Annotated in this window: 99 protein-coding genes, 1 tRNA gene, 3 pseudogenes and 2 riboswitches (1 of these 105 running past the window's edge); of the genes and pseudogenes, 32 read left to right on the top strand and 71 right to left on the bottom strand. The window is 59.3% G+C overall.

What is annotated here, in order from left to right; translation table 11 throughout:
• On the top strand, positions 1 to 2016 hold the 3' portion of the coding sequence (locus tag ACLEJR_RS00515) for a TonB-dependent receptor (RefSeq protein ID WP_047738993.1). It extends 135 nt beyond the left edge of the window; only the last 2016 of its 2151 coding nucleotides appear in the window; its start codon lies beyond the left edge, outside the window; its stop codon occupies positions 2014 to 2016.
• Between the two features lie 153 nt (positions 2017 to 2169).
• On the opposite strand, the gene ACLEJR_RS00510 is transcribed toward ACLEJR_RS00515, so the two are convergent.
• From ACLEJR_RS00510 to ACLEJR_RS00370, 29 genes and pseudogenes are all read right to left on the bottom strand, one after another.
• Positions 2170 to 2586: an ester cyclase gene (locus tag ACLEJR_RS00510; protein WP_047738994.1), complete on the bottom strand. Its 417-nt coding sequence runs from the start codon at positions 2584 to 2586 to the stop codon at positions 2170 to 2172.
• A gap of 40 nt (positions 2587 to 2626) precedes the next feature.
• A complete protein-coding gene (locus tag ACLEJR_RS00505; protein ID WP_047738995.1) occupies positions 2627 to 3394 on the bottom strand; it encodes an MBL fold metallo-hydrolase in 768 nt (255 codons plus the stop codon).
• A 66-nt stretch (positions 3395 to 3460) separates the two neighbouring features.
• Positions 3461 to 4042: a TetR/AcrR family transcriptional regulator gene (locus ACLEJR_RS00500; RefSeq protein WP_047738996.1), complete on the bottom strand. Its 582-nt coding sequence runs from the start codon at positions 4040 to 4042 to the stop codon at positions 3461 to 3463.
• Positions 4043 to 4164: 122 nt separating this feature from the next.
• Positions 4165 to 4937, bottom strand: a pseudogene (gene hisN / locus ACLEJR_RS00495) (histidinol-phosphatase).
• Positions 4938 to 4947: 10 nt separating this feature from the next.
• Positions 4948 to 5403 (bottom strand): cytochrome c maturation protein CcmE, encoded by a 456-nt coding sequence (gene ccmE, locus ACLEJR_RS00490; protein WP_047738997.1) that lies wholly within the window; start codon positions 5401 to 5403, stop codon positions 4948 to 4950.
• A complete protein-coding gene (gene ccmD / locus ACLEJR_RS00485) occupies positions 5400 to 5576 on the bottom strand; it encodes a heme exporter protein CcmD (protein ID WP_047738998.1) in 177 nt (58 codons plus the stop codon). The genes ccmE and ccmD overlap by 4 nt, the downstream gene beginning before the upstream one ends.
• Positions 5573 to 6328 (bottom strand): heme ABC transporter permease, encoded by a 756-nt coding sequence (locus tag ACLEJR_RS00480; RefSeq protein ID WP_047738999.1) that lies wholly within the window; start codon positions 6326 to 6328, stop codon positions 5573 to 5575. Before ACLEJR_RS00480 ends, ccmD begins: the two co-directional genes overlap by 4 nt.
• Before the next feature lie 67 nt (positions 6329 to 6395).
• Positions 6396 to 7595, bottom strand: a complete 1200-nt coding sequence (locus ACLEJR_RS00475; protein WP_047739000.1) for a benzoate/H(+) symporter BenE family transporter — start codon at positions 7593 to 7595, stop codon at positions 6396 to 6398.
• An 81-nt stretch (positions 7596 to 7676) separates the two neighbouring features.
• The gene (catA, locus tag ACLEJR_RS00470; protein WP_047739001.1) at positions 7677 to 8603 is read right to left on the bottom strand and encodes a catechol 1,2-dioxygenase; all 927 of its coding nucleotides are present in this window, start codon (positions 8601 to 8603) and stop codon (positions 7677 to 7679) included.
• 54 nt (positions 8604 to 8657) lie between these two features.
• On the bottom strand, positions 8658 to 8948 hold the full coding sequence (catC, locus tag ACLEJR_RS00465) for a muconolactone Delta-isomerase (protein WP_047739002.1): 291 nt from the start codon (positions 8946 to 8948) through the stop codon (positions 8658 to 8660).
• 26 nt (positions 8949 to 8974) lie between these two features.
• Positions 8975 to 10096, bottom strand: coding sequence for a muconate cycloisomerase family protein (locus ACLEJR_RS00460; RefSeq protein ID WP_047739003.1), 1122 nt, complete (start codon positions 10094 to 10096; stop codon positions 8975 to 8977).
• Between the two features lie 64 nt (positions 10097 to 10160).
• Positions 10161 to 11501: an MFS transporter gene (locus ACLEJR_RS00455; protein ID WP_047739004.1), complete on the bottom strand. Its 1341-nt coding sequence runs from the start codon at positions 11499 to 11501 to the stop codon at positions 10161 to 10163.
• Positions 11502 to 11581: 80 nt separating this feature from the next.
• Entirely contained in the window at positions 11582 to 12343 is a 762-nt protein-coding gene (locus ACLEJR_RS00450; RefSeq protein ID WP_047739005.1) for a 1,6-dihydroxycyclohexa-2,4-diene-1-carboxylate dehydrogenase, read from the bottom strand.
• 32 nt (positions 12344 to 12375) lie between these two features.
• A complete protein-coding gene (gene benC, locus ACLEJR_RS00445) occupies positions 12376 to 13389 on the bottom strand; it encodes a benzoate 1,2-dioxygenase electron transfer component BenC (protein WP_047739006.1) in 1014 nt (337 codons plus the stop codon).
• A gap of 65 nt (positions 13390 to 13454) precedes the next feature.
• The gene (gene benB, locus ACLEJR_RS00440; protein WP_047739007.1) at positions 13455 to 13940 is read right to left on the bottom strand and encodes a benzoate 1,2-dioxygenase small subunit; all 486 of its coding nucleotides are present in this window, start codon (positions 13938 to 13940) and stop codon (positions 13455 to 13457) included.
• Positions 13937 to 15295 carry a benzoate 1,2-dioxygenase large subunit gene (gene benA, locus ACLEJR_RS00435; protein ID WP_047739591.1) on the bottom strand — a complete coding sequence of 453 codons (1359 nt, stop codon included), beginning with the start codon at positions 15293 to 15295 and terminating at the stop codon, positions 13937 to 13939. Before benA ends, benB begins: the two co-directional genes overlap by 4 nt.
• A 148-nt stretch (positions 15296 to 15443) precedes the next feature.
• Positions 15444 to 16400 carry an AraC family transcriptional regulator gene (locus ACLEJR_RS00430; protein WP_047739008.1) on the bottom strand — a complete coding sequence of 319 codons (957 nt, stop codon included), beginning with the start codon at positions 16398 to 16400 and terminating at the stop codon, positions 15444 to 15446.
• Positions 16401 to 16571: 171 nt separating this feature from the next.
• Positions 16572 to 17327 (bottom strand): methyl-accepting chemotaxis protein, encoded by a 756-nt coding sequence (locus ACLEJR_RS00425; protein WP_369811666.1) that lies wholly within the window; start codon positions 17325 to 17327, stop codon positions 16572 to 16574.
• Positions 17328 to 17429: 102 nt separating this feature from the next.
• A pseudogene (locus ACLEJR_RS00420) lies at positions 17430 to 18539 on the bottom strand (PDC sensor domain-containing protein); the annotation flags it as partial.
• A gap of 261 nt (positions 18540 to 18800) precedes the next feature.
• Positions 18801 to 19469, bottom strand: coding sequence for a subtilisin-like serine protease QhpE (qhpE, locus tag ACLEJR_RS00415; RefSeq protein ID WP_047739010.1), 669 nt, complete (start codon positions 19467 to 19469; stop codon positions 18801 to 18803).
• A complete protein-coding gene (gene peaD / locus ACLEJR_RS00410; protein ID WP_047739011.1) occupies positions 19469 to 20557 on the bottom strand; it encodes a quinohemoprotein amine dehydrogenase subunit beta in 1089 nt (362 codons plus the stop codon). Before peaD ends, qhpE begins: the two co-directional genes overlap by 1 nt.
• Positions 20558 to 20562: 5 nt before the next feature.
• Complete coding sequence (qhpC, locus tag ACLEJR_RS00405; RefSeq protein WP_011334374.1) at positions 20563 to 20889, bottom strand: quinohemoprotein amine dehydrogenase subunit gamma; 327 nt, start codon at positions 20887 to 20889, stop codon at positions 20563 to 20565.
• Positions 20886 to 22319 carry a quinohemoprotein amine dehydrogenase maturation protein gene (gene peaB / locus ACLEJR_RS00400; protein ID WP_047739012.1) on the bottom strand — a complete coding sequence of 478 codons (1434 nt, stop codon included), beginning with the start codon at positions 22317 to 22319 and terminating at the stop codon, positions 20886 to 20888. Before peaB ends, qhpC begins: the two co-directional genes overlap by 4 nt.
• 7 nt (positions 22320 to 22326) lie before the next feature.
• Positions 22327 to 23877 carry a quinohemoprotein amine dehydrogenase subunit alpha gene (gene peaA, locus ACLEJR_RS00395; protein WP_047739013.1) on the bottom strand — a complete coding sequence of 517 codons (1551 nt, stop codon included), beginning with the start codon at positions 23875 to 23877 and terminating at the stop codon, positions 22327 to 22329.
• Between the two features lie 440 nt (positions 23878 to 24317).
• Complete coding sequence (locus tag ACLEJR_RS00390; protein ID WP_160310729.1) at positions 24318 to 26183, bottom strand: sigma-54-dependent Fis family transcriptional regulator; 1866 nt, start codon at positions 26181 to 26183, stop codon at positions 24318 to 24320.
• A gap of 82 nt (positions 26184 to 26265) precedes the next feature.
• Complete coding sequence (locus ACLEJR_RS00385) at positions 26266 to 27741, bottom strand: benzaldehyde dehydrogenase (RefSeq protein ID WP_047739016.1); 1476 nt, start codon at positions 27739 to 27741, stop codon at positions 26266 to 26268.
• Positions 27742 to 27995: 254 nt separating this feature from the next.
• The gene (gene qhpG, locus ACLEJR_RS00380; RefSeq protein WP_047739017.1) at positions 27996 to 29300 is read right to left on the bottom strand and encodes a flavin-dependent monooxygenase QhpG; all 1305 of its coding nucleotides are present in this window, start codon (positions 29298 to 29300) and stop codon (positions 27996 to 27998) included.
• 73 nt (positions 29301 to 29373) lie between these two features.
• Complete coding sequence (locus ACLEJR_RS00375) at positions 29374 to 31092, bottom strand: ABC transporter ATP-binding protein (RefSeq protein WP_047739018.1); 1719 nt, start codon at positions 31090 to 31092, stop codon at positions 29374 to 29376.
• A 431-nt stretch (positions 31093 to 31523) separates the two neighbouring features.
• Entirely contained in the window at positions 31524 to 32192 is a 669-nt protein-coding gene (locus tag ACLEJR_RS00370; RefSeq protein ID WP_144419459.1) for a helix-turn-helix domain-containing protein, read from the bottom strand.
• A gap of 175 nt (positions 32193 to 32367) precedes the next feature.
• Here ACLEJR_RS00370 and ACLEJR_RS00365 point away from each other — a divergent pair, with 175 nt between their 5' ends.
• The 4 genes from ACLEJR_RS00365 (at position 32368) to ACLEJR_RS00350 (ending at position 35288) form a co-directional block, all read left to right on the top strand.
• On the top strand, positions 32368 to 32661 hold the full coding sequence (locus ACLEJR_RS00365; protein WP_144419461.1) for a hypothetical protein: 294 nt from the start codon (positions 32368 to 32370) through the stop codon (positions 32659 to 32661).
• A gap of 278 nt (positions 32662 to 32939) precedes the next feature.
• Entirely contained in the window at positions 32940 to 34349 is a 1410-nt protein-coding gene (locus ACLEJR_RS00360; RefSeq protein ID WP_047739019.1) for an APC family permease, read from the top strand.
• Positions 34350 to 34479: 130 nt separating this feature from the next.
• Positions 34480 to 34785: an aldehyde dehydrogenase family protein gene (locus ACLEJR_RS00355; RefSeq protein WP_440811358.1), complete on the top strand. Its 306-nt coding sequence runs from the start codon at positions 34480 to 34482 to the stop codon at positions 34783 to 34785.
• Entirely contained in the window at positions 34758 to 35288 is a 531-nt protein-coding gene (locus ACLEJR_RS00350) for a hypothetical protein (protein WP_440811355.1), read from the top strand. Before ACLEJR_RS00355 ends, ACLEJR_RS00350 begins: the two co-directional genes overlap by 28 nt.
• An 80-nt stretch (positions 35289 to 35368) precedes the next feature.
• Here ACLEJR_RS00350 and ACLEJR_RS00345 read toward each other — a convergent pair whose 3' ends face one another.
• The 6 genes from ACLEJR_RS00345 to ACLEJR_RS00320 all read right to left on the bottom strand — a co-directional run bounded on the left by ACLEJR_RS00345 (position 35369) and on the right by ACLEJR_RS00320 (position 40866).
• Positions 35369 to 35962 (bottom strand): hypothetical protein, encoded by a 594-nt coding sequence (locus ACLEJR_RS00345; RefSeq protein WP_047739076.1) that lies wholly within the window; start codon positions 35960 to 35962, stop codon positions 35369 to 35371.
• Complete coding sequence (locus tag ACLEJR_RS00340; protein WP_144419464.1) at positions 35963 to 36409, bottom strand: diadenylate cyclase; 447 nt, start codon at positions 36407 to 36409, stop codon at positions 35963 to 35965.
• A 252-nt stretch (positions 36410 to 36661) separates the two neighbouring features.
• Positions 36662 to 37171 (bottom strand): Mov34/MPN/PAD-1 family protein, encoded by a 510-nt coding sequence (locus ACLEJR_RS00335; protein WP_047739077.1) that lies wholly within the window; start codon positions 37169 to 37171, stop codon positions 36662 to 36664.
• Positions 37159 to 38775 carry a ThiF family adenylyltransferase gene (locus ACLEJR_RS00330; RefSeq protein WP_047739078.1) on the bottom strand — a complete coding sequence of 539 codons (1617 nt, stop codon included), beginning with the start codon at positions 38773 to 38775 and terminating at the stop codon, positions 37159 to 37161. The genes ACLEJR_RS00335 and ACLEJR_RS00330 overlap by 13 nt, the downstream gene beginning before the upstream one ends.
• A gap of 4 nt (positions 38776 to 38779) precedes the next feature.
• Positions 38780 to 39919, bottom strand: coding sequence for a CBASS cGAMP synthase (locus ACLEJR_RS00325; protein ID WP_047739079.1), 1140 nt, complete (start codon positions 39917 to 39919; stop codon positions 38780 to 38782).
• Positions 39920 to 40206: 287 nt separating this feature from the next.
• The gene (locus ACLEJR_RS00320) at positions 40207 to 40866 is read right to left on the bottom strand and encodes a hypothetical protein (RefSeq protein ID WP_047739080.1); all 660 of its coding nucleotides are present in this window, start codon (positions 40864 to 40866) and stop codon (positions 40207 to 40209) included.
• A 284-nt stretch (positions 40867 to 41150) separates the two neighbouring features.
• Between ACLEJR_RS00320 and ACLEJR_RS00315 the strand changes: the two genes are divergently transcribed.
• Entirely contained in the window at positions 41151 to 41309 is a 159-nt protein-coding gene (locus tag ACLEJR_RS00315) for a hypothetical protein (RefSeq protein WP_160310731.1), read from the top strand.
• A 363-nt stretch (positions 41310 to 41672) separates the two neighbouring features.
• On the opposite strand, the gene ACLEJR_RS00310 is transcribed toward ACLEJR_RS00315, so the two are convergent.
• The 6 genes from ACLEJR_RS00310 to ACLEJR_RS00285 all read right to left on the bottom strand — a co-directional run bounded on the left by ACLEJR_RS00310 (position 41673) and on the right by ACLEJR_RS00285 (position 47493).
• Positions 41673 to 43514 carry a tyrosine-type recombinase/integrase gene (locus ACLEJR_RS00310; protein ID WP_047739081.1) on the bottom strand — a complete coding sequence of 614 codons (1842 nt, stop codon included), beginning with the start codon at positions 43512 to 43514 and terminating at the stop codon, positions 41673 to 41675.
• Positions 43515 to 43736: 222 nt separating this feature from the next.
• Positions 43737 to 43812: transfer RNA gene (locus ACLEJR_RS00305), tRNA-Gly, on the bottom strand.
• A gap of 63 nt (positions 43813 to 43875) precedes the next feature.
• Positions 43876 to 44436: a CDP-diacylglycerol--glycerol-3-phosphate 3-phosphatidyltransferase gene (gene pgsA, locus ACLEJR_RS00300; protein ID WP_440811348.1), complete on the bottom strand. Its 561-nt coding sequence runs from the start codon at positions 44434 to 44436 to the stop codon at positions 43876 to 43878.
• 32 nt (positions 44437 to 44468) lie between these two features.
• Complete coding sequence (gene uvrC / locus ACLEJR_RS00295) at positions 44469 to 46292, bottom strand: excinuclease ABC subunit UvrC (RefSeq protein ID WP_440792192.1); 1824 nt, start codon at positions 46290 to 46292, stop codon at positions 44469 to 44471.
• A 2-nt stretch (positions 46293 to 46294) separates the two neighbouring features.
• A complete protein-coding gene (gene gacA, locus ACLEJR_RS00290) occupies positions 46295 to 46936 on the bottom strand; it encodes a response regulator transcription factor GacA (protein ID WP_003182764.1) in 642 nt (213 codons plus the stop codon).
• Between the two features lie 122 nt (positions 46937 to 47058).
• The gene (locus ACLEJR_RS00285) at positions 47059 to 47493 is read right to left on the bottom strand and encodes a GNAT family N-acetyltransferase (RefSeq protein WP_440811346.1); all 435 of its coding nucleotides are present in this window, start codon (positions 47491 to 47493) and stop codon (positions 47059 to 47061) included.
• Positions 47494 to 47923: 430 nt separating this feature from the next.
• Here ACLEJR_RS00285 and ACLEJR_RS00280 point away from each other — a divergent pair, with 430 nt between their 5' ends.
• The gene (locus ACLEJR_RS00280; RefSeq protein ID WP_003200270.1) at positions 47924 to 48076 is read left to right on the top strand and encodes a hypothetical protein; all 153 of its coding nucleotides are present in this window, start codon (positions 47924 to 47926) and stop codon (positions 48074 to 48076) included.
• Between the two features lie 45 nt (positions 48077 to 48121).
• Positions 48122 to 49192: a 3-deoxy-7-phosphoheptulonate synthase gene (locus ACLEJR_RS00275; protein ID WP_440811343.1), complete on the top strand. Its 1071-nt coding sequence runs from the start codon at positions 48122 to 48124 to the stop codon at positions 49190 to 49192.
• A 582-nt stretch (positions 49193 to 49774) separates the two neighbouring features.
• Here ACLEJR_RS00275 and ACLEJR_RS00270 read toward each other — a convergent pair.
• A complete protein-coding gene (locus ACLEJR_RS00270; protein WP_440811341.1) occupies positions 49775 to 50845 on the bottom strand; it encodes a hypothetical protein in 1071 nt (356 codons plus the stop codon).
• Between the two features lie 299 nt (positions 50846 to 51144).
• On the opposite strand from ACLEJR_RS00270, the gene ACLEJR_RS00265 reads away from it, so the two are divergent.
• From ACLEJR_RS00265 to ACLEJR_RS00240, 6 genes and pseudogenes are all read left to right on the top strand, one after another.
• Complete coding sequence (locus ACLEJR_RS00265) at positions 51145 to 52020, top strand: esterase/lipase family protein (RefSeq protein ID WP_440792183.1); 876 nt, start codon at positions 51145 to 51147, stop codon at positions 52018 to 52020.
• A gap of 90 nt (positions 52021 to 52110) precedes the next feature.
• A pseudogene (locus ACLEJR_RS00260) lies at positions 52111 to 52395 on the top strand (peptidylprolyl isomerase); the annotation flags it as partial.
• Between the two features lie 246 nt (positions 52396 to 52641).
• Positions 52642 to 54510, top strand: a complete 1869-nt coding sequence (locus ACLEJR_RS00255) for an extracellular solute-binding protein (protein WP_440811786.1) — start codon at positions 52642 to 52644, stop codon at positions 54508 to 54510.
• Positions 54510 to 55568, top strand: coding sequence for a microcin C ABC transporter permease YejB (locus ACLEJR_RS00250; RefSeq protein WP_440792179.1), 1059 nt, complete (start codon positions 54510 to 54512; stop codon positions 55566 to 55568). The genes ACLEJR_RS00255 and ACLEJR_RS00250 overlap by 1 nt, the downstream gene beginning before the upstream one ends.
• A complete protein-coding gene (locus ACLEJR_RS00245; protein ID WP_440811339.1) occupies positions 55568 to 56590 on the top strand; it encodes an ABC transporter permease in 1023 nt (340 codons plus the stop codon). The genes ACLEJR_RS00250 and ACLEJR_RS00245 overlap by 1 nt, the downstream gene beginning before the upstream one ends.
• 14 nt (positions 56591 to 56604) lie before the next feature.
• Positions 56605 to 58179, top strand: a complete 1575-nt coding sequence (locus tag ACLEJR_RS00240; RefSeq protein WP_440811784.1) for an ABC transporter ATP-binding protein — start codon at positions 56605 to 56607, stop codon at positions 58177 to 58179.
• Positions 58180 to 58198: 19 nt separating this feature from the next.
• Here ACLEJR_RS00240 and ACLEJR_RS00235 read toward each other — a convergent pair whose 3' ends face one another.
• Entirely contained in the window at positions 58199 to 59533 is a 1335-nt protein-coding gene (locus ACLEJR_RS00235) for a methyl-accepting chemotaxis protein (protein ID WP_440811337.1), read from the bottom strand.
• Positions 59534 to 59690: 157 nt separating this feature from the next.
• On the bottom strand, positions 59691 to 59906 hold the full coding sequence (locus ACLEJR_RS00230; RefSeq protein ID WP_440792605.1) for a TIGR02450 family Trp-rich protein: 216 nt from the start codon (positions 59904 to 59906) through the stop codon (positions 59691 to 59693).
• 164 nt (positions 59907 to 60070) lie between these two features.
• Between ACLEJR_RS00230 and ACLEJR_RS00225 the strand changes: the two genes are divergently transcribed.
• The 4 genes from ACLEJR_RS00225 to ACLEJR_RS00210 all read left to right on the top strand — a co-directional run bounded on the left by ACLEJR_RS00225 (position 60071) and on the right by ACLEJR_RS00210 (position 66142).
• Positions 60071 to 61486 carry a sigma-54 interaction domain-containing protein gene (locus ACLEJR_RS00225; protein ID WP_440811333.1) on the top strand — a complete coding sequence of 472 codons (1416 nt, stop codon included), beginning with the start codon at positions 60071 to 60073 and terminating at the stop codon, positions 61484 to 61486.
• 304 nt (positions 61487 to 61790) lie between these two features.
• Complete coding sequence (locus ACLEJR_RS00220) at positions 61791 to 63182, top strand: GntP family permease (protein WP_440811332.1); 1392 nt, start codon at positions 61791 to 61793, stop codon at positions 63180 to 63182.
• Positions 63183 to 63192: 10 nt separating this feature from the next.
• Entirely contained in the window at positions 63193 to 63966 is a 774-nt protein-coding gene (locus tag ACLEJR_RS00215) for a 3-hydroxybutyrate dehydrogenase (protein ID WP_440811782.1), read from the top strand.
• A gap of 220 nt (positions 63967 to 64186) precedes the next feature.
• Positions 64187 to 66142: an acetoacetate--CoA ligase gene (locus ACLEJR_RS00210; protein WP_440811330.1), complete on the top strand. Its 1956-nt coding sequence runs from the start codon at positions 64187 to 64189 to the stop codon at positions 66140 to 66142.
• 128 nt (positions 66143 to 66270) lie between these two features.
• Here ACLEJR_RS00210 and ACLEJR_RS00205 read toward each other — a convergent pair whose 3' ends face one another.
• Positions 66271 to 67386, bottom strand: coding sequence for a PilT/PilU family type 4a pilus ATPase (locus tag ACLEJR_RS00205; protein ID WP_440811329.1), 1116 nt, complete (start codon positions 67384 to 67386; stop codon positions 66271 to 66273).
• Between the two features lie 123 nt (positions 67387 to 67509).
• Here ACLEJR_RS00205 and ACLEJR_RS00200 point away from each other — a divergent pair, with 123 nt between their 5' ends.
• Together ACLEJR_RS00200 and ACLEJR_RS00195 are read left to right on the top strand one after the other, a co-directional pair.
• Positions 67510 to 70047: a PAS domain S-box protein gene (locus ACLEJR_RS00200; protein WP_440811327.1), complete on the top strand. Its 2538-nt coding sequence runs from the start codon at positions 67510 to 67512 to the stop codon at positions 70045 to 70047.
• Positions 70048 to 70092: 45 nt separating this feature from the next.
• The gene (locus tag ACLEJR_RS00195; protein ID WP_440811325.1) at positions 70093 to 70368 is read left to right on the top strand and encodes a peptidylprolyl isomerase; all 276 of its coding nucleotides are present in this window, start codon (positions 70093 to 70095) and stop codon (positions 70366 to 70368) included.
• A gap of 136 nt (positions 70369 to 70504) precedes the next feature.
• On the opposite strand, the gene ACLEJR_RS00190 is transcribed toward ACLEJR_RS00195, so the two are convergent.
• From ACLEJR_RS00190 to cobW, 15 genes are all read right to left on the bottom strand, one after another.
• A complete protein-coding gene (locus ACLEJR_RS00190; RefSeq protein ID WP_440811322.1) occupies positions 70505 to 71422 on the bottom strand; it encodes a sugar kinase in 918 nt (305 codons plus the stop codon).
• 150 nt (positions 71423 to 71572) lie between these two features.
• On the bottom strand, positions 71573 to 72790 hold the full coding sequence (locus ACLEJR_RS00185; RefSeq protein WP_440811320.1) for an amino acid deaminase: 1218 nt from the start codon (positions 72788 to 72790) through the stop codon (positions 71573 to 71575).
• Between the two features lie 41 nt (positions 72791 to 72831).
• A complete protein-coding gene (locus ACLEJR_RS00180) occupies positions 72832 to 73596 on the bottom strand; it encodes an IclR family transcriptional regulator (RefSeq protein WP_440811318.1) in 765 nt (254 codons plus the stop codon).
• A 214-nt stretch (positions 73597 to 73810) separates the two neighbouring features.
• Positions 73811 to 74200: a RidA family protein gene (locus ACLEJR_RS00175; protein WP_440811315.1), complete on the bottom strand. Its 390-nt coding sequence runs from the start codon at positions 74198 to 74200 to the stop codon at positions 73811 to 73813.
• A 25-nt stretch (positions 74201 to 74225) separates the two neighbouring features.
• Positions 74226 to 75017 carry an amino acid ABC transporter ATP-binding protein gene (locus tag ACLEJR_RS00170; protein ID WP_440811313.1) on the bottom strand — a complete coding sequence of 264 codons (792 nt, stop codon included), beginning with the start codon at positions 75015 to 75017 and terminating at the stop codon, positions 74226 to 74228.
• On the bottom strand, positions 75014 to 75676 hold the full coding sequence (locus ACLEJR_RS00165) for an amino acid ABC transporter permease (RefSeq protein WP_440811311.1): 663 nt from the start codon (positions 75674 to 75676) through the stop codon (positions 75014 to 75016). The genes ACLEJR_RS00170 and ACLEJR_RS00165 overlap by 4 nt, the downstream gene beginning before the upstream one ends.
• A gap of 9 nt (positions 75677 to 75685) precedes the next feature.
• Positions 75686 to 76348: an amino acid ABC transporter permease gene (locus ACLEJR_RS00160; RefSeq protein WP_018608019.1), complete on the bottom strand. Its 663-nt coding sequence runs from the start codon at positions 76346 to 76348 to the stop codon at positions 75686 to 75688.
• Between the two features lie 54 nt (positions 76349 to 76402).
• Positions 76403 to 77251 carry a transporter substrate-binding domain-containing protein gene (locus ACLEJR_RS00155; protein WP_440811310.1) on the bottom strand — a complete coding sequence of 283 codons (849 nt, stop codon included), beginning with the start codon at positions 77249 to 77251 and terminating at the stop codon, positions 76403 to 76405.
• Positions 77252 to 77517: 266 nt separating this feature from the next.
• Complete coding sequence (locus tag ACLEJR_RS00150; protein WP_440811308.1) at positions 77518 to 77799, bottom strand: type II toxin-antitoxin system RelE family toxin; 282 nt, start codon at positions 77797 to 77799, stop codon at positions 77518 to 77520.
• Positions 77789 to 78037: a type II toxin-antitoxin system Phd/YefM family antitoxin gene (locus ACLEJR_RS00145; RefSeq protein WP_003182829.1), complete on the bottom strand. Its 249-nt coding sequence runs from the start codon at positions 78035 to 78037 to the stop codon at positions 77789 to 77791. Before ACLEJR_RS00145 ends, ACLEJR_RS00150 begins: the two co-directional genes overlap by 11 nt.
• A 66-nt stretch (positions 78038 to 78103) precedes the next feature.
• Positions 78104 to 79750 carry a phospholipase D-like domain-containing protein gene (locus ACLEJR_RS00140; protein ID WP_440811305.1) on the bottom strand — a complete coding sequence of 549 codons (1647 nt, stop codon included), beginning with the start codon at positions 79748 to 79750 and terminating at the stop codon, positions 78104 to 78106.
• Positions 79751 to 79961: 211 nt separating this feature from the next.
• On the bottom strand, positions 79962 to 80525 hold the full coding sequence (locus ACLEJR_RS00135; protein WP_440811304.1) for a vWA domain-containing protein: 564 nt from the start codon (positions 80523 to 80525) through the stop codon (positions 79962 to 79964).
• Between the two features lie 101 nt (positions 80526 to 80626).
• Positions 80627 to 81631: an ATP-binding protein gene (locus tag ACLEJR_RS00130; protein ID WP_440811301.1), complete on the bottom strand. Its 1005-nt coding sequence runs from the start codon at positions 81629 to 81631 to the stop codon at positions 80627 to 80629.
• A gap of 195 nt (positions 81632 to 81826) precedes the next feature.
• Positions 81827 to 85600, bottom strand: a complete 3774-nt coding sequence (gene cobN, locus ACLEJR_RS00125) for a cobaltochelatase subunit CobN (protein WP_440811299.1) — start codon at positions 85598 to 85600, stop codon at positions 81827 to 81829.
• A gap of 3 nt (positions 85601 to 85603) precedes the next feature.
• Positions 85604 to 86668 (bottom strand): cobalamin biosynthesis protein CobW, encoded by a 1065-nt coding sequence (gene cobW, locus ACLEJR_RS00120; protein ID WP_440792136.1) that lies wholly within the window; start codon positions 86666 to 86668, stop codon positions 85604 to 85606.
• A 98-nt stretch (positions 86669 to 86766) separates the two neighbouring features.
• Positions 86767 to 86997: riboswitch (cobalamin riboswitch) on the bottom strand.
• 236 nt (positions 86998 to 87233) lie between these two features.
• Positions 87234 to 87456: riboswitch (cobalamin riboswitch) on the top strand.
• A 100-nt stretch (positions 87457 to 87556) separates the two neighbouring features.
• Between cobW and ACLEJR_RS00115 the strand changes: the two genes are divergently transcribed.
• The 4 genes from ACLEJR_RS00115 to cobM all read left to right on the top strand — a co-directional run bounded on the left by ACLEJR_RS00115 (position 87557) and on the right by cobM (position 89678).
• A complete protein-coding gene (locus tag ACLEJR_RS00115; protein WP_440798401.1) occupies positions 87557 to 87745 on the top strand; it encodes a CbtB domain-containing protein in 189 nt (62 codons plus the stop codon).
• 11 nt (positions 87746 to 87756) lie between these two features.
• Positions 87757 to 88452: a CbtA family protein gene (locus ACLEJR_RS00110; protein ID WP_440798399.1), complete on the top strand. Its 696-nt coding sequence runs from the start codon at positions 87757 to 87759 to the stop codon at positions 88450 to 88452.
• Positions 88449 to 88853 carry a cobalamin biosynthesis protein gene (locus ACLEJR_RS00105; RefSeq protein WP_440798397.1) on the top strand — a complete coding sequence of 135 codons (405 nt, stop codon included), beginning with the start codon at positions 88449 to 88451 and terminating at the stop codon, positions 88851 to 88853. The genes ACLEJR_RS00110 and ACLEJR_RS00105 overlap by 4 nt, the downstream gene beginning before the upstream one ends.
• Before the next feature lie 78 nt (positions 88854 to 88931).
• Positions 88932 to 89678, top strand: a complete 747-nt coding sequence (gene cobM / locus ACLEJR_RS00100) for a precorrin-4 C(11)-methyltransferase (protein ID WP_440811297.1) — start codon at positions 88932 to 88934, stop codon at positions 89676 to 89678.
• Positions 89679 to 89924: 246 nt separating this feature from the next.
• On the opposite strand, the gene nfuA is transcribed toward cobM, so the two are convergent.
• Positions 89925 to 90509, bottom strand: a complete 585-nt coding sequence (gene nfuA, locus ACLEJR_RS00095; RefSeq protein WP_024781251.1) for a Fe-S biogenesis protein NfuA — start codon at positions 90507 to 90509, stop codon at positions 89925 to 89927.
• A 113-nt stretch (positions 90510 to 90622) separates the two neighbouring features.
• Positions 90623 to 92914: a fatty acid cis/trans isomerase gene (locus tag ACLEJR_RS00090; protein ID WP_440811295.1), complete on the bottom strand. Its 2292-nt coding sequence runs from the start codon at positions 92912 to 92914 to the stop codon at positions 90623 to 90625.
• A gap of 155 nt (positions 92915 to 93069) precedes the next feature.
• Here ACLEJR_RS00090 and metH point away from each other — a divergent pair, with 155 nt between their 5' ends.
• The gene (gene metH, locus ACLEJR_RS00085; protein WP_440811292.1) at positions 93070 to 96780 is read left to right on the top strand and encodes a methionine synthase; all 3711 of its coding nucleotides are present in this window, start codon (positions 93070 to 93072) and stop codon (positions 96778 to 96780) included.
• 125 nt (positions 96781 to 96905) lie between these two features.
• Here the strand turns inward: metH and ACLEJR_RS00080 are convergent, their stop codons facing one another.
• A complete protein-coding gene (locus ACLEJR_RS00080; RefSeq protein ID WP_440798389.1) occupies positions 96906 to 98369 on the bottom strand; it encodes a reprolysin-like metallopeptidase in 1464 nt (487 codons plus the stop codon).
• A 226-nt stretch (positions 98370 to 98595) separates the two neighbouring features.
• Here ACLEJR_RS00080 and ACLEJR_RS00075 point away from each other — a divergent pair, with 226 nt between their 5' ends.
• The 3 genes from ACLEJR_RS00075 (at position 98596) to ACLEJR_RS00065 (ending at position 101496) form a co-directional block, all read left to right on the top strand.
• Positions 98596 to 98814 (top strand): DUF2970 domain-containing protein, encoded by a 219-nt coding sequence (locus ACLEJR_RS00075; RefSeq protein WP_440798387.1) that lies wholly within the window; start codon positions 98596 to 98598, stop codon positions 98812 to 98814.
• Between the two features lie 545 nt (positions 98815 to 99359).
• A complete protein-coding gene (locus tag ACLEJR_RS00070) occupies positions 99360 to 101018 on the top strand; it encodes a nitrite/sulfite reductase (protein WP_440798385.1) in 1659 nt (552 codons plus the stop codon).
• Positions 101002 to 101496: a DUF934 domain-containing protein gene (locus ACLEJR_RS00065; RefSeq protein ID WP_440798383.1), complete on the top strand. Its 495-nt coding sequence runs from the start codon at positions 101002 to 101004 to the stop codon at positions 101494 to 101496. Before ACLEJR_RS00070 ends, ACLEJR_RS00065 begins: the two co-directional genes overlap by 17 nt.
• Positions 101497 to 101680: 184 nt before the next feature.
• Here ACLEJR_RS00065 and sohB read toward each other — a convergent pair whose 3' ends face one another.
• Entirely contained in the window at positions 101681 to 102712 is a 1032-nt protein-coding gene (gene sohB / locus ACLEJR_RS00060; RefSeq protein WP_440798381.1) for a protease SohB, read from the bottom strand.
• 262 nt (positions 102713 to 102974) lie between these two features.
• On the opposite strand from sohB, the gene ACLEJR_RS00055 reads away from it, so the two are divergent.
• From ACLEJR_RS00055 to ACLEJR_RS00045, 3 genes are all read left to right on the top strand, one after another.
• Complete coding sequence (locus ACLEJR_RS00055; RefSeq protein ID WP_440811290.1) at positions 102975 to 103685, top strand: histidine phosphatase family protein; 711 nt, start codon at positions 102975 to 102977, stop codon at positions 103683 to 103685.
• Positions 103686 to 103738: 53 nt separating this feature from the next.
• Complete coding sequence (locus tag ACLEJR_RS00050) at positions 103739 to 104053, top strand: SCP2 sterol-binding domain-containing protein (RefSeq protein ID WP_440798377.1); 315 nt, start codon at positions 103739 to 103741, stop codon at positions 104051 to 104053.
• A 213-nt stretch (positions 104054 to 104266) separates the two neighbouring features.
• Positions 104267 to 105130 carry a LysR family transcriptional regulator gene (locus ACLEJR_RS00045; protein ID WP_440798375.1) on the top strand — a complete coding sequence of 288 codons (864 nt, stop codon included), beginning with the start codon at positions 104267 to 104269 and terminating at the stop codon, positions 105128 to 105130.
• Positions 105131 to 105239: 109 nt separating this feature from the next.
• Here the strand turns inward: ACLEJR_RS00045 and ACLEJR_RS00040 are convergent, their stop codons facing one another.
• Positions 105240 to 105476 (bottom strand): YdcH family protein, encoded by a 237-nt coding sequence (locus ACLEJR_RS00040; RefSeq protein ID WP_440798374.1) that lies wholly within the window; start codon positions 105474 to 105476, stop codon positions 105240 to 105242.
• 229 nt (positions 105477 to 105705) lie between these two features.
• On the opposite strand from ACLEJR_RS00040, the gene ACLEJR_RS00035 reads away from it, so the two are divergent.
• A complete protein-coding gene (locus ACLEJR_RS00035; RefSeq protein WP_440798372.1) occupies positions 105706 to 106227 on the top strand; it encodes a DUF4142 domain-containing protein in 522 nt (173 codons plus the stop codon).
• A 59-nt stretch (positions 106228 to 106286) separates the two neighbouring features.
• Here ACLEJR_RS00035 and ACLEJR_RS00030 read toward each other — a convergent pair whose 3' ends face one another.
• The 6 genes from ACLEJR_RS00030 to lexA form a co-directional block, all read right to left on the bottom strand.
• Entirely contained in the window at positions 106287 to 106568 is a 282-nt protein-coding gene (locus tag ACLEJR_RS00030) for a hypothetical protein (RefSeq protein WP_440798370.1), read from the bottom strand.
• Between the two features lie 97 nt (positions 106569 to 106665).
• Positions 106666 to 108777 (bottom strand): ATP-binding protein, encoded by a 2112-nt coding sequence (locus tag ACLEJR_RS00025; protein WP_440811288.1) that lies wholly within the window; start codon positions 108775 to 108777, stop codon positions 106666 to 106668.
• A gap of 248 nt (positions 108778 to 109025) precedes the next feature.
• Positions 109026 to 112124, bottom strand: a complete 3099-nt coding sequence (locus ACLEJR_RS00020) for an error-prone DNA polymerase (RefSeq protein ID WP_440811285.1) — start codon at positions 112122 to 112124, stop codon at positions 109026 to 109028.
• A complete protein-coding gene (locus ACLEJR_RS00015; protein WP_440811283.1) occupies positions 112100 to 113521 on the bottom strand; it encodes a Y-family DNA polymerase in 1422 nt (473 codons plus the stop codon). Before ACLEJR_RS00015 ends, ACLEJR_RS00020 begins: the two co-directional genes overlap by 25 nt.
• Before the next feature lie 7 nt (positions 113522 to 113528).
• Complete coding sequence (imuA, locus tag ACLEJR_RS00010; RefSeq protein WP_440811280.1) at positions 113529 to 114161, bottom strand: translesion DNA synthesis-associated protein ImuA; 633 nt, start codon at positions 114159 to 114161, stop codon at positions 113529 to 113531.
• Positions 114161 to 114778, bottom strand: a complete 618-nt coding sequence (gene lexA, locus ACLEJR_RS00005; protein WP_440811278.1) for a transcriptional repressor LexA — start codon at positions 114776 to 114778, stop codon at positions 114161 to 114163. Before lexA ends, imuA begins: the two co-directional genes overlap by 1 nt.
• Positions 114779 to 115343: the final 565 nt, after the last annotated feature.

Here is a 115343-nt window from a genome sequence, read left to right as displayed (position 1 = left end):
GACACCCCCATCGAAAGCGGCTCGCGCCTGAACCTCAGTGCCCGGGAAAATCCCGCCTCTGTAAGCGTAGCCGATCGCAAGACAATGGAACGCATCGGTGCACGCAACTTTCAGGACGCGGCGAACGCCCTGCCCGGGGTGAACGCTTCCGCGCCACCCGGCTGGGGTGGCTATGTGTCGTACCGTGGTTTCAACGGTGCCCAGATCAGCCAGTTGTTCAACGGCATCAATCTGCAATACGGCGGCGCAGCACGTCCGGTCGGCGCCTGGATTTATGACCGGGTGGAATTGCTCGGCGGCCCCTCCTCGTTCCTCAACGGCAGCGGTGCCGTGGGCGGCAGCCTGAACGTGATAACCAAGCTTGCCAACCGCGACGAAGATACTTTCGAAGGCCGGATGAGTTACGGTCGCTACGACACCTGGGAAACCGCGGTCGGCTTCAATAGAGCGCTCAACAGTGGCGATGGCCCACGCCACTATGCGCGCCTCGACTACAGCCGCACCAACAGCAACGGTTACATCGACCGCCAGGAGAACGGTGCGGGCAACCTGGCCTTCTCGCTGCTCAGCGACATCAACGATCAACTCTCCCATACGCTGGCGATCGAATATCTGGAAGAGGAAGAAGACAGTCCTTACTGGGGCACACCGGTACTGCAACCAATGACCGGCAGATTGCACATCGACAAGCGCAACCGCTTCAACAACTACAACGTCAAGGATGGCCGCTATGAGCAGCGCACCCGCTGGATACGCTCGATCACCGACTACCATCTGGACGACAACACCCAGTTGCGCAATACCTTCTACCGTTACGACGGCCAGCGCGATTACCGCAACCTTGAGGTTTACCGCTACAACAGCGATAACAGCGCTATCGCCCGCTCCGGCGGTTACCGCCAAAGGCACGATCAGGAGGTCAACGGTGACCGTATCGAGCTGACTCACCAGGCTCAACTGTTCGGCCTGGCCAGCGATTGGGCTCTGGGCGTGGATTACAACACTAACCAGCAAACCAACTATCCATTGTCCAAAGGCGCCTTCGACACCATCGATCCAGATGGCTTCGAGCCGGGCCACTTCTCGGACATTCCGGGGATGGATGCACCGCGCACTAAAGGCCGCAGTACTTGGACCGACACCTCGTCGGCTTTCCTCGAGAACCGTACGCGTCTGACCGAGCGACTGGCGCTAATTACTGCGTTGCGCTATGACCATATCGACTTCGAGGTCATCGATCATGCGGCGCAGGCCAGGCTCGACAAACGTTGGGATGCAGTCACGGGTCGCCTGGGTCTGGTGTACGACCTGACGTCGAATGTCAGCCTTTATACCCAATACAGTACGTCAGCCGAGCCGCCGGGAGGTACGCTTACCGGCGCCTCCATTTCCCAAGTGGGCGACTTCGACTTGAGCACCGGCCGCCAAATCGAGGTGGGCAGCAAGTTCGATTTTCTTGAGGGTCGCGGCTCGGCCACTGCGGCGGCCTACCGCATCGTGCGCAAGAACATCTCCGTCCCCTCCTCTACGGTGCCCAATACCACCGAACAAGCGGGTCAGCAGACTTCGACCGGCATCGAGCTCGCGACTTCGTTCAAGATCACGCCCAAGCTATTGGCCGCGGGTAACTTCAGCTGGGTCAGGGCCGAGTACGACGAATTCAATGAAACCATCGCAGGCGTCGTTTACTCGCGCAAAGGCAAGAATCCGGTGAACATTCCAGACCGCGTAGCCAATCTCTGGTTGACCTATGACGTGGCTCCCGACTGGCAACTCGGGGCCGACGCACGTTACGTGTCGTCGGTCTACGCCAATACGGCCAATACGACGTGGGTGCCCTCGTACACCGTTTATGGTTTGTCCATGACTCACGACCTGGACAAACACATGCAGCTCAGCGCGCGTCTGCGTAACCTGAACGACGAGGTCTATGCTCGTTTCATTCACCAGAGCAACACCCAATATTACCTAGGAGAGCCGCGCAGCCTGGAAGTCGCTGTGCAGTGGAGCTACTGATAAGAAAGAACCCGTAGCGTTATGGAGGGGCCCGCTGGACTGACATCCCAGCGTCCCTTTCATGATTCAAGCAGCTGGTCGTTCCCCTTTGATAAGCTCGAAAACATCGCTTATAGAACGAGGTTCGCCAGACTGTTTTTTTTTTCGATCTCCTCAGGCTTCTACTGTTGCGGCCAATTGCTTACGAATGTCCATTCGGTCAAAGTGAGCGCGCTTTTCAATGATTTTTCCATCGGCAACGGTCAGGAGCATCATCAACGAAAATCGTACTCGGGCCCCTTTCGGCTCAATCCCTTCAAATATTCCGGTTTGCCGACCATCGAATATCATGTAAGCCGCAACCTGATCGCCCTCGGCGAGCAGTGATTCGATCTTAAAAGTGAATCCTTCGAAGGCATCGAAGTTTTTTTTCTCCGACTGGATGAATCCTGCTGCTCCAGGAATAGGCGTGTCTACTTGGGTATAAAAAACAAAGCTCTCATGGCAGCAACTCGCCGCTGCCGCGTAATCCTCAAGCTGAATAGCGGCATAAAATTTTCGCACCAGTTCTTTGTTTGCTTCGACCGACATTAACTTTCTCCTTGCTGAATGGTCGTTTGGGCTCGCTGAATCAGAGACTACAAGTCTCGCCGTCTTCGGGGATGAGCAAGCGATCAGTCATGCCCTTCTCCACGGAGAACTCACGAAGCTCTTTACGCGTCAGCACAGCATGGTTTACAGACTCCATATGGGTAGCGATAAGCGTCGCCTGAGGCGCTGCCTGAAAAACTTCGTAGACGTCCTGCTTACCCATGATGATGGAACCGAGCCCGATCACCTGGGCATCTCCGGCATTTAGAATGACGACTTCGGGCTGAAACTGCTGCAAGGCGTCCTGGACGTATTGATTCCAGATCGTGTCGCCAGCGAGATAGAGAGTTTTCTCGTCTGGATGACTGAACATTACCCCGCACACCTCGCCAAGAATTTCCCCCATAGCTGCCATTGCACCATCAGTGCCGTGTTGACCGAGAGTCTGCGCCAGCGACACTCCATTAAATAGCGCTCCTTTGATCAGTCGAACGTCGCCGAAACCCTGAGATAGGATCAACTCACGGTCCTCTTCATTCTGAACAAAAATCGGCAGTTGTTTGGGAACCAGGGCTTTAGCGGCCTCGTCCCAATGATCGGGGTGGGTATGGGTCACGATGACGGCGTCAACGTTCAAGATGTCTTCCATGGACACCGGCAATGCCACCGTAGGGTTGAACAAATGGCTATTAGCCGTCCCCTCAAACCCTGGATATGCCCCCTTCTTTGCAAGCAAAGGGTCGATCAGAAACCGAGTCCCTGCGTATTCAATAATCAACGTTGCGTTACGTATCTGCGTGACCTTCACGATATTCTCCTTGACTCAAGCTATGATTTGGACCGAACAGTCCAAAATGTATAAAGTTTTCGACTCTTACAAATCCAAATTCGACAGCAGCAGGTGCAGCGCACTTTCTAAATCTTGTTTCGTGTATCCAGCACGTGCCATGACCTGCAGTCCGGGAAAAGCCAGAACCAACAGACGGGCCAATTCTCGGGCATTCCGGTTACTACCCAATGACCCATCTTGTTGCCCTCGCTCAATCGCCCTCTCCAACGCCTCCTCAATGAGACGAAAGTCCTCCATGACCCTCTGACGGACATCAAGATCATGTGCCGCCATCTCTACAGCTTGATTGATGCTCATGCAGCCATGAGATTCACTTGGGTCATTAAGGTCAGCAAAAAGAGAACGGAAGAACGACTCGATAGACAGGCGTGCAGGGCCGTCCTGCAAGGCTCTATGCATGTCTTTAGCTCGCTCACGACGATAGGCGTCGAACGCCATAATAAATAACTCGCGCTTGCCGCCAAATGTTGCGTACAAACTGCTTTTGCTCAGCCCCGTGGCGCCGAGAAGGTCAGTTATTGAAGTTGCCTCATAACCTTTGCGCCAGAACACAACCATTGCCTTGTGTAAAGCTTCTTGCGTATTGAATGTCTGCGGTCTGGACATGTTCGATTCGAGCGCTCCGTTGCGTAAGCCGGATTGGACTGTATGGGAACTACTCTAACCGTTAAGGACCGATCGGTCCAGAATAACGTCAAACCACTGGTCGGTAAGCGACAGCTCATCAGTCAAGTGGCGTGTTTCAGCCTCAGTCGCATATGCAGTGACCGGTCTGCGCAAGCGATGATCGTTCCACCATACTGCGCTGAGCTGCCATCCCAAGTGGTAATCACTCCATCAGCGCCTTTTACTATCGGAATCAACGCTTGGATATCGTAAGGCTGCAGACTGGCTTCGATCACCACATCAACGAATCCCGATGCGAGCATGCAGTACGCATAACAATCTCCGCCAAAACGAACCAACTTCACCTGATCCGCTACCGCTTGAAAAGCGTCTCGACGAACTGCCGTGTCGAACAACTGCAATGTCGTGCACATCAACGTGGCCGAGGAAATTTCCGGGCATTGACGTGTTTTAACTTGTTTCCATTGAGCCAAGCGCCTTCAGGCGTGCCAACGTACCGCTCGCCAGTAAATGGCTGATTCATCACGCCGAGCACAGGACGCTGACCATCGTTTAGGGCTATTAGCGTCCCCCATAGTGGCAAGCCAGTGATAAACGATCGAGTCCCATCGATAGGATCAAGTACCCAACTCAGTTCACTGCGCCCCTGCAGCGAGCCTTCCTCCTCACCTAAAATTCCATGTGTGGAGTATTGATCCTGAATCAGTTCACGCATTGCTTGTTCGGCTTTACGATCAGCCAAGGTTACCGGACCTTAGACGCTACCCCCTTTGTGCTTTACATCCAACGTGCTTCGAAAGTACGGCTCAATAACCTCAGCGGAGACATCAGCTAAACGCTCAGCGAAATGCTGATACTCATTAATCAAACGCATGTCCAACACATCAGCCCTCCTTCCCGGGCGCGGGCGCTGTCTGGCCGCTGTCTTTCAAGGCCTTGGTCACTTCCGGCGGCATGTATTTTTCATCGTGCTTGGCCAGCACTTCGTCGGCCACCACCACGCCGTCGGCATTTAGCTTGCCCAAGGCGACAATGCCCTGCCCTTCGCGGAACAGGTCCGGCAGGATGCCGCGGTAGGTGATGGTCACGGTCTTGTTGAAGTCGGTGACGTTGAAGGTCACGTCCAGGGAATCCCCGGAGCGCACCAGCGAACCTTTCTCCACCATGCCGCCGGCACGGATGCGCGTGTCCTTCGGTGCTTCGCCGTTGGCGATCTGGGTCGGGGTGTAGAACAGGTTGATGTTCTGTTGCAGGGCACTCAGGGCCAGGCCGACCGCGGCGCCCACGCCCACCAGGATCGCAAGAATGATGACAAGACGTTTTTTGCGCAGCGGATTCACTGACCGTTCTCCCGGCGCAGACGACGCGCCTCCTGTTGCAGATACCGCCTGCGGGCCAGGACCGGCACCGCCACGTTGAGGACCAGCACGGCCAGGCAGATGCCATAGGCTGACCAGACATACAGGCCATGATGGCCCATGGCGAGGAACTCGCCGAATGAAGCGAAACTCATCGAGCGCTCTCCAGGCTGCTCTGCACTTCGGCCTTCACCCAACTGGCGCGGGCCTCGCGCTTGAGCACTTCCAGGCGCATGCGCAGCAGCAGCACCGCGCCGAAGAAACAGTAGAAACCCAGCGCCGTGAGCAGCAGCGGTAGCCACATCTCCACGGGCATTGCCGGTTTTTCGGTGATGGTGAAGGTCGCGCCCTGGTGCAGGGTGTTCCACCATTCAACCGAGTACTTGATGATCGGGATGTTGATCACCCCGACAATGGCCAGCACCGCGCAGGCATTGGCGGCACTGTCACGATTGCTGATGGCGTTGCCCAGCGCAATGAGACCGAAGTACAGGAACAGCAGGATCAGCATCGACGTCAGTCGGGCATCCCAGACCCACCACGAACCCCAGGTCGGCTTGCCCCAGATGGCCCCGGTGACCAGCGCCACGGCGGCCATCCAGGCGCCGATGGGCGCGGCGCATTGCAGGGCCACGTCGGCCAGTTTCATTTTCCACACCAGCCCGACCACGCCACACACCGCCAGCATCACGTAGATGGACTGGGCCAGCATCGCGGTGGGAACGTGGATGTAGATGATGCGGAAGCTGTTGCCTTGCTGGTAATCCGGTGGGGCGAAGGCCAGGCCCCAGACCACGCCGACGCCAATCAGCAGCAGTGCGAAGAGGCTCAACCAGGGCAACAGTCTGCCGCTGATGCCGTAGAACCACTTGGGTGAGCCGAGCTTATGAAACCAGGTCCAGTTCATTGCTGTTTCCATCACGGTTGCGGCCCAGGATTTGCGACCGCCGAATCTGCCCATGGAGCAGGCCTCGCTAGCTGTTCGTGTTCCCTTTAACCAAGAGTGTTTTACATTCTGGACGCTTCAGAAAATGAACGGTCAAACCAAAAATCAACCCCCAAAAAGGGGCGGAGAATCCACAAAAAGAGACCCCAGAAGCTGTAACGAGAAAAGTGAAAAGTCCTGCGTCGTGCTCTTTTGTCTCACCCAGGCTGCGCACCAATGCATCGCCGATCGCGCCATACAACGCCAAGCCTGCAAGTGCTGCGATCAACGCTCTAGGAAACGCCGCGAACAAGGAAACCAGCGTGGCACCTGCTATACCAAACAGCAGATAGGTGGCACTCCCGGAAAGAGCAGCGACATAGCGCCGCCGCGGATCCTCATGGGCCTCGAGGCCGGTACAAAGGCTTGCTGTAACTGCCGCGAGGTTCAGACCATGGCAAGCAAAGGGCGCCAACAGCATCGCGCCGATAGCACTGACACTGATAATGGGACTGGCAGGCGTGTTGAACCCTGCGTTGCGCAAAACTGCCATGCCTGGCATGAACTGGCCCGTCAGCGACACCACAACCAACGGCAACGCCAAATTCAAAATGACCGTTAAAGAAAACTGAGGAGCGATCCATTGAGGAGTGGCTAGGTCAAACACTAACACTTCGGTTCGCAAGTGCCCGCCAAACATCGTGACGGCGCCACCGACCAGCAAAACGGCCAACACGGCATAACGTGGCCAGACTCTACGCATTAGGATGTACGCAATAAACATCGACGAGACCAAGGCTGGCTGCTCCGGTAGCACCCGAAATACCTCGATGCCGAACGAAAAGAGAATGCCGGCTTGCATGCCCGCCGCGATCGAGCCCGGCAAGCGAGCGATGATTCGATCGAAAGCACCGCTAACGCCAATCAGCAGTAGGATGACATTAGCGACTATAAACGCACCCACCGCTTGATTGATGCTCATTTGCGGAAGCGCCGTAACGAGCAGCGCCGAACCGGGGATGGACCACGCAATCACGACCGGCACCCGATAATACAGGCTGAGCGAAGCCCCAATTACCGCACTGCCAATCGAGATCGCCCATATCCAGGATGAAAGAACTTCCTGTGAAAGGGACGCACTCTGTGCGGCATGAAAAACCAACACAAGCGGGCCGGCATAAGAAATCAACGTTGCAATGATCCCTGCCACCAGAGCTGATGGCGAAGCATCTCTGAGCACACTTTTCATGGCATTCGCAATTTATCGACGCAACAAGGAACGACTCATCAGAACGGGGGCCGTCCCGCTGGCCCCGTTCTGGTGAATTAATCATGCATTCTGGAGGGCTCGGGGGCGCTGACTGCGCTGCTCTGCAGTTGGATCAACAGCGTGTTGCAGCTGGAAGTTAAACTTGAGTTCAGCGTAGCGCCCCGAAACACCCCGTGCGCCATCCTCCTTGAACTCCACCTCTCCAACCAATCCATCGCGGGTGGCGTATGCAAAGTCATCCCAAAGGTACTTATCTCCTGAAAGATTGATCTGAGTAGTCAGATGCCTGTGTCCTGGAGCCGAAATGAAGAAGTGAACATGCGCCGGTCGCTGGCCGTGGCGACCGAGCCCGTCCAGGCATTCCTGGGTAGGGCCCTGCGGATCGCAACCATAGCCGGAGGGCACGATACTGCGCGCACGGTAGCGCCCCTGCGCATCTGTAATGATGCGACGACGCAAGTTGTACTCAGACTGGCTCTTATCGAAAAATGAATACGTGCCCTTGGTATTGGCGTGCCACAAATCTACCGTGGCGCCCGCCAGTGGATGACCCTGTGTATCAAACACTTGGCCTTCAAGGAACATCACGGTAGCTGGCCCCTCCTCGTTGCCGTCGTCCATACGGACTTCGCCTTCGCTTATGGGGGCACCAGCAACGTAAAGGGGGCCCTCGATGGTACGTGGCGTACCGCCCGTCAACCCTACCTGCGCATCCTTGGCGTCTTGCAGCAAATCCAGGAAGTGCTCAATACCTAGGCCTGCGACCAGCAACCCGGCCTCACTGCGCCCGCCCAAACGGTTGATATAGTCCACCGCTTTCCAGAACTCATCCTCGCTGATTTCAAGGTCTTCGATTATCCGCGCGGTATCGTTCAACACTCGTAGGATGATGCTTTTGAGGCGCGCGCTGCCCGCCGCATTTTTCAACCCAGCAGCATCCTCGAAGAACTTCTGAATCTCGGCGGTTTGCGAAATCTTCACGGTCATGGTGTTCACCTCATCTTGTTTTTTTAGAGTGATCGAATAGCAATTGCAGGAATCTCAACGGTCATCCGCATGGATGGACGAAGGGTGGCGACACAGCCCGTTGATCTCGATGCTCATGTAGGGAAAAAGCGGCAGCTGCATGAGGGTGTCGTGCAGCGCCTCGACGCTAGGTGCATCGAACACGCTGTAGTTGGCGTAGTGACCCGCGATGCGCCAGAGGTGGCGCCAAGTACCCTCGCGCTGCAGTCGCTGGGCCAGTTCTTTTTCGTCGGCTTTGAGTTGCGCTGCCCTGCTCGCATCCATATCGAGTGGGAGGTTCACGGTCATCTTGACGTGGAATAGCATGGTGCTCTCCTTATAGGGTTGCGGATTCAGGAACGGCGAAAATGAGCCAGGCGATCTTCATCCAATGCCAATCCCAGACCTGGCGTGGATGGAACAAGAAGCTGGAAATCACGATACTGTGGTCGCTCGACCACGATGTCTTCGGTCAATAACAGCGGACCAAACAACTCGGTGTCCCAGGTCAGATGCTTGAGCGTGACGAATGCATGAGCCGAAGCCAGGGTGCCGATTGCACCTTCCAGCATCGTCCCCCCGTACAGCGCGATGCCGGCCGCTTCGGCAATCTGTGCCGTACGCAGCACAGCGCGAGGGCCGCCATTTTTTGCGATTTTTAGCGCGAAGACGCTGGCTGCGCCATCCGCCGCCAGGCTGAACGCGTCTTCGACGCTTTCAATGGACTCATCGGCCATGATGGGTGCCGGGCTTCGCTGGTTCAGCCGAACCTGGCCTGATCGATTAACCCGCGAGATGGGTTGCTCGATCAGATCAATGCCGTTCTCGCCAAGCACCTGGCAGCCACGTATTGCCTGGGACTCGTCCCAATACTGGTTGACGTCGACCCTCACACTGGCACGATCGCCAAGGGCCTTTTTGATCGCAACGACATGCTTGAGATCCTGCTCCAGAGGATTGGCGCCGATCTTCAATTTGAAGATGCGATGACGGCGCAGCTCCAACATTTGCTCGGCCTCGGCAATGTCCCGGGCGGTATCGCCGCTGGCAAGCGTCCAGGCGACTTCCAGGCTGTCGCGTACCCGACCGCCAAGCAGCTCGCAGACGGCCATTCCAACGCGTTTGCCCTGGGCATCGAGTAGCGCGCTTTCGATGCCGGACTTGGCAAAAGTATTGCCCTTGGCAATCTTGTCGAGTTTTTGCATCGCGGCATTAATGTTGTCCGCTGCCATGCCTACCAGCGCGGGCGCCAAGTGAGCGTCGACATTGGCCTTGATACTCTCCGGGCTTTCATAGCCGTAGGACAAACCGCCGATGGTGGTGGCTTCGCCGATGCCTTCGATGCCGTCACTGCATTGAAGCCGCAGAATAACCAAGGTCTGCTTTTGCATCGTGTGCATGGCTAGCTTGTGCGGACGAATAGTCGGCAGGTCGACGATGATCGCCGACAGGCTGTGGATCAGTACTGGGCTCATGACAATCTTCCGATACGTGAACTGAGAGACACCTGGTTCCGCTCAAGGAACAAGGCAAGATTGGTTACGGTTTGGCGGCCATCAAAACGCTCGAATCGGCCACGTTTCTTTTGCCGACGAGGGTGAACAGCGCCATGGCTATCGCGGCAATGGCGCCTGGAACCGCGAACGCAACGAAATTCAATGGCAGCGGCAGGCCAATGCCCAGCAGTGCTCCCCCCAACAGCGGCCCCAGGATCGCGCCATTGCGACCGATACCCGATGCCCATCCAAGGCCAGTGGAGCGAATCGACATGCCGTAGAACTGGGCAGTGGCGGCGTACAGGAGAATTTGCGTACCGATGGTTGTCGCGCCGGCCACACTGATCAGCAGATACAACAATGCCGGCGAACTTTTGAATCCCAGAAGGCTGATGGACACGGCGGCCGTCAGGAAAAACATCACCGTCACTTTTCCAAGGTTGTAGCGGTCTCCCAGCCAGCCACCAAAGATCGCTCCGGCCATACCACCGAAATTCAGCGCCAACAGAAAGGTCAGGCTTGAACCTAAGCTGTAACCGGCATTTGCCATCAGCTTGGGCAGCCAGGAGCTAAGTGCATACACCATGAGCAAGCAGCAGAAAAATGCGACCCACAAACACAGGGTGCGGGACGCGCGCCGCTCACGAAACAACGCCAGCAGAATCACTCCGCGGCCCTTGTTGTCCGCCTGGCTCAACGTATCGCTATCGCTGGGAGCCGAAGCAGGGTCTACTTTGCTCAGAATGCGCCGCGCCTGCCCTTCCCTCCCGGCCCGAATCAGGAAACCGATCGACTCGGGTAAAAAAACCAAGATCATGGGCAGCAGCAAAAGGGGCACGGCTGCGGCGAAGAACATGGATTGCCACCCGAAAAGCGGAAGCATGTAAATTCCCACGCTAGCGGCAAGCACGCCTCCCAGCGAGTAGCCACTGAACATGACCGCAACCAAAGTGCTGCGAAGACGTCTCGGGGCGAATTCGCTCATCAATGCGACTGCGTTAGGCATCAGCCCCCCGCAGCCCAATCCGGCAAGAAACCGGCAAATGCCAAACTCTGTCGGATTGCTGACAAAACCGTTGATAAGGGTTGCCGAAGAAAACAACGTGAAGCAGATTGCGATGCTTTTCTTTCTTCCGATCCTGTCAGCCAGCGACCCAAACGCAAGCGCTCCGAACATCATGCCGAACAGTGCATAACTGCCCAGTGCGCCGGCCTGGATCGGCGTGAGTTGCCACTCGCGCATAATGGCCGGCAGCACAACGCCGAAGATGAACAGGTCGTATCCGTCAAATATCAAGAGCAGCGCGCAAAGCGTTACCACTCCCCAATGGAATCGGCTGAAGCGTGCATTGTCGATGAACTGATTAACGTCAATTACTCGCATGGCGTCGTTACTCTTGTTTTTATTTTGGGAACCACATCGGCGATGCAATCTGTCGCGCCTGATGCGACAGGTTTTCCTGGTCAGCCGAGGTCACCGCCACTGACTGGCAGCGTTACGCCGGTGATATAGGACGCGTCATCCGAGGCCAGGAACAGGATCGTGGCGACCTGTTCGTCGATCGTTCCGTAGCGCTTCATCAAACTGCTTTGAATCGTCTGGTCGACGATTTGCTGATACCAAACCTTCTCTTCTTCGGTTGGCTGCGCGGTGTTGCGGGGGATACGCCGCGGTGGCGCCTCGGTGCCCCCGGTCGCGATCGCATTGACCCGGATACCACGTTCGGCATTCTCGAACGCCAAGCAGGCGGTCAAGGCGTTAACGCCACCTTTGGCTGCGCCATAAGGAACACGGTTGACGCCCCGGGTCGCGATTGACGAGACGTTGACGATCACGCCGTGCCCTTGTTCGAGCATGTAGGGCAACGCCGCGTGACAGCACCAGAGGGTCGGAAACAACGAGCGACGCACTTCCGACTCGATTTGCGCGGCCTCGTAACGCTCGAACGGTTTGGTCCAGATAGTCCCGCCCACGTTGTTGATCAATATGTGCAGGCTGTCGAAAGCCTCGACGGCGGCTGCCATCACCGACATGCATTCGGTGTGCATTTCCAGATCGGCGACGAGGGTCAATACGTCGTCTTGTTTGAGCTCATGCACCAGCTCCGATCGATCAACCGCAACAACCCGCGCGCCCTCGGCCCGCAATTGCTCACACACGCTTCGACCAATGCCTTGAGCCGCGCCGGTTACCAAGGCAACCTTGTTTTCGAATCTGTTTTTCATGACAACCTCGAACGGAGTCTTTGCGTAACGATTCAGGCCGCGGCAGGCGCGAACTTTTCGAAATAGAAATTGGCAGGGTTAATCCCTTGCTCGCGGATGTAATGGTTGACCGCTTCGACCATCGGTGGCGGGCCGCACAAATAAACGTCTACCTCGCCCCCGTTGAGATGACAGGGCTCGATGTGCTGAGTGACATAGCCCTTGAACGGATAAGTACTTTCCGGATTGGCCACACAGGCGCGAAAACTGAAGTTGGGGATGCTCGCGGCGAAAGCTTCCAACCGATCCAACTCGACCAAATCGAAATCATTGGTGACGCCATAGATCAAGTGCACCGGATGCTCACTGCCCTGCTCCGCGATTTTTTCTAGCATGGCTGTGAATGGCGCCAGCCCGGTGCCGCCAGCGAGCAGCAGCAGTGGTCGCTTGATTTCACGCAGGTAGAAACTACCCAAGGGGCCGGCCAGGTTCATGCTATCGCCGGCCTTGGCCAGGCCGGTCAGGAAACTGCTCATCAGGCCGCCCGGTACGTTACGGATCAAGAAGCTGACCTCACCGTCTTTCTGCAACGAGCTGAAAGAATAGGCGCGTGTCTGTTCGCTACCGGGTACTTGCAAGTTGACGTATTGGCCCGGCAGGAACGCCAGCTTGTTTAGGCCATCGCCCTTGATCGATAGCGCGATGGTGCTTTGAGACAGTTGTCGCACATCGCTGATTGATGCCTGGAAACTCGCCTGTTCGATCTTGCAGACTTGCGAAGCTGCGGGCACCCGCACGACGCAATCGCTCTGAGCGCGCATCTGGCACGTCAGCACGTAACCTTGGGTAAGCTCGTCTTCGCTCAGGGCATCTTCGATGAAGTTGTCACCCATGTCGTAACGCCCGGCCTCGGCGAAACATTTGCAGGTGCCGCACGCGCCGTCACGGCAGTCCAGCGGGATGTTGATGCCTTGGCGATACGCCGCATCAGCGACGGTTTCGTGCCCCTGGGCCTCAATGAAGCGGGTGATCCCGTCTTCGAAATTTAATGCGATCTGGAAACTCATGTTGCACCTCACTCACAGCGTCGAGCCGACACTTGGATGCGTCGACAGCGCTCGCCGCAGCCTGATCAGATGTGATAAATGTCGATGACTTGGCGGACGTAATCGTTTTTCAGCACGACTTTCTTCGCCTTGATAAGCGGCTGGTCGCCGCGCAGGTCGAGGGTGTAGAAACTGCTGCCGAAAAAGCTGTCCGTTACCTGGTAGCGAAAGCTCAGGGTGTGCCAGTTAAAACGCACCAGGCACTGGCCTTCGGTCTGCTCGACAATTTCAATATTGCTCAGGTTGTGAGAGGTACGCGTGTCCGGAGTGGACGCACTGGAGCGCTCGGTCTTGATGCGAAACACACGATCTTCCAGACCGCCACGGTTGCCGTACCAGATCAGCGATATTTCACTTTGCGGATCTTCGGTCAGCGTGTCATTGTCGTCCCAGGCCGGCATCCAGAACGTGGCATCAACGGCGTACAGCTCCAGCCATTGATCCCATTGGGCATCGTCCAGGTAGCGAGCTTCGCGATAGAGAAAGTCACGCACAACGTCATAAGTACTCATTGCACGGCCTCCACCGGAATCAATGGCTGCTCGGCGGATGCGGCCTTGAGCATGGTTTCTTGCCAATATTTGTGTTGCAGGACAAACAGGCCCTCGTCTTCAGTGCGCTTGCCGGAGAGCAGCGGCTTGAGGCCGATTTCCTGTGCGGCAGTGTCTGCGCCCTCGACCCAATGTTCTGCACCACGGGACATGTCGTTCCATCCACGCCCAGCACCGTAGCCAGTTTGGCAGGAGCGGAACTCTTCCAAATCATCCGGCGTGGCCATACCGCTGACGTTGAAGAAGTCTTCGTATTGGCGTATGCGCTTGGCGCGCGCCTCGGCGCTTTCGCCTTTGGGGGCGATGCAGTAAATGGTGATTTCAGTCTTATCGACCGAGATGGGCCGAGCGATGCGAATCTGCGAACTGAACTGGTCCATCAAATACACGTTCGGGTACAGACAGAGGTTGCGGGAGTTTTCGATCATCCAATCGGCCCGGGCCTGTCCGAAGTCACGTGCCAACTCATCACGACGCTCGTATGCAGGTCGATCCTCGGGGTTGGCCCAACGCGTCCAGAGCAACAAATGGCCGTGGTCAAAGGAGTAGAAACCACCGCCGTTTTTTGCCCAGCTACCGGCACTCATGGTTTTGATTTCTTCGCCCGACTCACGTTGCTTGCGCTGGTTCTGCGTGGCTGCGTAGTTCCAGTGCACAGAGCTCACGTGGTAGCCGTCGGCGCCGTTTTCGGCGGTCAGCTTCCAGTTGCCTTCGTAGATATAGGAACTGGATCCGCGCAGCACCTCCAACCCTTCCGGCGATTGGTCCACGATCATGTCGATGATTTTCGATGATTCGCCCAGATGCTCCGCCAAAGGTTTTACGTCGGCATTGAGGCTGCCAAACAGGAAGCCACGATAGGACTCGAAACGAGCAACTTTTGTGAGGTCATGGGAACCCTCGCAATTGAAGCTTTCGGGGTATCCGGCCTCGCTCGGATCCTTGACCTTGAGCAGTTTGCCGCTGTTGTTGAACGTCCAGCCGTGAAATGGGCAGGTGTAGCTGGAACGATTGCCGGACTTGTGTCGGCAGAGCATGGCGCCGCGGTGGCTACAGGCGTTGAGAAAGGCATTGAGCACACCGTCCTTGTTGCGCGCGATGAAAATCGGCTGGCGCCCCATGGTGGTGGTCAAGAAGTCGTTGTTGTTGGGAAGCTGGCTTTCGTGGGCAAGGTAAATCCAGTTGCCTTCGAAGATGTGCGTCATCTCCAGTTCGAACAGACGTGGATCGGTGAACATCTCCCGTTTGCAACGGTAGATGCCCTTCTCCTTGTCTTCTTCAAGCAGGGCATTCAGGTAATCGTTTCCCAGGGACATGGCCAGGGCCTCCATTGTTATTGTTCAGGCCCGGTCAGATTAGGCAGACAATTCAGGAGGAAATATCCGATTTCCGCAGATCGCTATCCATTTTGCGCAGCCGTCACGCAGGATCGATCAGCGGCACCGGCGCGCCAGGATGGCGCGTTCAGACGCGTGATTTGAGGGTTTGCGAAGGAAGCTCGCCGAACTGCGAACGGTAAAGCTCAGAGAAGCGGCCCAAGTGAAGAAAGCCGTAGTCCAGCGCCACTTCAGTCAGGCTACGGACCGGGCAACTCGGGTCGCTCAGGCAAGCTTGAATGCGTTCCAATTTGCGCTGGCGAATGTACTGCAAGGGTGTGATACCCAAGTGGCGCTCGAACAGCACGTACAAGGACCTGGTGCTCATACTGACCTGTTGTGCCAAGTGCTCGGCGTTCAAGTCCTGTTTCAGATTTCGGTCTATGTAATCGAGAATGCGATCGAAGCTGGCCGATTGTGATCCTGCGCCTTCGCGGCTGACGTTGGTCGTCATGAGCGACAGCAGCTTGCTGCCAATTATCTGGGCGTAATGCTCTTGTACCCGCATGATCGGAGTACTGGCCTCGGACTCCTGGCAAATCATCGCCAGTAAGCCAAGAAACCCTTCCAACTCATCCAGCTGATAGTGGTTACGCAGAAAACGTATGCCCGTCGCGGGCCGCAACCATCGCAGCTCATCACATATCGATTCAAGCAACTGAACGGGCAACTTAACAATGAATTTCTCGCAGTCCTGGGAGTACGTCAGGTCGACAGGATCGTCTGGATTGATCAGCAGCAATTCGCCCGGGAGCAGGTAGTGTTCATGCTTATAGCCTCGCCACAAACAATTGCCGCTAAGCAACACCTGAAGGTGGTAGACGCTTTCCAGCGCAGGCGACGTGACACGCACGCTTCCGCCGTAGCTGATGCGGCACAGATCGAGACCGGCGAATTTTCGATGGTTCAGGCTGGCCTGGGGGTGGGTGGTTCGAGAGAGACCGATGCGATGGGATCCAACGTGCAAGTTCACGTAGTCGGACACCGCGTAAGGATCCGCATCCCGAAAAATGCTACTGCGCTCACTGAGCAGATGGCTATCCATCGCACCGGCACTCGAAGTTGCAATTATTAGAGTCATTACGCCCACCCGAAGTGAAACCTGCGCCTGGCGTGATGTAAATGTCTCCAGGCTTGACGGCGCGTCGGCAATCACACGCCCCCTTTGGACTGACGATCAAGCATCCCGCAATCCGAGTGTACACGCACTTGATCATCAGACTTTGAACTGTGCCATCAACTGCTGCTGATGATTGGCCAGATGGTTCAAGGACTGACTGATCTGAGCGGATCTCTTAGATTGATCAGACAGCGACTCGGTAACATCGCGAATCGATGCCACATTTCGATTCACCTCCTCCGCAACCGCACTCTGCTCCTCGGCTGCGCTGGCGATCTGCAGGTTCATGTCATTGATGATCGAAACTGCGCCGCTTATACGCTGCAGTGCCGTCACAGCTTGCATAACCTGCCCTGCACTCCCCTGGGCCTGATGGTGACTATTGTTCATCGCGTTGACCACCTCACTCGTACCGCGCTGCAACGTCTCGATCACCAGACGGACCTCTTCGACTGAGTCCTGGGTTCGCTTTGCCAACCCTCTCACTTCGTCGGCCACAACCGCGAATCCACGACCAGCATCACCCGCCCGCGCGGCCTCGATGGCCGCGTTCAGCGCCAACAGATTGGTTTGCTCGGCGATCGCTCGTATGACATCCAGCACCGAACCAATCTTGCCGCTGCTGGCTGCCAAGCCTTCGACCTCTCTTACCGCAAGACTCATGTCTTTGGCCAAGCCATCAATCAAATGCGTAGTTTGTTGTATCACCGCCAGGCCATCCGAGGTCGCCTGCTCCGCACCACGAGCCGCTTGCGCAGCCTGGGCCGCGCTATTGGCCACATCATGGGCCGTTGCACTCATTTCCTGCGACGCTGTGGCCACCTGTTCGATTTCCCTGAACTGGTGCTCCATCCCTGTACTGGTTTGCTCGGACAGTGTCGCTGACTGATCAGCAGTTGTGCGGGCGTCATGTACCGACGCCTTGACGTCTCGGATTATCGGGTGGAGTTTGTCTAGGAAGCGATTAAACCAACCTGCTAACTGACCCAGTTCATCGTTGCCTTGATAATCCAAACGTTTGGTGAGATCACCCTCACCGCTGGCGATATCCCGAAGCATGTTGGCCACGCTGAGGATTGGCATGCTGACGCCGCGAGCAGTCAACCACAGCACAATCAGACCTAACAGCGCCACGCCTCCCGCAAGCCCTGTTTCCCATAGCGCACCGGACAGGCTTCGCTCATCAAGTTCCTGATGCAGCGCAAGCGCCGGTTCCAGCAAGATTGCTCGCGGAACCTCTAAAACCAATCCCCAAGGTTTCCCCTCAGGGATCACCTTCAGCGGCTCCAAAATGCGCAGGCTCGTAAGCGTATCCAAGGACTGAGACTTACCTGCGCTCAACAGCGCCAGTAGGTCAGCACCATCCTTCTGAACGCTTTCGAGTGTACGACCGAGTGAACCTGGATTATGGCTATCGCCCGCAACCAACCCAGCGGAACTGACGATTCGCAATGTCCCCCTACCCTCATAAAGTTGCAGGCTGCCATCCAGACTTAGCTGCTGCAATCGACTCAAGCTGATATCCGCGCCGATGACCGCAATGACTTTGCCGTTTTCGATCAATGGAAAAGCAAGAGTTGTCATCAGTAAAGGCTGGCCAGACGTGTCGTCAAAATAAGGATTGAGCACGCAAGGCCTGAGGGTTTGCTGTGGGCAGCTATACCAGGTGTTGAACGGAGTACCGTCCAACATAGGGGTGGTATCGGCGATGATTTTCTCAGGCACTGCCATGTAACTGTCTGTCGGATCCTTTTGACTCCAGTAAGAGGCAAATCGACCTTTTTCATTACTGCCCACGGTAGATTCATCCGAAAAGCGCCCATCCTGGCCGTCCAGTGCATCAGGCGCAAATACCACGTACAAACTCAATAGCGAAGGATTGGCTTTAAGGCCGTCGTGTACCAGTTGATTTAGGTCCTTGCGCAGCTCCCGGGGATCAGCTCCATGCTTGGTTGCTTGCTCTCGAAGTTGTTGGACTTGTCGAGTGAACTGGTTACCGTAATTATAGATGTCCGAAAAAAAGCGCTGAGTGGTCTCAACCTGCTGCTTTCCGCTAGCCTCCATGCGTGCACGGGCTGCCGCCTCAAGCATCTGTGAGTTGGCTGATTTGACCAATGCCAGACTGGTGTCCATGCGATACAGGGACGTACCCACCAACAATACGACGGTACACAGCAGGCAAAATCCCGCCAATAGTGTGATTTTCCACTTGATGGAGACACGCGCAAAACGCATAGATACCTCCCCGTACCCGGGATATTTTTTAGTGGAGCCAAATCAATGACTCAACATGACTGATTGATGTACCTGCGCGATCACATCCCTTCAGCCAGTTCTTCTTTCAGGCCCGAAGTAATCGCAACACTCGCCCATCAGGGAAAGCGCCTCTTGGATTTCCAGAGCACGTCCTTCTCGCAAAAGGATGTTGGCTAAATGCCCCGCTACCCTCGCTGCGCCCAGACTGGCACCCGCCATGCCCTCCCCGGCCTGTTCAGGTGAGTTACTCCAGGCGCCAAACAAACGAGGCCCCAAGCGCGAGAGTTGGTCCCACGTACAACGCGCATCTCCGGTACCGCCTATCACGCTCTCGTAATCTGCCGGATAACACGTGCTACCTCGGGCCGGCCTGGCCGCAACAATCAACACTTTCTCAGCACCGGCGTTATAGACAGCCTCACGCAAAGGCGCACGATCAGCAGCAAGCCCCAGGCTCATGCAGACAATGTCCACTCGATGAGAAGCTGGCTGCGAGACGAACCAGTCGAGCGCCATGGAAACCTGAGTGGCGGTTGTCACCGGCCGCTCCTGAAACACTTGCGCATGGGTAATGATTGCTTGAGGGCAGCTATTACGAATAATCTTCGCAACGATCGTTCCGTGCCCCAGGCGGTCCGGTGCGCACGCCTCGACCCGCCCATCGGGAAGAAAGGCCAGAGAACCTTCGATGTCCATCGAAAGTCCTCCGCTGTCAATCACACCTATACGGACGGCCATTACTGAACCGTGAACAATCGCAGGGCTGAGTTGTTCGACATGTTGGGGTTACCGGGCAGCTTCAGCTCCCCGACCTTCTCCAAACTGGCACCGTCATAAATAAGCAAATCACCACCCGCGCCACCAATCCACACGTATCTGTTATCGGAGCTGACGACGACGGAATAAAACGTATGGGGGAGGCTTACTTGCTTGAGGGGTTTGCCACCCTGTTCCAAGTCGAAAGACTGGAGCACGTTATAAACCGCATAGGCGCGCTTTTGGTCCGGGCTAGCCGCCATGGAGAAATAAATGGTCTGGGTGGGTTCAATATCGTTCATGTGCAACTTGCCCTTCTTCAGATCAAGGGTAAGCAGCCCCGTTTGGAATGTTTCAGGGGACGCGGGGTCTTTATTGCGCAACTTGACGTAGTATGGGGCGACCATGAGCTGAGAGTTGTCGTACTGATACCAGACGTTAAGCATATCGGGGGGGAAATGATCCTTTTGCGACCATTTCTGGATAGGCAACTCCTCCAATTGCTTTCCCGATTCGGCATCAAATACATACATATCCTTGCCCAACGCATAAATCTTCTTCCCGTCAGTCGAGTACATCAGCATCGTCACTTGACGAGGGGCAGGAGCTGTTGATTTCAACGTCAACGTTTCCGCGTCGTATAACGCAATGCGCGTGGGTTGGACTTTGAATTCGTTGCGCAGGTGTTTTACCGGATTCTGATACACCGCGAGCGTTTTGCCGTCGGGCGAAAGATTCATGCCCCACGTCGCCCAGACACGCTCGTCGGCTTTGCTCATGTCCAATCGGAGCAGGTTTTTTCCGGTTTCCATGTCCATCTTTATGACGCTTTGGCTTCCATTCGCCAAGACGTATACATATTTGGCATCAGGGCTTACTGCGGAAACAATTGGCGTAGCACCGCTGTTTTCAACGACAAATTCTTTGAGGATCTTGCGGTTGTCCATGTCCACAACGAACACTTTGTCAGGGTGCGCGACCACCGACAAAAAATCTTTAGCCACGGCAGGCGTTACGCCGCTCATTGCAGCGATTACCGACAGCACGGCGAAGCAGGATGACTTTATCATTATTATTAGCCCTTGGATTCGGGGAATACGGAGTTCAGGTTGCGCCAATCTTGAGTGGGGTCCGCAGTGTCTTTGCCCCACGTCGGATAAGTAGACATCGTGTCTGGAACTTGGGCAGGCCACCAGCAAGGATCAGAACAGGCGTACAAGTCTGCTTCCATCGGCTGACAAAGGTTGGAAACGCCACCGAACCCATCGATTTCCCATCCTGGATCAAAAGAAGTCGAACAGCCTACCAAGGCGTTCATTGCTACAACTTCTTCTTCACGACCTTCGGCGTGAGCTTCAACAAAGGCCTTGGCCTTGGCATTGGCGGGAGTCAAATGTTTCATACTTTGGCGCTCCGTGGTTCGATATGATTACGGAAGAAGCTAGGATTATTTTTCATTATTCGCACGTAAGATTCGATTCCGAAATCCACCCAATCGCGCAGCAAGTCACAGTAATGATAAACAGGAGCAAACGGATCACCTTGTTTCGCATAAGACTCGTGATAACACCCACCCGCACAAATAGAGCGAATACGGCAGGTTTTGCAACCGAAACTACTGCGATCTTGGGCGCCTTCTATGAACGCCGCCAACTTAGGCACATCGATACCGCGACCAACGTTGCCATAGGTCGGTTGATCAGACCCAACGAAACGATGACACAGGTGCAGGTCGCCATCCTTATCAACGGCCAGCAATCCCAGACCGGCACCACAAGGCACGACTTTTTTGGTGCCCTGTGCAATATCTGTCAGCAATTGGTGCATGTTGGAAAATCCGATATTTTCGCCACGGCAAGCCGCATCGACATAACGGCGTCCCAGGGTCTTCATATCACTGAACACTTGCTTCAGCGCATCGTTATCCAGATTGAATGATGCAATCGGACCCGACGTCGCTGGGCCAAACCCAACTTCAGCAAATCCCAGTTCGTTCTTCAGGTGATGATGGATACCCAACACATCGGTAACGCCGCGGGTCAGTGTCACACGGACGCCGACCGCCCTCGCGGTATAGCGCGACAGCAGCATCCGCACCTTATGCGCCACCACGTCATAGGTTCCGTTGCCACCTACCGTAATGCGATTGGCATCATGCATGGCTTTCGGACCGTCCATTGATACCGTCAGGCCAAAGCGATGCTCGTTGAGCCAATCCACCATGGGCTCTGTTAACAGCGTGCCGTTGGTGGTCAACGAAAAATCAATCTTCTTGCCCTCTTGCGCCGCTCGGGCTTCGGCGTAAGGCACCATCTCGCGAATGAGTGGGTAGTTGGAAAGCGGCTCACCACCAAAAAACACAAGATTGACCTGGTCCCGATTCTTTGCCTGTTTGAGCAACATCTCAAACGAGGCCTTGGCGGTTTCAAAGCTCATCTTGACGCCCTTCGAGGGGGTCGTGAGGTCTTCCTTGTAGCAGTAAGTACAGGAAAGATTGCAGCCTGTATTCACGTTAAGAACAATGGTCGAAAGCGGTATCTCATCAACCTTGGCGATCACGCGAGGCGCTTCGACAATACCTGGCTCGCGCAGGATATCCAGGTCGATAAAACTGCTGATGCACTCTGCCAGACTGTCCGGGGAATGTCGGGCGCCTAGCTCGGTGCGCATGACCTCGCTGTCGACACTATCGAAGCGATTGAACAGGTCGTATACATCGCGACCAACCCCATCAAGCTCGAAAAGGCTGCTGCTGGGGACATGCATCATCATGGCATGACCGTCCACATCTATTTGATGCGCGTTATGCCGAATAAGGGTAAGCGCTGTCATGAGAGCCTCAACGAATAGGAGTGTCGACGAAACGCTGGACGGTGACATAGAGATGCGCCTCGCCCTGGAGAGTTTTGCCGTTGTCATCAACGGTGGCGATCACCTTGAGATTGCCAAGGTTGTTGGTAGACATCGGCCGTTCAGGATTTAAACCCGCGTCCGCTGGCGTGAAACGGCCGTTCTGTTCAATGGAACCTGAGTACTTGGTGTCCTGCATCTTCGCAGCCCCTTCGTCCCAGTTGTCCACCGCCCACGAGGCGTCAAACGTCCCCACACGGATGTCGTCAGCGGTTCCCAGTTTTCGGTCGGCTCCTTTGAGCAAGCCGATTGCCTCAAACTGCGCGGGAACCTTTGCGATGGGCCCACCATTGCCGCCCACCCGAGCGATAGTTTGTTCAGGCTCAACGCGTACACCGTCAAGCTTGGAAAAAACCACCAGAGGCGCACTTGCCTTGCCCACGCTGACCTTCACTGCCCCCCAAGGCTTTTCCGAGGAAAGCTTCATCACAACTTTGGTATCGCTCTGAGAAACAACGGTCCCGGTAACGCCTTTCGGTAGAACCGGCTTACCCGACAGCCCCACCCCGACGAGCGTGATCTCACTTTCTGTCCCGGTTCTGAGGTATGTCGGACTGACAGCGAGAATCCGAGGCGAGGCATCGACAGGTGAAGCTATGAAGCGTCCGCCAATGACCTCATTGGATTTTTCGAACCATCGACCTGTCAGTGATCCGTCTGCATTCAGAGCAAACACTTGCCGGATTTCCTGCTTGCCGTCGCTTAACGTCGCGCGCCACTCACCCTCGCCCAGCAACACTCCCCGGCCTTGATACGTCGCAGAGCCTGCTTTGTTATCGAGGGTCATTGAAACATCGTAGCCCTCCTCCCCGGCCTTCAATGACAACGTACCCGAATAGTCGCCGCTTCCTGGTTGATGACCGGTCACGACCCAACGCTCGCTCAATTTGGCATTGGTTGCTTTGGGTGCCTGACCCAGTGGGTAGTTTTTCGCCAGGAATGGCAGGACTTCGCCATTAACATAGGTCCACCAATCCCGGTCACGCGCCATGGCTTGAAGCTCCAGCGTCGGGAATTGCCCCAAATGGAAGTTGAGCAACTTCTCCCAGTCAGCAGGGGTTCGACGTTGCAAGGCGACCCGCGCATAGGAGTGACATCTGGAGCAGGTCTCGGTCATCATTTGGTTAGGCGCCACGTCTGTTGCGACGGGCTCCTTTTCCAAGACGTAGCGACGCCCCTCGGTTTCCTTCACGCTCAGCCCGCGTGTCTGGGCCAGGTATCTCACGACCGCAGTGCGGTCATCCTGGCTCAGCGGAACATGATGGTTGCGCATCATCCGCACGACCGTCATATCCCAGGCCTCGGGGGTTTTACGCACGGCGTCTATACGCTCGAAACTACCATCGGCAGCAATGTGACAACCGGCGCACATGGTATTTAAAACCTGTTCCCCTGTTTGTTGTGCTGCCGCAAACGGGGCGATAGCGAGCGCCAACACCGTACTACATGAGATGAACGCAAGGCGACGGAGTGGTTTCATCGATCAGAATTCCTTTGGCTCTTCACAGGGGACAAAGCCCATGCTGGCGATTTTTTTATAATATTGTCTTTAGTTTTTGTTTTATCGCACTCCAAAACCCGGGGTGGCCTCAGAGTGTCTTTTCATTCATATACATATTCCGTGCCATCTCACACAACACGCTGATTTATATAGATAAAAATGAAAAAATCATGACAAGAAACAAGAGGAGTGATCTATTTCTGAACACAGTGTTCAACGCCTCTCAGGGTGCGATACACACCTAAGTCGCGATGTATAACGTCTGTTCAATTGGCGGCTTGAGGCGCAAAAATGATCAGAGATGGGTTAGAGCGTGTATCCGCGCCGTTCGGAGACAAACATTGATGAATGCAATCAAATAACTATCACGCCAAGAGGGGGGCCAGTGATAACCCCCTCAATCTGAAAGGCATAACAAGCTATTCCATTTTTAGCTTACGATAGATAGTGCCGCGAGCAACGCCGAGCTGCTGCGCAGTCGCTTTCACGTTGCCGCCATTGGCATCCAGCGCGTCTTGAATCTTCTTCCTTTCAAATTCCTTTAACGATTTCTCATCACGCTTCTCGTCAGGCTGCTCCAAGCCTGGAAAGTGTTCCGGCAGGATCACGAGCCCTGCGCCAGCCAACGCCACAGCCAGCCGGATCACTTGCTCCAGTTGCCTGATATTTCCGCGCCACTCCTGATTCTTCAGCAGCTCCAACGCTGCGGGATGAATCGCGCCTCCCTGATAGCGCTGGGTCAATTTGGTGATGATATCTTCCATATCCTGCCGCTGACGGAGCGCCGGAATCCGAACCTGCATGCCATTGAGGCGATAAAAAAGATCCTCTCTGAAACGATGCTCCTCAATAAGCTTGTGGATATCGCAATGGGTCGCGCTAATAACTCTTACATCGACTGGATGTCGTTCTGAGCTGCCGAGACGGGTTACTTCCCTCTCCTGCAGTACCCGAAGCAGCCGGGTCTGAAGATTGAACGGCATATCGCCAATCTCATCGAGCAACAAAGTCCCGCCATGCGCTTCTTCGATACGACCTTTCGCACCGCCTCGACGTGCCCCTGTAAACGTTCCTTCAACGTAGCCGAACAGCTCGGACTCAATCAGATTCTCGGGTATGGCAGAACAGTTAATGGCTATGAACGGAGCACCAGGATTCAACGAGTCGTGAAGCGCCCTGGCGAACACCTCTTTTCCTGTACCCGTTTCGCCCTGCAGGATGACGGGAATGCTCGCTGCAAAGGCTTTCGAGGCCATGTTGAATTGCTGATTGAGCGCAGGATCGTGTCCAACCCCAGGGGATGTATGGCGCAAACGAGCAGCAGGCTGAGCGCCGCCAGGCAACGATAATGACTGGGCATAAACCGAAGACCCGTCGTTGAGCGCTATCAGACTGGGTGAGTTCACAACTATGGACTGTGGCCCACGCTCAAAAAAACTATCCCAATCCAATGAAGACTCGACTGGCGCAGAAGCATCGATGCCCAATATCTTCTTTGCGACTTTATTGGCGGCACAGAACCTTCCATTCTGATCGAAAGCGACCAATCCCTGGAAAGGTGTTCCTATCAATCTCGCGTCAAACTGAAGTGCTACGATCTGGCAATCCACCAACCCCGAATACAACCTGCTTTCGATGGCCATGGACGCGATCTTTAGCTGCTCCAGAACAGCAGTCGCATTGCGCTGGCCGATACCGGTTATGTCGATTGCACCCACCAGCTCCCCACGCACACCGAAAACGGGTACGGATACGCAGAAAAAATTTTCAAATTCTTTCAAGTAGTGCATACCGCCGCAGACGATAAACGGCTGCTGCTCATGGAGTGTGCAACTGGGCGCCGTGGTTCCGATATCCACTTCATTGACGCGCTTTCCCACTTTCAGTGAGTCCACAGTGTCGGGCTGGGACGCGTGCTTGGCATAAACGATCACGCCTTCGAGGTTGACACAAAACAGGGCCCAGTCTTGCCCTCCGAATATTCCCCACAGCCTGTCGAGCTCAGGTTGAGCGCATGCAGCCAAACGCGAATCCGAACTACTCAATTCATGGGCGCGCCAACGTCCAGACAGTCGCTTATCCCAAGGTGAGAGCCCTGCTTTCCTGGACCGCTCCCAAGAACTGGCTACTGCAGGAGGCAGCAGATCCGCCGGCAAGGAGTGTCCATCCAGAAAGCGACGCCGAACCTCATCAAGGCCGTGCATGTCTCTTATATTCATTTGCTGACCACTCATTACCTTTCTACATTCTTGTATGTTTTTATCATTAATAATGACCAGCCGCATATAATTACATAGCATAAAAAAGCGCCCGTTCAGAACGGGCGTTTTTTCTTCAAGATCTTGCAGTTATGTTCGATCCAGTGCCTTACAGGGCATAAGGCGTGGCCTCATCCTTGATGGTCAACCATTGCCATTGAGTGAACTCTTCCCAGTTCGCCGCCCCTCCCACGCTCGTGCCATTTCCAGATGCGCCCCAGCCGCCGAATGGATTCACCACTTCGTCATTGACTGTCTGGTCATTGATATGAAGCATTCCGGTCCGAAGCTTGTCACCGACCTTCATCGCACGGCCAATGTTCGAACTGATGATGCCGGCAGCCAAGCCGTATTCCGTGTCGTTAGCGAGTCGTATTGCTTCCTCGTCAGAGTCAAAGGGCACGACAACGGCGACGGGTCCAAAAATCTCTTCACGGAACGCGGGATTGTCCGGTTTGACATCGCTGAGCACCGTCGGCTGGAAGAAAAGCTCTTCGTAACGCCCACCCACTTCGAGTTTTGCACCGGCCTGCTGAGCCTCGCGGACAATCTTGGCCACTTGATCGCGCTGGTGTGCATTGATAAGCGGCCCGAGCGAGACCTTTGTCGTAGCGGGATCACCCACCGAGAGCTTGCCCACTTTGGCAGTCAGTGCTTTGAGGAAGGCCGGATACAGGCTGCGCTGAACGAGAATGCGCCCAGTAGCCATGCAGATTTGCCCCTGGTGCAAAAACGTTCCCCAGATGGCGTTGGCAACTGCCAAGTCGAGATTCGCATCGTCCAGAATTATCAACGAATTCTTCCCGCCTAATTCCAGCGACACCTTCTTCAGGTTGCGGCCAGCCGCTTCGCCGACTTTGCGACCTGCGGCGGTCGATCCGGTAAATTGGATCATTGCCACGTCTGGCGATTCAACCAACGCTGCGCCCGCATCGCCCGCACCCGGCAAGACGTGGAGAACGCCCTTCGGCAGCCCAGCAAGCTCAAATAAGCGCCCAATGACCAGCCCGCCACTAACGGCGGTTCGGGGATCGGGCTTCAGCACGACACTGTTACCGACGGCCAAAGCAGGCGCGACCGAGCGCATAGCAAGGTAAAGCGGAAAATTGAAAGGTGAGATGACCCCTACAACCCCTATTGGACGACGCCTGGCTAGGCTGAGGCGACCGGATCCCGGAGCATTGGGCAGAACGTCACCCTGGCTTTTCCCAGGCATCATGGCGCTTTCCTGCAACGCTTTTATCGTTACACGGGTTTCAAACGCCGCTTTTAACTGGGTCGAACCGCTTTCTCTAACCAACCACTCGACGATATCGCCAAAATGCAGTTCTGCGATTTCTGCCGCTTTACGCATGATTGCGGCACGTTCTTCATAATCAGTGAGGAACCAATCCGCTTGTACTTCATTAGCCACGCGAGCCGCCGCTGAAACCGACGCCGCGTCAGCCATGCCGATGCAACCCAACGATGCCCCCGTTGCAGGCTCTATGACCTGACTGACGTTAGGAGAAACATTTATCCAAGTACCGTCGAAAACACAGTGACTCCAGAGCTCCTCTGGCAGAAATTTTAAAGTTTGATTCATGACGTTACCTATGTAAATTATTTTTAGGGCAGTGCTATGTCTGGAACTCCTTCGGTTACAGCACAAGGCGTGCCAATGCCATTTCAGGAACACACACGAAACTTTCTGTTTAATGTTTGCACACCGACAAAAAAATGTGTTCCACAATTGAACACCGGTCGACCGCACAGACATATTGTTCGGCGACGACATAGTCATCGATGATTAGCAAAGTTATAGAATGAGCAACTTTCCGCTGATCGTAAACACTGAATTCAGACAGGCCTGTATCCCTGCGACAACAACCAGCTTCGAACCCCACGCCCCTGAGATTCCGTCAACCCGGCAAGCACCTGCTCGTGCGGCTCCGAGCGTAACCGTTGCACAAGCGGCGCCAGCTCGACCCCGTGCACCTGCCAGGCACCCAAGGGTTGATCCGGGGTAATCACTACCTGCGCCTCAACTACGAACCCGTCACACAGTACAGGGGCGCGCTCAATCTTCAGGGCGTCGAAATTCGCTTCGGCATGAGCGGCCACCGCATCCGGCCACTGTCTGCGAGCAAGCCAGAATGGTTGGTCTTGCCATCGCTGTTCGTCGAGGTAAAAGTCCCGACCAATCCTCGCGAAACGCATGAACAATTGCTCGACTCGCTGCTGGTGAAACCGCTGGGCCAATGCCGATCGCTCGGGTTTGCACAGCAACGTGTTGATCACCGTCGGCGCCTGCAGTGCCGAGGATAATGATTGGAATATGCCGTTTCCCGAGAGCGGATCGACCGCCATCGCAGCGTCACCGACTCGTATCCAATGATCGCTGCAAACGTGTGGATTCAGAATTGCCGTGCTGCTGCGTGCAAGCACCTGCACATCGATCTGACGCTGCGGGCCAAAGAATGCTTGCGCAACAACCGAATCCAGACGTCGCTCAAGACAATATTGAAGTAGATCGCGCTTATCAGGCAGGTCGGCACTGGCGACATCCAGCGTCCACTGCCAATAACACTGGCCATCGGCTCGCCGAGCCATCCATACCCAACCGTCCTTGAGGCTTTCTACTGCGCTGGCGGTGGCACCCGGCCGACCTTGCCATCGATTGAGCAAGCTTACGGTCTCCGGCCCACGCACACCTTTACCAAGCGAGGGGGCTTGGCGTCCTCGTGCCTCTACCAAGAAGTCCGCCTTGATTGCGCCATGTCCTTGGACCTCGACTTTGTGCCCGTCCGTTGAGCTTTCGATGCCCAGCACGCGTCCGTCTATCAACTCCACCCCGGCCAGGCGCAAGTCTTCCCGTAGCCCTTTATCGAATGTCGTACGGTCCAATAAATATTCTATGTTTTGGGAATGTTGCTGACCGTTCCACGCGACTTCGCGCTGTGAAGGCAATGTCGCGTCGCCCAAGGCGTGATGGAATCCCGCGCTGTGCAAAGCCTCAAGCACACGAACCGAGACGCCCTCCAGCGCTGCGAATCTTCGCCATTCGCTGGCCAGCGAGACCGAATAACCTAACCGCCGTAACCCCAGCGCCACCGCCGCTCCGGCCGGTCCGGCACCAAGGATGAGTATTCTGGGGCCAGTCATCGGCAAGGCCTCTCGCCCGAGCCAACGAAGGGATACAAGGAACGTGCTTGAAACATCATGCAAATCCTCATGATCAGATTTCGTGTTGGACCGATTTAGGCCTCAACACGCCGTCGAGCAGCTCAAAATGTAGGTCTGCATTGGCCAGTGTTGAAGGGCGATGACTGATCAGGATTCGCGTGCGCCCGGCAAATAATCGGTCGATGGCTTCGATGACGTCACGCTCGGTGGCTTCATCTACCGCAGACGTGGCTTCGTCCATGACTAAAATCATCGGATCCTGTAGCAGTGCCCGAGCGATTGCGATTCGTTGTTTTTGTCCGCCAGACAATTGTTGACCGCGTTCACCCAAAGGGCTGTCGAGCCCTTCGGGCAGTGACGCGATCAAGCTATCAAGCTGCGCGAGTTGCGCCACTGCGGTTATGGCTTCCCGACTGGCGTGCGGCACGGCGTAGGCCAGGTTGTCGGCGAGACTGCCACGAAACAACACGATGTCTTGGCTGACCACGGCAATCCGTTGCCGTAGCTCGAACAGGTCGAACTCTCGCAGGTCGATTTCTCCCAACAGCACCCGCCCAGCCTGTGGATCGAGGTGGCGCTGAAGAAGGTCTATCAATGTTGATTTACCCACCCCGGAGCCACCGCTCAGCGCAACTTTCAAGCCATAAGGAATGCACGCATCGACACCGTGCAGGGTGCTGAGACGACCTGGATGGGTGAAGTGAACGTCATCGAAACGCAACTCCCCTTGGGCGGGCATCGGCTTGGGTAATACAGGGCTGAGGACAGTAGGCTCTTCGCCGCGTAGCTCCATGACCCGCCCGAGACTGACCGTCATCCTTTGTATCGCAACATAAAGGCCCAGCAGGCTTTGGACTGGTCCCACCGCCATCCCTAGGTAAGTGGAAAACGCGATCAACGCACCGAGTTGCCACGTGCCTTGAACCACCCAGTAGCCTCCCAGGAGAAAGGCACAGGCACGCGCCAATGACGTTAATGTTCCCGGAACAGCCTGCGTAAAAAACTCGGTAATCTGCAGCTTCAGCAATTGCTGCATATAGCCCTGTCCCAACGCTTCCAATCGATTCGATTCTCGCTTTTGCTGACCGGCAGATTGAATGAACTTCATCACTGGCAGTGTCTCGACCATGAACGACGAAACGTCCGCAGAACACTCACGCAACCGCCTTACATCGCGCTCGACTTTGCGGCGCATCCAGCGCAACCACAGGATGTCGAAAGGAATCAGCACCAGAACCAGCAGCGACAGCTTCCACGACAGCGTCACTAACATGACTACCGCACATATCAGCCCGACCACGCTCGATACTGCCGAAAACAATGAGTCCACGGCAAAGCGCTGGATCTCAGCGACATCACCATCTAGCCGTGACATCACATCACCGATGCGTCGTTGAGCATAAAAGCTCGGCGCCAAGGTTTGCAGGTGTCGATAAAGGTCGTCACGTAGCGAAAATAAAATCCGTCCGGACAAGCGTGTGTGCAAGTAACGATTCATCCCCGAAAGCACTGTTCCGAGTATGCCTGCGACGATCATCAGGCTTGCGATTGTTACCAGCTTCGAAAAGTCTCGTGCGAGCAAACCATCGTCGATCAGAAGTTTCGTCAGCCAAGGTTGCAGCAACACCAAAAGCGAGGCACAAACTGACAAGCCGAGCAGCCCGACGATGGCCAGTCGATGCGGACGTACAAAGCTGTAAAGCCAACGCAACGCAGCCAGCAACGACTCTGGATGCTGGCTGTCGATCAGCCAAGAAATCAGTCGCTGCATCGAACAGCTCCGCATGGCACAAAGGTACTTATTTTTATCATGGTCAATCCCTGCGCCAGTGTCTTATGTAGATCTGCGCTTTCAACCATCACCTTAGATGCAAATTATGAGCCAGCCTGGCAATCGATCAGTGTGCACGCTCGCGTACTATGCTCCCTGGCCCTCCTCCCGCCTAAGGCCAGTTGGCGCCTTCATGCCTGAGCATCCAGTCTGCAAGGGGATTCAGGAAGGCTCATAACTGGGATGCTGATTCCCCCGGCTTCCGAGTTATGGAGAACACAAGTGTTCAGGAACTGAACACATTTCGCTGATCACTCAACCTGAGGCTCGACCGTCATGGTAGAACTCGATACGATTCATAAGTAATTTTAAGACGAACGTGAAAATTGCACGAGCGGTATGCGTATATAGCAACAAACAAGACATAGTCGCTACAGCCGCTCCTCCCCTGCTCGAAATTCTCGTGGGCTCTTGCCTGTGAGCCTACGGAAGAAACGCGCAAAGTAGGTCGGTTCGGCAAATCCGAGAGCATCACTGATCTGAGCAACACTCATTGTGGTGTAAATGAGTTGGCGCTTTGCTTCCAAGAGCAAACGTTGGTGAAGGAGGGGCAAGGCACTTTCGCCTGTCCATTCTCGGCATGTGGCATTCAATGTTCGAGCAGAGACACCGAGCCTGTGAGCAAGACTTTCAAGCTTGGGTTGAAGCTTGAATTCTGTATCGAGCAAACGCTGAAAGCGCCGCATCAATTCATGCCCGGACCTTAAAGGCGCGCTCTTGCTGCGATGCTGAATTGTTTGGCGTGCAAGCCACACGAGAACTGGCTGGATAAAGGATTGGAGCATCACATCCCGACCTGGCTGACTGCTGTGATATTCCTTGCTGAGTGCTGAAAGCTGCGCATAAAGGTGGTTCTTGTCATTACCTACTGACCAGCCGCCAGGACTCTCAAAAACGCTTGAATCTAACCCGGTGATTACACCCAATCTGGCCACCAAAGGCGCTGCCATGGTCACCACATATCCATCTACATTTTTATAAAATCGAAATCCATAAACACGCAAGGGAGGTATGAACTGCAGCGTGGCATCATTAACCACACTTGCTTGGCCCTCAATCTCGATCTGTGCGTGACCCTGGTGGATATACAAAACCTGGGCAAGATCGACGTGTCGATGAGGCGTGATTTCCCAGTGATGCAGACTGCTTCGCTTCGGTATGAATTCGTGAAGTTATAGAAAGCTTCAGTTAATTGCCTCCAATGTTCATAAAGCAATGCACAACGGCACCCTACATATAGCAGAGGGTGTCCAGAAGGTAAATTTAGCCGCGCAGTCATTCCATAGCATTGGCTCGGCAGTGAGCGTTATCAATGATATTGACATTGCAGATTGCCGCGCGGCGGAACAACAAAGTCGTGTGGCAGAGGAAGCAAGTAGAGGAGTACCCAAAATTCGCGATGTAACAGAGGCGCTATCTGAAAAAAGCCGACAATCTTACCAAACTAGCCAAACGTTAAATGATCAAGCTATCAAGCAGAAGAACTTGGTAGATGTCTTTAAGATCTAAAATTCATGACGTTTTATCCAACTCATAGGATAACTTGGACAGCTGGAGCTTTTCCTATAGCGGCTCTCCCTTATAAGGGCACCTATTCAGTACAAGCTCCAGGTGAACGGACGACCACGGGCTACGCATGCCCGGGCATGATTACGGCCTAGCGTCAGTTCAATCACCGACTAAGATCGAACGATCAGCGTTTGCAGATTGCCAGTCTTAGCCACTGAGCGAAAAATCAGGCTACCAATAACAATTCAAATCCCGTCTTGCTGTAAGGGGAGGCCTGTATGCAAATTGAGCCGACACAACCAGGGCTTAAGCCCAAATCCTTAGGTGTCTCCGACATCGTCTTTTTTGTAATTGCAGCTGCGGCCCCGCTCGGCGCCACCCTTGGTGCAGGCCCTGTGGTTTTCGCTATGGGAGGTACAGGCGCTCCAGGCATCTATCTAATCGCCTCGCTCGTCCTGCTGCTTTTTGCCATTGGATTTGCAGCGATGAGTCGTCATGTGATCAGTGCTGGTGGCTTCGCCGAGCTAGTGACTCACGGATTAGGACGAGCAGCAGGCAACGCAGCTGGCGGAATCGCGCTACTTGCCTATATCGCGATGTTGACTGGCATCTACGGTCAATTCGCTGCGTTCGGGGCAGACCTTGCTCTGTCGATGGCGGGATTGCAGATGGACTGGTGCGTCGTAGCTCTTCTCATCATTGGACTGGTCGGTATTTTCGGATACATGGACGTTAAAGTGTCAGCCAAGGTGTTAGGCGTGCTGATGATTTTCGAGATCCTGATCCTGCTTGTCTTTGACATCGCGGTCATCGCCCAAACGGACGCCAAGAATTTCTCTTGGAATGGCTTCCTGCCCTCCCAGATATTCACACCTGGCCTTGGGGTGGCATTGATGTTCGCGTTTTGTTGCTTTGTAGGATTCGAGTCAACAACCATTTATGGGGAAGAGGCGAAGAACCCGAGCCGCACAGTTCCCCTTGCTACATATGTTGCCATTGCCATTATCGGGATCTTTTACACGCTTACTACTTGGTGTCTCGGTCTGGCATATGCGAATAGCGATGTTCAAAGCCTCGCCGCCAATGACATGATCAATTTCGTGTTCAATGCCAACACACAGTACGTCGGCTCCCTTTCTACCGAAATCATGAAAATCCTGGTAGTCACGAGCGTCTTTGCCGTGTTGCTCTCTTTTCACAATGCCCTGAGCCGCTATCTTTTCGCACTGGCTCGCAGCCACTTCGTACCTCACCAGCTCAGCCGAGTACATCCAAAACACGCTAGCCCTTACGTTGCAAGCATTGCGCTATCGATCACAACCGTCGTCGCCGTTGGTGTCTTCATGATCACCAATGCCGACCCGATAATGCACCTCTACATGTGGATGGTTGGACTTGGCACCCTTGCTGTACTCGCCTTGCAGACTTTGGGGGCAGCCGCTGTCGTGGGATTCACTCTCCAAACCCAGAGATGTAATAAATGGCAAGGCGTGATCGCTCCCACCCTTGGTGGATGTGGATTGGCAACCGCCGTTGTTCTCGCCGTGGCAAATTTTGGCGAACTCACCGGTACTAAGGAAGGTATCGCAACGCTGCTTCCATGGTTGGTTGTGATAGCGGCCTCGCTGGGAGTTTTTAATGGACTCCGAGCCAAAGGGAAATTTCCTGTGACACCTGCGATTACCTGAAGCGACCACCTCCCCACTAGCAAAATTGAATAAATATCGATGGGTGGTTCTTAAATTTGTGGGGCCACCACAGAAAGGTCAGCGACCCAGAATCCAATGCTACGGTCGTCATAAAATTTCGGAGAGTAACGTGAACAAAAATCATCCTTACAGCGACCTGAATCTGCAGTTGATAGGGGGAGTTTGGCGCGAAGGTCGGACGGCGCGTTCCATGACTGTTAGCGACCCGTTCACCCAGCAAACGCTGCTTGAGATTGCCTTGGCTAACAAGGACGACTTGAATGAAGCCTATGCTAAAGCCAAAGCAGCACAACCCGGTTGGGCGGCAATGGGGCCATCTACGCGAGCGGGTGTGCAATTGACTTCGAAAGACAGGTTAAAGCCCATATCGGTCGCGAGTCAGGAAAAATGCCAACTGGCCCCCTGGGTCAACTGATCCGCGACATGCTGCCCAAATATCCCAAGTACCCCCAAATCCCGGGATTCTGGGATGGTTTCGTCGTCGAAGCAGCAGCCCTTAAAGAGCTGCGCAACAACATTGCTCACTCTGATGTCCAAGGCCTCCCGCCTCTTCCAGAGATTTATGGGCGCTTCAAAAAAGCAAATGATGTTCTCCGCCCATTCACCGTGTGTAGCGTTCCTCGTGATCGCTTCACTCAGTTTTTTTGGGTGAAAAGCCTCTTGCACTTTAAAATCGACGAACAGGTGTTCCGATTGTCCGAGCGTGACATCGAGAACCTCCTCGTCGAGCTGCATCCATCGTCGCGAGGAAAAGTGCGTTTCAAGGCTGGCAAGCAGATACACAGTGCGATGCTCGACATCAAAAATGAGTCACGAACCTACTTTGTCGAAGACTGCGCCCCCTTCAACCTGGACGATCAGGAAGCGATGGCTCTCGACGATTTGTTGATCTCGTACCTAGGGCCTGTACGTTATTAGGTAGCCACCGGCGATCTTTCTTACGATAGAAGGTGCAAGACAGAGTCGCGTCTATTCAGCCACAAGAGCGAAGTCAGCCACTATCTTCTCGTCAAAGAAAAATGCCCCTGACTTTTCCGACTTGTAAAATAGTTACCTCTCAAAACATTTCCTTCGTGCCCATAAAGCTTCAAAATGGAAGCCCCTTCATAACCACTTCCAGCCGAATCTTTTGAACCTTTAGGAACGATCCTATAAAAGTAATAAAGAACTGGGCGAGCAGAATTAACATCCTTGATAGTTTTTACCACGAGCGTTTCAGAGTCTGAGCTTTCAGAATGAACTTCCATGCTCACCGAAAACAAACTTTGCTTGATATTGGCGACTGCCTTTTTCGTCCCCTCCGCACCGTCCCACAGATACGTGATATCCATATCCCACATACCATTCAAGTCGGGAAAAACCCAGTCATTCAAAATCGGAAAGCGATTCCATATTTTCCTCCAGAGGAAGCTGCTCAACACGAACAATGCTAATTCTAATAACACGGCCCCGCCAACCACCGCTCTGAGAGCTTGCTGCAGCGTCACCTCGAATCCACAGACAAACATTATAAATATCAATAATGTTACGAAAGCAGCATAGATCTTAGCAACGAGTACAATTGCTTTTAGCGGAGAAAGAGTAGAAAACATTCACACCTCCTGGAAATAGACTTCACTTCCATCTTTAAAAACCACTATCCCAAGCCTTGGCGTGGAAATACCGGTGAATATAACGCCGGGCAAAAGTGACCCGAATAGGGCCGCTAAATACCGACCACCAAATGCCCGACTTCGATTCGGTAAAATCCCAGGAGGAATCGGAGGAGAGAAATACTGCGTCAAGGAAACAATTCGCAGATCGGAATTTAAAATATGAAATCCATCATGCAAGTCATTATTGGGATTTGATATCTCAGCTAGACACCTAACAGAGTCTGTCATGCCATTTACTTCCAGGTCGACACGCATTGGAAATACCGGCAGATTAATACCATCTTCCAATACAATCACACCCAGCCCGGAAAACTCTTGCCCAGAAAGCGCGGTTATATCTCTGAGCAAATCAACCAATCGCTCCAACATTACTTCATCGCTCACGTAGTCGCACAATAAAAACCAATCCAAAGCTTACTTACGGCTCTGAATTACGCACCGAACGTCCCTACCCTATCTATCAACTAGCTATTAAGCACTCGATTTTTTAATAATTTATCAACTCGAGAAATCAGTACTTCGATGATATAAACCACTCTTCAAGTATTACTGTATAGCTAGCATAGCGTCTCAGCTAGGCGTTCGAATTAATTTTTCTCGGAAGCGTACGGCTGGATAAATTTTCTAGAACCGGCTTCAATTGAGAAACACACTTTCCTCGCCTCGCCTAAAACTGGCAGGCTCGAGAATATTTCGCTTGCCTGCGCCAGACATGTACTCAACATGGATATCCTTACACCCGACGATGAGCGCAAGCAGCGGACGACCATCAACTCGGTCAGCAGCCAGTATTTGCCACTCTTTAAGGTCAATTGAGGATGGACTCGGATAATTTTGGGGATGAGTGTGCCACTCCCCAATGTATCGCACCAGACCATTGCTTTCCTTCCACCGTTTCATGGCCAACCGGTGATGAAAGTACGGCATACGTTCAAAGAGAAACCTGAAGCGCTTGTCCCAAAATGAAGGTTCAGTCGCTTCGATAATTTCCAGGTGCTCACCGCGAACGTGGCCAAGTAATATCCCTCCCGCCTCCTTCGAATCCATGCCTTGCTGGATGTAGCGACTAAAAACCTCAAGCGGCTGTTGCCTTAGGTAAACCAAGTGCTCCGTGCCGGGCACAATCCAAGTTTTCACGAATGGCATGCCGGACATCCGGGATATGGCAGCGGCGAACAATCAGGGGTAGCGGGCTCATAGCTCTGATCGGTCAACCGGGTTGAGAGCGATGGCCATGGTTTACCTGCAACCCAAGCCAAAGCGGTGTCCAGTGCCAGGGCTGCGGCTTGAATCGACACCGATGCTGGGAACGGCACGTAGAGTCCCTCACACCCCTGCCCAGCAAAAATTGGCTGCACGCCTCCAACGACAGATAACATAATGCCTCGACTATTTGCCTCAGTAAGGCACCGGTAGCAACCCTGTCCAGTGCGCTGCTTAATCAGAGAACGCACGGCGGCGCCCGCCCCCTCAATCCAAACATGCATGGTTGGGCAGATGGCGACCTTGGCAAGCCAGTGCCCGAACGATTCCTCGCCCGTGGCATCAATGATCAAATCCAGCCCTCCCAAATTCACGTCCTTGGCGTCGCTAGTAAAGGTACGCACCTGGGCAGCGGGCATGGATACCATCAGCTCGTCTGCCAGTGCAGCTGCCTTTTCCCGGAACAGATGGTTAAAGCCCAGACGATGCCGCCCGAGGTTTTGAGGCATCAGAATATCGTTATCAATCAGCGTCAATTCACCGGTGCTCGTTCCCGCGCCAGCTTTCACGAGCATCTCAGCGAGGAAGCCACCGATGGTACCGCACCCGATCAACCCGATACGCTTGCCAGCGAGTGTTGCCTGCCCTGGGATATTGCGTTCGCTCAGGTATTTGTCATCGAGGCGAAGCATTTGCAGTGGTTCGATAGGACAATCAAATATGGGCAGTCGTTGATCGATGGAACGCCGATCCTCAGGACGATTGAGCTGAAGGTCAAGTACGAGAAAGCCGTAGCTGTAACCCGTTTTTTCTGACTCAATTACTATCATTATTCCGAACCGCCCCTCGCGATACGCCGCGATAATCTTATCGCGTACCTTGCGTTTACAGGCGTCATCTATTTCATGTAGCCAGTCGAGAATTTGTCCAACTGATTTGGGTGGCCAGTTGTCCTGCAGCGGTCTTGGAGCTGCGCTGGACGTGATCATCGCAACATGCGCTGGGAATTCCTTGATCGTCCTACCCGCACGCGCAAACTTGAGCCGGCTTCGCCCGACATCGTCAGTGAGCACATACATTTTGTTGTCTGATAATTGGAGGATCTCAACCGCGCCGGAGGTACGACGCTCGATATCATGGAAGCAGTAGATACCGTCCCAATAGACGAAGAACTCTTCCTGCAGATCCTCTTTCATATTTCCAGCCAGAACCTGCTCAAGAACCTCAGTGGCTTGAAGCAAGGACGTACGGATTTGTCCTACTGGATCGTAAATGTCGATCACTTGAGTACCTGGCGCGGCGTAGCAAAGATAACCATCCGGGCCAAGATGCGGCACCAGCCTAGGCAGTGCCTTCGGCACTCCTGTAAGCCATAGCTTGAGAGGCCGCTCAAATGAGCGGTCTATCCATACCTCGCATTGGACAGTCCCCTGAGTGGCCGTCGACAACTCTCCGGCCATCACAAGCCACCCAGCGTTCGACTGAGGATACACTTTAGTAAATCCCCATTCGGTCATATGACGCAGCACTTCGGGCATCGCGTCCATGAATTTAGCCTGCCTTTGTACGCTTTACAGGCTCTGCGGGGCCCGCGAGAGGAGCAATTGCAGCCATGGACGCCGGCAGGCTCTCAGAATTCGGCTTCATGCGATAAGGTGCATTCGGGAACCGGTCACCCAGCATGCTGTGAAGCCAGTGATAAGCAGTTTGTGCATCAGTTGCCTTGATTGAACCTTCCAAGTGATTCGCGAAAACCTGAAAAAGCTCCACGGCTTCGGCAATCGCCTCCTTGGGCATATGCGCAGTGAGCGATGACTCGGGGTCAATGGGGCTCATGACGCCCTTGCGCAGGGCATCAGGAATTCCCTTTACGACGTTCAACAGCGCGTGGTCATCTCGCTTGTCGAAATACTCATACAGCGGGCAAGCTGCCGCCATCAGAAGGATTGAGCTTGGGCCTTTATCCTCCCATTGCTTGTCGCGGAATGCTTTTAGGTAACGCACGACACGGATGAGTTGATCACCCTTTTCCTGGCACTCCCGCTTGAACCAGTTTTTCATAGCCATTGGGTCGGATTTACGCCAGCCCTGCTTTCGATCTGCCAGCAGAATCTTGTCCGAGGGCAGGGTCTTCCAAGTGTCCCTCTCGGAATTGATCGCACTGTCGAATACGGCATGGCCACGGCTTTCCATGCTGGCTTTTATCAGCAGGAAAAGGGTATCCGGGATCACGTACAAAGGAAGGTCGATGTGAGCATAGGGGGAGATCGTTACCCGAACACAGGTATCCTTGCTCTCGGCGTTCCACCCTCTTTCGGCGCACATCGCTTGAAGTACGTCGATGACAGCGTCAAAGAACAAAGTGATAGCTAGCTTGGGGCTGCTCTCTTCACGCATGACACTAAGCGGAAGGTACACACCATCGTCGATATCTGACTGTTGGGGCGGGGTCGTGCAAGGACTGTTGAGCGTTTTGTAGGCACGCGAACCTTGGATGTAGAACCGCGGCTCACAGACCTCACCCTCGAGGCCTTTCTCACGAAGCGCCCGAGGCAGGTCAGCCTTCAAAGCCTCTCTGATATCTTTACGAGCGCCATCGATTTCAGTCAGCTCGTCAGGTGTGAGGTTGAGTTCATCAAGGAAGCAATCTTCCCCGGTAGTAGTGAATAGCAAGGGACTAAAATTCGGCATGAAGCCTCCGCTCAAGCGCTAAATGAACGGTGTCTCCAGCAATTGCTGACCTTCACATCAAGACTACCAAGCGCTTCTGCGCTCCCGAATCTCATCACTGCCACCCTACGCCAAATACGTAATCCAAAGGGTGCAGTCCTTCCCAAGTTGTCAGCTACCATGCTCGATGACACGTGCGAGATGACATAGTGCCACCCCACAACATATAGATCAAGCCAAGAAAAAAAATCCCACATGTAGTGTATTTTGATCCACTGGAATAAAGGACGGCATTGTGAGACACATAGTTAAGTGGCGTTAGACCTAGTGAATGTGACCTGCCCTGCCGTGTTGAGCCCTTCCGTCCACTTACGGTCGGTGAAATAGGTGCCGTCCATGACAAAATCGTCACCAGACTCTTTGACGAAGACCCTAGCCGCCCCGGTGTGCACATTCGTATCAGTCGCCACCGGAACCTGGGTGTAGTTGATATACATGTAGTTAAGTTCGAGGATACCGACCTGATCACTGGGTCGGACGGAGACGCTGATCGTCTTGGATTCGGAGTATGGGATGTCCGAAGTGAACTCCATCTTAACGCTGAACAAACGCGCCTTAATCCTGACCTTTCCCTGAACGACGTAGAGCTCGGTCCCATCGCGTTGCCCAAGCCACTTCTGCATGATCCCCCAGTTGGACTGCAGCTTCATGTTCCACTCTCCATCGATGGGCGGGAGCAATTTGCGAACAAAAGGAAGCCTGCACAGCCACACAAAAACAGGGGTCTGGCCTAAAACGTAGAAAACAGCAGCACCAATTCCTACCGCTGATCCCACGGGCCGACGAAGATCGGTTAGCGGCCCAGACAGCAGCTCTGACATATCGTTGTAATGCAGAAACAGGAAGACGACCAGGCATGTTGTAGCGAAGTACCCGAGGGTTTTGGTGATCCCTATGACTTGATACATGCCAGCCCTCAGTTTGCGAGTGTTAGCGCTCTACCCTATACGCTCGCCGACATGCTGTACATGGCATCGAGTGTCGATGCCATGGCGGTCGCAAAACACCTCCTTCCATCCGCCCCCCCTTCGACATGGGCGCTACAGTAAGATCCGTGACAACGAAAAGCGCCATCAACAAGTAAGCCAGGCCGTCATTGGTTGCAGGTTTTCAGAACACCCGGATAACACGGAGTGAGCTGCATAACTCTTGCTCTTCGCGTATAGGCCGTCTGCTTCTAGGTGGCATTCCAATGGATTATCTCTTCGTGGTGGCACAGGTTCTCGATGACGACGTTCTGACCGGGGCGGGCGCGGGCGTTATTCAGGGCGAATATCCGTGGGGGGAAATGTGGGAGTATTTTTTCAAGCATGAAAAAGCCCAACCGATGAAGATTGGGCTAAGTCATTGAATAATATGGCCGGGACGGAGTGATTCGAACACTCTCCCTTTAGCACCCCATACATGGGGTAGCTGAATATTCCAAGTTTGTCCGCCAGCCGTGCCTGCCGAACGAATAAAAAACCCGGCACGAGGCCGGGTGGTTACCCGCCATCCCCAAGACGCAGCCCCCAAATGAGAGGGATAGAGAGCTGACAAGAGAGGGCGGGAGCGAGATGATGCCAAAGGGTGTCTTCCTGCGCAATAGAAGCCTCTTGCCGAACATCTCCGCCGCACCTCAGGCAAAGCGTGAAGTTCACGCATTTACGGCAGCCCGAGCTAGATGGACCCAAGCAAGCAGCGACATCCATTATCACAGCAAAAAGACAGCACCTCAGCTTGAACCCAGCGCACTGCAAACGATTTGTGCGGTCACATCGAAATTCTCCGTAGTAAGCACATCGATTGGCGCGCGACCTTTTAATCGCTCATGAGGCTTACAAAGGGCGCCATAAAGCCTCCATGCATCGACATCCGGAAACCGCGCTAACGCAACAAGTACCAACTTGTGCCGCAGTGGATCAAGCTGCCAATCAGGAATGCGCTGACCGCGATTCCCAAGGCTCAGAGACAACAGGCGCCGAGCTTTGATATCGCGGTTGATCTGATCTCGGGATTTGCCTGCCAGTTTGGCGAAGACAAGCAGCGGTAAATTATTCGAAGCTTCATAGGTAGCTAGCATCTCGGCGCGCTGGCGTTGTATGTCAGATACTTGGGGTTCGCGCAGCTGTTCAGTCTGCGTTGGAGCAGGTAGGACAGGTGAATACTGAGCCGCGTTAAGGACCGGTTCGTTGCTGACGGACATTTTGGAGGCTGGGACCGTCGTCGCTGGGAGACCACTGCTGTACAGAACGGCGTTTGCGTTCGCGCTTTCCAACGAAGGTAACGAAGCTGCACCCTCTAAACGAATAGTCAGAGGAGAACTCGCCGCTTTCAGCTGGCCCTGCCCCCACAGATCCAGACGGTTCGCCCAATCCTGCATCATAGTCCGGCGCTGCTCGACGTACTCCGCGTGGTTGTAAGCCGCGCTCACCTTATCCGGGTCCGCATGAGAAAGCTGGGCATCCACCCACACCTTCGGGTATCCGATCTCGTTCAGCGCCGTCGAGATCGTCGCCCTCATGCCATGACCGGTGAGTTGATCGGCATACCCCATCCGACGTAACGCACCATTCAGCGTGTTCTCACTGATACGCTTGCTCAGGTCGCTTCGATGGGCAAACAAGTAGCGTTGTGCCGGAACAACCTGGTCCAGCAAGTGACGCACGATCTCCAGCGCCTGAACCGACAGCGGCACGATATAAGGCGGTACATTTTGGGTCTGCTTACCTGGTTTCCGCATCGCTAGCTGGAGTTGTTTCACCACTTCCGCCGGTATGACCCACAAGCGCTTCTCCAGATCGAACTGGTCGGGTGTCGCCAAGCGTAGCTCGCCCGTGCGGACACCGGTCAGCAACAACAACCGAAGGCCAAACCGAGTTTGGTTGGCGCCACCGTAATTTCGAAGAGCAGCCATCAATGCCGGGAGCTCGTCCATACGAAGAAATGGATTGTGCGTAACCGGAGGTTTGGGGAGTGCAACTACATCAAGATCTGAAGCTGGGTTGTGCTCCAGTCCCTCGATCTTCACCAGCGCATAACGGAACAATTGGTTGAACCAAGTCCGGCATTTTTCGGCTGTCGTTAAGGCCTTGCGCTGTTCGATCCTGCTCAGTAAATCCAGCAGATCGTGACGATTGATATCGTAGATAGACCGTCCACCCAATATGGGCAGGACGTCTTTATTGAAGATCCTCAAGATCTGCGAGAGCGTGCTCTGGCGCCCTTCCTTCAGGCTCAGCCTACGGAACTCTACCCACTGATTAAACACCGCCTCGAAGGTATGCTCTGTCGCAAAACGAACAGCACGGCGCTGCTCTTTACGGTGCTCATAGGGGTTGATGCCTTGGGCCACCAAGGCGCGTGCCTCGTCACGTCGCGTGCGCGCTTCTTTGAGGCTGATTTGCGGGTAACAACCCAAGGACATGCGCTTCTGCTTGCCCGTCCAGTAGTAACGGAAAAGCCAGACTTTTCCACCACTGGCCGTCACATTGAGCGTGAGACCATCACTGTCACCAAGGGTGTAGTCGTTACCAGTGATTCGGGCATGCCGAACTGTCATTTCTGAGAGTGCCATTGCGAGCTCCTGAACAGAGTCAGGGCCAGATGCTCGTCTCGTTGCGCAAACTGCTCCAGCAACAAACCGATTCAGTGCTCGTCAGAATTCTGGACTCAATTCTGGACTTAAACGCACCGGATAGTGCTGGATTTCAGTGGTTCCCGCTGGAACGAAAAAAGGGCCTAAAGGCCCTGATTTCAATCGCTTACAGAATTCAGTGGAACTCTGTAGCGCAATATTTGGAGCGGGAAACGAGACTCGAACTCGCGACCCCGACCTTGGCAAGGTCGTGCTCTACCAACTGAGCTATTCCCGCGTCTTGGTGTGGCGCATTCTATAGATTCAGATTGTGCCGTCAAGCCTTTGATTCAAAAAAGTTTTATTTCGGGTCTACGTCCGTCCGCAGGTGCGGCCAGGCGGCGCGCAGGTATTGGACCATCGACCAGAGAGTCAGGCCGGCGGAGACCAGCAATAGCGTGTAACCCAGCAGGACCCAGAAGCTGAAGTCCGACGGGTTCGCCAGCAAGATCACCAGGGCCAGCATCTGGGCGGCGGTTTTCCATTTGCCGAGGTTCGATACCGCGACCTGGGCGCGGGCACCCAGCTCGGCCATCCATTCGCGCAGTGCCGAGACGACGATTTCACGACCGATGATCACCGCCGCCGGCAGGGTCAGCCAGAGGTTACCGTGCTCCTGCACCAGCAGCACCAGGGCCACCGCGACCATCAGCTTGTCGGCCACCGGATCGAGGAACGCGCCGAATGGCGTGCTCTGCTCCAGGCGTCGGGCCAGGTAGCCGTCCAGCCAGTCGGTGGCGGCGGCGAACGCGAAGACCGAGGCCGAGGCCACGTAGCTCCAGTGGTACGGCAAATAGAACAGCACTATGAAGATCGGGATGAGCAGGACGCGTAGAACGGTAATCAGGTTTGGGATATTCATCGGCACAACTGGCTGCGAAGTTAACGGGCATTCTACTCGCTGTGCAGGTTTGCATAAATCGACTCAGCGAGCTTTTTACTGATACCGGGTGCTTTGGCTATCTCTTCGATGCTGGCACGAGACAGCTCCTGCAATCCACCAAAATGTTTCAGCAGGTCGCGGCGCCGCGTCGGCCCGACCCCGGCCACACCTTCCAGGGTAGAGGTACGGCGGGTCTTGCCACGGCGGGCGCGGTGACCGGTGATGGCGAAGCGGTGGGCTTCGTCACGGATCTGCTGAATCAAGTGCAGCGCCGGCGAATCGCCCTTCAGGGTGAATTCGTGGGCGGCGTCGTTCAGGTACAGCGTCTCGAACCCGGCCTTGCGGGTGGCGCCTTTCGCCACGCCCAGCAAGATCAGGTCGGGGACCATCAGCTCATTGAGCACGTCGCGGGCCATGGACAGCTGGCCCTTGCCGCCGTCCACCAGCAGGATATCCGGCAGCTTGCCCTCGCCGTCCTTCAGCTTGCCGAAGCGACGCATCAGCGCCTGGTGCATCGCCGCGTAGTCATCGCCAGGTGTCACGCCTTCGATGTTGTAGCGACGGTAATCGGATTTGATCGGGCCTTCCGGACCGAACACCACACAGGAGGCCACGGTGGCCTCCCCGCTGGAATGGCTGATGTCGTAGCACTCAAGCCGCTGCGGTGGCTCGTCCAGGTTGAGGACCTCAGCCAGGGCATCGAACCGCGCCGCCACGTGCTGACGGTTGGCCAAGCGCGCGCCGAGGGCCTGTTCGGCGTTAGTCACCGCCAGCTGCTGCCAGCGGGCGCGAGTGCCGCGAACGCGGTGGCTGATGGTCAACTCACGACCGCGCAGCGTATGGATGGCCTCGACCAGGACGGGAAAATCTTCATGGACCACGTTGACGATCAACTCGCTCGGCAAGTCGCGTTCCGGGCTGCTGACGTAATACTGGCCAAGAAACGCCGACATGACTTGTGCAACGTCTTCCTCGATGCCCACCTGGGGAAAGAAATTCTTGCTGCCCAGCACTCGCCCGCCCCGCACACTGATCAGATGCACGCAGGCGCCGCCCGGGTTGATGAAGGAGGCCACCACGTCGACATCGCCGCTGCCGCCTTCCATGCTCTGCTGGTCCTGGACACGACGCAGCAGGCCGATCTGGTCGCGCAGCTCGGCGGCTTTTTCGAATTCAAGGTTGATCGCTGCCTCTTCCATGGCCGCGGACAGCTCATCGGTCAGCGCGTTGCTGCGCCCTTCCAGAAACATCACCGAGTGGCGCACATCTTCAGCGTAGACCTCAGGCTCGACGAGCCCAACGCACGGCGCCTTGCAGCGTTTGATCTGGTATTGCAGGCAGGGTCGGGTGCGGTTCTTGTAATAGCTGTCTTCGCATTGGCGAACGAAGAACGTCTTCTGCAGCAGGCTCAGGCTTTCACGAATCGCCCCGGCGCTGGGATAAGGCCCGAAGTACCGCCCCTTGGCCTTCTTGGCACCGCGATGGATGCTCAAGCGTGGAAACGCCCCGTCGGACAGGAACACGTACGGGTAGGATTTGTCGTCGCGCAACAGGATGTTGTACGGCGGACGCCATTCCTTGATCAGCGTCTGCTCAAGCAGCAGCGCTTCGGTTTCATTGGCGGTGATGGTGGTTTCGATTTGCGCGATGCGCCCCACCAGGGCAGCCGTCTTCGGGGCGAGGCCGGTTTTGCGGAAGTAGCTCGCCAGGCGATTCTTGAGGTTCTTGGCCTTGCCGACATATAGCAGGCGCGCATCGCTGTCGAACATGCGGTAGACGCCTGGGCGGCCGCTGCATGTGGACAGGAAAGCACTGGGATCAAACAATTCGGTCATTATCAGGCGCTGGCATCGACCATGCCGTGGCGCACCGCCAGCAGTGTCAACTCAACGTCGCTGCTGATCGAAAGTTTCTCGAAGATACGGTAACGGTAGGTGTTCACGGTCTTGGGTGACAGGCACAGCTTGTCGGAGATGATCTGTACTTTCTGGCAGCCGACGATCATCAGGGCGATCTGGATTTCCCGCTCCGACAATGCATCGAACGGAGAATCGTTGGTGGGCTGGAAAGACTTGATTGCCAGTTGCTGGGCTATCTGCGGGCTGATGTAGCGCTGCCCGGCGAAAACCAGACGAATGGCCTGTACCATCTCGTTCAAACCGGCGCCCTTGGTCAGGTAACCCGCCGCGCCCGCCTGCAACAACCGGGTGGGAAACGGGTCTTCTTCGCAGACGGTCACCGCGACCACCTTGATGTCCGGGTGACTGCGCAGCAACTTGCGCGTGGCCTCAAGACCGCCGATGCCAGGCATCTTGACGTCCATCAGCACCACGTCGGGCTTGAGTTCACGCGCCTTGATCAGCGCCTCTTCCCCGGATTCGGCCTGGCCAACCACCTGCAGACCATCGATGTCGGCCAGCATTCGCGTAATGCCCGTACGGACGAGATCATGGTCATCGACCACCAACACCCTAATCAAGCAGACACCTCATTGGTCTTATTTGGGTTGCCCCACACCTTAGCAAAAAGCGTCCGGCAGACCTAGCGCAAAGGGGCATATAAAAGTTACAGCGAATCTTTATAGGTAGCGCGTCCGCAGCGTCAAGCACTGGCGTCTCGCTCCATCCTAAGGAAACACTCATCCTCGCCCACGACCCGCAGCCCCATGCGCTCGTAGAGCACCCTGGCCGGATTATTCTTGAAAACCGTCAGGCGCAACGCCGGTCGTCGCTCAAGCGCCACCATCTGCCAAACCTGTCCGATCGCCCAGGTTCCGACGCCCTGCCCACGAAACGCCTCGTCGATCTGCAATTCGCGGATATACAACGCCCGCGCATCGCGACTGAGACTGACGAACCCCAACGGCCGGTCACCGCGGTAGATGATCCAGTTCTGACGAATGATCCAGGCCAGGTCGAACGCCTCATCCTGCCAGAGCAGATCATGTTGCAGATAATAGGCAAGCATATTGCGACAGGTCAGTTTGCGGGCGAAGCCAATGTCCTCGGCCGTGGCTGCATGCCATTCAAGGTTCATGATTTCCTCTTCGAAGGGGCATCCTACAACGGACAACATAAAGCAAAAGTGTGTCACAAAGTCCGCCTCACTCAAGCCAGTGCGAACCGTTGCATGGCAGCGATAGCATTTTCTGATTGAAGCGGCGCCCTGCCCTCTAGTAAGCTCGGAGCCATTCATCGGAGACAGACCATGTTCAACGCCCTCTCACAGCGTCACACCGCCAGCGCCCCGCGCTCGGTTGCGGCTGCCTGGGCGAACAGTGTTCAAACTCCGGTCAACTTTTATTTCGGGTATTGGTTTAGCCACTGGCGCGCCTGATACCCCACCGGCGCCCACTTCAAACGGGTCGCCTTCCAGAGTTTTCCAAACCCCCGGTCGGCCTCCCGACCGGGGGTTTTGTTTTTTCCGGCTACACATTTGCAACACCAGACAACTTGAGGATTGAGCCATGAACTACGCCACTTATTACCGTTACGACAGTTTTTCCGCCTGGCGATTTACCAGCCACCGCTCGGGACAGCCTGCCGCCTCCGATCGGTCACCTACCGGTGGCAAGCCTCAATTGCGGGCCAATCCGGCCAATTGTCGAACACCCCACTAGGACCGGCGCGGGAAAGCACCCGCCGCCCGTCCAGGAAGCCAGATCATGAATTCATCCGTCTCCGCTTTGCCGCTGTCCTCGCTCAACCCGGCCAATGAAGCCCTGACCCTGCGTCTGCCCAGCTCATTGCAACTCAAACATCAGTTGCCGCTCAGCGTCGCCCTCAGCCAACAGGTCGACACCCACCGCCGGGCCATTCGTTCGATCCTCGACGGCGAAGACTCCCGCCTGCTGGTCATCGTCGGCCCTTGCTCGATCCATGACCCGAAGTCCGCCCTGGAATACGCCGCCAACCTGGCACGCCTGGCTCATGAAGTGAGCGACAGCATGCTGCTGGTGATGCGTGCCTACGTAGAAAAACCGCGTACGACCGTAGGCTGGAAAGGCCTGGCCTACGACCCGGGCCTGGACGGCAGCGATGACATGGCCACAGGCCTGGCGCTGTCCCGGGAGCTGATGCGCGAAATGCTGCAGCTGGGCCTGCCCGTCGCCACCGAACTGCTGCAACCGATGGCCGCCGGCTACTTCGATGACCTGCTCAGTTGGGTCGCCATCGGTGCCCGCACCACCGAATCGCAGATCCATCGGGAGATGGCCAGCGGCCTGGGCATTCCGGTGGGCTTCAAGAACGGCACGGACGGTGGCGTCGGTATCGCCTGCGACGCAATGCGCTCGGCGGCTCATCCCCATCGGCACTTCGGGGTCGACAGCCAGGGCCATCCGGCAATCATCCAGACTCAGGGCAACCCCGACACTCATCTGGTATTGCGCGGCGGCCATCGCGGGCCGAACTACGACAGCCAGAGCGTGGCGCAGATCCAGGCCGACCTGACCCGCCTCAAAATACCGGCGCGGATCATGGTCGATTGCAGCCACGCCAACAGCGGCAAGGACCCGCTGCGCCAGCCCCAGGTGTTCAATGATGTACTCCAGCAACGCCTGCAAGGCAATCGTTCGCTGATCGGCATGATGCTGGAAAGCCACCTGTTCGAAGGCTGCCAACCGCTGGGCGCGTCGATGCGCTATGGCGTGTCGGTGACGGATGGTTGCCTTGGCTGGGCGTCCACCGAGGACCTGTTGCGCCGGGCCCATCGCCAATTGCAATCGGCTAACTGAATGACAACCGTGGCGAGGGAGCTTGCCCGCGAAGGCGTCGGCACGTTCAACATCGAGCAAGCTGAACCACCGCTATCGCGAGCAAGCTCGCTCCCACAGGTCCTGCGGCGTGCCTGCAATCCTGCAAACAACATCAATCCCGTGTGGGAGCGGGCTTGCCCGCGAAGGCGTCGGCACGTTCAACATTGATGCAAGCTGAAACCCCGCTATCGCGAGCAAACTCGCTCCCACAGGTCCTGCGGCGTGCCTGCAATCCTGCAAACAACATCAATCCCCTGTGGGAGCGGGCTTGCCCGCGAAGGCGTCGGCACGTTCAACATTGATGCAAGCTGAAACACCGCTATCGCGAGCAGGCTCGCTCCCACAGGTCCTGCGGCGTGCCTGCAATCCTGCAAACAACACCAGTCCCCTGTGGGAGCGGGCTTGCCCGCGAAGGCGTCGGCACGTTCAACATTGATGCAAGCTGAAATACCGCTATCGCGAGCAAACTCGCTCCCACAGGTCCTGCGGCGTGCCTGCAATCCTGCAAACAACATCAGTCCCCTGTGGGAGCGAGCCTGCTCGCGATGAGGCCGTCCCAAACTACTCGGAATCCAAGCCGGCAGAGGACCGAACCTCCACCGTCACCCATTCGGAATGCTGACTGACGTCATCCAGGCGCTCGATCTGATAAAACAACTGCACCGCGCGGCCACGCTGATCCTGCCAATAACTCGCCGGCACGACGAAGGTCGCGCGCTGGCCGGCCATGGCCTGGGTGATCTCACGCTCCTCAATGTGAATATTGTTCCCGTTGCATTGCAACCAGACCCACTCGCCCGCCTCAAGGCCCGCGCCCTCGATGACGATGGTTACACCATTCGGGTGCTCGTCGATATCCAGCACGCCATTCTCCACTGCCAGTATCCGTGGAGCCTTCAGCGCGGGACGCACCAGGGGGCCGATGTGCACCGACAACGGTTCGGCCCGGCGCACGGAATGCCCATGCCGAACGACATACGTCAGGCTCAGGTCATGCCCCAGATGGGGCGCGATCTGCGAGTGATCCAGCCAGAACGATACCTCCCGGCCGACGGCATGGCTCTCTATATCCAGCACATCTCGCCAGAGCGCCTTGCCCTGCTTGCTGGCGATCAGGATCAACCGGTCGCCGACGGCCATTCTGGAATAAGGCCGGACAGTCATCCGCGTGCCCTCCGGCACCCGAGCGGGATCGAGGCAGCCACCTACCGCATCGTCAGCAACCACAGGCAGCTGTTGCAACGGTACATCACCGATGTCCAACAACAGAGATTCAGATTCCAACGAAGCCGGCAACTGTCGCCCCGTTACGCGATAGGAGATTTCCAGCGAACCGCTGTCCAGTTCGGCGATGTGGGGCTCGCGCACCACGAACACCACAGGGCGTCCGACGTGCCGTTCAGTGATAAATCCGCGCATTTCATGCCGGTACGGCTCGGCGTCCGAATTGAGGCCGTGCCATAAAAGCACGACTTCATCGCCGCAGGTCATCATCGGGTAGGGCTCGATAGTGACGACAACCTTGCGCCAAGCCGGGTCGATCACCCCTGTCCTGGCCGCAGCCAGCGACGGTGCCGGCAATCTTGTGCTTGAGGCGAGACGGGATCGTTGGGCAGTTCTGTCAGTGTTCATGTCCGGGTTCCACTCCTTGGATATACGATGCCCATTGAAACCCGAAGGCCCTCTCCCCTTCAGTCAGACAACACGACAGCGAGCGTGGTACCCGGCAGCCTCCGTTGTAGTAGCGCACCCCACATACCATCGGACGTATCCGCGTATGTTCGGCACCGCCGTGGCTGGTCAGATTCTTCCCGCTGCTTTTATTCCATTTTCAGTAGCGCAGCGCGGTTTCTTCCTACACCACCCATGCAACGCCTGCATTAGAGTGAGGTCGCGAACTCAACGTGAACCTCTTCGAAAAAGGTACGAACATGCAACGGAATGCAACCACTCAATTTCCCATCCTGTTGGTCCATGGGTTGTTCGGGTTTGACAGGATCGGCGGCTTCGAACTTTTCCATGGCATCAAGCAGGCTTTGCGTAGCGCGGGCGCCCAGGTGTTCATCCCGCATTTGTCGGCGTCCCACTGCAACGAAGCCCGAGGCGAGCAATTATTGGCGCAGATCGATCGAGTCCTGAGCGGTACCGGTGCGGGCAGGGTCAATCTGATCGGCCATTGCCAGGGCGCACTGGCGGCCCGTTACGTCGCCGCGATTGCGCCCGACAAGGTGGCTTCGGTGACCTCGGTCAGCGGACCCAACCACGGTTCTGAATTGGCCGATTTCCTGCACAGGGCCCTGACCCCGGGACGGCTGCCGGGACGTGTAGCGAGCAAGGTCGCAACGCTGTACGCTGATTTCATCACCTTGCTGGGGGGCCAGGCGCATCTGCCTGCGGCAGCCGTCGCCACGCTGGCCTCGCTGACCACCGAAGGCGTCGGCGCTTTCAACGACAAATACCCCCAGGGGCTGCCGAGGAACTGGGGCGAGAACGGCCCCCAGCGGGTCAACGGGGTGCGCTACTACTCCTGGAGCGGCACGCTGCCGGCAATGCCGCAAGGGCTCGACGCAACCAACCCCTTGCAGGTTTTCTGTCGCGCCTTTTCCCAATACTTCATTACCGAAGCCGGACAGAACGATGGCATGGTCGGACGCTTCAGCTCGCATCTGGGCAAGGTTATCCGCTCCGATTATCCCATGGACCACCTGGACACCCTCAACCTGCCGCTCGGCAAAACGGCCAGGGAAACAGACCCGATCATGCTCTACCTGCGCCACGCCGAGCGCCTGTCCAAGGCAGGCCTTTGATCGCCGGTCCAAGGTTTTGACGCAATTTTGACAACAACCGGTTAACGAATCCGGTAGGCTCAACACCTTTCAAAATATCCGAAGGAATTTCCCATGGCCAAAGCCACTGCCCGTCACATCCTGGTTTCCACCGAAGACAAGTGCAACGAACTCAAGGCCCAGATCGAAGCCGGCGCCGACTTCGCCGAAGTCGCCAAGGCCAATTCTTCTTGCCCATCCAGCCGCCAGGGCGGTGACCTGGGCTCGTTCGGCCCGGGCCAGATGGTCAAGGAGTTCGACACCGTGGTGTTCAGCGCGCCGGTCAATACTGTCCAGGGTCCGGTCAAGACTCAGTTCGGCTATCACCTGCTGGAAGTGACCAGCCGCCAGGACTGATCCCGCTTATCGATACGGGACGCGCCGCTCACTCAAGGCTGGCCTGTCCCCCTGTGGCGAGGGAGCTTGCTCCCGCTGGACTGCGAAGCAGGCCGATTTTCCAGTCGCTTCTTCGCACTGGAGCACCAGCCCGGCCAAGCGGGAGCAAGCTCCCTCGCCCCATAAGCTTTCATGCACAGGACTGGCGATCAGCGCGCCGCTCGCGTACAAATCGTGCTCATCGATCACCCGGCTTTAAGGCTGACAATGCGACTGGCGTTTCTTTCACCGTTTCTCACTGCCGCGATCCTGCTGACGGGCGCCGCCAGTGGGTACGCCGCACCACAGCATGCCCTGACCGTCTATGGCGAACCGGCCAAGTACGCCGAAGGCTTCAGTCATTTCGCCTATACCAATCCCCAGGCACCCAAAGGCGGGACCATGCGCCGCTCGGCCGTCGAGATCGGCCACTTCGACCATCTCCTGCCGTACATCGACAAAGGCATCGGCGTCAGCCAGATCGATGGGATGCTCTACTCACCGCTGGCCCAGCGTTCGCTGGATGAACCCTACACCGTGTACGGTCTGGTGGCCGAGAAGATGGAGCGCTCGGACGATGGCCTGTCCCTGCGTTTCTACCTGAACCCCAAGGCCCGCTTCGCCGATGGCAAGCCCATCACCGCCGAGGATGTGCGTTATAGCTTCGAATTGCTGACCACCCAGGGCAGTCTGCGCTATCGCACCCAATTCGCTGCCGTCAAAGGTGTCGAGGTCGAGTCCGAACGCACTGTGCGTTTCGACTTCAAGAACAATGAAAGCCGCACCCTGCCCTTGGATATCGCGACTTTGCCTGTCCTCCCCGAACATTGGTGGAAGACCCGTGACTTCGCCAACGGCGGCGGCTACGAGCCTCCCCTGGGCAGCGGCCCATACCGGGTGAGCAAGGTCGATTCCGGACGCAGCATCACCTTCGAGCGCAACGCCGACTGGTGGGGAAAGGATCTTCCGGTCAGCCGCGGACTCTACAATTTCGACCACTTCAGCATCGAGTACTTCGGCGACACCGACGTGGCCCGCCAGGTGCTACGTGGCGGCGCCTACGACTACAACCGCGAGTTTTCCGCCACCGGCTACTCCATCGGCTACGACAGCCCCGCCCTGCGCGATGGTCGCCTGCAAAAGGCCCACCTGGCTACAGAAGCACCGCAGACCGCCCAGGGTTTCGTATTCAACCTGCAACGCCCGCAGTTCCAGGACCGTCGGGTCCGCCAGGCGTTGGCCATGCTCTGGGATTTCGAATGGAGCAACCGCCAGATGATGCGCAACCTGTACGTGCGCCAGCAAAGTTTCTTTTCCAACACCGACCTCGCCGCCCAACAACTGCCCGATGCAGGTGAACGGGCAATCCTCGAACCGCTGCGCGGGCAGATTCCCGATGAAGTCTTCACCCAGGTCTTCGAGGCTCCAAAGACCGACGGCAGCGGCGTGATCCGCGACAAACAGCTGCAGGCCCTGGCATTGCTGGAACAGGCCGGCTGGAAACCCGAAGGCGATCGCCTGGTGAACGCCGAGGGCGAGCCGCTGAGCTTCACCTTCCTCAACAGCCAGAACGGTATCGAACGCCTGTTGCTGCCGTACAAACGGACCTTGAAGCAGATCGGCATCGACATGAGCATCCGGCGCATCGACGCCTCCCAATACGTCAACCGCCTGATGAGCCGTGACTACGACATGATCATCATCGGCTACCCGGTCAGCACCTCACCCGGCATGGAACTCTACAATTACTACGGCTCGGCGGCCGCCAACGATCCAGGCTCCAACAACTACATGGTCCTCAAGAACCCGGCGGTGGACGCCCTGATCGACGGACTGGTCAAGGCCACCACAAAAAGCGACATGCTGCGCCACGCCCACGCCCTGGATCGGGTGTTGCAATGGAATTACTACTGGATCCCCAACTACTACCCGCCCGGCAGTTCGACCGTCTGGTGGAATCGCTTCGGCATTCCGAAAGTCCAGGCCAGCAATGACGAGGCCATCGAAAGCTGGTGGGAAATCAGCACCACGCCGCTGACCAACGAGCAGATGACCGCCGAGCGCATCAAGCGCGGCTCACCGGGAGGGCCACACTGATGTGGGCGTATATTGCGCGGCGCCTGCTACTGATCATTCCGACGCTGGTGATCATCCTGCTGGTGAATTTTGTCATTGTGCAGGCTGCTCCCGGCGGGCCGGTGGAACAAGCCATCGCCCACCTGCAAGGCATCGGCAGCGGCACCGTCGGCAGTTCGGGCAACGCCATGACCGGCAGCTCGCGTGCCAGTCGAGGGCTGGACCCACAGTTGATCAAGGACATCGAGAAACAGTACGGCTTCGATAAGCCGGCCCATGAACGCCTGTGGCTGATGCTCAGCAGCTACGCCCGGCTGGACTTCGGCAAGAGCTTCTTCCGTGGCGCCACGGTCACTGACCTGATTCTGGAAAAAATGCCGGTGACCATTTCCCTCGGGCTCTGGGCGACACTGATCACCTACCTGGTGTCGATCCCCCTGGGAATCCGCAAGGCCGTGCGACACGGCTCGGCATTCGATGTGTGGAGCAGCACGGCGATCATCATCGGCTACGCCATGCCGGCGTTTCTGTTCGCGATGTTCCTGATCGTGGTGTTCGCCGGCGGCACGTCGCTGAACTGGTTCCCGGTGCGCGGGCTGGTGTCCGATGACTTCGAGTCGTTGTCGACCCTGGGCAAGATCGCCGACTATTTCTGGCATCTGGTGCTGCCGGTCACGGCGCTGGTGGTCGGCGGTTTCGCTACGCTGACGATCCTGACCAAGAATTCGTTCCTCAACGAAATCACCCGCCAGTATGTGGTCACGGCGCGAGCCAAGGGCATGAGCGAACGTCGGGTGCTGTATGGCCACGTGTTCCGCAACGCGATGTTGCTGGTGGTGTCGGGCATTCCCCAGGCGTTCATCAGCGTGTTCTTTGCCGGCTCGCTGCTGATCGAGGTGATCTTTTCCCTTGATGGCCTTGGACGCATGAGTTACGAGGCCGCCGTCTCCAGGGATTACCCGGTGGTATTCGGCTCGCTGTTCATCTTCACGCTGTTCGGCCTGCTCATCAAACTCATCGGCGACCTCTGCTACACCCTGGTGGATCCGCGCATCGACTTCGCCGCGAGGAACGCCTGATGTTGCTGCTCTCTCCGTTGGGTCGTCGGCGCTTCGAGCGCTTCAAGAAAAACCGCCGGGGCTGGTGGTCGCTGTGGCTGTTCGTCGGCCTGTTCATCCTGACCCTGGGCGGCGAATTGATCGCCAACGACAAGCCGCTGCTGGTGAGCTACCAAGGCTCGCTGTATTTCCCGGTGTTCAAGCGCTATACCGAGCAGGAATTCGGCGGACAACTGCCATTCCAGGCCGACTACCGCAGCAACTATGTGCAGAATCTGATCCGCAAGGATGGCGGCTGGCTGCTGTTTCCGCCGATCCCTTTCAGCGACGACACGCCTAACTATGAGCTCACTCAACCGGCGCCGAGCCCGCCCTCGGCAGTGAACTGGCTGGGCACCGACGACCAGGCCCGGGATGTGCTGGCCCGGGTGATCTTCGGCGCACGGGTGTCGATCCTGTTCGCCCTGGCCCTGACCGCCATCAGTGCGCTGATCGGCATCGCCGCCGGTGCGTTGCAGGGTTACTACGGCGGCTGGGTGGATCTGTTGGGGCAACGCTTGCTGGAGGTCTGGTCCGGGCTGCCGGTGCTCTACCTGCTGATCATTCTGTCCGGCTTCGTGGAACCGAATTTCTGGTGGTTGCTGGGGATCATGGCGCTGTTTTCCTGGCTGGCCCTGGTGGACGTGGTTCGCGCCGAGTTTCTGCGCGGGCGCAACCTCGAATACGTGAAAGCCGCCCGCGCCCTGGGCCTGTCCGACCGCAAGGTAATCGTGCGGCACATCCTGCCCAACGCGATGAACGCCACCCTGAGCTACCTGCCGTTCATCCTCACCGGGGCAATTTCCACCCTTACGGCCCTGGACTTCCTCGGCTTCGGCATGCCGGCAGGCAGTGCATCGTTGGGCGAATTGATCGGCCAGGGCAAACAGAACCTGCAAGCACCCTGGCTGGGGCTGACGGCTTTCTTCACACTGGCGTTGATTCTTTCTCTGCTGGTATTCATTGGAGAGGCGTTGCGTGACGCCTTTGACCCACGAGCATGAAGCGGACCGTTGAAATGAGCGAAAACCTGATCGAGATCCGCGATCTGAACGTGGCCTTCAACGACCACACCGTGGTGCGCAACCTGTGCCTGGACATTCGCCCCGGTGAATGCCTGGCCCTGGTCGGCGAGTCGGGGTCCGGCAAATCGGTGACGGCCCATTCGATCCTGCAACTGTTGCCCGAAAATGCCAGCCGCACTACCGGCAGCATTCGCTATCGCGGCCAGGAACTGGTGGGCGCCGAGGCCAAGGCGTTGCGCGAACTGCGCGGGAACCGGATCGCGATGATTTTCCAGGAGCCGATGACTTCGCTGAACCCGTTGCACAGCATCGAAAAGCAGATCGGCGAAACCTTGATGCTGCACCGGGGCCTGGGTGGCAAGGCGGCCCGTCAGCGCATCCTCGAATTGCTTGCCCTGGTCGGCATTCAAAAACCCACCGAGCGACTCAAGGCCTATCCCCATCAGCTGTCCGGCGGCCAGCGCCAACGTGTGATGATCGCCATGGCCCTGGCCTGTGAGCCGGAGCTGCTGATTGCCGACGAACCGACCACCGCACTGGACGTGACGGTGCAGCGCAAGATTCTGCTGCTGCTCAAATCGTTGCAACAGCGGCTCGGCATGTCATTGCTGCTGATCAGCCACGACCTGAACCTGGTACGCAGCATCGCCCAGCGAGTCTGCGTGATGAAGGCCGGGGAAATCGTCGAACAGGCGCCGTGCGAAACGCTCTTCAGTGCGCCGAAACACCCCTATAGCTGCGAGCTGCTGCACGCCGAACCGGAAGGCGAAGCCCTGCCCCGCGACGAGCGCGAAGACGTGCTGCAAGTGCAGGACCTACGAGTGAGCTTTGCGCTGGGCGGCGGGCTGTTCCGGCGCAAGGAATACCTGCGCGCGGTGGACGGCATCAGCCTGAACATCCAGCGCAGCAAGACCCTGGGCATCGTTGGCGAATCCGGCTCCGGCAAGTCGACCCTCGGCCAGGCGATCCTGCGACTGATCGAATCCGAAGGCAGCATTCGCTTCCAGGGCCAGGCGCTGGATCATTTGTCGCAAAAGGAACTGCGGCCATGGCGCAAGCAGATGCAGGTGGTGTTCCAGGACCCGTTCGGCAGCCTCAGCCCACGGATGTCGGTGCAGCAGATCATCAGCGAAGGCCTGGAAGTCCACAGCCCGTCCAACCCCAAGGAATGCGAAGCCCAGGTGATCCAGGCCCTCAAGGAGGTCGGCCTCGATCCGCAGAGCCGCCACCGCTACCCCCATGAATTCTCCGGCGGCCAGCGCCAACGCATCGCCATCGCCCGGGCACTGGTACTCAAGCCGGCCCTGATCCTGCTGGACGAACCGACCTCGGCCCTGGACCGCACCGTGCAGAAACAGGTGGTCGCCCTGCTCCGCCAGCTCCAGGAAAAACACGGCCTGACCTATCTGTTCATCAGCCATGACCTGGCGGTGGTACGTGCCCTGGCCCACGACCTGGTGGTGGTCAAGGACGGCAAGGTGGTGGAGCAAGGCGCCAGCCACGAGGTGTTCGAATCGCCACGGCATCCTTACACCAAAGAACTGTTGGCGGCGGCGCATCCCCGGTAAAGGGCCCCGCCCCTGGGACTCAGTTGTCGCGTCGCTGATCCAACGCCTGGGCAAATTCGCCAATCGCCCCCACGACCTGCTGGGCCCCTTGGTGGATATCGAGGATAACGCTGCCCGCCTGGTTCGCCAGCTTCACGCCCTGCTCCGCCTTGTGCGTGCTGGATTGCATGCTGGTCACGGCTTGCCTGGCGAGGTCGCGGTTCTTGCCTACAACCTCGGTGATGGCGACGGTGGCCTGGCTCGTGCGACGTGCGAGGTTGCGCACTTCATCGGCAACCACTGCGAAACCGCGTCCCTGCTCTCCCGCACGCGCCGCTTCAATGGCCGCGTTGAGCGCAAGCAAGTTGGTCTGCTCGGCGATGCCGCGGATGGCATCGACAATGCTGCCTATTTCCTCGGACTGAGCGCTCAGTGCATTGATTCCCGTCGCCACCTGCTGGAGTTCATCGGCGATGCTTTGCACCACGGTCACCGTCTCCTGCACCACCGCCGTGCCACGCTGGGTGTGCGCATCGGTCTGGCGCGATGTCTCGAAGGCCAGTCGCGCCGCGTTCGATTCGTTCCGGCGCTGCTCCACCTCACGAGTATGATCGGTAGCAAACTTGACCACCCCGTACAGTCTCCCCTGGGCGTCGTAGAGCGGGTTATAGGTCGCCTGCAGCCAGACCGTCGCACCCTGCTTGTCGATGCGCTGAAACAGTCCAGTCACGTACTCACCGCGATTCAATCCCGCCCAGAATCTGCGGTAGGCATCACTCTGTACTTCGCCAGGCTGACAGAACAGACGGTGGTGCTGACCGCAGACCTCCTCCAGCCGATAGCCCATCACCTTCAGGAAATTCGCATTGGCATTCACCACCTGGCCACTGAGATCGAACTCGATGACGGCCATGGAACGGTCGATCGCCCCCCTGAAACTGGACTCGGTCTGGCTTCGAAGGACACGCTCGCTGACGTCACGCACCACTACGATGATGCGCTGCAGTATTCCTCGCGGATTCAGTACTGGAACGCAGTTGGCCTCAACCCAGAGCCAGTGCCCCTCGCGGGTCAGGTGCAAGAACTGCGCATCGACACTCAGGCCCTGCCCCAACTGCTGCCACAGCGACGCATATTCCCGGCTGCCCGCATAAGCGGGCTCGCAGAACATCCTGTGGTGTCTGCCCCGGATATCCGCCAGGGTGTAGCCCGTCATTTTCAAGAACAGTGAATTGGCGTCGAGCACTTGCCCCAACGGATCGAGTTCGATGATCGACATGGCTTGATGGAAAGCGGCCCGTTCGGCCTCGAGCGCGGCCTGCCTGGCCTGGATCGGACGCAAGACTTCCTGATGCTTGCGGGTGCGAATGAACATGGCGATGCCGCTCCGGAAACGTAGGGTGCCAGGCCGTAGCCGACCTGAAGGCACGATGCCTCTAACTGGGAGGAGTCATTAAGCCATCATTCCTGAAAAATTGTACAGTTTTTATTTTTTGTACAAGATAAATGAAGACGTAACGGCCACAGGCATTTCAATGCCAACCCATTCTCCAACGTTTCTCATCCCGCAGCTCCGTCCAGTCGAGCAGTTCCGCGCGCCCGCTGTGCACCGCCTGAAGCTCAACGCTAATGGGGCGATCCGTTTCATCACAGATCACTCGAGTGACCAGAAAGTGCTTCTCTCGATTGACTGGCACGCAGGCCGTCCATTTGGAGAGTTTCAGCTTGCGGGGATTGAATATGTTCATATGCCCTACAGAAAAAGACGGAAAAAATCATGTACACCCAATGACAGATGTACAAGATTACCCAAAAAAACGCGGCGAAGCTTCGGTGCTGCAATTTCCCCGGCATAATGCATGCTCTTGGCAGCCCGTCCGCGGGTGTGGCAAATCCCTCTTTGGAATGCCTGATGAACCCCACCGAAAACCTCAAGGACTACAAACGGGTTCGCACCCTGGCGATCCGCTCGCTGTTCGAGATCATCGAGCAATCCAGCGAAGGCACGGTGATTGTCGACCGTGATGCGAACATCGTCTGGATGAACGAACGCTACGCCCGGCGCTTCGGCCTGGACTCGGCGCAGGAGGCGATTGGGCGGGCCTGCGAGAGCGTGATCCCCGGTAGCCTGCTGCGCGAAGTGGTGCGCACCGGGCGACCGATCCTGCTGGACATGCAAGACATGCCCAAGGAGCCACTGGTGGTGATGCGCCTGCCGATCCACGACAGTGCGGGCGCGGTAATCGGCGCCATCGGTTTTGCCTTGTTCGGGGAGTTGCACAGCCTGTCGCCGATGCTCAAACGCTACCAGAGCATGCAGGAAGAACTGGCCTCCACCCGTTCGCTGCTGCGGGCACGCCAGACCAAGTACAACTTCGCGCACTTCATTGGCACCAGTAGCGCCAGCCTGGAGGTCAAGCGCCGCGCCCGGCGTAGCGCCAGCACCGATTCGCCGGTGCTGCTGCTCGGCGAAACCGGTACGGGCAAGGAATTGCTGGCCCAGTCGATCCACAGCGCCTCGCCGCGGGCGAACAAGGCGTTCGTCAGTATCAACAGCGCGGCCATTCCTGAATCGCTGCTGGAGGCCGAGTTCTTCGGCACCGCACCCGGCGCCTTTACCGGCGCTGATCGCAAGGGCCGTCCCGGCAAGTTGCAGATTGCCCAGGGCGGCACGCTGTTCCTGGACGAGATCGGCGACATGCCGTTGCCGCTGCAAAGCAAACTGCTGCGGGTGCTCCAGGAAAAGGAATACGAACCGGTGGGTTCCAACGAGGTGCTGCACAGCGATGTGCGGGTGATCGCCGCCACCTCCACGGACCTGGAAGCCGCAATCAAGCGTGGCGAGTTCCGCGCCGATCTGTATTACCGCCTCAACGTGCTGCCAATCCAGGTTCCGCCGCTGCGCGAGCGCCTGGACGACCTGCCGGCCCTGAGCGAAGCGATCCTCGAGGAGTTGCGCAGCCAGCACGAACTGAACGACGACGCACTGAGCCTGCTGCGGCAACATGCCTGGCCGGGCAACATCCGCGAACTGCGCAACGTGCTGGAACGGGCCGCGCTACTGAGCGACACCTCGCTGCTGACCGCCACAGACATCCGCGCCGCCATCGGAACCTTCACACCGGTGACCCGCTCAGCCAGCACACACCTGGAGCCATTGCCCCAGGAAACCTTCGCCCAGGCCCGGGCCCGATTTGACCGGCAACTGATCGAAACCACCCTAGCGCAATGTGGAGGCAAGGTGGTTGAGGCGGCGCAGCGGTTGGGGCTGGGACGGTCGACTCTGTATAAGAAGATGGTGGCGCTGGGAATTGCGGAATCTCCCTAGAGAGACGATCTATCTCTATTCGTAGACGGTTTTTTTTGGAGTGCTTCGCACTCATCGCGAGCAGGCTCGCTCTCACAGTGGGACGCGTCCGTCAGAAATTTCCCTCACCCCTTGTGGGAGCGAGCCTGCTCGCGATGAGGCCAGCAGCCTTCCGAAAATCTCAAAACAGAGACAAACCTTCATTTCGACTTGATCATACTTATAAATTCCCTATGTATTTCAACAAGTTACGTACCTGGCACAAAACTCGCTAAAGCCCTCCCACCGCTTCACCCACAAAAATAACAATCCCAGGAGACACACCATGAGTGTGATCATTGCCTTGGCAGCCCTCGCGCTGCTGATGGTCGCCGCTTACCGTGGCTATAGCGTCATTCTCTTTGCCCCCATCGCCGCCCTCGGCGCCGTCCTGCTGACTGATCCTTCGGCCGTTGCACCCGCCTTCACCGGGGTGTTCATGGAGAAAATGGTCGGTTTCATCAAACTGTACTTCCCGGTGTTCCTGCTCGGCGCGGTGTTCGGCAAGCTGATCGAATTGTCGGGGTTCTCGCGCTCCATCGTCGCCGCGGCGATCCGTTTGCTCGGTACGCGCCAGGCGATGCTGGTGATCGTGCTGGTTTGCGCCGTGCTGACCTACGGCGGCGTATCGCTGTTCGTGGTGGTGTTCGCGGTGTATCCGTTCGCCGCCGAGATGTTCCGCCAGAGCAATATTCCCAAGCGGTTGATCCCGGCGACCATCGCCCTCGGCGCGTTCTCGTTCACCATGGACGCCTTGCCCGGCACGCCGCAGATCCAGAACATCATCCCCAGCACGTTCTTCAACACCACGGCCTGGGCCGCGCCATGGCTGGGGGTAATCGGCACGCTGTTTGTGTTCAGCATCGGCATGCTGTTCCTGCAACGCCAACGCAACAAGGCCCAGCGCCTGGGCGAAGGCTACGGCACCGAACTGCGCAACGAACCGGAAACCGCCGAAGACCTCAAGCTGCCGAATCCATGGATCGCCCTTTCACCGCTGCTGGCGGTGGGCGTCATGAACCTGCTGTTCACCCAGTGGATTCCCCAGTGGTACGGCAAGAGCCACAGCCTGGCGCTGCCGGGCATGGCCGCGCCGGTGACCAGCGACGTCGCCAAGCTCACCGCGATCTGGGCGGTGCAAGCGGCTCTGCTGGTGGGCATCATCATCGTGCTGGTGTTCGGTTTCCGGGCGATCCGCAGCAAACTGGCCGAGGGCAGCAAAAGCGCGGTAGGAGGTGCCTTGCTCGCGGCGATGAACACCGCTTCGGAATACGGTTTCGGCGCGGTCATCGCCTCCCTGCCCGGCTTCCTGGTCCTGGCCGACTGGCTCAAGAGCATTCCCAACCCGCTGGTCAACGAAGCGGTGACGGTCACGCTGCTGGCCGGGATCACCGGCTCCGCGTCGGGCGGCATGAGCATCGCCCTGGCGGCGATGTCCGAAAGTTTCATCAGCGCCGCCCACGCCGCCAACATCCCGCTGGAAGTGCTGCACCGGGTGGCCGCGATGGCCAGCGGCGGCATGGACACCCTGCCCCACAACGGCGCGGTGATCACCCTGCTGGCCGTGACCGGCTTGACCCATCGGGAAGCCTATAAAGACATCTTCTGCATCACGCTGATCAAGACCCTGGCGGTCTTCGTAGTGATCGGTGTGTTCTACGCCACTGGCATTGTGTGAGGTTGCAATGATGACAATTCTTTCGGGCAAGACCGCCCTGGTCACCGGCTCCACCAGCGGCATCGGCCTGGGCATCGCCCTGAGCCTGGCCAAGGCCGGCGCCAACCTGATCCTCAACGGCTTCGGCGACGCCACAGCGGTGATTGCCGAAGTGGGACAGTTTGGCGGCAAGGTCGGTCATCATCCGGCCGACGTCAGCGACCCGGCACAAATCGCCGAGATGCTCGCCTACGCCGAGCGTGAGTTCGGCGGCGTCGACATCCTGGTGAACAACGCCGGCATTCAGCACGTGGCCGCCGTGGAAGATTTTCCGGTGGAGCGCTGGGATTCGATCATCGCCATCAACCTGTCCTCGGTGTTCCACGCCACGCGCCTGAGCCTGCCGGGCATGCGCGCCAAAGGCTGGGGACGAATCATCAACGTCGCCTCAGTGCACGGCCAGGTGGGGTCGGTGGGCAAGGCGGCGTACGTCGCGGCCAAGCATGGGGTGATCGGCCTGACCAAAGTGGTCGGCCTGGAAACCGCCACCAGCAGCGTCACCTGCAACGCCATCTGCCCCGGCTGGGTGCTGACACCGTTGGTGCAGAAACAGATCGACGACCGGATTGCCAGCGGCGTCGACCCGCAACAGGCGCAGCATGACCTGCTGGCCGAGAAACAACCGTCCCTGGAGTTCGTCACCCCGCCGCAACTGGGCGAGCTGGTGCTGTTCCTGTGCAGCGAAGCGGGCAGTCAGGTGCGCGGCGCGGCGTGGAATATCGATGGTGGGTGGTTGGCTCAGTAACGTCATGCCGTTACCACTGTAACAAGGGACTTTCCGTGGCGAGGGAGCTTGCTCCCGCTGGGGCGCGAAGCGGCCCTAAGCTTCTTGGGGCGGCTGCGCCACCCAGCGGGAGCAAGCTCCCTCGCCACAGAAGCGTCCCTCGTCACAAGGGTGTCCTCGCCACGAAGGTCGCCTTGTGCTGCAATGTTTATAAGCTTGATAAAAGAATAAGAGGCACCCCATGTCCGATCTCCTCTGGCAACCCGCCCCCGAACGCATCGCCCAGTCACGCATGGACGCCTTCCGCCGGTTCGTCAACGCACGACACTCACTGCAATTGAACGACTACCCCGCCCTGCATGCCTGGAGCATCGACCAGCGCGAGGCCTTCTGGCAGGCCATCGTCGATTTCTTCGAGATCCGTTTCCACCAGGTGCCCACCGAGGTGTTGGTCGAAGGCCCACAGATGCCCAGCGCCCGCTGGTTCCCTGGGGCGACGCTGAACTTTGCCGAGCACCTGCTGCGCCGTCGCGATGACGCCGTGGCGGTGGTGGCGGTCGACGAGAGTGGCGGCCAGGAACAGCTGACCTGGACCGAACTCGCCGCCCACGTCGCTGGCCTGCAACGAAGCCTGCGGGCCGCCGGTGTCACCCAGGGCGACCGAGTGGCCGCGTGCATGCCCAACACCTGGCAGACCCTGGTGGGCATGCTCGCCACCACCAGCCTGGGGGCGATCTGGTCGTGTTCATCACCGGATTTCGGCACCCAGGGCGTTATCGACCGTTTCGGCCAGATCGAGCCCAAGGTGCTGATCACCTGCGCCGGCTACCGCTACGCCGGCAAGGTCATCGACCAGCGGGCCAAGGTCAATGAAATCCTCGAACGCCTGCCGTCGTTGCAGCAGTTGATCGTGCTGCCTTACGCCCGCATCGATGCCACCGTGGACGACTTCAGGACCACGGCCGACGTAACGTTGTGGGACGGGTTTTACCAACCCGGCGGCGCCCCGGAATTCACCAGCGTGCCGTTCGATCATCCGCTGTACATCCTTTATTCCAGTGGTACCACCGGCGTGCCGAAATGCATCGTCCACGGCACCGGCGGCGTGCTGCTGCAGCATATGAAGGAACACGCCCTGCACGTCGATCTCGGCCCCGAGGACCGACTGTTCTACTACACCACCTGCGGCTGGATGATGTGGAACTGGCTGGTCTCGGCCCTGGCCGTCGGCAGCGCCGTGGTGCTTTATGATGGCTCGCCGTTCCACCCCGGTCCCGAGCGCCTGCTGGACTTGATCGATGAGCTGCGCATCACGGTGTTCGGCACCAGCCCTAAATTCCTCGCGGCCCTGGAAAGCCAGGGTCTCAAGCCTCGGCAAAGCCACGATCTGGGCAGCCTCAAGACACTGCTGTCCACCGGTTCAGCACTGGCGCCCCACAGCTACGACTACGTGTACCGCGACTTCAAGCCCGACGTGTGCCTGGCCTCGATGTCCGGCGGCACCGACATCGTGTCGTGTTTCATCAACGGCAACCCGCTGTCCGGGATACGGCGTGGCGAGATGCAAGGCAAGAGCCTGGGCATGGCGGTGCAGGTCTGGAACGAGGCTGGCAAAGCGGTAATCGGCGAGAAAGGCGAACTGGTGTGCACCCGGCATTTTCCGGCGATGCCCATCGGTTTGTGGAACGATCCCCGGCAGGAAAAACTTCGCGCCTCCTACTTCAGCCAGTTCCCCGGTGTCTGGGCCCAAGGCGACTACGCCGAGGAACTGCCCCACGGCGGCCTACTGATCCACGGCCGCTCCGACGCGGTGCTCAACCCCGGTGGCGTGCGCATCGGCACCGCGGAAATCTATCGCCAGGTGGAAAAGGTCGAACAGGTACTGGACAGCGTCGCCATCGGTCAACAGTGGCAAGGCGATGTGCGGGTGGTGCTGTTCGTGCGGTTGCGCGACGGCGTGACGCTGGATGAAAACCTGGAGGCGCAGATCCGCCAGGTCATCCGTGCCAACACCACGCCCCGTCACGTACCGGCGAAGATCCTGGCGGTCAGCGACATCCCGCGGACCATCAGTGGCAAGGTGGTGGAACTGGCGGTGCGCAATGTGGTGCATGGCGAAGTGGTGAAGAACACCGATGCGCTGGCCAACCCCGAGGCGCTGGAGCAGTTTCGGGATCGGCCGGAGCTGGCTACATAGGCACTGCAAGACGCTGTTGTGGCGAGGGAGCTTGCTCCCGCTGGACTGCGGAGCAGGCCTTCTTGCGGCTGCTTCGCACCCGAGCGGGAGCAAGCTCCCTCGCCACAGGAAATCCTGCCCGAATCAAATCACTCCACCAACCCCCAATCCCCCGCCGCGCTATCAGGTGCAGCCGCCGCGCCGGACTCGGCATGCAGCTTCAAGCGCAGGCGCAGGTTATTCGCCGAATCAGCGTTTTTCAGCGCCTCTTCCTCATCAATGGCGCCTTCGACCACCAGGTTGAACAACGCCTGATCGAAGCTTTGCATGCCCATCTCTTCGGACTTTTCCATGATGCCCTTGAGTTCGCCCAGTTCGTTGCGGCGGATCAGGTCGCCCACCGTCGGTGAGCCCAGCAACACCTCCACCGCCGCCCGGCGTCCGCCGGTTCGGGTGCGTACCAATCGCTGGGACACGAAAGCCTTGAGGTTGTTGCCCAGGTCATGGAGCAATTGCGGCCGACGCTCTTCCGGGAAGAAATTGATCACTCGATCCAGGGCCTGGTTGGCGTTATGGGCATGCAGGGTGGAGATCACCAGATGCCCGGTGTCGGCAAATGCCAGGGCATGTTCCATGGTCTCGCGGTCACGGATTTCGCCGATCAACACCACGTCCGGCGCCTGGCGCAAGGTGTTCTTCAGGGCTGCATGGAAACTGCGGGTGTCGACACCCACTTCACGCTGGTTGATGATCGATTTCTTGTGACGGTGGATATACTCCACCGGGTCTTCGATGGTGATGATATGGCCGCTGCTGTTGCGATTGCGAAAGTCGATCAGCGCCGCCAGCGAGGTAGACTTGCCGGAGCCAGTCGCGCCGACGAACAGGATCAAGCCCTGCTTGTGCATGACGCTTTCGAGCAACACCGACGGCAGTTTCAGGTCCTCGAAACGCGGGATGTCCAGCTTGACGTTGCGGATCACCATGGACACATCGTTGCGCTGCTTGAAGATATTGACCCGGAACCGCCCGACGCCGGCCAGGGAGATCGCCAGGTTCATTTCCAGTTCTCGATCGAACTCAAGGCGCTGTTCGGCGTCCATCAATGACTCGGCGAGCCTGGCAATGTCGCCGACCTTGAACGCCTGGGTGCCCAACGGCTTGAGCACACCCTCGAATTTTGCGCACGGCGGCGCACCGGTGGACAGGTAGAGGTCGGAACCATCCTGGCTGGCCAGGATTCGTAACAATGGATCGATTTCCATGGACTGAAGCTTCCGCGAGACATCAATGAAACAAGCTGACCCGAACATGCGACCTTACAGACCAACCCGCGCTTTCCTTCTTCAGAGGATAGTCGACACACCACGACATCCAGGGATTCCGTGATGAACGCAATACCCGCCGGCAGCGATACACAACGCCTGCTTGCCCGAATGGATTGGACCTCAAGCCCGCTGGGCGCCAGCCAAACCTGGCCGCAGAGTCTGCGCACCGCGGTGGACATGGTGCTCCATTCGCCGATGCCGATGGCCTTGCTGTGGGGGCCGCAGTTGGTCCAGCTCTACAACGATGCCTTTTCCCGTCTGGCCGGCGACAAGCATCCCCATGCCTTTGGCCAACCTACGCATAGCGCGTGGCCCGAACTCAAGGGCGTGACCGAAGCGATCTACCAGCGCGTGTTGCAAGGACAGACCCACACCTGTCGCGATCAACTCTGGCGCGTCCCCTTTGCCGGTCGCCTTTGCGATGTCTGGCTGGACCTGACCTACAGCCCGGTACACGACGAAAATGCCAGCGTCGCCGGCGTCCTGATCACTGCCATCGAGACCAGCGAACGACGTCGCCTGGCCCTGGAGTTCGAACGGCGCTCGGAGGCCAGTCTCAAGGCCCAGCAGGAAAGCGAGGAACGCCTGCAACTGGCCCTGGCCGCCGCCGACGCACTCGGGACCTGGGATTGGGACATCAGCGAGGATCGTTTCGTTGCCGACGCGCACTTCGCCCTGCTGCATGGCGTCGATCCGAGCCTGTCGCGACAGTTGCCTATCAGCGCTTACCTGGAGGGTGTGCATCCCGAAGACCGGGCCGCCGTTGCCCGCAGCATCAAGCATTGCATCACCCACGGCACCGAATACGCCGAGGAGTATCGCCTGCTGCAGCCCGACGGCGAACTGCGCTGGGTGTATGTGCGCGGCCGCTGCTACAAGGACCGTCACGGGCGGCCCAAGCGCTTTCTCGGCGCCGCCCTGGATCTGAGCGAGCGCAAGCGCACCGAACAGGCGCTGCGCCAGAGCCAGACTGAGCTGCAACTGATCATCAACGCTATGCCGATCCTCATCAGCTACGTCGACCGGGAAGAGCGGTTCCGGCTGAACAACAGCGCCTACCTGGACTGGTACGGCCTGACCCCACAGGAGCTCTACGGCAAGACCATCCGCGAGGTGCTGGGCGAAGAAGCCTACGCAGTCCGGGCCGAGCAGATCGCCGGGGCGCTGGCGGGCAAGCCTTGCAGCTTCCCCGTAGAAGCGGCGCATCGTGACGGCCGCCCACGTCACGCGCTGACCAACTACTTGCCCCGCCACGGGGCAGACGGCGCGGTGAACGGGTTCTACATCTTTGTGATCGATGAAACCGAGCGCAAGAAAACCGAAGAGGCGCTGCGCAACCTCAACGAAACGCTGGAAGAGCGGGTCATCGCCCGCACCCAGCAACTGGCCGAAGCCAACCAGCGTCTGCAGAGCGAGATGTTCGAGCGCGAGCGTGCCGAAGAAGCGCTGCGCCACGCGCAGAAAATGGAAGCGGTGGGCCAGCTCACCGGTGGCATCGCCCACGACTTCAACAATATGCTTACCGGCATTCTGGGTAGCCTGGACCTGATCCAGCGCTACATCGCCAACGGCCGGGCTGCCGAGATCGGTCGCTTCACCGAAGCAGCGGTGTCCTCGGCCAACCGCGCCGCGGCGCTGACCCATCGCCTGCTGGCTTTCTCCCGGCGCCAGTCCCTGGACCGCAAGCCGCTGGACGCCAATGAACTGGTCCAGTCACTGGAAGACTTGCTGAGCCGCACCACCGGCGATCACATCCTGCTGCGCCTGCAACTGACCGACGAACTGTGGCCAGTCAGCACCGATGCCAGCCAGTTGGAAAACGCCCTGCTCAACTTGGTCATCAACGCTCGGGACGCCATGCCCGACGGCGGCGAGCTGACCATCGAGACCGCCAATGTCTACCTCGACGGCAGCGATATCAGCACCCTGGAACCGGTCAAGGCCGGGGACTACGTGATGATCGCCGTCAGCGACAACGGCAGCGGCATGACCCCCGCTGTGCTGGCCAAGGCCTTCGATCCGTTCTTCACCACCAAACCCATCGGCCAGGGCACCGGCTTGGGTTTGTCCATGATCTACGGGTTCGCCCAGCAGTCCGGCGGGCACTTGAGCCTGGACAGCGTGCCAGGCCAGGGCACGCGAGTGCAGCTATACCTGCCGCGACTGCACGTAACGCCCGTCGAACAGCCTGCGGCGGTGGAAACGACCGACGTGCCGGCGGCCATCGCCGGGGAAACCGTGTTGTTGGTGGAAGACGAACCCGCGGTGCGGATGCTGGTTTTCGATCTACTGGAAGCGTTGGGCTACACGGCTCTGGAAGCCCAGGACGCGAAAAAGGCCCTCGAATGGCTGGAAACCGACCGCCGAATCGACTTGTTGGTGACCGATGTGGGGCTGCCGGGAATGAATGGCCGACAACTGGCCGAGATCGCTCGCCAGCACCGGCCCGATCTGAAAGTGCTGTTCATGACCGGGTATGCGCAGAAAGCCACCGAGCGTCAGGGCTTCCTCGAACATGGCATGGACATGGTTGCCAAGCCCTTCACCCTGGACCTGCTGGCGACCAAGATCCGAGCGATGATCAACCATGTCTCCTGACTTGAGGCATAATCGCCGCCCCGTTACGTTCAGGTCACCGCAGCAATGAAAGCCCAAGCGCGCCATATCCTGGTGAAAACCGCCGAAGAAGCCGAACAGCTCAAGCAACGCATCGCCAAGGGCGAAGCCTTCGACGTGCTGGCGAAGAAGTTCTCCACCTGCCCCTCCGGCAAACGCGGCGGCGACCTGGGCGAAGTGCGCCCGGGGCAGATGGTCGGGGTGATCGATGCGGTGATCTTCAAGAAACCGCTGCGGGTGGTGCATGGGCCGATCAAGAGCAAGTTCGGGTATCACCTGGTGCAGGTGTTCTACCGGGATTAGCATGGAGCAGCGCCCCTGTGGCGAGGGAGCTTGCTCCCGCTCGGGTGCGCAGCAGCCGCCAGTTTTTTGGGCCTGCTGCGCAGTCCCGCGGGAGCAAGCTCCCTCGCCACAGGGGCCGCCCCAGGCTTCGGTGTTTTCAGTCCTTGGGAATCAACGCCCCCGGCACCTGAATCACCCGGCTCGCCAACAGATGCCCCGCCTCGGCCGCTTCGGTCGGGCTACCACCGAGCAAGCGGCTCGCCAGGTACGCGGCGCTGAAGGAATCCCCCGCCGCAGTCGTGTCCACTACCCGTTCGACGCGCTGAGCGGGCACTTCATAGGACTGGCCGTCGCAGCGGATCAGACAGGCCTCGGCGCCGCGCTTGAGCACCACCTCGGGCGTGCCGAAGCGCTCATAGGCGGCGAACACCGCCTGCGTGTCGGCATGTCCGAACAGCGCCTGCTCGTCGTCCACCGTCAACAGCGCCAGCTCCACGTACGGCAGGACACTGCCATACGCCGCGCGGGCGGCCTCGACTGACGCCCAGAGCCTGGGCCGGTAGTTGTTGTCGAACACCACCTGGGCGCCACGGCGCCGCGCTTCGACCAGGGTTTCGATGAGCCTGGCGCGCCCTTGCTCGCCGAGCACCGCCAGGGTAATGCCGCTGAAATACAGCACGTCGTAGTCCACCAGCGCCGCCAGGATCGGCGCGGCAGCCGGCGTGGTAAAACAATCACGGACCGCCGCCTCGTTGCGCCAGTACAGAAACCGCCGCTCGCCGGCTGCGTCGGTCTGGATGCAGTACAGACCCGGCAAGCGTCCGGGCAAGCGCTGGACCCGCTCCAGGCCAACGTTTTCCTCGGCCCAGCTGCGGCACATGGCGTCGCTGAAACTGTCATCGCCCAGGGCCGTGACGTAATCCACCGAGCCCTTGTCGCCCAAGGCGCGGGCCAGGTACACCGCGGTGTTGAGGGTATCGCCGCCGAAGCTTTGCTGCAGGCTGCCGTCGGCGCGTTGCTGGAGTTCGATCATGCATTCGCCGATCAGGGCGATGCGGGGGGTGGGGTTGCTCATGGGGGTTCCTGATCATTCTGTGGTGTCTGGCAGGCCGCTATCGCGAGCAGGCTCGCTCCCACTCTGGACTGTGTGAACACATTCTCTGTAATCACCACGAGCCCTGTGGGAGCGAGCCTGCCCGCGATAGCCGCAACACGGTCTCAAGCCCTAGAAACAAGTCTCCATACTCTCAACCACCCGCAACCCCTCATCCACCAGGCAGCCCACCCGCCACTTGTCAAAGGTCAGGCACGGATGAGAAGTACCAAACGCAATCACATCGCCCACCCGCAGCTCAACCCCCGGCGCCACGGTCATGAATGCATGCTGGTCCATCACCGCCGTCACCTTGCAGCCGCTCACGTCATCCCCCGGCACCGCATCGGCACCGGCCTTGTAGCGCCTGAGCGGCACCGGCAGCCCGGCGTCGTAGGCCACGTCGCGCTTGCCCAGGGCAATCACCGCGAAGCCCGGCTCCGGCAGCGATTGCACATGGGCCCAGACCTCCAGGGCCGGGCGCAAACCTTCGTGCAGGTCGCTGCGGCGCTCCAGCACACAGCATTGGGCTTCTTTGTAAATGCCATGGTCGTGTGCCACGTAACTGCCGGGGCGCAGCACACTGAGAAAACGTCCCTGGGCGTTCTGGGTCTCGAAGGATTCGGCGATCAGGTCGTACCAGGCCGAACCCGAGGCGGTGATGATCGGCTTGTCGATGGCAAACGCGCCGCTGTCCTGCAATTGCACCGCCAGGCGTACCAGGGACGCGGCGAACCCACGGATGCCGCTGATGGCGTGGTCACCGTGGATCACCCCTTCATAGCCTTCGATACCGGTCAGCGCCAGCGCCGGCTGTGCGCCAATCGCCTCGGCCAGGGCCAGCACCTCGGCCTCGGTCCGGCAACCACAGCGGCCACCCACCACACCGTACTCGATCATCACATTGAGCTTCAGACCGCGAGCGGCAAAGAACGCCCCCAGGTCGGCCACGTTGTCCGGGTGATCGACCATGCAATGGAATTCGAACGTCGGATCGCCCAGCAGATCGGCGACCAGGGCCATGTTCGGCCCGCCGACCAGTTGGTTGGCCATCAGCACCCGGCGCACGCCATGGGCGTACGCGGCACGGGTCTGCACCGCAGTGGCCAGGGTCAGGCCCCAGGCGCCGGCCTCGAGCTGGCGGCGAAACAACGCCGGGGTCATGCTGGTCTTGCCGTGGGGGGCCAGTTCGGCGCCGCTGTCGTTGACGAATTTTTGCATCCAGCGAATGTTGTGCTCCAGCGCCTCACGGTGTAGGACCAACGCCGGCAGGCTGACATCGCGCAGCAGATGCGCACCGACGCTGGCCGCGCCCTTCTCCACGTTGGCGTTATGAATGGCAGAAGACATGGTCGAACTCCTCACGCACGGCCGTGAACAGCCGTGGTTATCTAATCATTGATGCGCCGGGCCAGGTTGTTGGCGCTTTCGATCAGCACCCGGCGGTAGTCGGCGTAGTTGTTTTTGGCGTCGGCCCGGGGGGCGACGATGCACAGGGTCGCGATGGCGACGCCACTAGGGTCTTTGACCGGCGCGGCGAAGCAATGGGTGAAGGTGTCGGCCACGCTGTCGAACGAGAAGAATCCATCGAGTCCGGCCTGGCGGATTTCCTTGAGGAATTGCTCAAGGGGCAGGCGTTCGCCGTCCGGCAGGATGAAGTCGTCAGGGTCGATCAAGTCGACGATCTGCTGGTCGCTCAAATGCGCCAGCAGCAGGCGACCGGAGGCCGTCCAGGGGATGGGCGCGTTTTCACCGACGTCCGAAGAAATGCGGAAATGCCGCTCGCCCTCCTTCATCAGCGCGACGGTGTATTTGCGCCCGTTGAGCAGGCACATCTGGGCGGTCTCGCGGGTCTGGCTGACGATCTCCTGCAACGCATGGTCGGCCTCGCGGCTCAAGTCGAAATGCCGCAGGTGCGCCTGCCCGAGGAAATACAATTGACGTCCCAGGTAGACATGGCCGTCCTTGCCAACGGGCTCCAGGATGCGCCGTTCCAGCAGCGAGGCCACCAGTTCATAGACCGTGGACTTGGGGCTGCCGATGCCACTGGCAATATCGTTCGGGCGCAACGGCTGGCCGATTTCCTTGAGGAAATCGAGGATATCGAACGCCCGATCCAGTCCCCGGGCCCGGCGTTTGATGGTGTCTTCGGTCATGTCTTGGGTTCCCGATCAGTCACTCGTAGATTGCATGTCTTCACTGTGGCGAGGGAGCTTGCTCCCGCTGGGCCGGGCTGGCGCTCCAGCGCGCAGCGGCCCTGAGCTTTTTGGGGCGGCTACGCCACCCAGCGGGAGCAAGCTCCCTCGCCACAGCAAGCTCCCTCGCCACGATGAATCAAACAAGCCTTGAGTAACAGTGTTGTCACTGGGTTCAGGTCTTTTTCTTGTAGGCAATGCAATCGATCTCGACCTTGCAATCGACCATCATGCTCGCCTGCACACAAGCGCGGGCCGGGGCGTGTTCGGGGCTGAAGTATTCGCCGAACACCTTGTTGAAGCTCCAGAAATCCCGCGGGTCGTCCAGCCACACGCCGCAGCGCACCACATCCTCCAGGCCATAACCGGCTTCCTCAAGAATGGCGATCAGGTTCTTCATGGTCTGGTGCGTCTGTTCGACGATCCCGCCGACAATGATCTCGCCGTTCACCGCCGGCACCTGGCCAGACACGTGCAGCCAACCATCGGCTTCCACCGCGCGAGCGAATGGGCGTGGCTGACCGCCGCCTGCGGTGCTGCCGGTGCCATAGCGCGTAATACTCATGGGTGTATCTCCTTGTTGAATGGGATTAAAAACGAGTGTTCTTGAGAAATTCCGCCAGACGCGGGGACTGCGGGCGTTCGAACAGTTCTTTTGGCGGGCCCTGCTCTTCGATGCGGCCCTGGTTCATGAACACGATCTTGTCCGACACTTCGAAGGCAAAGCGCATCTCGTGAGTGACCAGGAGCATGGTCATGCCATCCTCGGCCAGGCCCTTGATCACGTTGAGCACCTCGCCGACCAGTTCCGGGTCCAGGGCCGAGGTGACTTCGTCGAACAGCATCAGGCTGGGGTTCATCGCAATGGCGCGGGCAATCGCCACGCGCTGCTGCTGGCCGCCGGACAACTGACCGGGAAAATGATCGCGGCGTTCCAGCAACCCGACCCGATCCAGCCATTTCTCGGCCACGACCACTGCTTCGTCTTTGAGCATTTTCTTCACCTTGAGCAAGCCCAGGGTCACGTTCTGCAACGCGGTCAGATGAGGAAACAGATTGAATTGCTGGAAGGCCATGCCGGTCATGGCCCGGTGCCGCGCGATGACTTTTTCAGGATGGCGAACACGCTTACCGCCGACTTCCTCATAGCCGATGGATTCACCATCGAGCACGATCTGGCCGCCCTGGAATTCTTCCAGCATGTTCACGCAGCGCAGCAGCGTGGTCTTGCCCGAGCCACTGGAGCCGATCAGGGTGACCACGTTGCCGCGTTGCATGCTCAGGTCTACGCCCTTGAGCACCTCCAGCGGGCCGTATTGTTTGCGCAGGCCGCGAATATCCAGCAGCGGTTGCGCGTTCGAAAGATTGGAAACTTCACTCATGGCAAGGCCACCCGCTTTTCAATGTGCCGCCCGAGCAACTCGATGGCGTAATTGATGATGAAAAAGAGAAACCCGGCGAACAGGTAGAACTCCAGGGTCATGAAGGTCCGGGCGATGATCTGTTGAGTGCTGAGCAGCAGTTCGGCGACGCCGATCACCGACAGCAGAGTCGACGCCTTGACAATCTCAGTGGAGGAATTGACCCAGGTCGGCAGGATCTGCCGCAACGCCTGGGGCAACAGCACATAACCCAACGCCTGGAAAAACGTCAGGCCGATGGCCTGGCTCGCTTCCATCTGGCCACGCGGCAGCGCCTGCAAGGCACCGCGCACGATCTCGGCCACGTGCGAGCCGCAAAACAGCGTCAGACCCAGTACCCCGGCCTGGAACGCACTGATCTGCCAGCCCAGGGCCGGCGCCATGTAGAAACAGGCCAGCACCAGCACGAACACCGGTGTGCCGCGAATCAGGTCGACGTAAAAGCGAAACAGCGCGCGCATCCAGGTCCGACCGTAGGTCAGCACCAACCCGGCAAAAAGGCCGATCAGGGTGCCGAGCAAAATCGCCAGCAGCGAGCACTGCACGCTGGTCAGGAAGCCCGCCCACAGGGTGTCCCGGGCGACCCACAACTCATGCAACCAACTGGGGGATTCGTACATGGAACGCTCCTAACGGCGGATCGCCAGGCGTTGCTCGAAATACCGCAACACCATGGCAATGAGGTAACAGGCCGCGACATACAGGGCCGTGGTCACCAGCCAGGTTTCGATCACCCGGTAGCTTTCCACGTTGATCTTGCGGGCGTAGTAGGTCAGCTCCGGCACGGCAATCGCGGCCGCCAGGGAGGTGTCCTTGAACAGCGAAATGAAGTTGTTCGACAGCGCCGGCAGCACGTTGCGCAGCATCACCGGCACGGTGACGTAGGCCTTGACCTGCCACTCGCCCAGTCCGATGGCGAGTCCCGCTTCGCGCTGCCCCTTGTGGATGCTCAGCAACCCGCCCCGGAACACTTCGGTCAGGTAGGCTCCGGCGTACAGCGACAGAGTGATAACGAACGACGGCAGCTTGTCCAGGCGGATGCCCAGGCTGGGCAAGGCGAAATAGATCAGCAGGATCAACACCAGGATCGGCGTATTGCGGATCACCGTGACGTACACCGACGCCAGCACCCGCAAGACGCGATGCTTGCTGAGCAGCGCGAAGGCCATCGCCAGGCCGATCACGCAACCGATGGCGATCGACACCAGCGCCAGGGACAACCCCAGGCCGAGCCCCGCCAGCAGCGTGTCGAAATCGCGCCAGACAGCGGCAAAATTCAACTGATAATTCATGGTTCGCAGTACCTGCGCCGGAGCGCCCTGAAACGACGCTCCGGGCTCACGGGGTCATTTGAATTCGACAGGGAAACCGATGGCCGGCGATGGCAGCTCGACACCGAACCATTGCTTGAACGACGCGGCGTAGGTGGGGAACTCCACGCCGGTCATGGCTTCATGCAAAGTGGTGTTTACGAAGTTCAGCCAGTCCTGGTCGCCGCGCTTGACCGCGCAGGCGTAGGTCTGCGGGCTCCAGGCGTAGGCCGGGCTGCGATAGCGGCCAGGGTTCTGCACCATCAGGTATTTGACCGAAGACTGGTCGGTGGCGGCGGCATCGGCGCGACCGGAGTTCACTGCCTGGTACATCAAGTCGACGCTGTCGTACTGGTCGACCTTGGCCTTGGGCAGCGCCTGGTGCACCAGTTCTTCGGCGTACACGTTCTGCAAGACCGCTACGGTGACGCCATCACCGCCCGCCTTCAGGTCTTCGATTTCCTTGTACTTGCTGTTGTTCGGCAGTAACAGGCCAACCCCTTCACGGTAATACGGCAAGGTGAACGCCACCTGCTGGGCACGGCTGGCGGTGACGGTGATGAACTGGCAGCTCATGTCGACCTTGTCGGTCAGCAGGTTGGGAATGCGCGCATCGGAAGACTGCACCACGAACTCGACTTTCTCCGGGTCGTTGAACAACCCTTTGGCGACCATTCGCGCAATGTCGATATCAAAGCCCTGCAACTTGCCATCCGCTCCCTGGAAGTGCCACGGCGCGTTGGTACTGCCCGTGCCCACTATCAATTTCCCTCGTTGCAGCACGCTGTCCAGCTTGCTGTCGGCCGCCTGAGCGACACCCATGGCAGCCGTCGTGGCCGCGAAGAGAAAAACACACGCTTTGAACAAGGAAGGTCGGCATTGCATGGCAAGCACTCCAGGATGGGTTTATTCCGCTATACCGGAACGTGGTATGTAACAACGGAATAGACAGCAGAAAGTGTGCCACAGGGGCGAGGTGTTTGGGGAGGAAAAAAGGAAATTGAGGAAAATCAGGAGGATGGGAAAAGCGAGGTACTGGTGGCCTGCTCAGGTTGCACCCCGGCTGCTACCGTTGGCAACGGGTAGGCGGGTAGCAAAGCCCCAAATCGGAGCTATGGTGTGCGCCTGTGGGAGCAGGCTCGCTTCCACACTTAGCGCTTGGCTGCTTCATCATAAACCTGGCCGCGTTCGCGTTTACCCACCGCAATCACGGTCACAACCAATACATCATCCAACACACGATAAACCAATCGATAACCTGCGTTGCGCAGCTTGATCTTATAAGCGTTTCCCATCCCACTGAGACGGTCAGCCTGGACATGAGGATTCGCCAGCCGCTCCTCAAGCTTTTTCTTGAACTGGGCTCTCAGCGTTGCTCCCAGCTTTTGCCATTCCTTCCAGGCTTTATCGGAAAACTCCAGCTCATAGGTCATCAAGAGAAACCTTGATCGTCGGATCGTTTTCCCGCTCGCGACAAAGAGCGACCAGCTCCATGTCCTCAAGTCGGTCCATCATGGCCTCGTACTCCTTGGCAGGGACGCAATAAAAAGCTGGCTCGTTACGGTTGAGGATCGCTACCGATAATCCTCCGCCAGCGGCAACGGTACCCATCGGATTCTTCTTAAGTTCGGAAATGCTGGCGACTACTTGAGAAAGGACGATATGCGTCATGGGGATGACCCTCGAGTACTTTTAATGGTGCTAAAAATAGCATCCTGAACCATCCCCCGCTACTGCTCAGCGCCCGCAAAACCTCACCCGAGACAACATCCTCAGATCCCCATCCCGGTAATAGTCATCGCTCCAACTGTCATCCACCGCCAGCGGATTGACCTGCTTGAGCGCGAGTTTCCTGGCGAAGTAGCGAAACCGGTAATGCTCGTAGAAGCGCAACAGTTCCAACCCGTAGCGGTCGGCCAGGTCGGTGTCGCCCTGGATGATCAGGTAGTTCTCGTCATTACTGCCACTGGCCGCGGCGCTCAGGTTGTGGCTGCCGCTGATGATGGTCGGCGTGTCGCTGGTGAAGTCGGTGACGATGGCCTTGGTGTGCACCAGCAGGTTGCCTTTCTGGCCTTTCATGTTTTCCCGCAGCCAGCCTTCCAGACCGGTGTTGAGCAACGCGGTGGCAGCGAACTCGGCGGTGCGGTCGGCGTGGAACCCGGTGATGCGGCTGGCAGTGTTTTGCAGGCCGTAGCGCAGCACATCGTCATTGGGCTGGCCGAGCAAGGCGTCGAGGATCCGGTCCGGCAACACGAACGCGGTGACGAACAACAAGTCCTTGCGGGCGGCATGGATGATGTCGACGAAACGGTCCAGGTCCCCCTGCCCCGTACGTGGCGAGAAGCCGGCGAACAATGGCTGCTCCGGCGCCATGGGGTTGTTCAGGGTCAACCATTGGCGAGTGGCATCGACGTCCTGCGGCGCGGCCCAGATCTGTTCGAATACCTGGCGATAACTGTCGCTGACCCGTGCATCGTCCAGTACATGGACCACGTTGGCCTGACGGTAGACGCCGTTGGCGGTGAAGTTGGTGCTGCCGCACAGCACGGCTTCGGGTTGTAACGCGCCATTGCCGTCGACCTTGCTCAGGACAATGAACTTGTCGTGGAAAATGCTCTGGGTCACCCGGCCCCGCTTGTTGGCCGATGGAAGCTTTTCGAGGCTGGCCTCATTGCGCAGCGTGGTGTCGTCGCCCGGCTCGGCGTGATAGAGCACCCGCACTCGGGCGCCGCGAGCATGGGCCGCGTTGACCGCGTCGACAATCACCGGCAGCTCGTACTCATAGATCGCGACGTCCAGGGCCCAAGCGGCATCCAGCGCCCGGTCGATAAAACCGATCAAGCGCCCCAGCAGGCCATTTTCCAGCCAACGGCGCGGCGCATCGGGCCAGTCCTCGATGGACAGGTTGCGGTTGGCACTGATCAGCGCATCCAGCTCGGGGAATTTGCGCTGGAAAGCCTGGCTCGCGGCCACGGCGCGGTTGAAGATCACTTGTTGGTTGGCCGGCTGGCCGTCGTCGCTGGTGACCGTGACTTCAAGGAATTCGCCCAGTTGCGGTGCATCGGGACTGCCATAAGCCAGATGCACGCGGTAGTGCATCGTCACGCCCGAATTGACGGCGTAGTCAGCCCAGCGAAATTTCTGCAGGGGTGCCTTGTCGCTGGGGGTGGCGTGGAACTGGGGAAAGGTGTGAGCCTTGCCGGGAAAGGTCAGGCTGTTGAACAGGAACAACCACGGCTTGTCGCCCTGTTGTTTCTCGATGGCAAAGCCCAGCAAGCCCTTGCGCCGGTTTTCAGCCAGGTCCATGGCAAGCAGCACGCCGTTGGTGCCGGCGTAGGCCTTGACCCGGAAATCGTCCTGGGGGTTGGTGACGAGGGTGCGCATGGTTCACTCCTTGTGAGGGCTGGCTGAGGATAGTTCAGCGATTCGATTTGGGTAGGCAGAACCAAGTACCGAGGTGATGCTATCGCGAGCAAGCTCGCTCCCACATAGGATGTGTTGTGTATACATAACTGATTCACCCCACAGATCCTCATGGGAGAGAGCTTGCTCCGGGCGGCGATCCGACGATGAGGCCCTTCAGCCCACAGATGCCTTAGCCAGGCAACCCCTCATCCAGATGCCGATACTCGGCCCCCAATCCCTGCGCCAACTGCCGGGCCCGACCCAGACGGATCGGGCCGCGCTCAATGTCGATCAGCAGGCATGGGCAATCCAGCAACGGCGGCGAGAGACCGTCCTTCACCCGTCCGTCAGTCATCACCAGCACCCGTTGCTGCTCCGCCGGATAGCGCTTGCGCCGGGCCGCCAGCCAGCGTCCGGCCTCGTTCAGCGCCGCCAGCAACGGCGTACCGCCACCGGCGCCGAGGCTGTCGAGCCAGTCCCGAAGCCCGGCGCAGGCCTTGAGGCCCTGGACCTGCCAGTTCGGCGCACTACCGCTGGCCGTCAGCAGTGCCAAGCGGGCGCGCTTTCGGTAAGCGTCGTCGAACAGTTGCGCCAACAGACCTTTGCCGTCGCTCAGCGCGTGATGGCGCCGGGTCGATGCCGACGCATCGACGATCACCAGCCACAGCTCATGGGGCGAGCGATGCCGAGCCTGAAACAGCAAATCCTCCCGGAACCGTGGACGGCCCTTGAGCAAGGTTCCCGGCCAGTTCACCGCACCACTGGCGGCGGCTTTGCTGCGGCCCTGGCGCCCCTGGTCCAGCCGGCCTGCCCGGGGTCTGGCATCCGCCCCCGCAGCCGAGCGGGGACGAATGCCTAGGGCTTTTTTGGCCAGCTCGGCACGTCACGCCGGTCGCCGGTCGGTAACGCCCGGGCCGGCAAGTCGCCCCACTGGCCCCGGCCTTCCTGTGGCTGCGAGGCGCTGTCAGCCGTCGGCGGTGCCTGGGACGTCGCCGGCGCGGTCGCCGAATGCCCGCGTCGGCGATGACGCAAGGCAAACTCCGCCACTGCGTCAATGTCTTCAGCCTCGATGGCCTCGGCCCCGCGCCATGCGGCATGAGCCCGCGCCGCACGCAGCCAGACCAGGTCGGCGCGCAGGCCATCGACCCCGGCGGCAAAGCAGCGCTCGGTGATCTGCTCCAGGGCCTGATCATCCAGGGGGATCGCGGCCAGTTGCTCCCGGGCCTGCCGGCAACGTTCGCGCAATTGCTCTTGAGCCGCTGCCCACTGCGCGCAGAACGCCAGCGGATCGCTGTCGAAATCCAGCCGCCGGCGGATGATTTGCCCCCGCTCGGCAGGCGCGGCATGGCCGCTCAGGGCCACGTTCAGGCCGAACCGGTCGAGCAGTTGCGGACGCAGCTCGCCCTCTTCCGGGTTCATGGTGCCAATCAGCACAAAGCGCGCCGGATGTCGGTGGGAAATGCCGTCGCGCTCGATCAGGTTGGTGCCGCTGGCGGCCACATCCAACAGCAGGTCCACCAAATGATCGGGTAGCAGGTTCACTTCATCGACGTACAACACGCCACCGTCGGCCTTCGCCAACACGCCGGGAGAAAACTGCGCACGCCCTTCCCCCAGCGCCGCGTCGAGATCCAGCGTGCCCACCAGCCGCTCCTCGGTGGCGCCCAAGGGCAGGGTGACGAATTGACCGCTGGCGAGCAGATCCGCCAGGCCGCGAGCCAGCGTCGACTTTGCCATGCCCCGTGGGCCTTCGATCAACACGCCGCCGATTTTCGGATCGATCGCAGCCAGGCACAGCGCCAGTTTCAGGTCATCGGCGCCGACCACGGCGCAGAGCGGGAAATGTGGGGTGTGGGTCATGGGTGATGTCTCATGGGTGATCGGTGGTTCCTGTAGGCAGTAGCTTACTAGGGTGAAGGGGCCGTCGTGGCGAGGGAGCTTGCTCCCGCTGGGCGCGCCAGCGCCCGTTGCTACGCGATGGCTGAAATCATGGGTCTGCTTCGCAGCCCAGCGGGAGCAAGCTCCCTCGCCACAGGGGTGCGTCTGTCGCTGCCACTAGCTGTCTTCCTCGATATCCAACAACAGATTCTCCAGCGCCTTGCGATACTCCCCCGGCGCCTGCCACATCCCCCGCTGCTGCGCTTCGAGCATGCGCTCGGTCATGTCGCGCAAGGCATCGGGGTTGTGCTGGCGGACGAACTCCCGGGTGTCGGGATCCAGCAGGTAGGCATCGGCCAACAAGGCGTACTGGTGATCATCGATCAACTGCGTGGTGGCGTCGAACGCAAACAGGTTGTCCACGGTGGCCGCCAGTTCGAATGCACCTTTATAGCCGTGGCGCTTGACCCCCTCGATCCACTTCGGATTGGCCGCACGGGAGCGGATGACCCGGTTGAGTTCTTCCTTAAGGGTGCGGACCTTGGGCAAATCCGGCTGACTGTGATCGCCATGGTAACTGGCCGCTGCGGCACCGCTCAGGGTCTCCACTGCCGCCAGCATGCCACCCTGGAACTGGTAGTAATCGTTGGAATCGAGCAGGTCGTGCTCGCGATTGTCCTGGTTCTGCAGCACCGCCTGCACCTGACTCAGACGCCGGGAGAACGGATCGCGGGCCGCAGTGCCTTCATCGCTGCCGCCGTAGGCGTAACCGCCCCAATTCAAGTAGACCTCGGCCAGGTCCTCACGGCTCTGCCACAACCGACCGTCAACGGCGCCCTGCACGCCCGCGCCATAGGCCCCGGGCTTGGCGCCGAAGATCCGCCAACCGGCCTGACGCGCAGCGACCGCAGGTTCAAGGCCAGACGCCAACAACGCATCGCGCTCGCTGCGCACCTTGGCTGCCAGCGGGTTCATGTCCGCCGGCTCATCGAGCCCGGCAACCGCCTGAACCGCCGCATCGAACAGGCGGATCAAATTGGCGAAGGCGTCGCGGAAAAATCCGGAGACCCGCAACGTGACATCGACCCGAGGCCGGTCCAAGAGGCTCAACGGCAGGATCTCGAAGTCGTCGACCCGTTGGCTTCCCGTGGCCCACACCGGACGCACGCCCATCAGCGCCATGGCCTGGGCAATGTCGTCGCCGCCGGTGCGCATGGTGGCAGTGCCCCATACCGAGAGGCCGAGCTGGCGCAGGTGGTCGCCGTGGTCCTGCAAGTGCCGCTCGAGAATCAGGTTCGCCGATTGAAACCCGATGCGCCACGCCGTAGTGGTGGGCAGGTTACGCACATCGACCGAGAAAAAATTGCGCCCGGTGGGCAACACATCCAGACGCCCACGGCTCGGTGCGCCGCTGGGGCCAGCAGGCACAAAACGCCCGTTCAGCGCATCGAGCAGGCCGCTGATCTCCGCCGGACCGCAGGCGTCCAGGCGCGGCGCCACGACCGAGCGCAGATGCTCGACGATGCTCCCCACCGTCTCCCAGCCGGGTGCGTGCAGTCGCTCGACCTCCCCCGCCAGGGCCTGCTCGATCAACTGCCCGGCGAACAATTCCAGGCGTTCGCGGGTATCGCCGACGGTGCGCCAGGGCTCCGCGCTGACCTCGACCAACGCCGGGGGACGGACGCCAGTCCACGGCTCGGCCAAGGCACAATCCAGCGGATCGAAACCCAGCTCGAACGCCTTCGCCAGCGCCCGCAGCAGGCTCGACTGCGCGCCCTTGCCATCGCCACGGGGGATGCGCAGCAACGCCAGCAGGGTGTCGATGCGCAGGCGTCCGCTGGGCGACTCGCCGAAAATGTGCAGGCCGTCGCGGATCTGCGACTCTTTCAAGTCGCACAGGTAGGTGTCCAGGCGCGGCAACCAGATCGCTGCGTCCGCATCGCTATCGAGGCTGGCATCCAGTTGCAGCTCGCGGTCGATGTGGGTCTCGCGCACCAGGTTGAGGATGTCCCGCTGCAATTCCCGGGCGCGGCGTGGGTCGAGCAGTTGCGCCTCGTAGTATTCGTCGGCCAACAGCTCCAGATTGCGCAGCGGCCCGTACGTCTCGGCTCGGGTCAGCGGCGGCATCAGGTGGTCGATGATCACCGCCTGGGTGCGCCGCTTGGCCTGGGCGCCCTCGCCCGGATCGTTGACGATGAACGGATAGATGTTCGGCAGCGGTCCCAGCAACGCGTCCGGCCAGCAATGCTCGGACAACCCGACGCCTTTGCCCGGCAACCATTCGAGGTTGCCGTGCTTGCCGACGTGGATCACCCCGTGGGCACCGTAGGTGTGGCGCAGCCAGAAATAGAACGCCAGGTAACCATGGGGCGGGACCAGGTCCGGATCGTGGTAAACCGCACTCGGATCGACCTGATAGCCCCGGGCCGGCTGGATGCCAACGAAGGTCAGGCCCAGGCGCAGGCCGGCGATCATCAGGCGCCCGTCGCGGAACATCGGGTCGTGGTCGGGCGGGCCCCAGCGTTCCAGCACCGCCTGGCGATTGGCCTCGGGCAGCGCGTCGAACATTGTCTGGTAGGCGTCCAGCGCCAGGCTCTGATGGCAGGGTCGCAGGTCGAGACTGTCCAGGTCATTGCTGACGCCGCCGAGCAGTTGTTGGATCAACGCCGTGCCGCTGGCAGGGAGTTGCGCCGGTAGCGGATAGCCTTCGGCCTGCAACGCCCGCAGGATGTTCAACGCCGCCGCCGGGGTGTCCAGGCCGACGCCGTTGCCGATGCGCCCGTCCCGGGTCGGGTAATTGGCGAGGATCAGCGCCACGCGCTTTTCTGCATTGGGTAAGCGTGCCAGGCGGGTCCAGCGCCGGGCCAGTTCGGCAACAAAATCCATGCGCTCAGGCACCGCACGGTAGCAGACCACGTCGCTCTGGCTGCGCTCACTGCGCCAGGCCAGGTCCTTGAAGCTGATGGGACGGCTGATGATCCGTCCATCCAGCTCGGGCAAGGCAATGTGCATTGCCAGATCCCTCGGGCCGAGTCCTTGCTCGCTGGCGCGCCAGCCCGGTTCGTTGTCCTGGGCGCAGATCGCCTGGATCACCGGGATGTCGCGACGAAACGGCCGCAGGTGTGGGGCCTCGGGACTGGATTGGGCAAATCCGGTGGTGTTGAGGATCACCGCGGCTTCGACTTGATCCAGCCAGTCTTCGACCGATGCCAGGCAACCGGGCTCCTTGAGACTCGCCACGGCAATCGGCAGCGGATTGAGCCCCGCCGCTTGCAGGCGCTGACAGAATACGTCGATGAACGCGGTGTTGGCCGCTTGCAGGTGGGAGCGATAAAACAGCAGCGCCGCCACCGGTTGCCCGGCGTGCCAGTCGGCCCGCCAGTCCGCGAGGGTCGCGGCGGTTTTCCCTGGATGGTAGATCGCCGTGCGCGGCAAGGCCTGGGGTTCGCCCCACGGATAATCGCGGCCGAACCATTGGCTGGCGAGGTTGTGGAACAGATCCAGGGCATTGCCCAGCCCACCCTGGCGCAGAAACTGCCAGAGCCGGTCGCGGTCCTCGACGGGCACGTTGCTCAGGTCGCTGAGTTCCGGATCCGGTCGATCATCCCCCGGCACCAGGATCAACTTCACACCGCGTCCGGCCAGTTCCATCAGGCGCTCGATGCCGTAGCGCCAATAGCCGATGCCGCCGTGCAGCGACAGCAGGATAACCTTGGCGTGACGCAGCACGTCTTCGACATACAGGTCCACCGACGCATGGTTCTGTACCTGCATCGGGTTGGCGAGGCGAAACGGCGGGTAATCGTCCGGCAACTGACGCGCCGCTTCAGCCAGCAGCGCCAGGCTGGAATCGCCGCTGCACAGGATCACCAGCTCGGCGGGGGTTTGCCCCAGGTCGGCAATGTTGTCGTCCGATACGAAGCCGCCGGGCTGGGTCCTGAGCAGGTGCATGGCTTAGGCGCTGAGGGCGGCGCGCAACTGCGCTTCAAGCTGCGTCGCGTCAAGCGTCTGGCCGATCAACACCAGACGGGTGACCCGCGCTTCCCCGGCGCCCCACTGGCGGTCGAAATGCTTGTCGAAACGCGTGCCAACCCCCTGAATCAGCAGACGCATCGGCTTGTTCGGGATCGCCGCGAATCCCTTGACCCGCAACACGTTGTGCTCGACCACCAGTTGCGTCAGCGCATCCAGCAGCAGGCTTTCGTCGGCCTCGGGCAGTTCGATGGAAATGGAGTCGAAGGCGTCATGATCGTGATCGTCCTCGTCGCCGTCATGGTGATGATCGTGATGGCTGTGGCGGCTGTCGATGTGCTCTTCGGAGCCGGCGCCCAGGCCGATCAGCACGTCCAGCGGCAGGCGACCGCTGCTGGCTTCGATGACCTTGACCGCCGGTGGCAGCTCTTCGGCGACTTCCAGGCGCACTTTCGCCAGGTCTTCGGGACTGATGAGGTCGGCCTTGTTGAGGATCACCAGGTCGGCGCTGGCCAGTTGATCGGCGAACAGCTCGTGCAGCGGGGATTCGTGATCCAGGTTCGGGTCAAGCTTGCGCTGGGCATCGACCTGATCGGGGAATGCAGCGAAGGTGCCGGCGGCCACGGCCGGGCTGTCGACCACCGTGATCACCGCGTCGACGGTGCAGGCGCTGCGAATTTCCGGCCACTGGAAGGCCTGCACCAGCGGCTTGGGCAGGGCCAGGCCGGAGGTTTCGATGAGGATATGGTCAAGATCGCCACGCCGCGCCACCAGTTCGCGCATCACCGGGAAGAACTCTTCCTGCACCGTGCAGCACAGGCAGCCGTTGGCCAGCTCGTAGACGCGGCCGTTGGCCTCTTCTTCGCTGCAACCGATGGAGCACTGCTTGAGGATCTCCCCGTCGATGCCCAGCTCGCCGAACTCGTTGACGATCACCGCGATACGCCGGCCCTGGGCGTTATCGAGCATGTGTCGCAGCAAGGTGGTTTTACCCGAGCCGAGGAAACCGGTGACGATGGTGACGGGAAGTTTGGCCAGTGTTTTCATCGGATGCCCTTTGGCAAGGTGGCGGGCAAACGGGACGACAACCGCAGGCACAGGCGTGCGCGGAAGATTTCGCCACCGGATCACCCCGCCCGGTTGTAGTGAGAATCTGTCTCGAGGCAGGTCTCCTGGCTGACGGTGGGCCGGTCCCGGCTTTTCAAACAAAGCCTGGCACTGGCGTTCGCTGCGCCTTCCCGTGTGCCTGGATAAAGGCATCTACAGTGGCCTTGCAGCAACATCACCGTTCACAGTTGCGGGGGCAGCCGCGGCTTGGACCGCGTTCCCTTCTTAGCTTCGACGCGTGTCGAAGAACCTCGAAGGCGCAAGGCTACGCAGGGTGTGGGGGCGGGTCAATGTCTGCTGCTTTTCCATGACACGGGAAATTGTTATGGATGGACATCGTTGTGACGAGGGAGCTTGCTCCCGCTGGGCCGGGCTGGCGCTCCAGCGCGAAGCGGCCCTGGCTTTTGTCGGGGCTGCTTCGCAGCCCAGCGGGAGCAAGCTCCCTCGCCACAAAAGCCTGCTCGTCTGCCCTTGTACATTGACGCCCCGCCCCCACCCATGCTCTCCTGTGCACCTAGTTACGGGTGCCCTTCACAGGGTGAAACGGGAAACCGGTGAATCGTGTGCTTTACTTCAAGGCCACGTCAGTCCGGTGCTGCCCCCGCAACGGTAAGCGAGCGAAGCGTCTGATCCACTGTGTCCGATGATATGGGAAGGTGACGCTTGCAGGCACGGCCCAGGCCCTGCCCCTCGCGAGCCCGGAGACCGGCCCATGACACATACTCAACAAACCCGCGGTGGGCGGGCGCTGTTCGAACCTTGGCGGGCTGTCGCCCGGGGTTTCATCGCGCTCACGCCATCCACTGGACAAAAACAGAGGGAAGCGCCATGTCGACCATCAGCAGCACCGCCCGCTCCGCCAGCAATACCACGACCCTGAGCCAACGCCTGAGCGCGGCCATCCTCGCCTCGATCATGGGCGCCGCCCTCGTGTACTTCGCCGGCTTCTCCCATATCGAAGCCGTGCATAACGCAGCCCACGATACCCGCCACAGCGCCGCCTTCCCCTGCCACTGAGACCTGACGCCATGTTCAAGCGAATCGCCCAGACTGCCGGGTTCAGCGGATTGCTGGCCGCACTGCTGTTGACACTCCTGCAAAGCTTCTGGGTGTCGCCATTGATTCTGCAGGCCGAAACCTACGAAAAGGCCCCGGCCGCCGAAGTCCATCAACACGCCGACGGCGTCGCTCATACCCATGATGCCGAGGCCTGGGAGCCGGAAGACGGCTGGCAGCGCGTGCTCTCCACCACCGGCGGCAATCTGGTGGTAGCAGTGGGCTTCGCCCTGATGCTCGCGGGCCTCTACACCTTGCGTGCGCCGACTCGCACGTCCCATGGCGTGCTTTGGGGCCTGGCCGGCTATGCGACGTTCGTCCTGGCGCCGACCCTAGGCCTGCCGCCGGAGTTGCCCGGTACAGCCGCCGCGGATCTGGCCCAGCGGCAGATGTGGTGGATCGGCACGGCGGCGTCTACCGCTGTGGGCATCGCCCTGATCGCCTTCGGCAAACACTGGCTGCTCAAGCTGCTGGGGCTGGCGACGTTGCTGGTGCCCCACGTCATCGGCGCACCGCAGCCGGAAGTCCACTCGATGCTGGCGCCCGAGGCGCTGGAGAGCCAGTTCATGATCGCCTCGCAACTGACCAACGTGGCGTTCTGGCTGGCATTGGGCCTGATCAGCACCTGGCTGTTTCGCCGCGCCGATCAAGCCCATCACGACGCATGAGCAACGGGCCGATCCTGGTGGTCGGCCTGGGCTGCCAGCGCGGCTGCCCGGCCAGCACGCTGCGGGCCTTGCTCGAGCAGACGTTGCTGGCCCACCGTATCGAGCAGCATCAGCTCCAGGCCCTGGCAAGCATTGATCTCAAGCGTGACGAACCGGGGTTGCTGGCACTGGCCGAGCAACTGGTACTGCCGCTGGTCTGCTTCAGCGCCGAACAGCTGGTCGACTATCAGCACCGGCTCACGCATCGTTCCGAAATCGCCTTCGAGCGTACCGGCTGCTACGGCGTCGCCGAAAGCGCGGCCCTGGCCCTGGCCGACCGCCTGGGGACGGCGTCCGCAACGCTACGGGTCTCTCGCCAGCGAGGGACCGGCAGCACGTTGGCATTGGCGCAAGTATCGTAAAATCCGATAATCCTTCTTCGGGATCATGAGCGATCTTCATCTGGGCAACGCCCATTCAACTTTTCAATGGAGCCGGTCATGACCGTTTACTTCATCGGCGCCGGCCCCGGCGACCCGGAACTCATCACGGTCAAAGGCCAGCGGCTGATCCGCCGTTGTCCGGTCATTATCTATGCGGGCTCCCTGGTGCCGGCCGCCGTACTCGAGGGGCATAGCGCCGAACAGGTGATCAACAGCGCCGAACTGCACCTTGAGCAGATCATCGAGTTGGTTCAAACGGCCCACCTCAACGGCCAGGACGTGGCCCGGGTGCACTCCGGCGACCCGAGCCTGTATGGCGCCATCGGTGAGCAGATTCGTTGTTTGCGAGAGCTGGACATCCCTTTCGAGATCATTCCCGGCGTCACCGCGACCTCAGCCTGCGCCGCCCTGCTGGGCACCGAGCTGACCTTGCCTGACGTTTCCCAGAGCGTGATCCTCACCCGTTATGCGGACAAGACCCAGATGCCCGCTGGAGAAGAACTGGGCAGCCTGGCACGTCACGGCGCGACCCTGGCGATCCACCTGGGGGTCAATCATCTGGAAAAAATCGTCGACGAGCTGCTGCCCCACTACGGCGCGGATTGCCCGATCGCCGTGATCCATCGGGCGACCTGGCCGGACCAGGATTGGGTGATGGGGACATTGGCGGACATCGCCGCAAGAGTGCAGGCCAAGGGCTTTCGCCGCACGGCGTTGATTCTGGTGGGACGGGTGCTGGGTAATGACGTGTTCAGCGAGTCATCGCTGTATCGTGCGGGGCATGCGCACCTCTACAGGCCTTGATACGCCAGCAGGAACAGCACAAATCCCTTGTAGGAGCGCACTTAAGGTTTATTACTTGTCGTGGCGAGGGAGCTTGCTCCCGCTGGGCCGGTCCGCGTTCGGGCGTAGCAGCCCCAAAAGCTTGGGACCGCTGCGCGCTCCAGCGGGAGCAAGCTCCCTCGCCACGGGTCGGTGAAGTCCTTAAGTGAACGGTATTGCTTGTGGGAGCGAGCCTGCTCGCGATAGCGGCAGGCCGGCATGCCGCTATCAGTAGTAAGCGTTTTCTTTCTGGGTGTGGTCGGTCACGTCGCGTACACCCTTGAGTTCTGGGATGCGCTCAAGCAAGGTGCGCTCGATACCTTCCTTCAAGGTCACATCGGCCTGGCCGCAGCCCTGGCAGCCGCCGCCGAACTGGAGCACGGCGATGCCGTCTTCCACCACATCGATCAGCGAAACCTGCCCGCCGTGGCTGGCAAGCCCCGGGTTGATTTCGGTTTGCAGGTAATAATTGATGCGCTCGTTGATCGGGCTGTCGGCGTTGACCATCGGCACCTTGGCGTTCGGCGCCTTGATGGTCAATTGGCCGCCCATGCGATCAGTGGCGTAGTCGACGACCGCATCGTCCAGGAATGCCTCGCTGAACGAATCGATGTACGCGGTGAAGCTCTTGAGCCCCAGCGCGGTGTCTTCGGGTTTTTCTTCCCCGGGCTTGCAGTAGGCAATGCACGTCTCAGCGTACTGGGTACCGGGCTGGGTAATGAAGATGCGGATCCCGATCCCCGGAGTGTTCTGCTTGGACAGCAGGTCGGCCAGGTAATCGTGGGCGGCATCGGTAATCGTAATGGCGGTCATGGAAACTCCTCACAGGCTTGCCGGCAGTTTACGCCAATCGTCGCGCCGGACAAAGTCCTAGTATTTTTGTCAGGAAAGCAGACAACGGCGCAAGGTGCGCCGCCGCCCTCTGATCAAAGATTCTGATAGCGATTCATGTCCAGCACACCGGCCTCCAGGGGCTCGGTCTCACGGATGTACTGGCTCAAGTCATGGAAGTAGACCCAGAACTGCGGATGGCTGCGGCGAATGCCCCAGCGCTCGACGATCCGCTCGAAAGCCTGCTCATCCTGGGCGCTCTCCATCGCGTCAACGAACGCCGGCACCTGTGCGGCCGGGAGGTTGAAGATGAAATTCGGATAGCTGCTGAGCACGCCCGGATAAACCGTCAAGGTGTCCAGCCCCGGCTGGTAGCGCATCTCCTCGCCCAGCAGGAACGCTACGTTGCTGTGGGCACGGTTGCGCATCAGGCTGTAGATCTCTCGATGACCACCGGCGGTTTCGACACGCAGCATCGTCGCTTCCGGCAACTGGTTGATCACGCTGAGCCCCGCCGCCGGACGCGACACCAGGCGACTGAGGGCCTGTTCGGCGTTTTGCAGGGCCGGGTCGATGTTCGGGCGCGAGCAATAAGCGCCGTCGCAGCGATTGATCGGATCGGGGCGGGCGTTCAAATCGCCATAGCGGACCAGCAGTTGCCGGGCAAAATCACGTTTCGGGTCGTGCTCGTCAAGCTTCAGGGCGGTGGGCTTGTCATCGTCGATGGCCTCGTAATCGAGCCACATCTTGAATTGCCCGCCCGCCTGGTACCAATCGTTCAGGTAGCCTTCCCGGGAGTCGGCCGGCATCAGACGCAGGAAGTTCTGCTCCGCGCCGTTGCGGATCAGGTCGAAGTAAAGCCGGGTCTGGGCCTGGTGGGACACATTGCCAAAGACATCGAAATTCACCGCCAGTTGATAATAAGTGCGCTCCAGCAACGGAAAGTCGAACAGCCACAGGGTCTGCGGCACTTCGCCAATCAGGCCCTTGGTGACCGAGGCGCTGTCGAAATGCCGGAAGATGCTCAGCAATGCGTTGTCGTTACCGGCCCACAACGTCGACCAGCTCGGTGCCGGCAGGTCGGCGTAATTGTCACGGCGCAGGGCTTCGTACTCGTTGCGCTTGTCCCGGTAGGCGACCCACAGGCTCAAGACGCTGCCGACATCGTCATTCTGTCCCGGCATCGCCAGCAACGGCGTGGCCTGACCGCGGTAGTTCGGGTCGGTGATATACAGGTCGTGCTCCGGGGCCTGGAACAGCGCCCAGAAGTTGTCGCGGATCACGTCGGTGGCAATCTGGCCCCGGCACACCGGCCCGCGAATAAAGGTGCGCACGAAATACTCGGCGTTATCGAGCATGAACTGATAACGGGCCTGGGCCGGGATCGCTTCGAAGGTCGAAAACGGATTGGCCCGGCGCTCCGGGCCATAGCCCGGCAAGGCGCTGACTTGCCATTTGCCGCTGTAGAACAGGCTCTTGACCCGCGCCATCTTCGCCGCGCTCAAGCCATAGGTGATATGCGTCTTGTGTACGATCACCCCTTGCACCGGCCACAGCCGGTAATACACGCGGGTGCCCGGGTCGTCGTTCGGACGACGCGTATTGATCAGGTCGATGGGCTGGCCGGTAGGCGTGCGCGAACGCACCCACTGGAAGAAATGCCCAGGCTCGCCGTCCTTGAAATAGATGTGCGCCAGGAACCAGTGCTCGTACAGCCAGCGCGCCACCAGGCTTTCCCGAGCTCCGGGCGCGTTAAGCAGATTTTCCCATTGCACCACCTGCAAGGCTTCGGCGGCGCTCGGCGCCAGGGCCTGCTGATCGATAGGCGCACCTGCCGCCAGCCAGCGCTGCAGCGTCTGGTATTGCTGGTCGGTCAGGCCGGTCACGGCCAGGGGCATGCCCTCCTTGGGATGGGCAGCGGCGTATTCGGCGAACTGCCCCGGCATCGGGCAACTGTTGTCTCGGTTGAGCCCCAGCACGATGTCCGCAGGCAACTTGGCGTTGGGCTGCAATGGCGCGCTGTGCCCCAGCTCCAGCATCTGCGCCATCAACGCCGCCTGGCTGCCCTGGGCGTCGAGTACCGAGTAGAAACCCTTCTGCTGCCAGGCACGCTTACCGGAAGCGTCATAGAACAAGCGCGTCGGAGCGGCAGCCTGTCGGCGCTCGCCGTCATACACCGACAGCTTGCTAGCGCCACGGGACGCGCCTTCACCGCTGCCCAGGTTCAGCTGGCAGGCAGAGTCGTAGCAAGCATGACAGGCCACGCATTTTTCCGTGAAGATCGGCTGGATGTCGCGTGTGTAGGAAAGCGCTGGGGCTGGATCCTTCGCTACTGCGGTGAAAGACAACAGCAGCAACAGACTGCCGAATAAGACGCGGTACGGCATGTCTTAGGTCCTGGGAGAGAGTGTGGCGATTCTACCGGGCCAGCATCGCCTTGCAAACATGAGCGATATTCATGAAAAAGGCCTTTACGATCAAATCCTGCGCAGGTTTGCTATGATCCGTGGCTTCGTAATGATCCTTTTTTCCAGGTAGTCCTATGTCTGATCGCAGCGCTCGCCTTTATCTTCTCCAGCAAGCCCTCAAGGAACGCATCCTGATCCTTGACGGCGGCATGGGCACGATGATCCAGAGCTACAAGCTGGAGGAACAGGACTACCGCGGCAAGCGCTTCGCCGACTGGCCGAGCGACGTCAAGGGCAACAACGACTTGCTGGTGCTGACCCGCCCGGACGTGATCGGCGCTATCGAAAAAGCCTACCTGGATGCCGGCGCCGACATCCTGGAAACCAATACTTTCAACGCCACCCAGGTATCCCAGGCCGACTACGGCATGCAAGGCCTGGCCTACGAACTGAACCTGGAAGGCGCGCGCCTGGCCCGCAAGGTGGCCGACGCCAAGACTCTGGAAACCCCGGACAAGCCACGCTTCGTCGCCGGCGTACTCGGCCCGACCAGCCGCACCTGCTCGCTGTCGCCGGACGTGAACAACCCCGGCTACCGCAACGTGACCTTCGATGAATTGGTGGAAAACTACACCGAAGCCACCAAGGGCCTGATCGAAGGCGGTGCCGACCTGATCCTGATCGAAACCATCTTCGACACGCTGAATGCCAAGGCGGCGATTTTTGCCGTGCAGGGCGTGTACGAAGAATTGGGCGTCGAGCTGCCGATCATGATTTCCGGCACCATCACCGACGCTTCCGGCCGCACTCTTTCGGGCCAGACCACCGAAGCCTTCTGGAACTCCGTGGCCCACGCCAAGCCGATTTCCGTAGGCCTGAACTGCGCCCTGGGTGCCAGCGAACTGCGCCCGTACCTGGAAGAGCTGTCGAACAAGGCCAGCACCCACGTCTCCGCGCACCCGAACGCCGGCCTCCCCAACGAATTCGGCGAGTACGACGAACTGCCGGTAGACACCGCCAAGGTCATCGAAGAATTTGCCCAGAGCGGCTTCCTGAACATCGTCGGCGGCTGCTGCGGCACCACCCCGGCGCACATCGAAGCCATCGCCAAGGCCGTGGCCGGCTATGCACCACGGCAGATTCCGCAAATCCCACGGGCCTGCCGCCTGTCGGGCCTGGAACCGTTCACCATCGATCGCAACTCGTTGTTCGTCAACGTCGGCGAGCGGACCAACATCACCGGTTCCGCCAAGTTCGCCCGCCTGATTCGCGAAGACAACTACACCGAAGCCCTCGAAGTGGCCTTGCAACAGGTCGAGGCCGGCGCCCAGGTGATCGACATCAACATGGACGAGGGCATGCTCGATTCGAAGAAGGCCATGGTGACCTTCCTCAATCTGATCGCCGGCGAACCGGACATCTCCCGCGTGCCGATCATGATCGACTCCTCCAAATGGGAAGTGATCGAAGCCGGCCTCAAGTGCATCCAGGGCAAGGGCATCGTCAACTCCATCAGCATGAAGGAAGGCGTCGAGCAGTTCATCCACCACGCCAGGCTGTGCAAGCGTTACGGCGCCGCCGTGGTGGTGATGGCCTTTGACGAAGCCGGCCAGGCCGACACCGAGGCGCGCAAGAAGGAAATCTGCAAGCGCTCCTATGACATCCTGGTCAATGAGGTAGGCTTTCCGCCGGAAGACATCATTTTCGACCCGAACATCTTCGCCGTCGCCACCGGCATCGAAGAGCACAACAACTACGCCGTGGACTTCATCAACGCCTGCGCCTACATCCGCGACGAACTGCCCTACGCGTTGACCTCCGGTGGCGTGTCCAACGTGTCGTTCTCGTTCCGCGGCAACAACCCGGTGCGCGAGGCGATTCACTCGGTGTTCCTGCTGTATGCGATCCGTGCGGGCCTGACCATGGGCATCGTCAACGCCGGCCAACTGGAGATCTACGACCAGATCCCGCAGGAACTGCGCGATGCGGTAGAAGACGTGATCCTCAACCGCACCCCCGAGGGCACCGACGCCCTGCTCGCCATCGCTGACAAGTACAAGGGCGACGGCAGCGTCAAGGAAGCGGAAACCGAAGAGTGGCGCGGCTGGGACGTCAACAAGCGCCTGGAACACGCGCTGGTCAAGGGCATCACCACCCACATCGTCGAGGACACCGAAGAATCGCGCCTGTCGTTCGCCCGGCCGATCGAGGTCATCGAAGGCCCGCTGATGGCCGGCATGAATATCGTCGGCGACTTGTTCGGCGCCGGCAAAATGTTCCTGCCCCAGGTGGTGAAATCCGCCCGGGTGATGAAGCAGGCCGTGGCCCACCTGATTCCGTTCATCGAGGCGGAAAAAGGCGACAAGCCGGAAGCCAAGGGCAAGATCCTGATGGCGACGGTCAAGGGCGACGTCCATGACATCGGCAAGAACATCGTTGGCGTGGTATTGGGTTGCAACGGCTATGACATTGTCGACCTGGGCGTCATGGTGCCGGCTGAGAAGATCCTGCAGGTGGCCAAGGACGAGAAATGCGACATCATCGGCCTGTCCGGACTGATCACCCCGTCCCTGGATGAAATGGTGCACGTCGCCCGCGAAATGCAGCGCCAGGATTTCCACCTGCCATTGATGATCGGCGGTGCGACGACCTCCAAGGCCCACACCGCAGTGAAAATCGACCCCAAGTACAGCAACGACGCGGTGGTCTATGTCACCGACGCCTCTCGTGCGGTCGGTGTCGCCACCCAGTTGCTGTCCAAGGAGCTCAAGCCGGCGTTCGTCGAGAAGACCCGCCTGGAATACGCCGACGTGCGTGAGCGCACCGCCAATCGCAGCGCCCGCGCCGAGCGCCTGAGCTACCCGGCCGCCGTGGCGAAGAAACCGCAGTTCGACTGGAGCGGCTACCAACCGGTCAAACCGACCTTCACCGGTGCCAAGGTGTTGGACGACATCGACCTGAACGTGCTCGTCGACTACATCGACTGGACGCCGTTCTTCATTTCCTGGGACCTGGCCGGCAAATTCCCGCGCATCCTCACCGACGAAGTGGTTGGCGAAGCCGCCACCGCGCTCTACGCCGATGCCCAGGCCATGCTGCGCAAGCTGATCGACGAGAAACTCATCAGCGCCCGCGCCGTGTTCGGCTTCTGGCCGGCCAACCAGGTGCATGACGACGACCTGGAAGTGTACGGCGACGACGGCAAGCCCCTGGCCCGCCTGCATCACCTGCGCCAGCAGATCATCAAGACCGACGGCAAGCCGAACTTCTCCCTGGCCGACTTCGTCGCGCCCAAGGAAAGCGGCGTGACCGACTATGTGGGCGGTTTCATCACCACCGCCGGTATCGGCGCCGAGGAAGTGGCCAAGGCCTACCAGGACGCCGGCGACGACTACAACTCGATCATGGTCAAGGCCCTCGCCGACCGTCTCGCCGAGGCCTGCGCCGAATGGCTGCACCAACAAGTGCGCAAGAACTATTGGGGCTATGCCCAGGACGAAAGCCTGGATAACGAAGCGCTGATCAAGGAGCAATACACCGGCATCCGCCCTGCTCCAGGCTACCCGGCCTGCCCGGACCACACCGAAAAAGCCACTTTGTTCCGCCTGCTCGACCCCGAGGCCAGCGAACTCAAGGCCGGCCGCAGCGGTGTGTTCCTCACCGAACACTACGCCATGTTCCCGGCGGCGGCCGTCAGCGGCTGGTACTTCGCCCATCCCCAGGCGCAATACTTCGCCGTGGGCAAGATCGACAAGGACCAGGTGCAGAGTTATACCGCGCGCAAGGGTCAGGACTTGAGCGTGACCGAGCGTTGGCTGGCGCCGAATTTGGGGTATGACAACTAAGCCGATCGAGTTGGCATGCTCTCCACATAAAACCTTGGGTGCATGTGGAGAGCATCATGGACGAACCCGCTGAAAACAACGCCCCTGGCAAATGCTTTATATAGCCGAGACGTAAAGCGAGCATCCTACTTCCTGACTGATACCGCGATATTGATAGGTATCTTCCAGCTGGCGACTTTCGGGCTTCTGGCTTCAAGTTGTAGAAAGCCATTGTAATAACCTGCCCGTACCGGATTATCCTCAGGCCTATAGAGTATCCGAAGACTCATTGCCCGCTCGCTTGCACAATTAGTGACATTCATATTCGTTTCGCAGACCCCACGCACGCGCTGCGCTTTCAGGAGTACAGCGACATCGTTTCCGCCCGCATTTCGCAGCGGCACAGTAAGTTGGGTCCAGGTACTGGTTGGAAGCGATATCAAGTCAACGGGACCTACGGACGAGTTCAATGCAACGACACCCGCTTCGAATAAGGTTGTCGGCAATGGAATGTCCAGCTCTGACATCGCTTGTGATGATGCCCCGGACGGGCTGACAAGCATCATGCGCAAACCCGGTAATTCTGGATTATAGCTTACCAGCCGATTCGTATTCTCTCGCCAAACGCGAGCCATATCGGCGGTTCGAGCATTGCCCAACGGTAAACCATGGGCATCCTTCAGCATCGGGTTTGAATAATACGGGGCGCGAGTTCCATAACACAAACTGGTTTTGGTCTTACCATTATCATGACCAAAATTATAATTGACCCCGTCTTGCTCCCAACAATGCCGGCCACCCGCGTTGTGCCCAAGCTCATGGGCAAACGTGTCGGATACGGATGAAGTCCAACCCAGAGTACTGGTATAACCGGGTCTATAAGCCCTCCCAGCATTACCACCGTCCCATCCGCCAAAAGCGGCATTTAAATCGGTCCTGTACATGCGCCTATAGGGACCCAATAGGGTCTGCCAGCTTGCCAGTCCCTCGTCTGAAGTACTGTAGGGCACATCAAATACGTTAACAGCGGCAAGCCGCAGGGAAACATCAGCAACCAGCGAATTTCGTAATCTGAGATTGACTTCCTCGACCTGCAGAAACGCGAATGCGACGGGATCCACCGACATTCTACTCAGCGCATAGGCGGAATAGGCCATCAACAAGTCAATGTAGCGATGTTCTTCTGATACCGTCGTATCATGGCCCATCGGCTCTTGAGTTTCGATGTAGTCCGACTGCCTGGAGTCATTCGCCGGGGCCGTCGTGAACGTACTGGCACCTTGCGCGTCTACACGGAGCAAACCGCTCCCGCTGGGCTCATCGACCCTCGCGATGACCGAACCGTCAGGCGACCTGACCACGACAAGCGAACCTGTATCGCCGTCGCGAGTGTACAAATTGCCGCTTTCTATCGTGTACCCCTGCTCAATCTTGATCGCCGAACGCTCAAAGCGTGCACCGCCTATCGCCTCGGCATACACGCTTGCAGACGTCGCTTGTGGCGAATGTTCCTGACTATCGTTGTCCGCGTTGACGAGGATGGGCAGCGCAAACACAAGCGCTGCCAAACAGGAAAACCCCGCCGCTGCGAACGAGTTTCCAGTGTTCATGGCGTATGTCCTTTGTGGCTGACAAGCACCATGAGACTGATCGCATCGCAGCGGGACGGCTACTGTCAGAAGTGTCAGTAGCGACATGAGCTCACAGACATTAGATTGCGTCATTAACCTCGACCGGGGCAAACCAACGAGGCTTCTTGTTCGTTGACGGCGAAGCTGCCGCAGGCTGCGATCTTTTGTCTATGCTTATCCAAGCCCCATGGTAGACGAGGGATTTATGGACGACCCAATCGACAACAAGCCACCTACCCTGTTGCAGATGATGCACAGCGTGCTGGCCGCCGCGTTTGGCGTGCAGAGTGGCAAGAACCGCGCCCGTGACTTCACCCACGGCAAACCGAGTCACTTCGTGATGCTGGGAATCGCCTTCACGGTGATCTTCGCCCTGACGCTGTTTGGCATCGTCAAGCTGGTGGTGCATCTGGCGGGGATGTAAGCAACCAATTGCAACGCATATCCCTGTGGGAGCGAGCTTGCTCGCGATAGCGATTTGTCAGTCGGCCTCTGTATTGACTGAACCATCGCTATCGCGAGCAAGCTCGCTCCCACAGGTTCTTCATTGCGTTGGACAACCGATTATTGGTGGCTGACCCAGAACACCGCCGTGCCCACCACCAGGATAATCAGGAACAGAATGGCCCAGGCATCAACGGTACTGTCGCTTTTCCTTGCTTTGGTCGGATTGCTCATTGCATCGCCTCTTGTCGGTTTTGTAGGTGATTGCATAGGGACTCGACCACAGTTAAGACGATGATTGCCCGTACGACAAATGTGGGTTAGCCAATAATCAATCTCATTAGTCGATTTGGTTCTTTACATATACTCAAACATCACTTTTGCGCATAACTCAAAACAGGTATCGTGCACCGGCTCCTTTAGGAGTGCGCGGCCGTGCGCGCAGAATTGCCGAGGCAGAACCCGATTCCAGCGAGCCAATACGCAGCTGTTTCTGATCGGCCCAAGCCTGAGACCGAGACTTATATGTACGTATATGACGAGTACGATCAGCGGATCATCGAGGACCGCGTCAAGCAGTTCCGTGATCAGACCCGACGCTACCTGGCAGGCGAGCTGAGCGAAGAAGAATTCCGCCCTCTGCGCCTGCAGAATGGCCTCTACATCCAGCGTTTCGCCCCGATGCTGCGGGTGGCCGTACCTTATGGCCAGTTGAACTCGCGTCAGGTGCGCAAGCTGGCCCAGATCGCCCGGGACTATGACAAGGGCTACGCCCACATCAGTACCCGCCAGAACGTGCAGTACAACTGGCCGGCCCTGGAAGACGTGCCCGATATCCTGGCTGAACTGGCGACCGTGCAGATGCACGCGATCCAGACCAGCGGCAACTGCCTGCGCAACGTCACCACCGACCAGTTCGCCGGGGTGTCGGCCGACGAGCTGATCGACCCGCGTCCGTGGTGCGAGATCGTGCGCCAGTGGACCACCTTCCACCCTGAATTCGCCTACCTGCCGCGCAAGTTCAAAATCGCCATCAATGGTTCGAGCTCGGACCGTGCAGCCATCGAAGTCCACGACATCGGCCTGGAGGCGGTCTATAACGCCGCCGGCGAGCTGGGCTTCCGCGTCCTGGTCGGCGGCGGCCTGGGCCGTACGCCAGTGGTCGGCGCGTTCATCAACGAGTTCCTGCCGTGGCAGGACCTGTTGAGCTACCTCGACGCCATCCTGCGGGTCTACAACCGCTATGGGCGTCGCGACAACAAATACAAGGCGCGGATCAAGATTCTGGTCAAGGCCCTGACACCGGAAGTGTTCGCCGAGAAGGTCGAAGCTGAAATGGTTCACCTGCGCGGCGGCCAGACCACCCTGACCGAAGCCGAAGTCCATCGCGTCGCCAGGCATTTCGTCGATCCGCAGTACAAGGCCCTGAGCAATCAGGACGCCGAGCTGGCCGCGCTCGACCAGGATCACCCGGGCTTCGCCCGCTGGCGTGCCCGCAACACCCTGGCCCACAAGAAGCCGGGCTATGTCGCGGTGACCCTGTCGCTGAAACCCACCGGCGTTGCGCCGGGCGACATCACCGACAAGCAGTTGGACGCAGTGGCCGACCTGGCCGACCGCTACAGCTTCGGCCACCTGCGTACTTCCCACGAACAGAACATCATTCTGGCGGACGTCGAACAGAGCCAGTTGTTCACCCTGTGGGGCGAGCTGCGCGAGCAAGGCTTCGCCACCCCGAACATCGGCCTGCTGACCGACATCATCTGCTGCCCGGGCGGCGATTTCTGCTCCCTGGCCAATGCCAAGTCGATCCCTATCGCCGAATCGATCCAGCGCCGTTTCGATGACCTGGACTACCTGTTCGACATCGGCGAGCTGGACCTGAACATTTCCGGTTGCATGAACGCCTGCGGCCACCACCACGTCGGCCACATCGGCATCCTGGGCGTGGACAAGAAAGGCGAAGAGTTCTACCAGGTTTCCCTGGGTGGCAGTGGTTCCCGTGGCGCCAGCCTGGGCAAGATCCTCGGCCCTTCGTTTGCCCAGGATGACATGCCGGACGTGATCGAAAAGCTGATCGACGTGTACATTGAACAACGTACCGAAGACGAACGCTTCATCGACACCTACCAACGTATTGGCATCGACCTCTTCAAGGAACGCGTCTATGCAGCGAATCATTAAGAACAACGAGGTCATCGACGAAACCTGGCATCTGCTGCCCAAGGACGCGACCCTCGATGGCATTTCCAACTGCGATGACCTGATCGTTCCCCTGGCCCTGTGGCGTGATCACGCCCGCGCACTCAAAGTCCGCGACGGCGGCCTGGGTGTGTGGCTGGACGCTGATGAGGAAGCGGAAGAAATCGGTGAAGACGCCAACCAGTTGCAGGTCATTGCCCTGAACTTCCCGGCCTTCACCGACGGACGCAGTTACTCCAACGCCCGCCTGCTGCGCGAGCGCTATGGTTTCAAGGGTGAGTTGCGGGCGATTGGCGACGTACTGCGCGACCAGCTCTTCTACATGCGCCGCTGCGGTTTCGACGCCTTTGCCTTGCGCGCCGACAAGGATCCGTACGAGGCCCTCGAAAGCCTCAAGGACTTCTCTGTGACGTACCAGGCGGCCACTGACGAACCGCTGCCGCTGTTTCGTCGTCGCTGAGATTGCGCCAATGAAAAGCCCTGGGCCGGGTAATCCGGTCCAGGGCTTTTTCATTTTGTGTACCGAAGCCACCTGTGGGAGCGAGCTTGCTCGCGATGCCGTAGACCAACCACATTGATGCTGGATGTACCGCCATCATCGCGAGCAAGCTCGCTCCCACAAGGGATTGGTGGTGAGGCCAGGATTACCAGAACCGCTGCTGTGTCAGGCGGCTCCACCAGCTCAGCAGCACGCGGTCCACCGACCCGCTGGCCGCCATGCCGATGCGTTCCTGCAGGCTTTTGCGTTCGGCATAGTGCAGGTGGTACAACTCCGCGCCCTTGGCCCGTTCGGCGAGGTATTCATCGCTGGTTTTCAGCTCGTCCACCAAGCCTTTGCCCAGCGCCGCGACACCCAGCCAGACTTCACCGGTCGCCACTTCATCGATATCCAACTGCGGGCGATAGTTGGAAACGAAGTTCTTGAACAACTCATGGGTGATGTCCAGATCCTCCTGGAATTTCTCCCGGCCCTTCTCGGTGTTCTCGCCGAACACCGTCAACGTGCGCTTGTACTCACCGGCGGTCAGCACTTCGAAATCGATGTCGTGCTTTTTCAGCAACCGGTTGACGTTAGGCAACTGGGCGACGACGCCGATGGAGCCCAGGATCGCGAACGGGGCGCTGATGATCTTCTCACCGATGCACGCCATCATGTAGCCGCCGCTGGCCGCGACCTTGTCGATGCACACCGTCAGCGGCACGCCAGCCTGACGGATCCGCGCCAGTTGCGACGAGGCCAGCCCGTAGCTATGCACCATGCCACCGCCGCTTTCCAGGCGCAGCACCACTTCATCCTTGGGGGTTGCGAGGGTCAGCAGCGCAGTGATTTCATGGCGCAGGCTCTCGGTAGCCGAAGCCTTGATGTCGCCGTCGAAATCCAGCACGAATACCCGAGCCTTGGCGGCTGGCTTGGCCTTCTGTTTCTTCTCGGCCTTTTCGGCCTTGCCCTCGGTCTTGCGCAGGGCCTTGAGCTGGTCTTTGTCCAGCAACGTCTGCTCCAGGCGCTCACGCAGGCCTTTGTAGAAGTCGTTGAGCTTGCTCACCTGCAACTGCCCGGCCGACTTGCGCCGGCCCTTGCTGCGCAACGCAGCGAAACTGGCCAGCACCACCAGGATGGCGAGCACCAGTGTCACGGTCTTGGCCAGAAAACTGGCGTATTCGATGAAGAACTCCACAATGGCTCCTAGTCAATTCAACACACCCCTCACATCGGGTGTCGATCGCTCCCAGCATACTCATGCGCCCGTCTCGCGACCAGCCATGAAACCTGCGGTTACCTTGGCGTTGCGAAAATCAGCGCCTATGCTCCAAGTCGGATGAACGCTGGCGCCGAAGGCTGTAAACAGGCATTTCAAACAAGCGTATGTTTTTTCATTGACAGCTCACGGCCATCCTCATAACCTCGCCAGACCTTCAACGTACCGGGATGACGCGGACGTGGGCAGCATCTATCTGATTCGACATGGCCAGGCCTCCTTTGGTGCGGACGACTACGATGTCCTTTCGCCCAACGGCGTGCGCCAGGCGCAAGTGCTGGGCGATCACCTGGCAGAGCTGGGTATCGTGTTTGACCGCTGCCTCTCGGGCGACCTGCGTCGCCAGCAGGACACCGCCACAGGCGCGCTGGGCCAGATGGCCGCCGCCGGACTGCCGGTGCCCACGCTGGAAATCGACGCTGCGTTCAACGAGTTCGACGCCGATGCCGTTATCCGTGCCCTGTTGCCCGACATGCTCTCCGAAGAACCCGAAGCGCTGGAGACCCTGCGCAATGCCGCGCAGCACCGCGCCGAGTTCCAACGCCTCTTCGCCTTGATCGTCGAACGTTGGCTCAGCGGCCGCTACGATCCGCCCGGACTGGAAAGCTGGCTGGGTTTCGTCGAGCGCGTCCAGGCCGGTCTCTCGCGGATCCTGGAGCAGGCCGACACCTCGCAGAAAATCGCCGTATTCACCTCCGGCGGCACCATCACCGCCCTGCTCCACCTGATTACCCGGATACCCGCCAGACAGGCCTTCGAACTGAACTGGCAAATCGTCAACACCTCGCTCAACCACCTGAAATTCAGGGGCAGCGAGGTTGCCCTGGCTTCTTTCAACGCTCATGCCCACTTGCAGCTGTTGAAGACCCCGGACCTCATCACCTTTCGCTGAGGCCGAATTACCGCAGACCCTTGCTGTATTCAACCCAAATAAGGATCGACACCATGACCTCCGTAGCCGACGCCGTACAAGCCATGAAAGCCAAGTTCAACCCAGCTGCCGCTGCCGGCCTGGACCTGGTCTTCGGTTTTTGCATCGACGAATCCAAGTATTTCTCGCTGATCGTCAAGGACAGCACCTGCGAGCTGCGCGAAGGTGAAAACCCGGACGCCCAGGTGACATTGGTGATGGACGGCGAAACCCTGGAAGGCATCGTCGATGGCAGCACTGACGGCATGCAGGCCTTCATGTCCGGCAAACTGCGCACCGAAGGCGACATGATGCTGGCGATGAAACTGTCCGAGCTGTTCCCAGGCTAAGACGCGCTTGCGTTCATCGCGAGCCTTTCGACTGCAACGAATCCCGCCCCTGTGGCGGGATTCGTGTTTCTGGATGTGATGCCGCTCACTCGAGGATTATTCACTCCCTCGCCACGGGGTCGGTGGTGTTCCTGGATGACGCTCTGACGATTGCAGGTATCGAGCCCGCCCGGCAGCTTTTACAATGCCCGCTCCTCCCGCAACGGCCTGAACATGGACATCGACCTCGCCCGCACCTTCCTGGAAATTGTCCGCCACGGCAGTCTCGCCGCCGCGGCCGAAAAGCTGCATGTCACCCAGACGGCGATTACCGCTCGGGTCCAGAAGCTCGAAAGCCAGCTCGGCTGTGCGTTGTTCGTACGCAACCGAGCCGGCGCACGGTTGACCACCGACGGCGAGGCCTTTGTGGTCTATGCCAACCAGCTCGTTCAAACCTGGGAAGCGGCCCGTCGAGACCTGCCGTTGCCCGAGGGTTATCGCAACGTCTTGCATCTGGGTGGCGAGGTCAGCCTGTGCAATCCCCTGATGCTGGCCTGGGCCGGGGCGCTGCGTCAGAAGATTCCCGGCCACGCGCTGCGCATGGACGTGCGCGACGGCGAGAAACTGCTGCAACAGCTGGAGCTGGGCCTGCTGGATGCCGCAGTGGTCTATCAGCCCGAATATTGGCCGCGGTTGCAGGTGGAACAACTGCTGGAAGAGAAACTCATTCTGGTGCGCCTGGCCGCCCGCCCCGAACCTTATGTTTACATCGACTGGAGCAGCGACTTCCGGCGCCAGCACGACACCGCGCTGCCGGACAAGGCGAAGGCCGCCGTGACCTTCAACCTCGGCCCGCTGGCCTTGCAGTACATTCTGGCGAATGGCGGCAGCGGCTACTTCCGCACCCGGGTGGTGCAGAGCTACCTGGACAGCGGCATTCTGGAACGGGTACCCAAGGCGCCGGAATTCAACTACCCGACCTATCTGGTGTACCCCCGGGACCGGGACTCTGCGGCTTTGCAGCAGGCATTCGAGGTGCTGCGCGAGATCGTCAGGAGCGGGAGCGACTGGTCGCAGCGCTGGGATCCGTTGAGCTGAGGGGCCGGTTGTGGGGGGCCGCTTCGCGGCCCAGCGGGAGCAAGCTCCCTCGCCACAGGGTCACCATTAGCCAGAGAGCCCCTCTTCGCCGGAGGGGCCTTGGCGATGGTCACTTTTGCAATTGCATCACGATTTTGTCCTTCACCAGCAGGCGTTTCTTTTTGAGGGTCTCGAGAGCATCGTCGGGCAAACCGGCAGAGGATGGTTTCTCGGCGTCCACCACCTCGGCGTCAAGCTGGGAGTATTTTTGAAGTAACGAGTCGAGCCGTGGATCCTCGCTGCGTTTTTGCTGGATGTGATCTTTTGTGCATTTGAGATCCTGGCACAAATCGTGGGTCACTGGCATGGAACACCTCCTTTGGTTGATCGCGGCAGACGCCTTTGCGGTTCCCGCTTGCGGCACTTGTCGATTATCAGGATGGCCTCGCCGGGCCCGTTCTGTCGACCACCCATCCGACCAGCGGTGACCGTTCGTCGTCCCGTATCGCTTTGCGATTAAACCTTTACCCGCGCGTTGCCCTCCATTGAACAGAGACGACATGAATCGCTCTTATAACCTGTTTGGAGACTTATTTATGGACGGATTCACCCTGCGTCAGCTCGGCCTGGCAGTTGCCCTCAGTACCAGCATGGGCGCCGCCTGGGCCGCGTCTTCCAACGACTTCGTCGACAACGCGGCGGCCGGTGGCATCGCGGAAATCGAGACCAGCAAACTGGCGCTGGAAAAAAGCGCCTCGGCGGACGTCAAGGAGTTCGCCAACAAGATGATCACCGATCACACCAAGGCCAATCAGGAACTGATGGCGCTGGCGAAAAAGCACGACATCGAGGTGCCTGACGAAACCACGCTGGTGAAGAAAGCCAAGGCCAAGATTCTCGACATGCGCGACGAGTCCTTCGATGCAGCCTATGCCAATAACCAGGTCAAGGCCCACGAAGAAACCATCGCCCTCTTCAAGAAAGAAGCCGAGACCGTGACCGACGACAAAAAGGCGGGCAACACCGAACTCAAGGCATTCGCCCAGAAGATGCTGCCTGACCTGCAGCATCACCTGGATGCGGCCAAGAAGCTTCAGGCGGCTCACCCAAGCAAATAACACAAGCGCTGCAAAAAAGGCCGCCTTCCCAGGAAGGCGGCCTTTTTTTGGCCTGTTGGCTAGCCGCCGTCGGTGTCGATGTCGGCATCGGTGCTGTCGTCGGATTCCGGACGATCCGGGTCCGGCTCAAAGCCTGGGCTGAACGTATTGTCGTTATCCTGATGATGATTCTTCTGGTCGACCTCGCTGGCCGCGCTCTGGGCCTGGTCCGCCCCGGCCGGGCTGACCGGTTGGCTGCTCGACGGGGCGCCCGCCCCCTGGGGATCGATGGCCGGGTCGTTGCGCGGGGACGCGGTTTGCGTCTGGCCTTGTTGCTGAGTGTTTGCAGGATCGTCGCTCATGGGGACACCTCTTCATGACAGCGCCGGGTCAATGGCCGGCCTTGTTCATTCGAAGGGAGCGCAACGGCTTCGGTTCCATTTGTTTGCAGCATGTCCCTCAGCCGCTGAGCACCGAGCGCACCATCTGTTTGAGCGCGTCGGGCCCGTAGGGTTTGCTCAGCAGATGGGTGTCGGGGCTTAGCAGGTGGTTGCGGGAAATGATGTCGCGGGTATGTCCCGAAGTGAACAGCACCGGCACCGGTGGCGTCTGCACCTTGGCCCAGGCCGCCAGGTCCGAGCTCTTGATCAGCCCCGGCATGACCACGTCGGTGAAAATCAGATCCACCGCAACCCCATCGAGCAGCAGCTTCATGGCTTCATCACCATTGGCGGCCGTGAGAGTCCGGTAGCCGGACTGCTCCAGCAGTTCCACCGAGGCACTGCGCACCTCGGCATTGTCCTCCACCACCAGGATCGTCTCTTGCCCACCGGGCTGGAGCGGCTCCAGCAACGCCTCATCCCTGGCTTCCGGCTGGAGGCTGCGGGGAAAATACATCTGCGCCCGGGTGCCCTCGCCCAGGAGGCTGGAAATCTCGATATGCCCGCCGCTCTGCTTGACGAACCCGAAGACCATGCTCAGGCCCAGCCCGGTGCCCTGGCCGTCTGTCTTGGTGGTGAAGAAAGGTTCAAACACCTGATTCAGGATGTCGGGGGGCATGCCCGCGCCGTGATCGATTACCGACAGCCGCACATAGTCACCCGCCGGGATGTCCTTGCCGGCACACGACGCCTCATCGAGGACCACGTTCTCGCCGATCATCCGGATGATGCCCTCGCCGCTCATGGCATCACGGGCATTGATCGCCAGGTTCAACAGCGCGTTTTCCAGTTGGTTGCGATCGACATGAATGCACCAGGGTTCGTCGGGCAAGGCCACTTCGATCTGAATGGTTTCGCCCAGGGCCCGCTGCAGCAATTCGGCCATGCCATCAAAGATGCGCCCTGGATTATAGACCGCCGGTGACAAGGGCTGGCGACGAGCGAATGCCAGCAGTTGCGATGAGAGTTTGGCCCCCCGCTCCACGGCTTCAATGGCCGCGCCGACCCTTCGCTGCACATTGCGATTGTCGGGCTCGTGGCGCGCCAGCAGGTGCAGGTTGCTTGCAATCACTTGCAGCAGGTTGTTGAAGTCATGGGCCACGCCGCCGGTGAGTCCGCCGATGGACTCAAGTTTCTGCGCCTGGCGCAGCTGCTCTTCCGCGGTCAAGCGTGCCCGCACCTCGTCGGCGACACGCTGCTCCAGGTTGCGTGTGAACTTCAGCAGTGACGCTTCAGCTGTCTTGCGCTCATTGATATCAATCAGCACGCCCGGGAAACGCAAAGGCTGGCCCAGCGCATCGAACTCACATCGACCGCTGGCCTGAACCCACAGGTAATCACCGTCCGGGCGCCGTATGCGGTATTCCGAGCTGTAGGGTATGCCGGTGCGCAAAGTCAGCTCGACCCGTTGGTTCACTTCTTCAAGGTCGTCCGGGTGGATGCTCTGGCGGGCAATCCCGATGGGCAATGCGTCCAGGGAACAATCCGCCGGATAATTGAAGGTACGTGCGAAACGTTCATCGCCCGACAACGCGTCATTGGGAATATCCCAGACAAATGAGCCAAGCAATGGCCCGGCCGAGAGCGCCAATTGGATACGCTCGTTGACGGCCCGGTAACGCCGCTCCGCTTCCTGCCGGGCCCGCTCGCTCAATACGCGCTCGGTGGTCTCCACGACAATCGCCAACACGCCGGCCGGTGTCTGGTCATCGTCCGGCACGGGGCTGTAGTACAGATCCATCCAGACGTCTTCGGGCTTGCCGTCGCGCAGCAGCACCAGTTCCTTGCTGCGGTAGGACAAGGTATCGCCGGCCAGGCAGACGTCCAGCACATGACGGTTGAAGTCCGCCACTTCCGGCCAGCCCAGCTCCACCGCGCAGCCTAGCAGGTACGGATGGCGGCCACCGGCGAACTCGGCATAGGCATCGTTGTAGATCATGAAGCCCTGGCGGCCCCACAGCATCACCATCGGCAAGGGGGACGCCAGCAAAACCTGAACAGCGCTGCGCAAGCTGGCGGACCACTGTTCGATAGGACCAAGCTCGGTCAGGCTCCAGTCGTACGCCCGGATACGCCGGGCCATTTCGCCACCCCATCCAGGGCACCCGTGATTGTGGGTTAGAAACTGCATAGGTCGACTCTGAGCCTCGAAATGCCTGCGGGGAATCGGCATGCAAAAATTACTTGTTGATCAGAGCTTCGAGCGCGGCGCTGGCGTTTGGTTTCATGTTGATCGATCCGGGCAGGATTCTGTGGCGAGGGAGCTTGCTCCCGCTCGGTTGCGCAGCGACCGTAAGGTCTTGAGGTCTGCTTCGCCCGAGGCGTCGGACCGTCCCAGCGGGAGCAAGCTCCCTCGCCACAAAAGCAGGTGCGGCAGAACTAGCGGAAATCGCGACTCTGCACCTCAATGCCCGCCAGCAACTCAGTCAGATCACTCAACCGCCCGGCGATCAGATGACGCACCTCGCCCACGCTTTCCCAGCGCCCGTCGACCTTTAGCAATTGCGAACCCACCAGCACTTTGCGTTGACGCTCGGCCAGATCGCGCCAGACCACCACGTTGAGGTTGCCGAATTCATCCTCCAGGGTGACAAAAGTCACGCCGCTGGCCGTGCCGGGACGTTGGCGGCCGGTGACCAGCCCGGCGACGCTGACGTTGCGGCCATGCTCCACCGTCTGCAATTCCCGCGAACTGCGGCAGCGCCGGGCGCGCAGTTCGGGGCGCAGCAACGCCAGCGGGTGCGGTCCCAACGTTGTGCCGAGCGTGGCGTAATCGGCAAACAGGTTCTCCCCCACCGTGGGCTTGGGCAAGGCCACCGGTGGTTCTTCCTGGCGGGGTAAATCGGCGAACAAACCCAGTTGTTTCTGTACCCCGGCCACTTCCCAGCGAGCACGATGGCGATCACCGGCCAGGCCTTGCAGCGCACCGGCGTCGGCCAATTGTGCCTGGGCCCTTGCATCGAGCCGGGCGCGCTCGCCCAGATCGGCCACATCACTGAAGGCCCGCTGCCGACGGGCTGCTTCGATGCGGCGGGCATCCTCTTCGCGAAACCCCTTGATCAAGCGCAACCCCATGCGAATCGCCGGCTGCCGGCCTTCCATGGGTTCGAGGCTGCAATCCCAATCGCTGGCGCGCACGTCCACCGGGTGAATCTGCAAGCGATGCCGACGGGCGTCCTGGAGGATCTGGTCCGGGCTGTAGAAACCCATCGGCCAGCTATTGATCAGGGCGCAGGCGAACGCCGCCGGTTCGTGGCATTTGAGCCAGCTGCTGACGTAAGTCAACAGGGCGAAACTGGCGGCGTGGGACTCGGGGAAACCGTAATTGCCGAAGCCCTTGATCTGCTCGAAAAGTTGCGCGGCGTATTCCGGGGCATAGCCGTTTTTATCCATCCGTTCGGCCAAGCGCTCGCGATGCGGCTCCAACCCACCATGGCGTTTCCAAGCCGCCATAGACCGACGCAACTGGTCCGCTTCGCCAGGGGTGTAGTCGGCAGCAACAATGGCGATCTGCATGACCTGCTCCTGGAATAACGGGATACCCAAGGTACGCTCAAGCACCTCCTCCAGTTCTGGCGAAGGGTAGACGACGGCCTCCTCGCCATTTCGCCGCTTCAGGTACGGATGCACCATCCCACCCTGGATCGGACCGGGCCGCACGATGGCGACCTCGATCACCAGGTCGTAATACTCTCTGGGTTTGAGCCGGGGCAACATCGCCATCTGCGCCCGTGATTCGATCTGGAACACGCCGATGGTGTCGGCGCGGCTGATCATTTCGTAAGTGGCCGCATCATCCCGGGGTAAACCCGCCAAGGTGTAGCGCTCGCCCCGATAGCGCTCGATCAGATCGAAACACCGCCGGATCGCGCTGAGCATGCCCAACGCCAGGATATCCACCTTGAGCAGCCCGACCGCGTCCAGGTCGTCCTTGTCCCACTGGATGATGGTGCGTTCGGCCATGGCGGCGTTTTCCACCGGCACCAGGGTGTCCAGCGGCTGCTGGGAAATCACGAAGCCGCCGGGATGCTGGGACAGGTGCCGGGGGAAGCCGATCAGTTGTTGGGTCAGGCTCAGGACCCGACGCAACACCGGGCTGTCCGGATCGAAACCGCCTTCACGCAGGCGATCCAGCGGCGGCGCTTCATCGCTCCAGCGGCCGCAACAGTCGGCCAGTGCGTTGACCTGATCGGGCGGCAGGCCCAGGGCCTTGGCCACGTCCCGCACCGCCCCGGCACCGTGGTAACTGCTGACCACCGCCGTCAACGCCGCACGATGACGTCCGTAACGCTGGAAGACGTACTGCAGCACTTCTTCCCGGCGCTCGTGTTCGAAATCCACGTCGATGTCCGGCGGCTCGTTACGTTCACGGGACAAGAACCGTTCGAACAACAGGTTGGTCTGACTCGGGTCGATTTCCGTGATGCCCAATGCATAACACACCGCCGAGTTGGCCGCCGAACCGCGGCCCTGGCAGAGAATATTGCGCTGGCGGGCGAAGCTGACGATGTCCTGCACGGTGAGGAAATAGCTGTCGTAGTTGAGCTCGGCGATCAGCTCCAACTCATGCTCGATCTGCTTGCGGATCTTGTCTTCGACACCCTTCTTCCAACGCTGGCGTATGCCGCGTTCGGTCAACTCGCGCAACCAGGACGCCGGGTCATGCCCTTCAGGCACCAGTTCGCGGGGGTATTCATAGTGCAGCTGACTGAGGTCGAAGGTGCAGCGCCGGGCGATGACCAGGGTTTCGTCGAGCAATGATTGCGGATAGAGATCGGCCAGATCCTTGCGGCTGCGCAAGTGCCGTTCGCCATTGGGGTGCAGGCGCTGACCGGCCTCGGCCACCGTGACGTGATGCCGGATGGCAGTCATGGTGTCCTGCAAGGCACGCCGGCCACGCACATGCATGTGCACGTCGCCACTGGCGACAGCCGGAAGATTCAGGCGTGCTGCCAGTGCCAGCAAATCCGCCAATCGCCGCCGGTCATCCTGACCACAGTGCAATTGGACCGCGAGCCACAGCCGCCCGGCAAAGATCGATTGCAGCCAGCGGCTCTGTTCGTCGACGTCCTGCCCATCGGCTATCCACAGCACCAGCAATCCCGGCAAGGGCTCGGCGAAATCTTCGCGCACGATGCGATAGCGACCCTTCTCGCTGCGACGCCGGGCGCGGGTGATCAGCCGGCACAGGGCTTGATAGCCTTCGAGATTTTCCACCAGCAGCACCAGTTTCGGGCCATTTTCGATCTGGATTTCGCTGCCGACGATCAGGTGCAGATCCAGTTCCTTGGCCGCCTGCCAGGCCCGGACGATTCCGGCCAGGGTGCATTCATCGGTGATGGCCAAGGCCCGATAACTTTCTTGTTTTGCACGTCGGCACAACTCCAGCGCACTGGAAGCGCCGCGCTGAAAACTGAAATTGGACAGGCAGTGCAGTTCGGCATACTCGATGCTCATGCGAACCAGCCTTGCAGCCACAGCGGCCCGCCTTCGCCCACCGTTCGATAGGCCCAGGCCCGTTGTCCGGCACGGGTTTGGATCAGGTAGTAATCGCGACGCACATCGGCGCCGTCCCACCAGCCAGTCTCGATGCGCTCCGGGCCCATGAGGATCTGTGCCTGGCCTTCGGGCAACGCCTGGGGTTCAATCAGCAGCCAACCGGGACGCTGTTTCCCATCGCGCACCGGACAGGCCTGGGCCCGAGGCTGGGCGGTCATCTGCCAGGCGCACTCGGGTCGATGGTCGTCGCGTAAGCCCAAGGCCTGCACCGCGTCATCCCCCAGCCGCGCCCGCAATCGTTCGCGCAACTGTTCCCAGGGCAAGGTCTGCTGGGGTCGATCATCGAACAGTTCCAGGCGCTGGGGCACGAAACTCGGCAGGTCTTCGGCGCACAAGCGAAAGCCCCGTACCGGCGCCTCGACCTGCACCTGCTCCAATCGACCACGGGCCAGTTCGAAGAGCATCGAAGGCTCACGTTCGGCGCTGAGCAGGCCGACCTTGATCACCGTGTCCGCCAACCCGCCGTGCTCCAGGTGCAGGTCAAAACGCTGCACACCGCTGTCGCGACCGCACAGGAAGGTCGACAGGTCACCGGTCAGCCGGCGCAACGGAAACAGCAGCGCCTGGTGGGACTGGACGTCGTAGTTGAGTTCGATGCGCACGTCGAAACGGTCCGGCGGCAGGTAGAACGACAGCGCCAGGGTGCGGCTGCCGGTCAGCGCATCGAGGTGCTTGAGCACCTGGGCCTCGAAGCGTCGCGCCAGGGTGTGGCGGGGCAATGCCTGGACCTGGCTCAGGCGGCGCAGGCCCATGCGCGACAAGGCCGTAGCCACCTCGGGTTCCAGACCGATGCGATCCACCGGCATCTGGCCCAGGCACTGCTGCAAGGTCTCGGGATCGGGCACCACCAGGCCATCGTAGGCATTGGCCAACATCCGCGCCGCCACTGGGTTCGGGGCCGCGACAATACGATGACGAAAACCCAGCTCGGTCAGCTCGGCCCGCAGCCGTGCCTCGAACACCGGCCAGGGTCCGAACAGGCCCAGGCTCGACTCGATCTCGAACAGCACTGTGCGCGGGTAATGCACGCTGACCTGGGAACTGAAACGGTAGGCCCAAGCCGCCAGGAATTGTTGCCAGTGCTCGATCTGTGCGGCGTCGTATTCGGCGGTGGCGAAGCTTTTGCTCAAAGCCTGGGCCGCAGTCATGCTCTGGCCGGGACGCAAGCCCAGGGCGCGGGCCGACGCATTGACCGCTTGCAGCACCCGGCGCTGGGCCGGGCCGGTCAACAGGGCCAGAGGCTCATTGGGATCCGGACGCTGACGCAACGCGGCATCCAGCGCCAATTGCGGGAAGAGAATACACACCCAGCGCATCGCAACCTCAATGCTCGGTTCGTGAGGCAGGTGTGGCAAAGGCAATCGGTGCCGAACGGGCCAGCCCGCCCCGGGACTTGAGCACGCGCAATTGCGCGGGCCGGGCATCGATGGCAATGCGCAGCGCCGCTGGCGACGGGTTGATGGCCTCCTGGATCGAGCGCCAGGTAAACGCCAGGGTCTGGCCGGTTTCCGCCGCCACTTGCAGGCGCCGCAGGGCCCGGTCGTCGACCTGGCGCGGCCAGCACAAGACCGCGCCGCAACTGCCTGAACGCAGGCATTGTTCGGTGGCCCACAGGGCATCGCGCTCATCGGCCTGGATCACCGACAACTGGCGCAGATCGACCCCGGCGTTCTGCCAGGCTTGGGGATAAGGCACGAACGGTGGCGCCACTAGCACGATCCGCTCCCCCGCTGCCGACAGCCGCGCCAGGGTCGGCCATACCAGTTGCAACTCGCCCACACCCGGTGTGGCGATGAGGATTTCCGTCAACGCCGCCTCCGGCCACCCGCCGCTGGGCAACGCCGCATCCAACCCGGCATGGCCGGTGGGTTGCGGACTGGCGGCCGGAGGCGCAGGCCGGCCCTTCCAGACCTGGCCGCCATTGAACAGCGTATCCAGCGCAACGACAGCGCCCATCAGCCTGGCCTCACCAGGCCGCAGAACACCCCTTCTATCGCCAGGTCCTGGTCGGCTTCGACAACGATCGGCTGATAGGCCGGGTTGCGCGGCAACAAACGCACCCGCTCGCCCACGCGTTCGAAGCGCTTGATGGTGACTTCACCGTCCAGGCGCGCCACGACGATCTGTCCATTGGAAGCCTGGGGCGTGCGTTGTACGCCCACCAGGTCTCCGTCGAGAATGCCGTCTTCAATCATCGAATCGCCCTGGACTCGCAGCAGATAATCCGGCGCCTTGGTAAAGATCGCCGGGTCCAGCATCAACCGATTGTGGACCTCGGCGTCGGCACCGATCGGCGCCCCGGCGGCCACCCGCCCCAACACCGGAACGTCCAGCAACTCCGGACGCGGTGGCTGGTTCAGCAACCGTATGCCCCGCGCCTGGTGCGGATTGACTTCAATGAAACCGGCTTCGGTCAACGCCAGCACATGCTTGCGCGCCACACTGCGAGAGGCAAAACCGAATGCCTCGCTGATTTCAGCGAGACTGGGAGACTGGCCCTGATCGGCGATGCGTTTGCGGATGAAAGTCAGGATGGCGGTACGGCGGGGGGTCAGGGTTTTCATGGAGTACATTTGTACTCCTGTCGGTTTTTTCTGACAAGCACCGCCAGTCAGTTCACAGAAGCCTGTGATCGATCTCTCATTTCGACTCCACACAAACCACTGTGGCGAGGGAGCTTGCTCCCGCTGGCCTGCGCAGCAGGTCCCTGCATTTCTCCAGGCAAACCGCATGGCCGGTTCTACGACTGCTGCGCAGCCGAGCGGGAGCAAGCTCCCTCGCCACGGGGTTGAGTGTCGCAATCCATGGCTTTGCTCGACCACGCATTCGCTTCACTGGGGACAGCCCTGAGAGAGGCGTCGGCTGCCAGGCCGCCATCGCGAGCAAGCTCGCTCCCACAATGGATCGGGTTACAACCGCAAAGGATTGGTCGGCTGTCAGGCCGCCATCGCGAGCAGGCTCGCTCCCACAATGGATCGGGTTACAACCGCAAAGGATTGGTCGGCTGTCAGGCCGTCTTCGCGAGCAAGCCCGCTCCCTCAGGATTCAGGTACAGCCGGAAAAGTCAGGTCGGCCGTTAGGCCGCCTCGCTTTGTTTTGCTTTGCTTTGCTTTGGCTTTTGATCTTGAGCGCCCCGTT

Source organism: Pseudomonas sp. SMN5 (assembly GCF_052041925.1).
In the GTDB taxonomy this organism is placed as follows: Bacteria; Pseudomonadota; Gammaproteobacteria; order Pseudomonadales; family Pseudomonadaceae; genus Aquipseudomonas.
Note: the sequence above shows the minus strand (reverse complement) of the source record. Positions and strands in the feature narration are given on the sequence as shown.

What these genes read in the sequence shown, in the direction of transcription:
- ACLEJR_RS00145 (WP_003182829.1), bottom strand. Translation starts at nt 78,037, where the DNA reads ATGACGCATATCGTCCTTTCTCAAGTAGTCGCCAGCATTTCCGAACTT.
- ACLEJR_RS00225 (WP_440811333.1), top strand. Translation starts at nt 60,071, where the DNA reads ATGAACCCCACCGAAAACCTCAAGGACTACAAACGGGTTCGCACCCTG.
- ACLEJR_RS00310 (WP_047739081.1), bottom strand. Translation starts at nt 43,514, where the DNA reads ATGGCACTCTCAGAAATGACAGTTCGGCATGCCCGAATCACTGGTAAC.
- ACLEJR_RS00335 (WP_047739077.1), bottom strand. Translation starts at nt 37,171, where the DNA reads ATGCCATTCGTGAAAACTTGGATTGTGCCCGGCACGGAGCACTTGGTT.
- pgsA (WP_440811348.1), bottom strand. Translation starts at nt 44,436, where the DNA reads ATGAATATCCCAAACCTGATTACCGTTCTACGCGTCCTGCTCATCCCG.
- ACLEJR_RS00345 (WP_047739076.1), bottom strand. Translation starts at nt 35,962, where the DNA reads ATGTTTTCTACTCTTTCTCCGCTAAAAGCAATTGTACTCGTTGCTAAG.
- ACLEJR_RS00190 (WP_440811322.1), bottom strand. Translation starts at nt 71,422, where the DNA reads ATGAGCAACCCCACCCCCCGCATCGCCCTGATCGGCGAATGCATGATC.
- ACLEJR_RS00220 (WP_440811332.1), top strand. Translation starts at nt 61,791, where the DNA reads ATGAGTGTGATCATTGCCTTGGCAGCCCTCGCGCTGCTGATGGTCGCC.
- ccmD (WP_047738998.1), bottom strand. Translation starts at nt 5,576, where the DNA reads ATGAGTTTCGCTTCATTCGGCGAGTTCCTCGCCATGGGCCATCATGGC.
- ACLEJR_RS00250 (WP_440792179.1), top strand. Translation starts at nt 54,510, where the DNA reads ATGTGGGCGTATATTGCGCGGCGCCTGCTACTGATCATTCCGACGCTG.
- ACLEJR_RS00160 (WP_018608019.1), bottom strand. Translation starts at nt 76,348, where the DNA reads ATGAATTATCAGTTGAATTTTGCCGCTGTCTGGCGCGATTTCGACACG.
- ACLEJR_RS00200 (WP_440811327.1), top strand. Translation starts at nt 67,510, where the DNA reads ATGAACGCAATACCCGCCGGCAGCGATACACAACGCCTGCTTGCCCGA.
- ACLEJR_RS00425 (WP_369811666.1), bottom strand. Translation starts at nt 17,327, where the DNA reads ATGGAGCACCAGTTCAGGGAAATCGAACAGGTGGCCACAGCGTCGCAG.
- ACLEJR_RS00210 (WP_440811330.1), top strand. Translation starts at nt 64,187, where the DNA reads ATGTCCGATCTCCTCTGGCAACCCGCCCCCGAACGCATCGCCCAGTCA.
- benC (WP_047739006.1), bottom strand. Translation starts at nt 13,389, where the DNA reads ATGAGTTTCCAGATCGCATTAAATTTCGAAGACGGGATCACCCGCTTC.
- ACLEJR_RS00245 (WP_440811339.1), top strand. Translation starts at nt 55,568, where the DNA reads ATGTTGCTGCTCTCTCCGTTGGGTCGTCGGCGCTTCGAGCGCTTCAAG.
- ACLEJR_RS00430 (WP_047739008.1), bottom strand. Translation starts at nt 16,400, where the DNA reads ATGGATAGCCATCTGCTCAGTGAGCGCAGTAGCATTTTTCGGGATGCG.
- ACLEJR_RS00175 (WP_440811315.1), bottom strand. Translation starts at nt 74,200, where the DNA reads ATGAGTATTACGCGCTATGGCACCGGCAGCACCGCAGGCGGCGGTCAG.
- ACLEJR_RS00350 (WP_440811355.1), top strand. Translation starts at nt 34,758, where the DNA reads ATGCCAACTGGCCCCCTGGGTCAACTGATCCGCGACATGCTGCCCAAA.
- ACLEJR_RS00235 (WP_440811337.1), bottom strand. Translation starts at nt 59,533, where the DNA reads ATGTTCATTCGCACCCGCAAGCATCAGGAAGTCTTGCGTCCGATCCAG.
- ACLEJR_RS00170 (WP_440811313.1), bottom strand. Translation starts at nt 75,017, where the DNA reads ATGAGTGAAGTTTCCAATCTTTCGAACGCGCAACCGCTGCTGGATATT.
- ACLEJR_RS00240 (WP_440811784.1), top strand. Translation starts at nt 56,605, where the DNA reads ATGAGCGAAAACCTGATCGAGATCCGCGATCTGAACGTGGCCTTCAAC.
- ACLEJR_RS00265 (WP_440792183.1), top strand. Translation starts at nt 51,145, where the DNA reads ATGCAACGGAATGCAACCACTCAATTTCCCATCCTGTTGGTCCATGGG.
- ACLEJR_RS00080 (WP_440798389.1), bottom strand. Translation starts at nt 98,369, where the DNA reads ATGAACACTGGAAACTCGTTCGCAGCGGCGGGGTTTTCCTGTTTGGCA.
- benA (WP_047739591.1), bottom strand. Translation starts at nt 15,295, where the DNA reads ATGTCCCTGGGAAACGATTACCTGAATGCCCTGCTTGAAGAAGACAAG.
- ACLEJR_RS00270 (WP_440811341.1), bottom strand. Translation starts at nt 50,845, where the DNA reads ATGAACACTGACAGAACTGCCCAACGATCCCGTCTCGCCTCAAGCACA.
- ACLEJR_RS00110 (WP_440798399.1), top strand. Translation starts at nt 87,757, where the DNA reads ATGTTCAAGCGAATCGCCCAGACTGCCGGGTTCAGCGGATTGCTGGCC.
- ACLEJR_RS00070 (WP_440798385.1), top strand. Translation starts at nt 99,360, where the DNA reads ATGTACGTATATGACGAGTACGATCAGCGGATCATCGAGGACCGCGTC.
- ACLEJR_RS00275 (WP_440811343.1), top strand. Translation starts at nt 48,122, where the DNA reads ATGAATTCATCCGTCTCCGCTTTGCCGCTGTCCTCGCTCAACCCGGCC.
- ACLEJR_RS00045 (WP_440798375.1), top strand. Translation starts at nt 104,267, where the DNA reads ATGGACATCGACCTCGCCCGCACCTTCCTGGAAATTGTCCGCCACGGC.
- ACLEJR_RS00330 (WP_047739078.1), bottom strand. Translation starts at nt 38,775, where the DNA reads ATGGACGCGATGCCCGAAGTGCTGCGTCATATGACCGAATGGGGATTT.
- ACLEJR_RS00035 (WP_440798372.1), top strand. Translation starts at nt 105,706, where the DNA reads ATGGACGGATTCACCCTGCGTCAGCTCGGCCTGGCAGTTGCCCTCAGT.
- ACLEJR_RS00050 (WP_440798377.1), top strand. Translation starts at nt 103,739, where the DNA reads ATGACCTCCGTAGCCGACGCCGTACAAGCCATGAAAGCCAAGTTCAAC.
- ACLEJR_RS00140 (WP_440811305.1), bottom strand. Translation starts at nt 79,750, where the DNA reads ATGCGCACCCTCGTCACCAACCCCCAGGACGATTTCCGGGTCAAGGCC.
- ACLEJR_RS00480 (WP_047738999.1), bottom strand. Translation starts at nt 6,328, where the DNA reads ATGAACTGGACCTGGTTTCATAAGCTCGGCTCACCCAAGTGGTTCTAC.
- qhpC (WP_011334374.1), bottom strand. Translation starts at nt 20,889, where the DNA reads ATGAAACATTTGACTCCCGCCAATGCCAAGGCCAAGGCCTTTGTTGAA.
- qhpE (WP_047739010.1), bottom strand. Translation starts at nt 19,469, where the DNA reads ATGGCCGTCCGTATAGGTGTGATTGACAGCGGAGGACTTTCGATGGAC.
- ACLEJR_RS00015 (WP_440811283.1), bottom strand. Translation starts at nt 113,521, where the DNA reads ATGCGCTGGGTGTGTATTCTCTTCCCGCAATTGGCGCTGGATGCCGCG.
- ACLEJR_RS00500 (WP_047738996.1), bottom strand. Translation starts at nt 4,042, where the DNA reads ATGTCCAGACCGCAGACATTCAATACGCAAGAAGCTTTACACAAGGCA.
- ACLEJR_RS00065 (WP_440798383.1), top strand. Translation starts at nt 101,002, where the DNA reads ATGCAGCGAATCATTAAGAACAACGAGGTCATCGACGAAACCTGGCAT.
- ACLEJR_RS00030 (WP_440798370.1), bottom strand. Translation starts at nt 106,568, where the DNA reads ATGAGCGACGATCCTGCAAACACTCAGCAACAAGGCCAGACGCAAACC.
- ACLEJR_RS00390 (WP_160310729.1), bottom strand. Translation starts at nt 26,183, where the DNA reads ATGCGGCTGGTCATTATTAATGATAAAAACATACAAGAATGTAGAAAG.
- ACLEJR_RS00280 (WP_003200270.1), top strand. Translation starts at nt 47,924, where the DNA reads ATGAACTACGCCACTTATTACCGTTACGACAGTTTTTCCGCCTGGCGA.
- peaA (WP_047739013.1), bottom strand. Translation starts at nt 23,877, where the DNA reads ATGAAACCACTCCGTCGCCTTGCGTTCATCTCATGTAGTACGGTGTTG.
- lexA (WP_440811278.1), bottom strand. Translation starts at nt 114,778, where the DNA reads ATGTACTCCATGAAAACCCTGACCCCCCGCCGTACCGCCATCCTGACT.
- peaD (WP_047739011.1), bottom strand. Translation starts at nt 20,557, where the DNA reads ATGATAAAGTCATCCTGCTTCGCCGTGCTGTCGGTAATCGCTGCAATG.
- ACLEJR_RS00285 (WP_440811346.1), bottom strand. Translation starts at nt 47,493, where the DNA reads ATGAACCTTGAATGGCATGCAGCCACGGCCGAGGACATTGGCTTCGCC.
- ACLEJR_RS00375 (WP_047739018.1), bottom strand. Translation starts at nt 31,092, where the DNA reads ATGCAGCGACTGATTTCTTGGCTGATCGACAGCCAGCATCCAGAGTCG.
- ACLEJR_RS00115 (WP_440798401.1), top strand. Translation starts at nt 87,557, where the DNA reads ATGTCGACCATCAGCAGCACCGCCCGCTCCGCCAGCAATACCACGACC.
- ACLEJR_RS00385 (WP_047739016.1), bottom strand. Translation starts at nt 27,741, where the DNA reads ATGAATCAAACTTTAAAATTTCTGCCAGAGGAGCTCTGGAGTCACTGT.
- ACLEJR_RS00090 (WP_440811295.1), bottom strand. Translation starts at nt 92,914, where the DNA reads ATGCCGTACCGCGTCTTATTCGGCAGTCTGTTGCTGCTGTTGTCTTTC.
- ACLEJR_RS00325 (WP_047739079.1), bottom strand. Translation starts at nt 39,919, where the DNA reads ATGCCGAATTTTAGTCCCTTGCTATTCACTACTACCGGGGAAGATTGC.
- ACLEJR_RS00040 (WP_440798374.1), bottom strand. Translation starts at nt 105,476, where the DNA reads ATGCCAGTGACCCACGATTTGTGCCAGGATCTCAAATGCACAAAAGAT.
- uvrC (WP_440792192.1), bottom strand. Translation starts at nt 46,292, where the DNA reads ATGACCGAATTGTTTGATCCCAGTGCTTTCCTGTCCACATGCAGCGGC.
- ACLEJR_RS00455 (WP_047739004.1), bottom strand. Translation starts at nt 11,501, where the DNA reads ATGCGAGTAATTGACGTTAATCAGTTCATCGACAATGCACGCTTCAGC.
- ACLEJR_RS00155 (WP_440811310.1), bottom strand. Translation starts at nt 77,251, where the DNA reads ATGCAATGCCGACCTTCCTTGTTCAAAGCGTGTGTTTTTCTCTTCGCG.
- ACLEJR_RS00450 (WP_047739005.1), bottom strand. Translation starts at nt 12,343, where the DNA reads ATGAAAAACAGATTCGAAAACAAGGTTGCCTTGGTAACCGGCGCGGCT.
- ACLEJR_RS00205 (WP_440811329.1), bottom strand. Translation starts at nt 67,386, where the DNA reads ATGGAAATCGATCCATTGTTACGAATCCTGGCCAGCCAGGATGGTTCC.
- ACLEJR_RS00195 (WP_440811325.1), top strand. Translation starts at nt 70,093, where the DNA reads ATGAAAGCCCAAGCGCGCCATATCCTGGTGAAAACCGCCGAAGAAGCC.
- qhpG (WP_047739017.1), bottom strand. Translation starts at nt 29,300, where the DNA reads ATGACTGGCCCCAGAATACTCATCCTTGGTGCCGGACCGGCCGGAGCG.
- cobM (WP_440811297.1), top strand. Translation starts at nt 88,932, where the DNA reads ATGACCGTTTACTTCATCGGCGCCGGCCCCGGCGACCCGGAACTCATC.
- cobW (WP_440792136.1), bottom strand. Translation starts at nt 86,668, where the DNA reads ATGAAAACACTGGCCAAACTTCCCGTCACCATCGTCACCGGTTTCCTC.
- peaB (WP_047739012.1), bottom strand. Translation starts at nt 22,319, where the DNA reads ATGACAGCGCTTACCCTTATTCGGCATAACGCGCATCAAATAGATGTG.
- ACLEJR_RS00215 (WP_440811782.1), top strand. Translation starts at nt 63,193, where the DNA reads ATGACAATTCTTTCGGGCAAGACCGCCCTGGTCACCGGCTCCACCAGC.
- metH (WP_440811292.1), top strand. Translation starts at nt 93,070, where the DNA reads ATGTCTGATCGCAGCGCTCGCCTTTATCTTCTCCAGCAAGCCCTCAAG.
- ACLEJR_RS00105 (WP_440798397.1), top strand. Translation starts at nt 88,449, where the DNA reads ATGAGCAACGGGCCGATCCTGGTGGTCGGCCTGGGCTGCCAGCGCGGC.
- ACLEJR_RS00255 (WP_440811786.1), top strand. Translation starts at nt 52,642, where the DNA reads ATGCGACTGGCGTTTCTTTCACCGTTTCTCACTGCCGCGATCCTGCTG.
- ACLEJR_RS00315 (WP_160310731.1), top strand. Translation starts at nt 41,151, where the DNA reads ATGGATTATCTCTTCGTGGTGGCACAGGTTCTCGATGACGACGTTCTG.
- ACLEJR_RS00510 (WP_047738994.1), bottom strand. Translation starts at nt 2,586, where the DNA reads ATGTCGGTCGAAGCAAACAAAGAACTGGTGCGAAAATTTTATGCCGCT.
- cobN (WP_440811299.1), bottom strand. Translation starts at nt 85,600, where the DNA reads ATGCACCTGCTCAGGACCCAGCCCGGCGGCTTCGTATCGGACGACAAC.
- imuA (WP_440811280.1), bottom strand. Translation starts at nt 114,161, where the DNA reads ATGGGCGCTGTCGTTGCGCTGGATACGCTGTTCAATGGCGGCCAGGTC.
- ACLEJR_RS00460 (WP_047739003.1), bottom strand. Translation starts at nt 10,096, where the DNA reads ATGAGCCCAGTACTGATCCACAGCCTGTCGGCGATCATCGTCGACCTG.
- ACLEJR_RS00230 (WP_440792605.1), bottom strand. Translation starts at nt 59,906, where the DNA reads ATGAACATATTCAATCCCCGCAAGCTGAAACTCTCCAAATGGACGGCC.
- ACLEJR_RS00150 (WP_440811308.1), bottom strand. Translation starts at nt 77,799, where the DNA reads ATGACCTATGAGCTGGAGTTTTCCGATAAAGCCTGGAAGGAATGGCAA.
- ACLEJR_RS00075 (WP_440798387.1), top strand. Translation starts at nt 98,596, where the DNA reads ATGGACGACCCAATCGACAACAAGCCACCTACCCTGTTGCAGATGATG.
- catA (WP_047739001.1), bottom strand. Translation starts at nt 8,603, where the DNA reads ATGACCGTGAAGATTTCGCAAACCGCCGAGATTCAGAAGTTCTTCGAG.
- ACLEJR_RS00025 (WP_440811288.1), bottom strand. Translation starts at nt 108,777, where the DNA reads ATGCAGTTTCTAACCCACAATCACGGGTGCCCTGGATGGGGTGGCGAA.
- ACLEJR_RS00360 (WP_047739019.1), top strand. Translation starts at nt 32,940, where the DNA reads ATGCAAATTGAGCCGACACAACCAGGGCTTAAGCCCAAATCCTTAGGT.
- ACLEJR_RS00130 (WP_440811301.1), bottom strand. Translation starts at nt 81,631, where the DNA reads ATGACCCACACCCCACATTTCCCGCTCTGCGCCGTGGTCGGCGCCGAT.
- ACLEJR_RS00475 (WP_047739000.1), bottom strand. Translation starts at nt 7,595, where the DNA reads ATGAAAAGTGTGCTCAGAGATGCTTCGCCATCAGCTCTGGTGGCAGGG.
- ACLEJR_RS00365 (WP_144419461.1), top strand. Translation starts at nt 32,368, where the DNA reads ATGCACAACGGCACCCTACATATAGCAGAGGGTGTCCAGAAGGTAAAT.
- ACLEJR_RS00180 (WP_440811318.1), bottom strand. Translation starts at nt 73,596, where the DNA reads ATGACCGAAGACACCATCAAACGCCGGGCCCGGGGACTGGATCGGGCG.
- benB (WP_047739007.1), bottom strand. Translation starts at nt 13,940, where the DNA reads ATGAGTACTTATGACGTTGTGCGTGACTTTCTCTATCGCGAAGCTCGC.
- catC (WP_047739002.1), bottom strand. Translation starts at nt 8,948, where the DNA reads ATGCTATTCCACGTCAAGATGACCGTGAACCTCCCACTCGATATGGAT.
- nfuA (WP_024781251.1), bottom strand. Translation starts at nt 90,509, where the DNA reads ATGACCGCCATTACGATTACCGATGCCGCCCACGATTACCTGGCCGAC.
- ACLEJR_RS00185 (WP_440811320.1), bottom strand. Translation starts at nt 72,790, where the DNA reads ATGTCTTCTGCCATTCATAACGCCAACGTGGAGAAGGGCGCGGCCAGC.
- ACLEJR_RS00165 (WP_440811311.1), bottom strand. Translation starts at nt 75,676, where the DNA reads ATGTACGAATCCCCCAGTTGGTTGCATGAGTTGTGGGTCGCCCGGGAC.
- ACLEJR_RS00320 (WP_047739080.1), bottom strand. Translation starts at nt 40,866, where the DNA reads ATGTATCAAGTCATAGGGATCACCAAAACCCTCGGGTACTTCGCTACA.